Annotated in this window: 64 protein-coding genes, 3 pseudogenes, 1 riboswitch and 1 other annotated feature; of the genes and pseudogenes, 52 read left to right on the top strand and 15 right to left on the bottom strand. The window is 47.4% G+C overall.

Annotation, left to right across the window (positions count from 1 at the left end):
* Positions 1-223 precede the first annotated feature (223 nt).
* Together ACFPYJ_RS06855 and ACFPYJ_RS06850 are read left to right on the top strand one after the other, a co-directional pair.
* Positions 224-2,032 carry an MBL fold metallo-hydrolase gene (locus ACFPYJ_RS06855; RefSeq protein ID WP_379187340.1) on the top strand — a complete coding sequence of 603 codons (1,809 nt, stop codon included), beginning with the start codon at positions 224-226 and terminating at the stop codon, positions 2,030-2,032.
* Positions 2,033-2,094: 62 nt separating this feature from the next.
* Positions 2,095-3,006, top strand: coding sequence for a phosphotransferase family protein (locus ACFPYJ_RS06850; RefSeq protein ID WP_379187339.1), 912 nt, complete (start codon positions 2,095-2,097; stop codon positions 3,004-3,006).
* Positions 3,007-3,095: 89 nt separating this feature from the next.
* Here the strand turns inward: ACFPYJ_RS06850 and murA are convergent, their stop codons facing one another.
* On the bottom strand, positions 3,096-4,406 hold the full coding sequence (gene murA / locus ACFPYJ_RS06845; protein ID WP_379187338.1) for a UDP-N-acetylglucosamine 1-carboxyvinyltransferase: 1,311 nt from the start codon (positions 4,404-4,406) through the stop codon (positions 3,096-3,098).
* Positions 4,407-4,905: 499 nt separating this feature from the next.
* Here murA and ACFPYJ_RS06840 point away from each other — a divergent pair, with 499 nt between their 5' ends.
* On the top strand, positions 4,906-6,315 hold the full coding sequence (locus tag ACFPYJ_RS06840; protein WP_379187337.1) for an aminotransferase-like domain-containing protein: 1,410 nt from the start codon (positions 4,906-4,908) through the stop codon (positions 6,313-6,315).
* A gap of 546 nt (positions 6,316-6,861) precedes the next feature.
* Here ACFPYJ_RS06840 and ACFPYJ_RS06835 read toward each other — a convergent pair.
* A pseudogene (locus tag ACFPYJ_RS06835) lies at positions 6,862-7,035 on the bottom strand (small acid-soluble spore protein H); the annotation flags it as partial.
* A 191-nt stretch (positions 7,036-7,226) separates the two neighbouring features.
* Between ACFPYJ_RS06835 and ACFPYJ_RS06830 the strand changes: the two are divergent.
* Both ACFPYJ_RS06830 and ACFPYJ_RS06825 read left to right on the top strand, forming a co-directional pair.
* Positions 7,227-9,305, top strand: a complete 2,079-nt coding sequence (locus tag ACFPYJ_RS06830; protein ID WP_379187336.1) for a transglycosylase domain-containing protein — start codon at positions 7,227-7,229, stop codon at positions 9,303-9,305.
* 397 nt (positions 9,306-9,702) lie between these two features.
* Positions 9,703-11,445, top strand: coding sequence for an ABC transporter ATP-binding protein (locus tag ACFPYJ_RS06825; protein WP_379187335.1), 1,743 nt, complete (start codon positions 9,703-9,705; stop codon positions 11,443-11,445).
* Positions 11,446-11,519: 74 nt separating this feature from the next.
* Here ACFPYJ_RS06825 and ACFPYJ_RS06820 read toward each other — a convergent pair.
* Positions 11,520-11,746 (bottom strand): annotated as a pseudogene (locus ACFPYJ_RS06820) (N-ethylammeline chlorohydrolase); the annotation flags it as partial.
* A 236-nt stretch (positions 11,747-11,982) separates the two neighbouring features.
* Between ACFPYJ_RS06820 and ACFPYJ_RS06815 the strand changes: the two are divergent.
* From ACFPYJ_RS06815 to ACFPYJ_RS06785, 7 genes are all read left to right on the top strand, one after another.
* On the top strand, positions 11,983-13,011 hold the full coding sequence (locus ACFPYJ_RS06815) for a LacI family DNA-binding transcriptional regulator (protein WP_379187334.1): 1,029 nt from the start codon (positions 11,983-11,985) through the stop codon (positions 13,009-13,011).
* Positions 13,012-13,041: 30 nt separating this feature from the next.
* Complete coding sequence (locus ACFPYJ_RS06810; protein WP_379187332.1) at positions 13,042-13,866, top strand: ABC transporter permease; 825 nt, start codon at positions 13,042-13,044, stop codon at positions 13,864-13,866.
* A 33-nt stretch (positions 13,867-13,899) separates the two neighbouring features.
* Positions 13,900-14,931 (top strand): ABC transporter ATP-binding protein, encoded by a 1,032-nt coding sequence (locus ACFPYJ_RS06805; protein ID WP_379187331.1) that lies wholly within the window; start codon positions 13,900-13,902, stop codon positions 14,929-14,931.
* A gap of 26 nt (positions 14,932-14,957) precedes the next feature.
* Positions 14,958-16,136 carry an extracellular solute-binding protein gene (locus tag ACFPYJ_RS06800; protein ID WP_379187330.1) on the top strand — a complete coding sequence of 393 codons (1,179 nt, stop codon included), beginning with the start codon at positions 14,958-14,960 and terminating at the stop codon, positions 16,134-16,136.
* Positions 16,133-16,975, top strand: coding sequence for an ABC transporter permease (locus tag ACFPYJ_RS06795; RefSeq protein ID WP_379187329.1), 843 nt, complete (start codon positions 16,133-16,135; stop codon positions 16,973-16,975). Before ACFPYJ_RS06800 ends, ACFPYJ_RS06795 begins: the two co-directional genes overlap by 4 nt.
* A 209-nt stretch (positions 16,976-17,184) precedes the next feature.
* On the top strand, positions 17,185-17,949 hold the full coding sequence (locus tag ACFPYJ_RS06790; RefSeq protein WP_379187328.1) for a glycerophosphodiester phosphodiesterase: 765 nt from the start codon (positions 17,185-17,187) through the stop codon (positions 17,947-17,949).
* Entirely contained in the window at positions 17,946-18,857 is a 912-nt protein-coding gene (locus ACFPYJ_RS06785) for a hypothetical protein (protein WP_379187327.1), read from the top strand. The genes ACFPYJ_RS06790 and ACFPYJ_RS06785 overlap by 4 nt, the downstream gene beginning before the upstream one ends.
* 121 nt (positions 18,858-18,978) lie before the next feature.
* Here the strand turns inward: ACFPYJ_RS06785 and ACFPYJ_RS06780 are convergent, their stop codons facing one another.
* Positions 18,979-20,562: a GxGYxYP domain-containing protein gene (locus ACFPYJ_RS06780; RefSeq protein ID WP_379187325.1), complete on the bottom strand. Its 1,584-nt coding sequence runs from the start codon at positions 20,560-20,562 to the stop codon at positions 18,979-18,981.
* A 282-nt stretch (positions 20,563-20,844) separates the two neighbouring features.
* On the opposite strand from ACFPYJ_RS06780, the gene ACFPYJ_RS06775 reads away from it, so the two are divergent.
* Together ACFPYJ_RS06775 and ACFPYJ_RS06770 are read left to right on the top strand one after the other, a co-directional pair.
* Positions 20,845-21,285 carry a GNAT family N-acetyltransferase gene (locus tag ACFPYJ_RS06775; protein WP_379187324.1) on the top strand — a complete coding sequence of 147 codons (441 nt, stop codon included), beginning with the start codon at positions 20,845-20,847 and terminating at the stop codon, positions 21,283-21,285.
* A gap of 160 nt (positions 21,286-21,445) precedes the next feature.
* On the top strand, positions 21,446-22,252 hold the full coding sequence (locus ACFPYJ_RS06770; RefSeq protein WP_379187323.1) for an NAD-dependent epimerase/dehydratase family protein: 807 nt from the start codon (positions 21,446-21,448) through the stop codon (positions 22,250-22,252).
* A 150-nt stretch (positions 22,253-22,402) separates the two neighbouring features.
* On the opposite strand, the gene ACFPYJ_RS06765 is transcribed toward ACFPYJ_RS06770, so the two are convergent.
* On the bottom strand, positions 22,403-22,732 hold the full coding sequence (locus ACFPYJ_RS06765) for a winged helix-turn-helix transcriptional regulator (protein ID WP_379187322.1): 330 nt from the start codon (positions 22,730-22,732) through the stop codon (positions 22,403-22,405).
* Between the two features lie 328 nt (positions 22,733-23,060).
* Between ACFPYJ_RS06765 and ACFPYJ_RS06760 the strand changes: the two genes are divergently transcribed.
* The 3 genes from ACFPYJ_RS06760 to ACFPYJ_RS06750 all read left to right on the top strand — a co-directional run bounded on the left by ACFPYJ_RS06760 (position 23,061) and on the right by ACFPYJ_RS06750 (position 27,585).
* Positions 23,061-24,035: an aldo/keto reductase gene (locus tag ACFPYJ_RS06760; protein ID WP_379187321.1), complete on the top strand. Its 975-nt coding sequence runs from the start codon at positions 23,061-23,063 to the stop codon at positions 24,033-24,035.
* 39 nt (positions 24,036-24,074) lie between these two features.
* Positions 24,075-25,031, top strand: coding sequence for an aldo/keto reductase (locus tag ACFPYJ_RS06755; RefSeq protein ID WP_379187320.1), 957 nt, complete (start codon positions 24,075-24,077; stop codon positions 25,029-25,031).
* Positions 25,032-25,580: 549 nt separating this feature from the next.
* Positions 25,581-25,835, top strand: a binding site (T-box leader).
* Between the two features lie 73 nt (positions 25,836-25,908).
* On the top strand, positions 25,909-27,585 hold the full coding sequence (locus ACFPYJ_RS06750; RefSeq protein ID WP_379187319.1) for a glutamine--tRNA ligase/YqeY domain fusion protein: 1,677 nt from the start codon (positions 25,909-25,911) through the stop codon (positions 27,583-27,585).
* 197 nt (positions 27,586-27,782) lie between these two features.
* Here the strand turns inward: ACFPYJ_RS06750 and ACFPYJ_RS06745 are convergent, their stop codons facing one another.
* Positions 27,783-29,153: an MFS transporter gene (locus ACFPYJ_RS06745; protein ID WP_379187318.1), complete on the bottom strand. Its 1,371-nt coding sequence runs from the start codon at positions 29,151-29,153 to the stop codon at positions 27,783-27,785.
* A gap of 116 nt (positions 29,154-29,269) precedes the next feature.
* Between ACFPYJ_RS06745 and ACFPYJ_RS06740 the strand changes: the two genes are divergently transcribed.
* Both ACFPYJ_RS06740 and ACFPYJ_RS06735 read left to right on the top strand, forming a co-directional pair.
* Complete coding sequence (locus ACFPYJ_RS06740) at positions 29,270-29,596, top strand: ArsR/SmtB family transcription factor (RefSeq protein WP_379187317.1); 327 nt, start codon at positions 29,270-29,272, stop codon at positions 29,594-29,596.
* A 398-nt stretch (positions 29,597-29,994) separates the two neighbouring features.
* Entirely contained in the window at positions 29,995-30,855 is an 861-nt protein-coding gene (locus tag ACFPYJ_RS06735; RefSeq protein WP_379187316.1) for a phosphotransferase, read from the top strand.
* Positions 30,856-31,138: 283 nt separating this feature from the next.
* Here ACFPYJ_RS06735 and ACFPYJ_RS06730 read toward each other — a convergent pair whose 3' ends face one another.
* Complete coding sequence (locus tag ACFPYJ_RS06730) at positions 31,139-32,023, bottom strand: LysR family transcriptional regulator (RefSeq protein WP_379187315.1); 885 nt, start codon at positions 32,021-32,023, stop codon at positions 31,139-31,141.
* 129 nt (positions 32,024-32,152) lie between these two features.
* On the opposite strand from ACFPYJ_RS06730, the gene ACFPYJ_RS06725 reads away from it, so the two are divergent.
* Both ACFPYJ_RS06725 and ACFPYJ_RS06720 read left to right on the top strand, forming a co-directional pair.
* Positions 32,153-33,382, top strand: a complete 1,230-nt coding sequence (locus ACFPYJ_RS06725; RefSeq protein ID WP_379187314.1) for an MFS transporter — start codon at positions 32,153-32,155, stop codon at positions 33,380-33,382.
* Between the two features lie 283 nt (positions 33,383-33,665).
* Positions 33,666-35,015, top strand: coding sequence for an FAD-dependent oxidoreductase (locus ACFPYJ_RS06720; RefSeq protein ID WP_379187313.1), 1,350 nt, complete (start codon positions 33,666-33,668; stop codon positions 35,013-35,015).
* Between the two features lie 278 nt (positions 35,016-35,293).
* On the opposite strand, the gene ACFPYJ_RS06715 is transcribed toward ACFPYJ_RS06720, so the two are convergent.
* Positions 35,294-35,728, bottom strand: coding sequence for a hypothetical protein (locus ACFPYJ_RS06715; protein WP_379187312.1), 435 nt, complete (start codon positions 35,726-35,728; stop codon positions 35,294-35,296).
* A gap of 45 nt (positions 35,729-35,773) precedes the next feature.
* The gene (gene pdxR, locus ACFPYJ_RS06710; protein WP_379187311.1) at positions 35,774-37,210 is read right to left on the bottom strand and encodes a MocR-like pyridoxine biosynthesis transcription factor PdxR; all 1,437 of its coding nucleotides are present in this window, start codon (positions 37,208-37,210) and stop codon (positions 35,774-35,776) included.
* A 317-nt stretch (positions 37,211-37,527) separates the two neighbouring features.
* Here pdxR and ACFPYJ_RS06705 point away from each other — a divergent pair, with 317 nt between their 5' ends.
* From ACFPYJ_RS06705 to ACFPYJ_RS06680, 6 genes are all read left to right on the top strand, one after another.
* Positions 37,528-39,231: an NADPH-dependent assimilatory sulfite reductase hemoprotein subunit gene (locus ACFPYJ_RS06705; protein ID WP_379187310.1), complete on the top strand. Its 1,704-nt coding sequence runs from the start codon at positions 37,528-37,530 to the stop codon at positions 39,229-39,231.
* 15 nt (positions 39,232-39,246) lie between these two features.
* Complete coding sequence (locus ACFPYJ_RS06700; protein WP_379187309.1) at positions 39,247-40,071, top strand: uroporphyrinogen-III synthase; 825 nt, start codon at positions 39,247-39,249, stop codon at positions 40,069-40,071.
* A gap of 49 nt (positions 40,072-40,120) precedes the next feature.
* Entirely contained in the window at positions 40,121-41,074 is a 954-nt protein-coding gene (locus ACFPYJ_RS06695) for a carbon-nitrogen hydrolase family protein (protein ID WP_379187308.1), read from the top strand.
* A gap of 38 nt (positions 41,075-41,112) precedes the next feature.
* Positions 41,113-41,247: a hypothetical protein gene (locus tag ACFPYJ_RS06690; protein ID WP_379187307.1), complete on the top strand. Its 135-nt coding sequence runs from the start codon at positions 41,113-41,115 to the stop codon at positions 41,245-41,247.
* A 240-nt stretch (positions 41,248-41,487) separates the two neighbouring features.
* Positions 41,488-42,876 (top strand): MATE family efflux transporter, encoded by a 1,389-nt coding sequence (locus ACFPYJ_RS06685; RefSeq protein WP_379187341.1) that lies wholly within the window; start codon positions 41,488-41,490, stop codon positions 42,874-42,876.
* A gap of 223 nt (positions 42,877-43,099) precedes the next feature.
* Positions 43,100-44,374 (top strand): acyltransferase, encoded by a 1,275-nt coding sequence (locus ACFPYJ_RS06680; protein WP_379187306.1) that lies wholly within the window; start codon positions 43,100-43,102, stop codon positions 44,372-44,374.
* Between the two features lie 194 nt (positions 44,375-44,568).
* On the opposite strand, the gene ACFPYJ_RS06675 is transcribed toward ACFPYJ_RS06680, so the two are convergent.
* From ACFPYJ_RS06675 to ACFPYJ_RS06660, 4 genes are all read right to left on the bottom strand, one after another.
* Positions 44,569-45,615, bottom strand: coding sequence for a YheC/YheD family endospore coat-associated protein (locus tag ACFPYJ_RS06675; protein WP_379187305.1), 1,047 nt, complete (start codon positions 45,613-45,615; stop codon positions 44,569-44,571).
* A gap of 203 nt (positions 45,616-45,818) precedes the next feature.
* A complete protein-coding gene (locus ACFPYJ_RS06670; RefSeq protein WP_379187304.1) occupies positions 45,819-46,025 on the bottom strand; it encodes a hypothetical protein in 207 nt (68 codons plus the stop codon).
* 824 nt (positions 46,026-46,849) lie between these two features.
* Complete coding sequence (locus ACFPYJ_RS06665) at positions 46,850-47,422, bottom strand: hypothetical protein (RefSeq protein WP_379187303.1); 573 nt, start codon at positions 47,420-47,422, stop codon at positions 46,850-46,852.
* A 194-nt stretch (positions 47,423-47,616) separates the two neighbouring features.
* Positions 47,617-49,044: a hypothetical protein gene (locus ACFPYJ_RS06660; RefSeq protein ID WP_379187302.1), complete on the bottom strand. Its 1,428-nt coding sequence runs from the start codon at positions 49,042-49,044 to the stop codon at positions 47,617-47,619.
* A 477-nt stretch (positions 49,045-49,521) separates the two neighbouring features.
* On the opposite strand from ACFPYJ_RS06660, the pseudogene ACFPYJ_RS06655 reads away from it, so the two are divergent.
* From ACFPYJ_RS06655 to ACFPYJ_RS06645, 3 genes and pseudogenes are all read left to right on the top strand, one after another.
* Positions 49,522-49,729, top strand: a pseudogene (locus ACFPYJ_RS06655) (spore germination protein); the annotation flags it as partial.
* A 369-nt stretch (positions 49,730-50,098) separates the two neighbouring features.
* Complete coding sequence (locus tag ACFPYJ_RS06650) at positions 50,099-51,184, top strand: DUF6702 family protein (RefSeq protein ID WP_379187301.1); 1,086 nt, start codon at positions 50,099-50,101, stop codon at positions 51,182-51,184.
* Between the two features lie 129 nt (positions 51,185-51,313).
* Entirely contained in the window at positions 51,314-53,869 is a 2,556-nt protein-coding gene (locus tag ACFPYJ_RS06645; protein ID WP_379187299.1) for an outer membrane protein assembly factor BamB family protein, read from the top strand.
* 788 nt (positions 53,870-54,657) lie between these two features.
* On the opposite strand, the gene ACFPYJ_RS06640 is transcribed toward ACFPYJ_RS06645, so the two are convergent.
* On the bottom strand, positions 54,658-55,548 hold the full coding sequence (locus ACFPYJ_RS06640) for a diacylglycerol/lipid kinase family protein (RefSeq protein WP_379187298.1): 891 nt from the start codon (positions 55,546-55,548) through the stop codon (positions 54,658-54,660).
* Between the two features lie 373 nt (positions 55,549-55,921).
* On the opposite strand from ACFPYJ_RS06640, the gene ACFPYJ_RS06635 reads away from it, so the two are divergent.
* The 20 genes from ACFPYJ_RS06635 to ACFPYJ_RS06540 all read left to right on the top strand — a co-directional run bounded on the left by ACFPYJ_RS06635 (position 55,922) and on the right by ACFPYJ_RS06540 (position 78,404).
* Positions 55,922-56,044: a hypothetical protein gene (locus ACFPYJ_RS06635; protein WP_379187297.1), complete on the top strand. Its 123-nt coding sequence runs from the start codon at positions 55,922-55,924 to the stop codon at positions 56,042-56,044.
* A gap of 217 nt (positions 56,045-56,261) precedes the next feature.
* Entirely contained in the window at positions 56,262-57,548 is a 1,287-nt protein-coding gene (locus ACFPYJ_RS06630; protein WP_379187296.1) for an MFS transporter, read from the top strand.
* A 184-nt stretch (positions 57,549-57,732) separates the two neighbouring features.
* Entirely contained in the window at positions 57,733-59,181 is a 1,449-nt protein-coding gene (locus tag ACFPYJ_RS06625) for a serine hydrolase domain-containing protein (protein ID WP_379187295.1), read from the top strand.
* A 239-nt stretch (positions 59,182-59,420) separates the two neighbouring features.
* Entirely contained in the window at positions 59,421-62,696 is a 3,276-nt protein-coding gene (gene icmF, locus ACFPYJ_RS06620) for a fused isobutyryl-CoA mutase/GTPase IcmF (protein ID WP_379187294.1), read from the top strand.
* A 22-nt stretch (positions 62,697-62,718) separates the two neighbouring features.
* Positions 62,719-63,270: a cob(I)yrinic acid a,c-diamide adenosyltransferase gene (locus ACFPYJ_RS06615; protein WP_379187293.1), complete on the top strand. Its 552-nt coding sequence runs from the start codon at positions 62,719-62,721 to the stop codon at positions 63,268-63,270.
* Positions 63,271-63,798: 528 nt separating this feature from the next.
* Positions 63,799-65,205 carry an ABC transporter substrate-binding protein gene (locus tag ACFPYJ_RS06610; protein ID WP_379187292.1) on the top strand — a complete coding sequence of 469 codons (1,407 nt, stop codon included), beginning with the start codon at positions 63,799-63,801 and terminating at the stop codon, positions 65,203-65,205.
* Between the two features lie 618 nt (positions 65,206-65,823).
* Positions 65,824-66,618 (top strand): SDR family NAD(P)-dependent oxidoreductase, encoded by a 795-nt coding sequence (locus ACFPYJ_RS06605; RefSeq protein ID WP_379187291.1) that lies wholly within the window; start codon positions 65,824-65,826, stop codon positions 66,616-66,618.
* Positions 66,615-67,862 (top strand): enolase C-terminal domain-like protein, encoded by a 1,248-nt coding sequence (locus tag ACFPYJ_RS06600; protein WP_379187289.1) that lies wholly within the window; start codon positions 66,615-66,617, stop codon positions 67,860-67,862. The genes ACFPYJ_RS06605 and ACFPYJ_RS06600 overlap by 4 nt, the downstream gene beginning before the upstream one ends.
* A 263-nt stretch (positions 67,863-68,125) precedes the next feature.
* A complete protein-coding gene (locus ACFPYJ_RS06595; protein WP_379187287.1) occupies positions 68,126-68,479 on the top strand; it encodes a DoxX family protein in 354 nt (117 codons plus the stop codon).
* 17 nt (positions 68,480-68,496) lie between these two features.
* Positions 68,497-68,862, top strand: a complete 366-nt coding sequence (locus ACFPYJ_RS06590; RefSeq protein WP_379187285.1) for a pirin family protein — start codon at positions 68,497-68,499, stop codon at positions 68,860-68,862.
* A gap of 74 nt (positions 68,863-68,936) precedes the next feature.
* Positions 68,937-69,269 (top strand): pirin family protein, encoded by a 333-nt coding sequence (locus ACFPYJ_RS06585; protein WP_379187283.1) that lies wholly within the window; start codon positions 68,937-68,939, stop codon positions 69,267-69,269.
* Between the two features lie 12 nt (positions 69,270-69,281).
* Positions 69,282-69,767 carry a MarR family winged helix-turn-helix transcriptional regulator gene (locus tag ACFPYJ_RS06580; RefSeq protein WP_379187281.1) on the top strand — a complete coding sequence of 162 codons (486 nt, stop codon included), beginning with the start codon at positions 69,282-69,284 and terminating at the stop codon, positions 69,765-69,767.
* 195 nt (positions 69,768-69,962) lie between these two features.
* The gene (locus ACFPYJ_RS06575) at positions 69,963-70,292 is read left to right on the top strand and encodes a metal-sensitive transcriptional regulator (protein ID WP_379187280.1); all 330 of its coding nucleotides are present in this window, start codon (positions 69,963-69,965) and stop codon (positions 70,290-70,292) included.
* Between the two features lie 16 nt (positions 70,293-70,308).
* Positions 70,309-70,509 (top strand): copper ion binding protein, encoded by a 201-nt coding sequence (locus ACFPYJ_RS06570; protein ID WP_379187279.1) that lies wholly within the window; start codon positions 70,309-70,311, stop codon positions 70,507-70,509.
* Between the two features lie 93 nt (positions 70,510-70,602).
* Positions 70,603-73,029: a heavy metal translocating P-type ATPase gene (locus ACFPYJ_RS06565; RefSeq protein ID WP_379187278.1), complete on the top strand. Its 2,427-nt coding sequence runs from the start codon at positions 70,603-70,605 to the stop codon at positions 73,027-73,029.
* A gap of 29 nt (positions 73,030-73,058) precedes the next feature.
* Entirely contained in the window at positions 73,059-73,916 is an 858-nt protein-coding gene (locus ACFPYJ_RS06560; RefSeq protein ID WP_379187276.1) for a hypothetical protein, read from the top strand.
* A gap of 168 nt (positions 73,917-74,084) precedes the next feature.
* Positions 74,085-74,261 carry a hypothetical protein gene (locus ACFPYJ_RS06555; RefSeq protein ID WP_379187275.1) on the top strand — a complete coding sequence of 59 codons (177 nt, stop codon included), beginning with the start codon at positions 74,085-74,087 and terminating at the stop codon, positions 74,259-74,261.
* A gap of 227 nt (positions 74,262-74,488) precedes the next feature.
* Positions 74,489-74,606, top strand: a riboswitch (glycine riboswitch).
* Positions 74,607-74,769: 163 nt separating this feature from the next.
* Entirely contained in the window at positions 74,770-75,444 is a 675-nt protein-coding gene (gene sdaAB / locus ACFPYJ_RS06550) for an L-serine ammonia-lyase, iron-sulfur-dependent subunit beta (protein ID WP_379187273.1), read from the top strand.
* A gap of 8 nt (positions 75,445-75,452) precedes the next feature.
* On the top strand, positions 75,453-76,373 hold the full coding sequence (sdaAA, locus tag ACFPYJ_RS06545; RefSeq protein ID WP_379187272.1) for an L-serine ammonia-lyase, iron-sulfur-dependent, subunit alpha: 921 nt from the start codon (positions 75,453-75,455) through the stop codon (positions 76,371-76,373).
* A 381-nt stretch (positions 76,374-76,754) separates the two neighbouring features.
* Entirely contained in the window at positions 76,755-78,404 is a 1,650-nt protein-coding gene (locus tag ACFPYJ_RS06540) for a pectate lyase family protein (RefSeq protein ID WP_379187271.1), read from the top strand.
* Positions 78,405-78,730: 326 nt separating this feature from the next.
* On the opposite strand, the gene ACFPYJ_RS06535 is transcribed toward ACFPYJ_RS06540, so the two are convergent.
* Positions 78,731-78,922, bottom strand: a complete 192-nt coding sequence (locus tag ACFPYJ_RS06535; protein WP_379187270.1) for a DUF3973 domain-containing protein — start codon at positions 78,920-78,922, stop codon at positions 78,731-78,733.
* A 556-nt stretch (positions 78,923-79,478) separates the two neighbouring features.
* Between ACFPYJ_RS06535 and ACFPYJ_RS06530 the strand changes: the two genes are divergently transcribed.
* Both ACFPYJ_RS06530 and ACFPYJ_RS06525 read left to right on the top strand, forming a co-directional pair.
* Positions 79,479-81,611: a GMC family oxidoreductase gene (locus ACFPYJ_RS06530; RefSeq protein ID WP_379187269.1), complete on the top strand. Its 2,133-nt coding sequence runs from the start codon at positions 79,479-79,481 to the stop codon at positions 81,609-81,611.
* A 263-nt stretch (positions 81,612-81,874) separates the two neighbouring features.
* Positions 81,875-82,129: a PI-PLC domain-containing protein gene (locus ACFPYJ_RS06525; RefSeq protein WP_379187268.1), complete on the top strand. Its 255-nt coding sequence runs from the start codon at positions 81,875-81,877 to the stop codon at positions 82,127-82,129.
* Positions 82,130-82,386: the final 257 nt, after the last annotated feature.

Raw genomic sequence — 82,386 nt, 5'->3', positions numbered from 1 at the left:
GATACCCTCCCTCGAAGTGGAGGTAAGGTATCCTGTTTATAAGATTTGGACTTTTTCAGTGGCCTCGTCTATGCCCCTCTATATTTTTATGAACGGACAACTTGGAATTCATTCGAAAACGTAAAAGGATATCAAACGATTATGGTGAATTTATACAAGAAGTCCTAGGATAAGTAATGTTGTTAATAAACGAATCATAATTGACGGTGAAGGAGCAGATGTTGTGCTGAGAAAACTCACAGAACATTTATTTCAACATGAAGATACTTGCATGGTTTACGTTATCAAAAATGGTCCAGAGGCCATACTCATTGATTTCGGATCAGGAGCCATTTTGGATGACCTTAGATCCATCGGCGTAGAGCAAGTAACCGACATCCTCATGACCCATCATCATCGGGATCAAGGCCAGCAATTAGACAAAGCGATCGCGGCAGGAGCGAGACTATGGGTGCCGCATCATGAGCAGGATCTGTTTTCGAACGTCGATCTTCACTGGTATGGACGCGAAATTTATAACAATTATAACGTTCGTCAGGATAAATTCTCTATACTTGAACCGGTTCCGATAGACGGTACGCTTAAGGACCATTCTGTGCACATTTTTGGAGGACGTACGTTTACAATTGTACCTACGCCTGGACATACGATCGGTTCAGTTTCGATTGTTACGGAGGTGGATGGCAAAAGGATCGCATTCACAGGCGATTTGATTGCCGCCCCCGGCAAGGTCTGGTCCATGTCCGCAACACAGTGGACCTATAACGGCAGCGATGGTGTCATAAGCACCCTATTATCCGTGTCGGATCTACGTGGGATGGAACTTCACATGCTGCTGCCATCGCACGGGGAAGTGATGAATAACCCCGCTTCAGCGTTCGATCCTCTGATAAGCAACTTGAAGCAGCTGCTCCAATTGCGTAATGAATACTCGATCATCGAGCAAATCCTAGAACCCGAATATGTGGAAATTACACCTCATTTGGTATGGAATAACCGCTCCTTTGCCAATTCCTATGCACTCATATCGGAAAGCGGCAAGGCGCTTATAATCGACTATGGGTACCCCAATTTCCATCAAACTTTCTATGCAGGCACGGATCGCTCCTCACGTCGTCCGTCAATAAGACCCATCGAACAGTTAAAGAAGCGCTATAATCTCACCCAGATCGACGTTGTCATGCCAACTCATTATCATGACGATCATATTGCCGGTTTTAATCTATTGCGGGATGTTGAAGGCACCAAGACATGGGTAGCAGAAAGTTTTGCCGATCTTCTCGAAAACCCTTCGGACTATGACGTTCCATGCATCTGGTACGATCCAATTCCGGTTGATCGCAAGCTGCCGCTCGAAGTGCCTATCGTGTGGGAAGAATACGAGTTTCGGTTATACGAGCAGCCAGGGCATACGCTGTATGCCGTCGCTATTGCATTTGAAGTGGATGGAAAGCGAATTGTAGCTATCGGAGATCAACAAGGCGATGATGGATACCTGAACAATTATGTCTATAAGAACAAATTCCGTTCCCATGATTTTATTCTAAGCGCTGAGCTCTACCGCAAACTTAATCCCGATGTCATCATTTCCGGACACTGGGATCCTCTTCAAGTGACAGATGACTACTTGGACAAGCTTGCTCGCGATGGGGAAAGCTTGAAGAAACTCCACGATGCACTGCTTCCCACTGAGACGATCGATATGGGAGCCGAAGGCTTCTGCGGTTGGATCAATCCTTACCAGATCGAGATAAATGGCGGGGAGACGGCCGAAATTACAGTAGAAGTGTTAAATCCATTGCCCAGTAGGGAAAAGGTCATCGTCCAAATGATCGCTACTGCAGGTTTGGAGTTTGAAGCAGAAGAGCAGCAGCTTGAGCTAAACCCGCATGAAATCGGAACAATCCGATTTCATGTGACGGCTCCCACTGGCACAGCGATCAAACGAGCGCGAATCGCCGCCGACATTACGATCGGGAAGCGTATGATGGGGCAACAAGCCGAGGCCTTGGTAACGGTGGTTCATTTATAGATCGGAGGCCATACAATAATGAACCGCCCGGTACGTCATTCAGCAAACTAGGAGGCTCCACTATGGAGGATTTTATGCAAACGGCGTACCGTTTTGTGAAGGCCCGCTTCGGTGAACATGTCAAAAATCTTATGCCTCTCGCTGCCGGCGATTGGTCGAAAGCCTATTCCTTCATGCTCGAAGGGCATGAAAGGGTTATCCGCTTCGGTGCCTATCTGGACGACTTTGAGAAGGATCGTGTGATGGGTAATTTTTCCTCGGACACACTTCCAATTCCTAGGGTTCTTGAGGTTGGCGAGACGGAGGGCGGCTTCTACGCCGTATCCGAGCGAGTTTCGGGCAAGCATCTCGATGAGCTGAACGGGCCTGAGATACGACTTGTTCTGCCGCAATTGTTCGACGCTCTCTATGAACTTCAGAAACTTGACCTCACAGACACACAGAGAGTTGGCATTTGGCGTCCAGATGGGACTGGTCCAAGCTGGGGGTCCGTCCTTCTCTCTGTGGCTGAGCCCCGGGATCGACTAGCGGGCTGGCGCGAGCGACTTGACGCCTCGCCTCAGGAGGCACGGGTCTTCGATGCCGGAATAGAAAAGCTGCGTCAGCTCGCACCGCAGCTTCCGGAGTACCGAGGAATCGTCCACAACGACCTCTTGAACCGAAACGTACTGGTGGACGGAGGGAGGCTAACCGGGGTAATCGACTGGGGGAATGCGTTCTATGGTGATCCTCTCTACGACAACGCTTGGTTTCTTTACTGGTGGCCTTGGTATCCGAAATGGCAGGAGATTGACTTAGAGGAAATTCTGGACCGCCACTGGGACAAGCACGGGGGCCGGCCCGCACAGATGGAAGAGCGTCTTCTCTGCTGCCTTATCCACATCGGCCTCGACCATATCGCCTACTGCGCTTTCAGGCAACGCACAGAGGATATGAAACGCCACGCTAAGCAATTGTTGACCTTCATAATCTAAGACGGAATACCCAAAAGCTAATGTAACAAATGTACAATAGCTCCATACTCGCAGGCGCAGCTTTTCACCTGGATGCGATGGATGTCTAATTAGGATGGAGTTACACTCGACGCATGCAGCATCTCCATATTACCCTCATTAGAATCGATGATTTCGATCTTCGCCCCTAATGATCGGAAGGTTGCGACGATGTTCTCATAGCCTCTTTCAATATGCTGAACACCGGTAATCTTCGTAACGCCTTCCGCGGCTAAGCCTGCGAGCAGAAGACAAATACCAGCACGAATATCGGTCGCATGAACCAGATTGCCATGCAGTGGAACACCGCCTTTGATAAAGGCGGTACCCGAGCGAAGATCTATATCAGCCCCCATTCTTCTTAATTGGAGGACATGATTGAATCGTTTGGGATAAACCCTGTCGCTGATGATGCTTTTTCCGGGTGCTTGTGTTAGCAAAGCCGTTAACGGCTGCTGCAAATCGGTAGCAAATCCTGGATACATGGCTGTTCGGACCCTTGTTGCTTTTAATTTGCCTGTTGAAAAAGCCGTTATCGATTGGTTATTGGCACTGAGCTCAATTTGCAAACCAATTTCGTTTAATTTGGCAATACAAGCGCCTAGATGCTCTGGAATTACATCTTCGACCGTGATGGTTCCGCCGGTTACACCTGCTGCAATTAAGAATGCTCCCGCAATTAGACGGTCCGGTATCACAGTATACGAACAGCCTCTTAGGTGGCGCACACCTTCAATTCGAATGGTGTCCGTTCCGGCTCCGCTGATTTTGGCTCCCATCTGATTCAATAAATTGGCGGTATCGACGACCTCCGGATCCTGCGCGGCATTACGCAATACCGTTGTTCCCTTTGCTCGAACGGCTGCCAACATAATATTGATGGTCGCGCCTGACGTAATCATATCAAAATATATATCCGCGCCTCTTAATTCCTTCACCGCCACCTCATAATAATCTTGGTGAAAGTGAAAGTCAGCCCCCATAGCTTTGAGTGCCTTAATATGCTGATCGATAGGCCGACTCACGAAATCATCGCCGCCAGGATAACCCAAAGTAACTTTTCCGCACTTGGCTAGCAACGCCCCGACAAAATAATAAGCGGTTCGAAACATAGACGCTTTCAACGGATCAATCGAGGCTTGTCTTACATGGCTTGGATCAATAAAAACATCACCAGATGACTCGCGGAGCATACGGATGTCCATTTCCTCCGCAATTTTGCATATGACTCCAAAGTCTGCGATCTCAGGTATGCCTGCTAATCTTACCGGCTCATCCGATAAACAGGAGGCCGCCAATAAAGCTAATGAGCTATTTTTGGAGCCTGGAATTTTCACATTTCCACTCAAGCTTGTAGAGCGTTCTACTTGGAGCCATTTCATCGGAATCCCTCTTTCTTTGTTCTACAGACCAGACCCTGCTGAGTCCGATTCCACTGTTGCAATAACGACTTTCACGCCTTTGATTTGCTATGTCTTGAATCGCTTCTTGATCGCTGCTTCGTCGGTACTAGCGAAATCTACTTATTTAGATAAGATGGTTCTCGTATATATATCCAGACCTAAATTTTTCATGGATAGCGAGCCCTATTTCCTATGGGAAATCGCGCTAACCGCGCGCACAAAAGCCGCTCCAACCGGAGAAGCCGTACGGCTCTATGATATCCCGCCGCCTGTCATTGTTTGATCGCTACCGGCTCGATCATATTCTTATGGCAGGGGATAACTTATCATGGCATAGTGAATACCAGCTCCGCCAATAAAAATTTTCTCATTTTCTTGAATATCTAGAGTCTCGCAGACGTTTCCGAGGGGATAATTGCCATCCAAACCATACAATATTATACTTGTTTGGCGTACATTAATGATGAAGGGTGATCGTATGCCATTCAATTCGTTTGATAATTATCCCATGAGTTGGAAGCCGGATATGAACCATTTAACTGCCCCCCTCTATGTATCCATTGCCGAGATGCTCGAAAAGGATATTAAGGAGGGATTATTATCCCCGGGGACTAAACTGCCTCCCCAAAGGGAATTGGCTGATTTTCTCGATGTTAATTTGAGTACGATATCAAAAGCGTTTAAGATCTGTGAGCAAAAGGGACTGATCGGTGCAACGGTAGGGAGAGGAACGTTCGTATCTTCTGATGTGGGTGTCAATAAAATGCTATTGCCGAATCACAACCTGCCTGGTGTGATCGAGCTTGGTTCAATATTTCCTGAGCATACGTTGAATAATGAGATTGCAAGCCATATGAAGAAGATGGTTTTGGAGCCCGGTTTTGGCGACCTGTTTGGGTACGGACACCCGGAGGGAAGCATCTGGCAGAAGGAAGCCGCCGTTAAGCTGATTGGAAAAGCGAACTTCGAAACAGAGCCGCAGCAGATCCTCTTGGCAAGCGGTGGGCAGAACGCAATAATGGCTATTCTTGCTGGGCTATTCAAGCCAGGCGATAAAATCGGCACGGATCCTCTCACGTACCCGGGCATTAAGACTGCAGCCAGTATGCTGGGGATTCAACTTGTGGCGATCCATCATGCCAATAACGAAATTACGCAAGAAGGGCTGCTTTACGCATGCAAGAATGAAAATATTAAAGGGCTGTATCTGATCCCCGACTTCCATAACCCCACTACACATACCATGTCTGCTGAAACAAGAAGAATGATTGCCGAGGTTGCCGTTAAGGAAGATTTGATCGTGATTGAGGATGCCATTCACAGCCTGCTTCATGAGAATCCTCCGGCTCCTATTGCCGCCTTTGCCCCAGAAAAGGTGCTTTATGTATGCAGTGTCTCGAAGGTCATTTCTCCGGGGCTGAGACTTGCCTATATCGTAACGCCGGAGGCATTCAAGAAGAAGCTGTCAGCCGCTCTATATAATATGAATATATCTGTGCCGCCGATGATGACGGAATTCTCTGCGCGGATCATCAATAACGGCATTGCGGATACCATTTTAGATAAACGTCGTGCTTATTCGAGGGAACGAAACGAGGTTATTAAACCATATTTGGGTGATTACGAGATGTTGGGAGCACCTGAAAGCAGCTTCAGGTGGCTAATTCTTCCTGATTATACAACGGGCAAAGATTTTGAGCTGCGCGCCTATCAAGCCGGGGTGCAGGTTTACGGATCGGAGCGGTTTGCTGTAGGGACCGCAATGCCTCAGAGCGGTGTAAGACTGGCAATTACAGCAACGGAAAATACCAAGCAATTAAGAGAAGCGGTTAAAATCATCAGAGCACTGTTGGAAAATGAAGCCGATGATCGACTTTCCTTGATTTAAATCATAATTGCATGTCATACAATTATGTATTTGATGGCATACAATAAATTAAATGTCAATGAGGACCCTGTATTGCAGGCTTGTCGGTGAACGGGTAACGATAAGTGGCCGGGCCGTACTATATTCGATTGCTGAGCTTCAATTAAACGGTAATTAGCAACTATTTCTTCCGCGACACAAAAAAACTCATGGAAGCAGCCAACTGGACGAATTTTCATGAGCAGTTTATTCATGTTTCCAGTAACCGTGCTCCGAACGAGGAAGAAACGACCGTTCTAATGGCCACACTTATGGTAATGGGGTAATGGGGACGAACATTATTTGAACCCAACTGGTTAAACGAGGATAGAACGGCAGGTACGTTCACCGAAGTCGTCATTTTGGATAAAGACCGGAATGAGAAGTAAGAATCGTGGATATAACGATGAAGGAGCTGCCGCGGCAGCTCCATTTTCATTTTCGCAAGATTAAAACAACCATTCAATCGATTCAATCGCGGTTAGTCGCACAGTTCATATGTATACCCTCCGATGTGAATGGAGTACTCTCCATTAAACTGCTGAGAGGTACATTTTCTTCGTTCTCCGGTTGATCGAGTGGGTAAATTCTAGCCGTTTCGTTATTGGGGTCAACATGTTGGATATAGATCGGTGCTCCATTATAAGTCACATCGACCATGGTCGATGATTCGGCTATCTCTTGAGCTCGCTGCGTATTCATAATTGTGGCCTCCTTGGTTAAAGTTAGTTACATTGTTTGCGGATATGAACGGAGATATTCAAATCTTCATTGACCATTTTCAAGCCGGAATCAGATTAATTTGGGCCGAACGCACTAAAAATCGGTTTCCTCTGCGAAATATTAACTGTACTGAGTGTGTAGATTGATAGGAAGAGCTTGGAGGCAGTTGTATGAAACCGATCATCAAAGAGAAATCAAAGAAACGAATAGCGTGGAAAAAGGTCATCATTACCGTTGTTCTGGCGGGAATCCTGTTCGTCGCCGCAGGTTGGGCTGTATTTGGCATGATGGTTGCAAGGCAGGATATTTCCCTGCTCGCGAAGCCGCTGCCTGCAGCAACGATTATATATGATCAGCAAGAGAAGGAAGCGAGCCGGATTTCGCTGAATACCTACGAGGCCGTGAGCTATGACACCTTGCCGAAGCACCTGGTAGATGCAGTGGTAGCTGTGGAGGATAAACGATTCTTCGAGCATGACGGGACGGATATTTGGGGGATCGGACGTGCGCTCGTTACCAACCTTGTGAATGATAAAACGGTACAGGGTGCGAGTACAATTACGCAGCAGCTGGCTAAAAACGTCTTTCTATCCCAAGAGCGAACGTGGTCACGGAAATGGAACGAAGTTCTGCTGGCCAAAAAAATCGAGGAAAATTACGATAAGAAGCAAATCATTGAAAAGTATCTCAATCAAATTTATTTCGGAGAAGGAGCTTGGGGAATCAAGCGGGCAGCGGAAACCTACTTCGGCAAAAAGGTTAATCAGCTGACGCTTTCGGAGTCGGCTATGCTGGCAGGTATCATCAGAGCGCCTTCTGCGCTTTCTCCTCTCAAGCATCTGGATAAAGCCAAGGAACGCCGCAATGTTGCGCTTCAGCTTATGAAGGAACAAGGAAAAATAAGCGCAAGCATGTATGATTCGGCAATCCGTGCACCAATCAAACTGCGCAGCTCCAAGCCAAGCGGCGAAAATGCCTTCAAATACCCTTATTACGTAGATCAGATCATTCGTGAAGCATCTGACCTATACGGATTGACAGAGAATGAAGTGCTGCATGGCGGACTGCGAATCTACACGACGCTCGATACGAAAATGCAGCAGGCTGCCGAACGTGTTTACGCGCAGGAATCATTGTTTCCTGAAAGCAAAGCGGATCAGCTCATCCAAAGCGGCGCTGTTCTTGTCGATCCGCGTGACGGCGGAATCAAAGCGCTTATTGGCGGGCGGGGCAAGCAGCCGTTTCGCGGATTTAACCGCGCGGTGCAGCTGAAACGTCAGCCCGGTTCCACGATGAAGCCGATCTCGGTATATACGCCGGCATTTGAGCAAGGCTATAGTCCCGATGATCATATCTTGGATGAGCCGGTCGATTTCGGAGGCTATCAACCGAAGAATGCCGGAGGGGCGTACCATGGAGATGTATCGATCTATGATGCGATCGTACATTCCTACAATGTGCCGGCTGTTAAAATACTGAATGAAATCGGTATCGATGCCGGCATGGATGCATCAAATCGATTCGGAATTGAGCTTACGGATGCGGACCGTACACTCGGCCTGGCGCTAGGCGGTCTGCAGGAGGGTGTTTCGCCACTGGATATGGCCGAAGCATTCGGCGTGTTTGCAAATGACGGGACTCGAATGCCGGCGCATTCGATTATCCGTATTGAATCCGCAGACGGTGAGATATTGGCGGAAGCTGCTGAGAATACAGGGAAAAAAACGACGGAACCGTCAGTGGCCCGCACGATGACGTCTGTGCTTGAAGGTGTTGTTCGGGAAGGTACGGGAGAGGCGGCTGCACTTGAGGATCGCCCGGTCGCCGGTAAGACGGGAACAACGGAAATGCCGGGTACCGGGGGGGAGGGGGCCAAAGACAACTGGTTTGTCGGTTATACGCCTCAGCTTGTCGGAGCCGTTTGGCTTGGTTACGACCATACGGATGGGAACCATTATTTAACGACGACATCGAAGGCTGCGGCAGCCGTCTTCCAGGAGCTAATGAGCGAAGCGCTTAAAGGCGAACCGGTCATCGCTTTCCCTAAAGCTCCAGGCATTTCGGGGAAGAAACAGGATAAATCTAAAGACGGTGAGAAAGAGGAGAAGAAGTCTAAGTCCGATAAAGACAGCGATAATTCCAATAAAGATCACGGTAAGTCCGATAAAGACCGCGATAAGAAAGACGAGGATCGATCGCAAGACCGCAAGCACGGAAACAAGGACAAAGGCAAGAGGAACGACGATTGACAGGCAGCGGCTCACGATTAGACTGTGCGCTAGTGCCGGTTATCTGTACCTCAACTTTCATACTTCCTATTTAATCGAGCAGGCTGCAGAAGCAGCCTGCTTTATTATTAGCGGGACCTCTAAGATTGCTTAATCTAATGAGGATTTTCTTGGATTCAAAAAGGCAGTAATTGGTCCATAGAAGATGGAGAAAGATGTGTCCGATGATTATATCCTGTGGTAAAATCAGGATATAGGCAATGCTATTGCTTATACCGCAGGTTTTAACTGCGATATAATAAAAGACAAGAGAAAGGATGTTAAAAATGAAAAAAACACTAAAAATAAAAAGAAAAATGAATATCATTTGGAGGGCAGCTATAAGATAAACCCTCCAAAATAATGGAGGAGAATAGATTTGAATTCCCGATTTAAGAAGTTTATATCCTATTACAAACCCTATTTAGGATTGTTTTATGCAGATATGGCATGTGCGTTTGTTGTATCAGTTATTACACTGGTACTCCCATTGTGTATAAGATACATCACTAAAAATGTATTAGAGGGAAATACGCCCAATTCGCTCAACCAAATTTATATGATGGGCGCTGTCATGTTTGCATTGGTTGCCGTTCATACTTTTTGCAACATGTTTATTTCCTATCAGGGGCATATGATGGGAGCTATGATGGAAAGCGATATGCGCAGTGATTTATTTGAACATTATCAAAAACTATCATTTCGTTTTTATGATGAACAAAAAACAGGTCAGTTAATGACCCGGATCACAAATGATTCGCTGTCGCTTTCTGAACTCTATCATCATGGTCCTGAAGATATCGCCATCTCATTAATAAAGTTTGTCGGTGCATTTATCATATTAATCAATATTAACGTTAAGCTGACCTTGATCGTCTTTCTCTTTTTACCAATCATGGCTGTTTTCGCGTTCTATTTTAATAAGAAGATGAATATTGCGTTAAGAACAAGCAAGGATAGAATCGGCGATATCAACGCACAAGTTGAAGATACCCTTTCAGGCATCAGAGTGGTAAAGTCATTTACAAACGAACAGATCGAAAAAGAGAAGTTCGCTTACGAAAACAACCGTTTTATTCACAGCAGAAGAGAGAGCTATAAAAGTGAGACTTACTTTCATGAAGGGTTAATTGCGTTCACACAGCTCATTACCATTGCCGTTATCATCTTCGGCGGAGCTGCTATTGTTCATGCTTCTTTGGATTTAGCTGATTTGCTGACTTTTTTATTATGTATCGGTATCCTCATCGAGCCCATTCAGCGATTGGTTAATTTCGCCAGACTGTATCAAGAAGGAGTTACAAGCTTTGCCCGGTTCATGGATATTATGGAGCTCGAGCCGGATATACAAGACTCAGCAGATGCAATTGAGCTTTCACACGTTCAGGGCAATGTGGAATTTATAGATGTGAGCTTCAAGTATAAAGAAGATTATGACGATGTTCTGAAGAACGTATCTCTGGATATAAAAGTCGGAGAATATGTTGCATTTGTGGGGACTTCAGGCGTCGGTAAAACAACGCTATGTTCTTTAATCCCTCGCTTTTATGAAGCAAACCAAGGGGAGATCCTTCTCGATGGTAAGAATATCAGAGATATTAGCTTACGATCCTTAAGAAGTAACATAGGCATTGTCCAGCAAGATGTGTATTTGTTTGCCGGAACAGTCGCAGACAATATCCGTTACGGTAGAATTGATGCAAGCAAGGAAGAAATCATTGAAGCAGCCAAAAAGGCGAATGCCCATGATTTTATCATACAGTTACCGGAGGGGTACGATACGGATATTGGTCAACGTGGCGTCAAATTATCCGGAGGGCAAAAGCAAAGGCTAAGCATTGCACGCGTTTTCTTGAAAAATCCGCCTGTTATCATTTTTGATGAAGCGACAAGTGCTCTGGATAATGAAAGTGAAAGGGCCGTTCAAGATTCATTGGAGAAGCTAACCGACAACCGCACAACCCTTGTCATAGCCCATCGTTTGTCAACAGTCCGAAATGCGCAGCGAATTGTTGTATTAACGGATAACGGGATTGAAGAACAAGGAACGCATGAAGAGCTAATCGCATTGGATGGCACCTATGCGAATCTATACAACGTGCAATTAGAATTAAAAATGTAAGACGGATTATTGCAGATTGATACAATGAAAGGCTGTCGAGCAAGTCTCGGCAGCTTTTTTGTGTACGCTTATTGAAAGACCAGTCCGCGGCAGAGAGAGGCGCGAATGACTGAGTAGCTAACGGCCCTGGAAATGTGATCCATATGAATATACATATCGGCAAAGGTTGTGCAATGCTGAGCATAGAACCCCATTAAATGTCCTCTTCCGTCATGTTCGCTTCCGCGGGCAGCATTTTCTTATCAAGCCAATCCATCAGACGAAGATCGTCGCTGTTAGACCGCAGAAGCGACATCGGGGTTTGCTATAACGCAGCCGCTCCCGTCACCATGAATTAAACAACACTCCCATCATTCATAAAAGGACAATTGACCAATTTAAAAAATACTTAATCCCCCCTTCTGTTTTGCGAGTTTGCCGGAGTTAGCTCTCATTGCTTCTTTACAATTCTTTATTTTGTGATTAACGTGGCTGGAACAATTCAGAATTATTATAGGTGTGTGGGAACGGTCTCACATCGTGTGGAAACGATCCCACATGCAGGAAAGGGAGTGCGGCATGGACCTCACAATTAAAGAAATCGCGCTGCGGGCCGGTGTATCCAAATCAACCGTTTCACGAGTGATTTCCGGAAAAGGATACTCCAGCTTGGAGGTGCGCGATAAGGTGCTCCAGCTGATTGAAGAATTGCAATACAAGCCTAATGCAGTGGCTAGGGCGATGGTGTCTCAAAGAACGTACAACATCGGCGTACTTATTTATCGCCGGCATCATCCGATAGCGTCCCATCCTTTTTACGGCAAAATTCTCGATGCCATTTTGATGACTGCCGCAAGCTTGAACTATTCTGTTTTCGTTACGACGGATCATGAAATGTCACTGCGCTCCGCCGATTTTATGATGGAAAAAAGGGTGGATGGACTAATATTAATCAGCAGATTGCAGCAGAACGTCATTGATTACATTACTAACTTCGGGGTGCCGTACTTGATGGTTAATGGCTCGACGGAAGTTGACGGGGTCATCCACATTGTCAATCAAGACGAAGAAGGCGGACGGATGGCCGCCGAGCATCTGACAGATGCAGGGCACCGGCGCATATTCGTAATCGCCGGACCGCAGACGCATCGCAGCCACAATTTGAGGCTTAAGGGATTCACAAATTACCTGGCGCAAATCGGAGTTCCGATCCCACCCGGTGCAATTAGGTTTGCATCAACTTCCACCTTCGGAGAGGGATATGAGCTGATGAGCAGTGATTGGGAACAATTCAGCGCAGGCGGATATACGGCGATGTTCGCCACCAACGATATGATTGCACTTGGCGCTATGAAATTTATGCTGGAGCAGTCAGTAAGAATCCCTGAACAAATTGCCGTTGTCGGATTTGATGATATCGATTTCGCTGCCATGTTCTCACCCTCATTGACAACGATCAAAGTGGATACCGAGGAAATGGGGACACAAGCCATTAACCTGCTGGACAAGCTCATCCGGCAGGAGAAGAACATTGAGAACCCCAAGCAGCTAATGCCCAAATTGATTGTCCGCCAGTCAACTAAATAAATGCCCATGAATAGGAGTGTCTAAAGACGTATGCGCTGGTATTTAAATGCAGTAGGCTCACGGAAAATCATTGAATTTATCATACTCGTTGTGTTCGTCATCTTTTTCTTAGGTCCGCTGCTCAATCTCGCCATACTTGCTTTTACCGGGAATTGGAAATATCCGGATGTCCTGCCGCATCAATGGTCGCTGAAATGGTGGATGTTTGTATTCAAGCAGGAGGATATTGCGCAATCGATCAGCCTGTCCTTTATGATTGCAGCCATCGTGACGGCTCTATCCATTGTGCTTTGTATTCCGGCCGCCTATGCGTTTGCCCGCATCCGTTTTCCGCTGAGCCGCTTCTTCTTGTTCTCGTTTCTCCTGACACATGCCTTCCCGAAAATGGGGCTGTATGTATCGATAGCCGTGCTCTTCTACAAGCTCGGACTGATGAATACTTTGCTCGGGGTCGTATTGATCCATATGATCAATGTACTCATGTTCATGACCTGGATCCCAACGGCTGCTTTCCGCAATGTACATAAAGCTCAGGAGGAATCGGCGAGGGATGTGGGGGCAAGCCCGCTGCGGGTGTTCCGCAGCATTACTCTGCCGATGGCAATGCCCGGTATTATTGTAGCTTCGATCTTTACATTCTTGAACTCGCTTGATGAAGCGCAGGGCACCTTTATGGTAGGAATTCCTAATTACAAAACGATGCCGGTCGTCATGTACTCGATCATCAGCGATTATCCGGCTTATGCGGGTGCTGTATTTTCCATTATCCTGACAGCTCCGACCATCATTCTGCTGTTGGCTGCGCAGCGTTTTGTGAGCGCAGATATTATGTCCAGCGGCTTCCAGCTCAAATAATGACAGAACGATTAGCCAATTAAGGAGGCACTTATGGACATTCAGCTTTCCATTCAGCAATTGACGAAACGTTACCAGACAGGAGAAGGCGTAACCGGTATCTCCCTCGATGTTCGCAAGGGGGAGTTAATCACGCTGCTTGGCCCATCAGGCTGCGGTAAAACAACGGTCCTTCGCAGCATCGGAGGGTTTCTCGACCCGGATTCAGGCGAAATCCTCATTGAGGGGAAAAGCGTGCTTAAAGCGCCTCCGGAAAAACGTCCGACCTCCATGGTGTTTCAGGGCTACAATCTATGGCCGCATATGACGGTTTTTGACAACCTGGCATTCGGTCTCAAAATACGCAAGACGAAAAAGGCCGAAATCGATAAGGCAATAGAGGATGTGCTGGAGCTGGTTCGCTTACCTGGGGCAGAGCGCAAATATCCGGGGGAGCTCTCAGGCGGACAGCAGCAGCGCGTAGCGGTAGCAAGATCTTTGCTCCTGAAGCCTGCCGTTCTTTTGCTGGACGAACCTTTCTCCGCACTCGATGCCAAGCTCCGGCACGAGATGAGGGAGGAGCTGAGAGAAATTCAAGCCGAGACCGGCCTTACGATGGTGTTTGTGACGCATGATCAGGAAGAGGCGCTCTCGATTTCGGACCGCATTGTCGTCATGAATCAAGGGAATATCGAACAAATTGCTTCCCCGCAAGAAATTTACGATGAGCCGCGTACGCTTTTTGTTTCGCAGTTTATCGGCAAAATGAACTTTTTGAGAGGGGTGATTGCCGGCAATCAGGTAACCGTAGGCGAATGTAGGTTTCCAAACTCAAAAGATCTATCGGGTAACGTAAGGGTGGCCATCCGACCTGAAGATGTGTTGATTCATGGGAGAGAGGATCGAGGCTTAGCCGGTGTGATCAAACAGGTCATGGTGCTCGGGCATTATGCCGAAGTATCCATTGATTTAACGGGCTATGGTCCCATCCGGTCCTTTCAACCGCGTGATTTAGTCAAGGACCTTCATTCGGGTCAGCAAGTCAAGACAAGCTTCAAAAAAGCATTAGCCTATCCGGAAAACTAAGCACGATATCCCAAGGAGGAATTTACATGTTCCGCAAGAAAACCGCCATCGTCTGTATGACTCTGCTGACTTTTACCGCTGCTTTTATATCCGGCTGCGGCAGCAGCAAAGCAAATGAAGGTTCAACCAGCTCGCCCGGCAATACCTCGACCGAAGCAGTCGCTGCGGCAGAGCCTGTCAAATTCAATTTTTATTTTACCGGCTCGCAGAATGTGAAGGATTTGTGGGATACGCTGATTCCCATGTTCGAGAAAGAAAATGCGGATGTTAAAGTAAACCCGGTCTATATTCCATCGGGCACAGGCGCTCAACCAACCTATGACCGTATTACCGCTGCCAAACAAGCGGGCAAAGGCTCCGGCGATATCGATTTATATGAAGATGGCTTATCCTATGTGACGCGCGGACAAAAAGACGGCCTGTGGGATACGTTAAGCGCTGAGAGCATTAAAAACCTGGCAAATGTGGATGAGTCGACGCTAAAGGATATCAGCAATCTGGCTGTACCGTACCGTTCATCTGCGGTAGTATTAGCTTACAATAGCGACAAGGTTAAGACACCTCCAGCGAATCTGGATGAGCTGTATGATTGGATCAAGAAAAATCCGGAAAGATTCGCTTATAATGACCCGTCCACGGGCGGCTCCGGAGATTCTTTCGTGATGACAACTCTTTATAAATTCCTGCCTGAAGAAGCGATTCACAATTCAGATCCGAGCATCGAGAAGGATTGGGATCAAGGCTTTGCGCTGCTTAAGGATCTGGGCAAATCCGTTTACGGCAACGGTATTTATCCAAAGAAAAACCAAGGAACATTGGACTTGCTGACCAGCGGCGAAGTCGATATGATACCGGCATGGTCGGACATGGTACTGGATCAGACCGCCAAGGGACAGCTTCCGACAACAACCAAAATGGCGCAAATCTCGCCTGGATTTAATGGCGGCCCTACCTACTTAATGGTGCCGAAGCTATCGGATAAGAAGGACGCCGTCTACCAATTCCTGAACTTCGTTCTGTCTCCTGAAGCGCAGACCGTCATCGTGAACACGATGCATGGCTTCCCGGGAATCAAGCTTTCCAATATGTCGCAAGACATTCAAGACTCGTTCAAAGGGGCATCTGAAGGGTTCCGTTCATTCAATATCGGCGATCTGGACAAAGATATGACCAAACGCTGGCAAAGTGAAGTCGCTGCCCAATGAAGAAGGAGGTAAAAATGGGGATACTGGGGCTGCTTCTGGTGATCCCCTCTTTTTTATTGCTCTTTGTCACTGTGGTCGTGCCGATTATGACTTCTTTCAAAGAAAGCCTGACCAACAAGAACGGCGGCTACGATCTGTCCAATTACAAGTACCTGTTTACCGATAAGCTGATGCGTTCCAATATCGTGTTCACACTGGAAGTAACCGTCATTTCAGTTATTATCGTTATGGTTATCAGCTATGCGCTGGCCGCTTATATGAGGTTTAATAACGGTAAGATGGTGAAATGGATCCGCAATATGTACATGATTCCGATCTTCATCCCTTCCGTTATTGCTACGTACGGCTTAATTCAGCTGCTTGGCAACCATGGCTGGATATCCAGATGGCTGCTGCTGCTCGGCGGAGGGGAAATGCCGCGCATTATTTTCGACATGAAGGGCATTATCATTGCTAATTTATGGTTCAACATTCCGTTTACGACGATGCTGCTTGGGTCTGCCTTATCTGGAGTCCCGAATTCGGTCATTGAAAGCGCGAAGGATGTAGGCGCAGGCAGACTGCGTATCTTTACCCGCTTCATATTACCGCTGACCTACAAGACGATGCTTGTTGCGGTGACATTTGTGTTCATGGGCGTTATTGGCTCGTTTACCGCCCCCTTCTTGATCGGACCTAACGCTCCACAAATGCTGGGCGTGTCGATGGAGCAGATTTTCGGCGTCTTCCAGGACAAACAATTAGCTGCGGCAACAGCATTCTTTACGTTCCTGCTTTGCTCGCTGATGGGTTACTTTTATATTCGAAGCATGATTAAAGAAGAGAGCGTGCGATCATGATGAAACGATTAATTCTGGAAGTGGAGGGAAGCGTTCGGCCCGCTTGAACAAACCGTTAGTATTGAACAGCCCCATTATGTGATTGAAATTCCCGGCGATGATCTGATCTGGGTTCGGGCCGAGCTCAAGGGAACGGTTCGCGGAGCTCGCACCATGATCGCCTTTACCAATGCGATATATATGGACTATTGAAAGGGAGGTTATGTAGAATGAATCATCAATTCCCGCTCATCACCGCGCACTCCGGAAGCATGAACACAATGGATCATACGCTTCATTCCGTACAAACAGGGCTTGAACTCGGCGCTGACGTGGTGGAAGAGGATGTTAGGGTGACAAAGGACGGCATTCCGGTTTTGGCTCATGATGATGAATGGACTACGGTGGACAGCTTGAAATTGTTCATTTCGCAAACTACTTATGAAGATTTAAGAGAGCTGCAGTTTAAGTTCAATCAGGGGGAACACCGTGAAACGGTTCGGATCTGCAGGCTTGAAGAAATGCTTCCGCTCATCCAGGCTTCGGGTAAAGTCGTGAACCTGGACTTGAAGGTAGACGAAAGCATAGAGCCCGTTGCGGCCTTGGTAAGACAATATGGAATGTCGGAGCAGGTTTTCCTATCCGGATGTGAAAGAGATCGAGCGATGCTGGCCCAGCAATCGAATCCTGAAATGCGCAAACTGTTAAACACAGACACCAGCTTATTCAGAACGCTTCCGTACAGAAAGGCGATGGTTCAAACCTTCGAAGATGCGCTTGCCGCTTCTTGTTTCGGAATCAACATCAATCACAGCATCGTGCGCCAGGAGCTTATGGATTATGCGGCATCGCTAGGCCTGCCCATCTTTGTTTGGACCGTGAACGAAGTAGAATTGATGCGCCAATTCGCGGATATGGGCGCAGCTTCCATTACGACGAGAAATGTTGCTGCGCTTGTCCAATTGAAGCAAGAGAGGCTGAGTGAGCGATTATGATTGAAATTTATGCGCATGAATTCCAACGAATCAGTGAGACCCTTATATCCAAGATACAAAGCGGCGATGTGAAGGCGGACAGCGGCTATTATCATGCGGTTATCCCTGTATTGGAGCTGCTTCAGCAGGTTTGCCCGGAGCAAACCGAATTTACCGCTTGGCGGGCGGAGTATCACCATCTCGATGGAAATCTTCGGCGCGCTGGCGAGCAGTTTAAGCTGACATTGGAGCTTGCTCCGGCGCAGCCGCTGGAAGACCACGAAATTCGTTTGATGCGCCAATTTTGTCCCATTCTGCTCACGACGCCGCTTGAGTGTTTTCCTTTAAAGGATGTGGCGGCTGTTCACCATCCGACGCTTCCGCTGATCGGCTACCATTTGTTTTGGGAAGATGATTACGATTTCCCAGATGACTATGAGCCCTGCGATCATGAAGAAATTTGGGTGGCGTACGATCCGCGCACAGAATCTATCACGAATGTGCTGACCTTCTTCCACAGCACGGTCATTGAATCGCAGGCTGCCGTTCAGGAAGCGCAAGAGAACGGCGGCCGTCCCCTCGTGCGCATTGAATGGGGCAAGCATGGTTCGCTGCTCAAAGGGTGGGAGAAGTTGATGATTCCGCTCAAGGAAATCACGGGCATGGAGTGGATGCAGGAAACCTTCGAGCTTGTGAAAAGAGGCGGACGAGTCCCGGATCATCCCTTGAAGAGGCACTGGCCTAAAGGATTCGAAGGTTCTTTCGAAGACTATACCGACTTCTCGGTTCCTGTCGATCCGCTAACATTTTTCGATCAAAAGCCGCTTTTTTTCAAATCGCTTTGGGTCAATGCCATTTTATTTACAGAAGGATTATTATACAATTTTCATCCGAAAATGGAGTGGCCCGAACGCTTTCAGGGCATTTAGCCGCTGAAGGGGTGGACGAAATCGTCCACCCCTTATTTTTTCAGCCGGGCTCGCTTGGAAACAAAGATAAAGCAGACTTGTTTACGCAAACAAGCCTGCTTTATTCATCTCATTCCTGATTTTACTTTGCGTGGTTCTGCTTTACTAGTTTCACGTATTCGTCTGGTGTTACGACTTCAACATTTGGACTCAGCCCTTCAACAACGGTTTTGATATCAGAAAGGCTTTTCGTCCAGCAATGCACTAATACAAGCGTATAGCCATCGGCTGTCGTTGGACTCGCCGGCCTGGAGTTAATGTTTGTAATCAGCGTTTCTTCGTCGGTGATCCCATCCCATAATACATCTCTCTGAGCGATTACCGGTTTGTTATTGACCCATTGGATATCGCCGTGTGTTGTTTCTCCGTATCCGAAATAGAATAAGGCATCAATATTCGGCTTAGCTAAATACTTTTTCCAAATATCGGTACGGGTTAGCGCGCCTTGATCAAGTATTTCGCTAATTCGCAAATCTGCTTTGCCCATGTACGTATTCAGGTTATCTACATACGTATCGAGGTCACTTGAAGACATTTGGCTAGGGAAAATATAGCCGGTACCGCTAGGGCCAGCGATAAAGTGGTCTTTCACCTTGCCCTTGGTGGCATTCTCGTAATACCAACGCAATGCTGCCGGAGCGAGGTCAACTAAGGTCGGGCTTATGCCGTATCCAACGCTAAATTTTCCCCGATCGGGATTGTTGAAGTATTCATTCAATCCCCAGAGGTTCCAGGCTATGTTATCACCATCACTGATTACAAAGGTTACATAATGCTTCTTCTTCGTTATTGGATTGGAATAGGTCTGTTGTTTTAAGCCTTCTGTGCTGTAAATGCTGCTGAGAGCAGAGAGGTTAGGGGCCAAATCGGAAGGAATGGATGTAATGCCTTTCTGCGAAGCTTGTTCAATCATATCAAATTCGTTATTTCCATATCCCATCAGCGCGGATCCTTTGTTCAGACCGTTTAAGACTCCTTTGCGCCAATTTGTTACTCCGTCAAAAAAAGTAAATGAATTCGTTAACGCCGCATAATCGCGTAAATGATAATAGATCGATGTATTGAGTTCAGCTGCTATTGATTTGGAAAACAGGTTCTTGTAGTTGTCATAAGCCCATTTTTCATTCTTGCCCGAAACATCGAGGATTTTATTCGTTATTCCGATGGATCGTACGACCTCCTCTTGACTTTTATCGATAATCAAGGCGTTCATTGGACCGCTTAGCGAGGTTGCGACATTCAAAGAGGAAGCATTGTTGTTCATATCGTAGACGATATAACCTTTTACCTTGTCCTTGAAATGTTCGACAAGCAAAGGCCACGTTGAATATTGGTCATTCAATTTGATATTGTAGGTTGTGCTCATGTAGTTTTTCCAGGTTGCTCCCGGTCCGCCTTCGTCGATGAAAATCTGTTCGGAGGAGCTCTTGGCGACGATTCCCTGGAGTGCGGCCACGAGTACCTTATCTTCATTGTTCGTCAAATTGCTGGATGGGATAACGGCTAAAGATTTAAGAGGGGTTCCTTTGGGCAGCGACACACCGCTTCTATTGCCGGCATACGTAACGGATAAGGAAGATACGAGAAGCACGAGAACAACAATCGTGAAAGTGCTTACGATTTTTTTACCTTTAATCAAGTTCTTCCGCCTTTTTCCAATCACCACGAAATGTCCTCCTTCATAACAATTTTAGTTAGCGTTACTGTCTATCTATTATATCACCGCCTTTTGTTATATTGTATATAATAATATATTTGTTATGACTATGTGTCAATAGTATCAGATTCAACAGGGCAGGTCGATTTTCATTCTAAAAACCAATTAGATAAATGGTATATTTGATATAGTTTTAGGAATTTCCGCATCTAAATATGAGTTGAAAGAAATTATGATAAGATGAAATAGCAATTGCCCGGCAAATTCAAGATGGATTGGCGGTAGATAGAAGTGGTTACGATTAGAAAAGCAGATGAAAACGACCTTTCAAAAGTGGCCGGGTTATCGGAATTATGGCTTACGGAGTGTATCACCTACGGTTTGGGAGCAAATACCGAAGAATTGCTGAGGAACCATATCGGAGAATACTTCTGGGTGGCGGAAATCGGCTCTGAAGTTGTTGGTTATATTACCGGCAGTATTCACTTCAGCGATGGGTTGGCTGTCATTGAGCAAGGAGAGCGGTACATTGAAATCGATGAGGTATACGTTCACCCTGAATATCGGAATGAAGATATAGGACATTTGATGGTCGATAAGCTTCTTCAAACAGCGGAACGTAACGGGATTACTCGTTCAATCGTTTATTCAGCTAGTAAACAGTGGCAAAAAATAATTGGCTTTTATGAGAAACATGGTTTTAAAATGTGGTTTGTTCAAATGTACCGCTAAAATCGGTGCCTAACTCGACTTGCGGAAAAATGGCAATAGTAACCTCCAAGTAATTTGGTAAACAAAAGTGCTTACTTCTCAGATGAGCGATTTTATTTTATGGTATAGTCGGTTGTTCATGATTTTATTTGCTGTATATCAGGACAAGGGGGATGAAAGAATGAAAATCTTAATAACCGGTGCCTCGGGAAATTTAGCCTCTGGCGTAACCGAGCAATTAGCTCGAAAGCACGAAATTACATTGTCTGATGTTGTTCGTGTTGAAACTGCATTCACGTATTATCAGGCGGATGTACGCCAAACCCATGCATTGGATCAAGCTTCTGCTGGAGTAGATGTTATTGTCCACACTCCGGCGTTTCATGGCATTCACATGGGAAAGCATTCCGAACAGGAGTTTTACGATCTGAATATTACGGGGACGTTTCAAATGTTCCAGTCGGCTGTACGCAATAAGGTGCGCCGCGTCGTGTGGCTCTCAAGCATGTCTTATTATGGATCCGATTTTTATGCTTATACGAAGAAAATCGGTGAACAAATGTGCCAGTTCTATCATGAACGCCATGGAATTGAAGTGATCATGCTGCGTCCTGCGGATTTTACTCCTTATGCGGATATCCGCAACTATGGAGAGCGGTTGCTTCATGGCGGGGTTGACCGCCGGGACGTGATCGAAGCTGTCGTCTTGGCAGCGGAATGTACGTCAACATTCGGCGCATACCGCATTATACGCCATGATTCATTTACGAATGATGATGTGAAAGCGTATTCTGAATCCCCAGTCGAAATTTGGGACAGACTCTATCCCGGCGCCAAAAAAATCATTGAAGCCTGCAAGTTTAAACTGCCTTCTGAGATCCGCGTAACCGATTTATCCAAAGAAAAAGAAGAATTGGGATACACGCCGAAGTATCATTTCGGCACTTTTATTCAGGAATTCACAAGGGATGGAATGATCATCTCATGAATTATCGTTTGTGAAGGCTCGAAAGTAGAGCTATACGCTCTAGATCAACAAGCCCTTCCGGATCCGGAAGGGCTTGTTTTTTTTCTAAAAGAATGAAGTGTTCTGGATGAATCCATCAGCTTCGCTTCTTTACATTCGACAATTCACTTCTTAGGCCCAGTGGGCTCCCCATGCTTTCATCTCATGGATAATGTTATGCAGCTTATGTCCCTTCTCAGTTAAATCATATTCAACCGTCGGCGGAATAGTTGCAAAAGCTTCGCGCACGACAATGCTGTTTTCCTCCAGGTGACGCAGGGTTTGAGTCAGAGACTTGGAGCTGATGGCGCGAATGTTCGTTTTTAATTCCCCAAATCTTTTTTTGCCTCCGAAGAGTTCCCGAAGAACCAAAAAAGACCATTTCCCTCCAATGACATCCAAACATTTTTCGATGGAGCAATCGTATTGAGTTTGAGCATTACCAGGTTGTGAATGACCCATTACCATACCTCCGATAAAATCATTTGTTTAAAATATATACCAAGGCAAGAAAAGATACTAGCTAATCAATAAATTGTAACCTTTTAGTAACTTAGTTAAGTAAAAGTACGTACTTTTCAAGTATGGACAATTACTTTATGATACGACGTAGCGCTATTAACAGGCAGGAATGGCTTTATATTATGGCTTTTCCGGGTAATAGAGAACAGTCCCCCTGTGATGCGGCTGCGCAGAGATGTCAAATGAAGTACTGAACTTATGAAGTTGTGAAATCGCTTCCAGGAAGCAACGCAAGGACCAATTTCGAGCTAAAAGGAGAAGGATATCGATGGAATACCGTGTATTAGGACGTTCTGGTTTAAAGGTAAGTGAGGTTAGCTTGGGATGTTGGGCGATAGGCGGACCTTCGTGGAGAGATGGAAGTCCTGTCGGGTGGTCTGGCAATGATGATAATGCCTCCCTCGCTGGTTTGAGACAGGCCTTTGAGCTTGGCATTAACCACTTTGATACGGCTGATGTTTATGGCGACGGCCATTCGGAACGAGTAATCGGCAAATTTCTGAAAGAAGTTCCTCGGGATCAGACGGTTATCGCAACCAAAGTTGGTTGGTTTCGAGGTACGGCACCGAATGCGATGCAGCCTGTACATATCCGGCATCAGCTTGAACAATCTCTCGTGAATTTGGGAACGGATTATATCGATCTCTATTATTTTCACAACACGAATTTCGGACCCGATGATCAATACCTGGAAGAAGCGGCGGATACGATGCGTCAGCTGCAGAAGGAAGGAAAGGTTCGTGTAATCGGCCAGTCCGCTTATAGCTACGGGGATTTCATGCGTGTATGCCCAGTGACGCGTCCTGATGTACTGCAATTTCATTATAATGCGTTTGGGAATCAGTTTGATCAGGAGAAGACCAATCTATTTCAATGGGCGGACGAACAAAATTTGGGGATTGTTCTATTCGGGCCTCTGGCGCAGGGGCTCCTATTGGATAAATTTGATCCGGATCATCCGCCTCAATTCGGTGAGGGAGATATTCGTTCGGGAAATCAAGCTTTTACGAAAGAAAGATTGCTGGAAATACGAAGCAGACTGCAGCCGGTTAAGGAACGCTTCGGCAGTGAAGTCCGGGATTTGGTCCGGGTTGCAATCCAGTATCCTTTAGCGCAATCCTCGAATGCCTGCGTCATTCCCGGGTTCAAAAATGCGAGTCAGGTCGAATCCAATGCCTCAGGCGCCGGACAGCCGCTGAGTGCGGAGGATGTTTCGTTCATTAGACGCGTGCTGAGGGGATAAGCCATGGTTGGCTGCATATAAACAAGGAGGTTATGAAAATTGGACAAAAGAAAACTCGGATCAACAACGGTTGAAACGGCGCCAATTGTTCTTGGAGGCCATGGATTTATTGATTTTATGGGAAAACCAAAACCAAGCATTGAAGAAGCAGCTAAAGTCGTCTCCTACTTAGCGGAGCAGGGGTTAACTCATTTTGACTGTACATTTTCCTCCGAGAGACAGATTTACAGTGAAATATTGAAGAGGACGGGCCTTAAAGGGAAGCTGCTTCCTGTCATTTGGCATGGATGGCATGAACGGGAAGAAAAAAGCGCGGATGATATCGTGACCAATTTTAAATATATACTCGATGAGCTCGGATGCGAGAAAGCGGGTATGGTGATCTTTCATAATACCTGGCCTGAAGGACCGGCCTCCGGGAATATTGAACATCCATATCCGGACTGGGTTTTTGAAGGATTTCAGCGATTGAAAAGTGAAGGCCTTGCGGATGCCGTAGGGTGGGGAATGCTTTCCGGCGGGAGATTATCTGAAGAATATTTATATCAAATCTGGGAGCAAATCGATTTCATTGCACCGTACTGGAACTACTCCCTGCGCCGTCAGCAATTTATGGTCGAGTTTGCCCGGGAGCATGGACTTGGGGTTTACGCTGTAGGCGCTTTTGCAAGAGGAGCCATCTTCAAATGGCCAGGTGTAAAGCCTGAAGAATTGGTACGTCCTTGGCTAAAATGGATCTTTAGGGAACCTTCCGTATTTGCCACTTCCGTAAGTTTATCTACGATGGAAGAAGCTCAACTGACTTTGAAAGCTTGTGACGGAAAACCGATGAGCGGGGAGGAGTCTTTGTACTTTCACCGCATGAACTTTCCGATTCAGATGGTCGATTACCGCATACAAAATGGGCAGCGAAGCTTGCAAGGTTTTGAGATGGTGTCTCCTGAAGCCCATGGCAGCAATATGATCGGCCATAACATGATCAAATGGAAAGATTAATTTGCATAAAGGATGCAGCTCCGGATATGCAAAGTTGAACAAGACTTGGGCGATTCTAATCGTATTCCCAATATCCGATAGGGGAAAAACACAGAAAAGGCCCATGGGATGAGCCTTTTCTGTGGGGTTTTTGGAGGAATTTTAGCAGCCTGAATGCATGGTGGGACATTCAGACATTTATTTAGTAGCCTCCGTAACCGCCAAATACTCCGCAACTACAAGCTACAATCACCAATAATATGAATAGCACCAGGATCGTACCAGCGTTAGTAAAAGCACCGCCTACATGACCGGACATTTATTCAATGCACCTCCTCACGTGTTGAGTACTCTGTAAGTTATGCAAAGATCGTGATAGATGATTGGGTGTTTGTTACCGAGACATTTTAATACTGTCATTGGCCTAGTGAAAACGGATCAGAAGACGGTACGATTGTAAATTTCGGGAAACTTCAGGGAATAAATGCAACGATTTAAGCTGTGTTTCATATCATAAATAAGAATATTTGTTTACACAAAAGGGGATAATTGTTATCCTATATGCAATATTCAAACGCGATGACGAGAAGAGTAAGGGAAAACGTTCTTGCACAGAGAGCTCCGGCAGCTGAAAAGGAGCAAAGAACCTTTCTCCGAACCAAGCCTCTGAGCAGCATGCCGGAACCTTCGATGGGGATGGTATGACGGGAGCTCCCGTTATCGGGCTAGAGTATAAGCATTGCCCTGCAAAGCCGTACTTGAAGAGGTTAATATGGCGACATATTAATGAAGCTGGGGTGGTACCGCGAAAATTTCGTCCCCAAGACATGAGGTCTTGGAGGTGAAGTTTTTTTTGTGCCGGGAAACCACTAATCGCATTCATTAGGAGGAGTCGTCAATGGGGAACGAGAAGGAGCATTACAGCGAAAACTTTTTATTTAGGTTAATTAGTGAGGAGCTTCAATTGAAGGCATTTGGCAGGGACATGTGCACGCGGTTTCCTCCCGAGCCGAACGGTTATCTTCATATCGGAAGCGCCTACGCCATACACACGAATTATATAATCGCCCAAAGATTTAATGGAAATTTTCATTTACGGTTTGATGATACGAATCCTCTTAAGGAGGATATCGAGTATGTGAACGCGATTATCGAGGATATCAAGTGGCTCGGGTATGATCCGGGAAATCATATCTACTACGGCTCGGATTATTCGAACGAAATATATAACGCCGCAGTCTCCTTAATCAAGCAGGGAAAAGCTTTTGTCTGTGATTTGACTCCTGAGGAAATGACGGAGTATCGGGGGACTTTGACGGAGCCGGGCAGGAACAGCCCGTATAGAAACCGATCCGTAGAGGAGAATCTGGAGCTCTTTACGACAATGAAGAATGGCGGCTATCCGGCTTCCTCCAAGGTTGTCCGTGCCAAAATTGATATGAGCTCGCCTAACATAAATCTGCGTGATCCTGTTATTTATCGCATTATCCATGCAGAGCACTACAGAACGGGAAACGACTGGTGCATCTATCCGATGTACGATTTTGCTCATCCCATTCAAGATGCGATTGAGGGCATTACCTATTCCTTATGCTCCATCGAATTCAAAGATCACCGCCCCTTGTACGAATGGGTCTTAAAAGAGCTTGATATCCCAGAGCCTCCGCAGCAAAGGGAATTCGGCCGGTTGAGCTTAACGGGGGTTGTGACAAGCAAACGGTTTTTGAGGCAGCTGGCAGAGGGAGGTTACGTAGACGGCTGGGATGATCCCAGGCTTCCTACGATCCGCGGCTTAAGAAGAAGGGGCTTCACGCCGGAAAGCATCCGCAGCTTCATTGAGGAGATCGGCAGCATCCGGACCCAAAGCACGGTAGACATGTCGATGCTGGATCATTCCCTCAGGCAGGATCTTAAAGCAAAAACGATTAGCATCATGGCAGTTTTGCATCCGTTGAAAGTCGTCATTACCAACTACCAAGGGAATGACTCGGAGCTGCTGATGATCGAGAATAACAGCGAGAACGAAGCGCTCGGGAGGAGAGAGGTTCCTTTTTCCAAAACCATCTATATCGAACGGGATGATTTTATGGAGCAGCCGCCTAAGGGCTTTCACCGCCTCAGTCTGAATGGCGAGGTAAGACTGAAGGGGGCCTATTTCATCCGGTGCGAGGAAGTAATCAAGAATCCGGATACCGGGGAGATTACGGAGCTGCGCTGCACTTATGACCCGCTCACGAAGAGCGGCACCGGATTTACCGGACGTAAAGTGAAGGGGACGATTCATTGGGTCTCGGCAGAGCATGCGGTAAAGGCTGACGTTCATCTGTATGAGAAGCTGCTGCTGGAGCAGAAGCTTCCGAATGACGACAACGGGGATTGGATCGATGCGGTCAATCCGGATTCGCTTATTATTGTAAAGAATGGGTTGTTGGAGCCTTTCGTTCAACATGCACGTCCTGAACAAAAATATCAATTTTTCCGTCATGGCTATTTTTGTGCGGATAAGAAATTAACTACAGCCGGCCGGCTTGTATTTAACCGTATCGTGCCGTTGAAAGACAGCTGGAATAAATAACGAAATAACGAGTAATGAGCAGCTATAACCATGACAACAGGCTGCCGACATTGTCGGCGGTCTGTTCAGCTGTACCAGGAACGAGTGCACATCAATACGAAAAGAGAACCTTAAGACCCACAGTGGGTTTAAGGTTCTCTTCAATGAATGATGGATTTGAATCTGGGTCTACCCTTTGGGATAGCCCCACGTTTTTATCAATTTTTTGCAACTTGGGGCATTCGCCGTCCATAGAGATAGGCGCAGCCTATCGAAAGGAGCACGATAATCGTCAGTCCCCAATAGATATTGCTGTAAGCAGCTTTCAGGGGCAGGTCTTTCTGCCAAGATAACGCGCTTGCGGTAGCTGCAACTCCGAACGCCCCGCTGAAGAATTGGAGAAGCTGGAACAGCCCAAGGCCGGAGCCGATCTGAGAAGGTTTCAAAATGCGCGACATCTCATTCGAGATGCTGCTGGATAAGAACGTGAAACCTACACTCAGCAGCATATAAATAAACAAGATGGCGACATAGGTCGTACCTGCAAGCAGAGCGAACAGCAGCACCGACGCGAGAACGAGCAAAGGAATAAAGCGGATGATCGCCGCATTGCCTTGCAGGTCGATGATCTTACCGACTTTGCGCGATAGGAATAAAGCCAGCAAAGATCCGGGAAAAATGACGAGACCGGAAGAGATCGCGCTTAAGCCGTACAGATTAACCAGGATTTGCGGCATCAGAAACAATGTAGCGAAGCTGCATAAATAGGCGGCGATCCCAACGGCTCCCAGCATCAAGTAGGCACGGTTGCGAAACAGGACGGGCTGAACGAAGGGATCCCGCGCCCTGCGAATGCGAATGACGAACAGGATGAGTGAGATCAGACCTGCGGCCAGCGCAATCCCGGATTGATTCGTTAAGAACAGTAAAAGGCCGGTCGTTCCGATACCTACGAAGAACGCCCCCAACGCGTCGAAGGAGCCTTTGGCCGGCTTCTCCGTAGGAAGAAGAGCCGCGAACAGCGGAACGAGCAGAATCGTAACGGCGGTAACCGCGAATAGAAAATGCCAGCCAATAAATTCGACGATAGCCCCGCCTGCTACGGGTCCAAGGCCAAGCCCGAGCGAAGCAGCCGACATAATCGTCGCCATTGCTTTGCCGCGCCGCTCCAGCGGGACGTACCTGGTAATTAGCACAAGCGATAGAGCTGGAATCGCACCCGCTCCTGATGCTTGTACGAGGCGGACGATCAGAAGCAGCAAGAAGCCGTTACTGAACAACCCGACGATGGCCGCCGCGCTAAGCGAGACAAGCGCGATAATAAACAGCCGCCGTATCGGAACGAAATCGGATAACCGGCTGTAGGTGATGGATGAGATCGCGAAGACGATGGAATATCCCGTAACGATCCAAGAGGTTGTCGATGGCGACAAGCCATAATCGTGAGCCACGCTTGGCAACGCCAAATTAAACATCATTGTATTCATGATAACCAAAACGATCGACAATCCTAACAGGACGGTCACCAGACCTTCCCGAATGGACGTTTGTTCGAAACCGCGTGCGGCGGCCGACGCTGACGTTGACATTTGACTCACCACCTTTTGTTGTTTTAAAGTTTCATTATTATCGAACAATAGAAATATAACATGCTCTGTGGTAAAATGCAATTACGGAAATAAATAAATTTAAAGGGGGTTGGCCAATGAAAATTCTCTTCCATCCGGACAAGGCGGATATCCAATTATCCTCGGTTCTATATGCTCTCAGCGATCCCATCCGATTATATATTCTGAGTGAGCTGAACAAAACGGGGGAGCGCACGTGCGGGGATATCGAAGTGCCCGTCGTGAAATCGACCTTATCACACCACTCGCGAACCCTAAGGGAAGCGGGCATTGTCCGCGTTAGGTCTCTTGGCACGCAGCGTTTTCTTTCCATTCGTACGGAGGATTTGGAAGACCGGTTTCCCGGACTGCTTAAATCCATTCTGGCTGCCTACGAAATGTCGGGCGCACCGATACCCCAATAACAATGAAGACCCTATTTGCCTGTGATTATGCCGCCGGGTCGAATGGGGTCTATTAACTTCATAGACAGTTCTGCTTCAGTTTCTGCGCAAAATACTCCATTTATCAAAAATAGGTTTCGATATAAATCAAACAAGCTCCCGTCAGAGAAGCTTATTATCCTGGAGGCTCATCAGCATGAGCTGCTTAGGCGGCAAATGGAGCTGAATCAAGCGTTTGAGGCGGTCAACCACAAGCTGTCGTTATATGATAAGATCCCAAAAAGGGATTGTATCTCCTGAACAAGAATTACTTCATATGGCCGGGGATGATTCCAAGAAAAGGTGAGAATTATGCCCGCTGAGTCTTTTAACTATAAGATGTAAGGGAATTGAATTAAACCAGAGAGGTGAAATGAGATATGCACCGTCATCATCTATTCGAATTATTGCTGCACGACGACGACGAACTGGCTGAGCTCCTTGGCAGCCTTGTATCGGAGCGAACCACCATTCACGAGTGGCCGCTATCATGCGTTCAACGCATTCGAACCGAAAGTGGCAGCAGCTACATCTACAAGGTGCAGGCCCCGCCAACACTTGAGGCTGACTTTTACGGCCGGGCCCGATCGGCGCTCTTGGTGTCAGCCCGCGTAATCGAGGCAGAGGGAACGACTACTGCGATGATAATGGAGGAGGTCGACGCGCCGCGATTGAACGACAATCACCTAGAGGAGACAGAGGCGATTGCGATTGCCTCCGATCTGCTTGAACAGATCGCGGAGATCGAAGGAGAGCTGCCGGCCATGGTGGACATCTGTACAGAAGAGCGTTGGGCCTCTTATATTAGATCAGTCCTGGATGATATACGCGCCTTAATCAGGGAGGGCAGTTTTCATCAAGTGGATCTCGAACTGGTAAACTGCCTTAGTCGATGGAGTGAATCCCCATCGTTGAAGAACGCCATCCACTCGCGGTCAGGATACGTCCATGCAGACCTTAAGGCTGAAAATGTGTTGGTAACGCCAAAGGGTTACCTCGTCCTTGACTGGCAGCGGCCTATTCGGGGACCGGTAGCGCTGGATTGCGCTACTTTATTGATCTCATTGGGAATTGATCCGACGCGGCATGTCTCTCTAGGGATTGTGCAATTATACCACTTTCTACAAATCGCCTGGTACGCACAGGCAGCCCGGAGATGGGTGCCTCATGGCAAGCCGTGGTTCGATGGAATTATTAAAAGCATCAGCAGCGAGCTCGCGCGTTTGCAGCAGGAGGGTTGAGCGTGATTTTGAGTTCGCCTAAGGACAGCATTATGAAATCCAGATATAACTCTTACAAACAAGAAACAAAAATCCACCTCTGTACGCCTCATTGAACAATTTCAGATACAGCCCCTCACGAGTATTCAAATCGAAATACATAACGTTTTCCCTTGGCTATGCTGCCGCTGAATGACATCCACAATATTAGTGAGGTCGACCAGAAAGATCTGGTGACCTCATACTGCGAAATGCAAGCGCAATCGGCTGAACCGTGCATGTAAGCGGAGCCGAATTCGGGTTCCTAAGATTTACTGAAAAATGCTATGGCAAATTGGCGAAAATGAATGGCGGCCTGGGATAAATAATGTTTTTTGTTCCATGCAATCCCGAATGTGCGATTACAAAGCGGCTCCGTTATTTTTAATTGAACGGTTTCCGTATTTGTGGCTCTCCCCCCCAGTGAGAGGGGGAGGGTAAAGGTGATGCCGAGGCCCATTTCAACCAATGTTTGTATGGCACTGACTTCTTCAAGCTCGAAAGCGACATGGGGTTCAAAACCGGCTTTTCGGCAAAACCCATCCGTAATTTCCCGAAAATTAGATCTGGAGGACAAGGAGATAAAAGGTTCATTGGACGCTTCAATTAATGGAATGCTCTTCTTGGAGGCAAAACGGTGTCCCTTCGGCACAGTCAAACACAATTCCTCTTCCACCAGCGTCAGCCACTCAATATCCGGCCCGGTAACCGGCGTGGTAGATATGCAGAAATCAATATCGGCGTTCTCCAGGTCGTTTTTCATTTCTAAAGCAGAGCCCAATTGACGCTGTATGACCCGCACGTGAGGATGGGCGGTAAGAAAATCTTTCAGAAGAGTTGGCAATACATACGGAAGCGTCACCGATATGGATATGACTCCATGGTCGAGTCCTGCCATATCCTTGAGCTCCCGCTCTCCTTCCTCCAGTTCCAGAAAAGCTTGCTCAACCCGTCGAAGATAGGTTTTCCCGAATGCATTCAATTTGATATGTCTGCCTTGACGCTCGAATAAAGGAATTCCCAGTTTTTTCTCTAACCGCTGGATCGAGTTGCTGAGCGAAGGCTGCGATACATTTAACGCTTTGGCTGCCTTTGTGATGTGCTCCAGGCGCGCAACCGCCTGAAAATATTTGAGCTGGAGAAATTCCATGGTAAGCCCTCTCTTCATACATAACTTTAATGTGATGTTTCAATCATAAAATAAGTATTATTTTTAATAAAGTTTCAACCTTATACTATTTAAACATACAGAAAATTTATTAAGGAGAATGGAGAGAGTTTGTTGATTAGAGAGAGAATCTGGACGAAGAATTTTATTGTTGTTTGTATGAGCAGTTTTTTCATGTTTCTCACTTTTTATATTCTCGCGACCGCTTTTCCGTTATATGTGAAAGATAGTTTGAACGGGGATCAGCAGCAGATGGGATTAACCATTACCATCTATGTGATCGGAGGCGTATTGATCAGGCCCTTCTCGGGTCAGTGGGTAGATCGGTTCGGGAAAAAGAAAATGGCTGTTATCGGGATGGTCATTTTTCTAATTGCCTGTGTAGGTTATTTCGGCTCCAAGGGAATTTTCTTATTCATGGTCATTCGTCTTATTCACGGAATGAGCTATGCGGTAGCCTCGACGGCGACAAGCGCGGTTGCATCTACGCTGATCCCTGATTCACGCCAGGGTGAGGGAATGGGTTACTTCAGCATGTTTATGAGCGTTGCCATGGTTGTCGGTCCTGCGCTCGGGCTTTTTCTATGGAGGGATAAGAATATCCATGTCCTGCTGCTGGCGGTATGTGCCATTGCTGCACTTTCTCTGCTCTTTACGATCGGAATGCGGTTGCCCCAGCAAAGACCATGCACTGCGGAAGCCGTTCAGAATTTAGAGCCTGCCAAGAGAAAAAAGGGCTTGAGCTGGAGCGACTTTATTGAACCGAAGGCGCTGCCGATTTCGTTGGTAGGGTTTGTTCTGGCCTTTTCTTACAGCTCATTATCCGGCTTTATCTCTTCATTTACGGCAGAGATTCATCAATCCCAGGTCACGAGTTATTTTTTTGTTGCTTTTGCGGTCATGATCGTATTGTTCCGTCCTGTCATCGGCAAAATATTCGATAAGTATAATGAACATTTGCTGTCTTATCCTGGCCTCTTGTTGTTTGCCATAGGCCTGATATTGTTAAGCCAAGCTCATTCCGGTACGGTCATCCTGATCGCCGGTGTCATCATGGGGATCGGTTACGGGGCGCTCGTGCCTTGTTTTCAAACGCTTGCCATGAAACTGGCCTCGGGACATCGCAGGGGGGCCGCTATAGGGACGTTTTTCTTGTCCTTTGACTTAGGCTATGGATTGGGTTCCTATTTTATGGGACTGATTGCTTCTTTCACGGATTACCGGATGATGTATGTTGTCGCAGGACTCATTACTTTGCTTTCTGTTGCCGTCTACTACTTGCTCCATCATCGTCATCAAGCTCAGCTGCCCATTCAGAATCAAAAAGCCAACATAGCTTAAATGTGAAAATCAAACACATAAACCTATAAAAGTCGGGTAACAGCGGCTTTTTTTTGATTGGATGAAATCCTTCTTTGACTAGGCTTGACATGAACGGCAAAGACAAAATCAGCGTCAGACGGCCATGGTTCATTGGCGCGATTTAGTTCGATTGTTATTTACAGCATTATCCAAGATGAGTATATTAATTATACTAGAAATGAACGCGGCAGAATGCCCATTGGAAACATAAAGAATATGCGGGCCCGCAAATGCCTGGCTTGCAATGAAGGAGGAAATTTCAATGAGCCGAGGTGAAGTTACCATTCCGGCCGAGTCGATTCCGGTATCGCATGACGTGGATGTTGTTGTAATTGGAGGTGGGCCGGCAGGGATCGCTTCAGCGATTAGCGCTGCTTCGAACGGTGCGCGAACGCTCCTGATTGAGCAGCGCGGATTTCTGGGAGGGATGGGAACGGTTGCGCTCGTTCCCGCCTTTTGTCCCTTTACGGATAAAGAAAAGCCGGTCGTACGCGGAATTGGCCTCAAGCTTATGGAACAGATGAAGCTGGCTTGCAATCCGGAATACCGCAATAGGCATGCCCATGCGCTGGATTGGGTGCCGATTGACCCCGAAACGCTCAAGCGTGTGTACGATGATGCGCTGATTGAGAGCGGAGCGTCTTTGCTTTTCCATACATTTGTTTATGATGTACTGCTGTCGGAAGATCGGCGTCAAATCGAGGGTATGATTATTGTTAATAAATCCGGCCGCTCTCTCGTGCGCTGCCGCTATGCCATTGATGCGACGGGTGACGCTGATATTGCGGCAAAGGCCGGTGTTCCGTTCCAGAAAGGCGGGGGGCAGGGTGAGCTGCAGCCAGGCAGCATGTGCTACCTGCTCGCGAATGTCGATCGCGCTAAGTTCGACCGCTACCTGAGGGAATCCGGCGATTCAAGCCAGCTCAATCAAACGGTCGCGCGTGCGATAGCGGACGGCGCTCTGCCGGAAGGACGGAAATCGGTATCGGGATTTGCTTGGGTGAATGATTATTTGGTCGGCGTCAATTTCGGACATATCTTCGGCATCGACGGGACAAGCGCGGAGGATCTGACTCGAGGAGCAATCGAAGGCCGCAGACTGGTGGAGCGCCAGGTGCAGTTTCTTCGGGCCTATGTCGGCGGATTCGAGAAGGCGCATGTGGTCGCTACAGGCGAGCAGGTAGGCATCAGGGAAACACGGCGGATTCAGGGCGATTATACGCTCACGGCCGAAGACTTCATACAAGCTCGTTCATTCGAGGATAACATTGCACGCAATGCCTATTTTATCGATATTCATATGGCCGACAGCAAAGGAACGATGACCTTTAAGCATTTGGCGCCGGGACAATCCCATGGCGTGCCTTACCGGGTGCTTCTTCCAATAGGGATTGATAATTTATGGGTCCCGGGACGTGCCGCTTCCGCCGATCGTGCCGTTCAGGGATCTCTGCGGGTGATGCCGAATTGCTTCGCAATGGGCGAAGCTTCCGGTACGGCAGCGGCTCTTGCGCTGCAATCATCTGCTACATCACGGGAACTATCAGTCACGGAGCTTCAACGGAGGCTGCTGGAGCAGAATGCGTGGCTCGGTGAGGTAGTGCCGAACTGAACATGGCGGAGTCAGATGAAGCCTAATGTCGCGAGCGGTTGATGAAACGTAAGGCACGCGGGCATTAGCTCAGCTGTTCTGCACTCAGACTGTTATCGTCCTATTATGCATATGCTATTATCGCAACCCGGCCGAACGAGGTCGGGTTTTTTATGCGGAGCATTTCCGGCCTTTAACCCTTTCAGTTTGAACACAAGCCTACTGCATCAATTACTGCATCAATAAAATCCCCAATAAACGCACTAATTCAAGCACTAATTAAAGCACTAATTAAAGCACTATGAATGAAGTCCGCGTAAATCGCGGGCTTTTTTAGCTATCGGGACGAAGTGCTTCCATCGAAGCTTAACGGCAGTAACGACGGCGAATGTGCCGCTCAAATAATAAATGGACGAAAAGGCAGTCGTATCATGAGCGCGGTCACTAAACCAGCCGGGATGATAATATCGGTTCAGGAAGAGCATCAGCGGGATAATATGAAGTGTCCCAAGCAAAGGAGCCGTGCATAAGTACAGGAACAGCGGGTGAAGCCATCTTTTTACAGGACGCAAAATACGCGGATACAGTGCTTTTGCAATCGAAAAGTAGACCAATAATCCAACCGATGTATACTCAATTCGCCACCAATGCAGCGTATAAATTTGAAGCTTGACGAATGGGCATGATAGTACAATAACAATAGGCTGCCGATAAAGGGTTGTCCCATCCATCATGAAAGGAATGAGGGATGGGACAACCCTCTTTGGATAGAGGCTTGTTTAACAAAGTACGCTTCGAAGTGCTGCCGCAAATTTCGATATGCCCGGTCCAATGTCATCTGCTTTGGGTCTTGCATACGTAAATCGCATATAACCTGAATCCGATCCGTAAACACTGCCCGGTACGAAGATAACTCCCCTCCGGATCGCTTCCTCAAGCAGCTTACTGTCATTTACCTGGGGTATAATTTTGCACCATAAGTGCAAACCACCTTGCGGAATTGTAAATGTCACCAAGTCCGGCAGTTCTTTTTGTAAGGCTTCGATAAGCAAGTCCCGTTTATAAAGCAGATGCATGCGCAAACGTTCCATATGAGGAAGGAAATAAGGAGATTTCAAAAACTGTTCGGCAACCCTTTGCGGGACAACACTAAGTCCAAAATCCATCTGCTGCCTGGCATCCGCCAGCCGCTCGATAACCGAATGAGGAGCGACCATCCATCCGATACGCAGCCCGGACGCTGCGATTTTGGAGAAAGAACCGATATAGAGGACCGAGCCGATCGAATCCATGGATTTGAGCGGAGGAGGAGGTGTTCCCTTATAGGCTGTCAGGCTAAAAGGATCGTCTTCTACTATCGGCAGTCCCAGCTCACTCGCGACATCCAGCAGTTGGATTCTTCGTTCATGATCAAGCACCGCGCCAGTCGGGTTTTGAAAATTGGGATTGATAAATACCATCTTGATGCGGTGTTTTTTGAAAAGGGAACGAATATCTTCGGGCCGGACTCCTTTATGATCTACAGGAAGACGAAACAGTCGAAGCCCGGCCGATTGAAACATGGGCAAAGAGTAGCAATAAGAAGGATCTTCAATGGCAACCGCATCTCCGGGAGACAGCAAACATTGGGTAATCAAATACAAGGATTGCTGGGAGCCGGAAGTGATGAGAATCGATGAGTCTAAGGTTTGGATATCCCGATATTGATCTAAATAGGTGACCAGCGCTTGTCTGAGCGGCAAAAAACCTTGAGGATTGTCATATCCCAGATATTCTGTGTAATGATTTTCGTTCATAAGCATGTTGATCTCCTCGACAGGAGATAGATCCGCAGCCAGTTCGCCGCTTGCGAAATCAATCAAGGTTTGATTTTGCCCTAGAGCTTCCCGGACACGGCGCAAAAAGGGCAGGTTCGGCAGGAAACTTCCGCCTTCTGCATACCGATGCCAATTAGGAGTATGCTTCGGCGTTGCCCCCCATTTATATTTACTTACTCGCGTTCCGCTTCCCGATTGGCTTTCAATAATCCCCAGCACACGAAGCTCTGCATAGGCAAGAACCACTGTACTGCGGTTCACTTCCAATTGCTCCGCCAATTTTCGTTCGGAAGGAAGCACGCTGCCCGGCGGGAATTCGCCATAAGATATTCTCCGTTCGAGATCGTCGGCTATTTGTTGATACAGAGGTTGGCTGCTTTGACGATCAGGTTTCCACAATTTTATGACCTGCTTCCGTTTATTTATAGAATGAATCATAACTGTCATTTGTCATTTTATCATACCACCTGATTTGACATAAGATGCCCCATTTTTCAACGTAAAAATGACAAATGAATTTCAATCTATTGAACATGGATGGTCCACGTAACAAAAAAATGGATGGGAAGGATACCTCCGGCTGGGAAGCGCTGTCTGATGTAGAATGGTGAAATTCAGATTGGATGGGTGTAAATAAACCGCTATTGGATGGTTTGTTTTAATGTTTTTTCTATTACCATTGTAGACATATCGGAATGGAGTGAGGAGTGAAGTCTTTGACAACGACAGGCGATGAGAAATTATCCAAGATTGAGATCATAAAGCGGCAGAGCCGTCACCTGCGAGGAACGATTAAAGAGGACCTTCAAGACGGCCAACCCCATTTCTCGGAAGAGAATGTGCAGCTGCTCAAATTCCACGGCGTTTATCAGCAGGACGACCGTGATCTGAGGGCAAAGCTCAAGAAAGAAGGCAAGGAAAAGCATTACAGCATGATGATTCGCGCCCGCATTCCAGGCGGATTGCTAAAACCTGAACAATACCTGGTATTTGATCGGCTGGCGGACGAGTATACGGATTATAAAAATATGCGCATCACGACACGTCAAACGCTTCAGCTTCATGGAATTCTCAAGGGAAACCTGAAACGGACAATCCGTTCGCTCAATGAATCGCTTGTTACGACGCTTGGAGCTTGCGGCGATTCTGGACGTAATACGATCTGCTGCGCGGAACCGGGCGACGAGCCGTTTCGCATGGAGATGCGCCATGATTTGCTTGCCTTGTCCGATCGGTTGAGCGCAAAGACGAATGCGTACCATGAGATTTGGGTGGACGGCGAGCCCGTTGAACTCGCTGAAGGAGAGACGGAAGAGCCGTTATATGGAGATGTATATCTTCCACGCAAGTTTAAAGTTGCTATCGTACCAGAAGGGGACAACTGCATCGATGTTTACGACAATGATCTCGGTCTCGTGGCGCATATCGAGAATCAGCACATCGTTGGATATACGGTGCTGGTAGGCGGCGGAATGGGCCGGATGGCGCTTGATCAGGAAACGTATCCTCGTCTTGCAAGCCCGCTTTGTTATGTGGCCAGAGATGAAGCAATCGATACCATACTGGATACCTGCGTTGCGATCGTGACCATGGAACGGGACTTCGGCGATCGCTCGAACCGCCGATTTGCCCGCATGAAATATCTGATTGACCGGCGTGGACTGGAATGGTTCAAGCAAGAGGTCGAGGAAAGACTGGGCCGGGAGCTTGATCCTCCGCGGGAGCTTACTTGGCAGAGCGGGAACGATCATCTCGGCTGGCACCGCGAACGCGATGGAGTCAGTTACCTGGGGCTGTTCATTCCGTATGGTCGTATTAAGGATACGGAGACCATAAAACTGAAATCGGCACTTCGCGACATTGTGCGGGAGTTTCAATTAACCGTTCGCTTCACCGCACAGCAAAATATAATTCTGAGCGGCATTGCAAATGGCCTTCGAAATGCGATCGAAGATAAGCTGCGATCCTTTGGTGTACCTCTTCCGAATGAGCTGTCGAATGTGGAGCAGAATACGATGGCATGTGTATCGCTTCCCACTTGCGGGCTTGCCCTTGCCGAGTCGGAGAGGGCTTTGCCCGAGCTGATGCCGCACTTCAAGAAGCTGTTCGAAGAGCTTAATCTCGCGGAAGAGACCATCACGATTCGAATGACCGGATGTTCGAATGGCTGTGCGCGTCCATATAACGCCAACATTGCTTTCATCGGTCGTGCCAGCGGCAAATATGATGTGTTTCTCGGCGGCAGTTCGCTTGGCACAGCATTGAACGAGCGGTTTAAAGAAACGGTGCCGATTGATCAGCTGGTGGCAACGGTACGCCCTATACTGGAATCGTTTGTTGAGGAGCGGGAGCTTGGCGAGGATTTCGGCAGCTATTGGCGCCGCGCCGGCTTAGAACGGTTCAGGAGCATCGCGAATTAGAAAGGAGTACCCGTAATGGCCAAGGCACTGGAGGGAAAACGAATTGTCATCACGGGTTCCCGTAAACTAAGTGAACTCAGTGAAATTATTGAGAGACAGGGCGGGTATCCCCTTGTTCGCCCTCAACAAGGAACCTTGCTGCCCGCGGAAGAGGAAGTTGAGCGCGATCTGAACCATCTGGTTGAAAGCGGGACTGATTGGATCATTTTCACAACGGGAACGGGGCTCGAAGCCTTGCTTCATCAGGCAGAACGAACCGGTGCTTACACCCGGCTGCTCAATATTGTGAAGCAATCCAAAGTTGCGGCAAGAGGATATAAAACATTTGCCATGTTGAAGCAATTAGGTATTAAGCCGATTGTCATTGATGATGATGGGACGACACAAGGGCTTATTCGAGAGCTTCAAGCCTTTGATTTTGCAGGACAAGGCGTAACGATCCAGCTGCATGGAGAGCCTATGCCAGCATTGGTTGCCTTTTTTGAACAGAGAGGGGCTGCAGTCAGAGCGATCCTGCCTTATAAGCATGTTGCTCCGGATGATGAGGTGTCGCGTCAGTTATGCCAGGAGATTATGGAAGGCAGAGCAGATGCGGTCTGCTTCACAACCGCAGTTCAGGTTCGATATTTTTTTCTGTATGCCAGAAACAGTGGTTGTTATTTGGAAATTATAAAAAACTTCAATGGTCGAGTCGTTGCGGCAGCGGTAGGAAGAGTAACGGCTGAGGCATTAAAGGAAGAGGGAGTAAGACTGGTCCTAACGCCTGATAGTGAAAGGATGGGGGCCATGATCATCGAGCTTTCACGTTATTACAAGAATAAAGCGGCTTTAACGAAATGAAACGTTATGAATAAGGGGATACATTAGTTACGAATGGATGGAGAAAATCATGAAGAAACAGCATGTTCGTGTCGCTGTCGTGCAATCTGCTCCGAACCTTTTTGACAAGGAATCTGCCTTCCAGAAAATAGAAAGCTATTCGATTGACGCTCGTCTCCAAGAAGCTAATTTACTTGTATTTCCAGAAGTGTTCTTATCCGGATACCCTAGAGGTCTTACTCTTGGTACTCGTGTCGGGAGCCGAACAAGCGGAGGGCGCAAGGATTGGCAGAGGTATTGGGAGAGCTCAATTGACATTCCCGGTGAGGATACTAATCGGCTGGCCAAAATCGCGAAAGAAAACGAATTGTATCTTGTAGTAGGCGTTGTGGAAAGAGATCAGGAATTCAGCGGCTCAACCTTGTATAATTCGATTGTATATCTTGGACCGGACGGAGAAGTGCTGGGGAAGCATCGCAAGCTTATGCCTACGGGTTCTGAACGGCTTTTGTATGGACAGGGAGACGGCAGCACGCTTACTGTCATCGATACCCCATTTGGACGTATAGGCGGACTCATATGCTGGGAAAATTATATGCCGCTTGCCAGAACAGCTATGTATGCTAAAGGAATCGACATTCTAATTACGCCCACGGCTGATGCCCGCGATACTTGGCAGGCAACTCTTCAGCATATTGCTTGTGAGGGTCGATGCTATGTGCTTTCCAGTAACCAGTTTGTAACGAAATCGACTTATCCGGTTGATCTGGCCGGCTACCTTGATATCGAGCAAGATGCAGATGTATTATGCAGGGGAGGCAGTGCGATCGTTGGGCCGCTGGGCGAATATGTTGAACAGCCGTTATATGACCAAGAAGGGATTATTTATGCGGATCTGGATATGTCGCTTGTCATGCAAAGCCGTTACGATTTTGATGTGGTGGGGCATTATAACAGACCTGACATTTTTCAATTGGTCGTCAACGAAACGAAGAAAGACATTGTTAGCTTCAAGCTTAAATGATCTCGTGAGCTGTCGATTCCACCAAGGAGGAGAAGCAGATGCAAGTACCGGCAGGCGTTTGGATTAGTGCGGCTATCATCATCGTCATTTTGTCATGGATGATATTTTGGATTACGAATAAAGCGTATTCGAAAAGATGGGAAGATTATGACGACCGAATTGACGGTCAATAATAAATAAAATACAGCCTTTCTCTATTTCAGAGAAGGGCTGTTTTTTTACTTTCGCGAGCAGCATAGCAAGTATATTTTGTGTTTTGTCAGGTCCGTTTCGCAGGCAAAAAGAATTGACAGGCTCTATCCTCGGTGATAGCATCAGGAATAAACATAAGCGGTCAAGATGAATGGCGTTAAGCAAGCTCTTCGATTTGAAGAGTTTTTTAAAAATACGACAAAAAAGAATGTGATGATGTGATTCAACCCCATTTAAGAGCTTGGAAGCAAAGCTTTTTTGACAAGTATCTTTCTGGAGAATCAATTGATTATCGGCAAATTATTTCCCTATTTATCCCCATTCTGATCGATCAGGCTTTTCTAGTTTCTCTAAGTCTGGTGAACACCGCGATGATCAGCTCCTCTGGTGTAGTAGCGGTCAGCGCAGTCAACATGATTGATTCGCTTAATATATTTCTTATCAGTGTCTTTATTGCCGTGTCGACCGGGGCAACGATTGTGGTCGCGCAATATAAAGGAAGCGGTAATAACCTGATGGTTTCCAAAGCTGCGTCCAGCTCCGTTTCCTCGGTATTCTTGTTCGCACTCTGTATCAGTTTGTTTGTGTTTGTGTTCCATCAACCGGCATTGAATATTCTGTTTGGATCGGCCTCGCCGGAGCTATTAGCCAAGGCAAAAGTTTATCTGATCGGAAGCAGTATGTCTTACGTTGGAATTGCGATTGTGGAGGCAGTTTGCGGCGCGATGAGAGGGATCGGGAAGACCAGAGCGTCGCTTGTTCTATCCTTGCTCATGAATTTAACCTACGTTCTATTAAACATTCTATTTATCAACTTTTTACACATGGGCGTACATGGTATGGTTATTGCTGTGAATGTTTCCAGGTATCTCGCTGCAGCCTTTGCCATTTTCTTTTTAATGAAAATGGATACGAATCTGCATGTTCAAATAAGAGATATGTTTCATCTAAATTTTCCCATGATCAAAAGGATCATGTTCATTGGTCTCCCGATTGCAGCGGAGCAGATGTTTTTTAATGGCGGGAAAATTATTACCCAGATGTTCATTGTCAGCCTTGGTACATATGCTATAGCAACCAATGCCATTAGCTCTTCTTTCGCCAGCTTGTCCCAAATCCCCTCTAATGCCCTGGCCCTTACGCTAATTACGGTGGTCGGTCAAAGTATGGGGAGGCGTAATGTTGATGATGCCAAAAAATTCACGAAGTCGTTTCTCTGGCTGTCGTCCTTTTCCTTTATATTGATGGGTCTGATCATTATCCCCCTGTTCCATCCGCTTGTCGGTCTGTTTCATCCCCCAGCGGATATTGTGGATGACATTTTCACGATTGTGCTGATCAATATTATTGCTCAAATACCGCTATGGTCGATCAGTTTTATTATGCCATCAGCGCTTCGGGCATCGGGCGACTCGAAATTCACATCCATCATTGCTTTGCTGTCTATGTGGTTGTTCCGGATTGTGCTTGGTTATATTTTGGGTATTGTTCTGCACTTTGGAATCATTGGCGTCTGGCTAGCTATGAATTGTGAATGGGGAGTGCGCGGTACCATCTTCCTGTGGCGTTTTTATGGGAAAAAATGGTATCAGCATCGTTTGATTGACTAGGAAGTCAAAAAATTGGTCCTACTTTAAGTCGCGTAAATCGCGGCTTTTTTGTTATAGACAAGACAGCCATTCCTTAGATATATCCAATTGTGCAAATGGTCATCCCTAAAACTATTAGCAGCAAAAGGTAATTTTTGGAATATCCTTTTTTTTAATCTTCTACTAACACTGATGGGATAGAATCTTTACTAATGTTAAAAAGGTTAGAAATGAGGAGATCGTGATGAGCTTGCCGCAACGAGCCGGGGCGTTGTCCGGCCCGCAGATTGGGCTGAAGACCGACTTGCTCCCGGCAAAAAAGAAAGAACGGATAGAGGAAGTAACCCTATTGAGGGCGTTTGCGTTTCTCGCCATTACCCTGCAGCACTGCATAGCTGAATATATTTACCGGGCTGATATTTTGCAGCCTGATGCCATTATGCTTGCGATGCTGTTTGACTTCACTCGCTTCGGGACGCCGACATTTGTGTTTCTTTCCGGCTTGCTGCTGTTTTACAACAACAACAGCGGCAAACTGGCCTATTGGCCATTTGTTCGAAATAAGCTGACTGCCATTTACTTACCGTTCTTATGCTGGACAGTGATTTATTGGATCGCCGTACAGTTGATTTCATTCGGTCAATTGGGTAATCCGGCAGACTGGCCGAGGACGCTGCTCCATCAGTTGTTCCAGCCGACAAACGGTTATCATCTGTGGTTTATTCTGATGATTTTTCAATACTATCTGTTGTTCCCGCTCTTTGCATTCGCAGTCAATAAGGTGCGCCGAAAGCTTCAAGAGATGCCGGGAGGGGCGTCCTTCCGCAGTGTGTTTCTGATTGTTGCCGTATTGGGTGCATTGTACGGTATCCTGATGTGGTTATCCAGTTACCGGATGCCGGACTGGGCGGCTGAATGGGGCGGCTTCTGGGCTGACGTACTGTCTTACCGGACGTACTATTTTGTTTTTTACTTCTTCTACTTCCTGCTTGGCGCGGTTTGCGCTTTCGGGCTTCAGCGGTGGCGGCGTTTTGTAGAAAATGGATTCATAGGGTTCGGATTTGCATTCATTGCCCTATACATCTGGCAAGGCCATGAGTTCCTTAACTATTCCACGGAACAAATGAACCTCAACTTTGCCGGATATTTGAGGCCGTTGACCTTCGTTCTTATCGTGTTCCAGCTTCTTGTGCTGTACGGTATTGTATTGGTTGTGCAGAAGAAGGGGGGAGCGGCGCGCAAGGTGATGCACTTTATCGGCACTTATTCCTTCGGCGGATTTCTTGCTCATGCCTTTGTACTGATGCTTATTAGTTCCATTACGAGGCCGCTTGTGCTCACCGGCTATCATTTGCCGGCTGCTGCTCTTACCTTTATAGCAACGGCAGCCGGTTCGATTGCCCTTGCAAAGCTGCTAAGCAAGCTGTCTTTCGGGCATTGGCTTATCGGTACGACAGGGAAGCAGGCTAAGCGAAACCGGATGGAAGCCGCGCCGGTGAAACATACATTTCCTCAATAAGGGTCTTCCCAAATGGAACAATAGCAAATAAACGGCCTCTGTTCGCATCCAAAGCGATGAGGTCGTTTTGTGCTTTAAATGGACAAGTGACTTTAATGCATCAATGGGATTTACATGTTAAACCCATGTAGTGGGGTCTTTCAACTGGAATATAATGGAATGTAACCATGCCAAGCCTCAACCCATATACTGAATCATCGGTATGGATCAGTGTGTGTGTGCAAATATTGAGCATATTGTATCGGTCGCTTATACACGGCAAATTGATTGCGAATTCTATCATACAGATCTTTTTGTGGTTTTCCATTTAGTTCAATGATCCAAATATGATCGTCGTTGTCCAACGCAAAATCTACACTAAACTCGCCTAAATGGTGGATTTTATTTTCTTCCATTATTTCTGCGGATCTTAAACTTAAGTTGTAAATCGATTGAATGATAGCATTCACCTTGTCAGGCGGGTACAAACGTTTGAGAACTTCTACGGATAAACAAGCCTTTTCACAGATACTGGTATTGTAACTGCCTTTATGGGCAATCCGGCTGACGACATTCGTGACAGACCATAAGCCTTTATCATTTTTTTGTACAAGCGCTCGGATATCGAAAATTTTATTGTTCAATTGCCGTATATGAACTCCTTTTTGGATGATATAGGGAGTGGAGCCGATTAGCTTTTGAATAGTCTCATCAAATGGTTTGGAGTCTTTTAAAATGATTTTAGGTGCGAAATAATAGAGGCCAATGTGGATTTCCCCTGAATTCTTCATCTCCACACGATAAACGCCTTTCCCTTTATGTCCGTAGACAGGTTTAAAATAGAGGACTTTATGAACCTCTAGCAAATGAAGTGCGTTCTCTTTATCGAAGGGAACGGTTACCGGTAAATAGTCAAAAAGCCATCTGCTTAAATTCGTATGGACTTCATGTTTATTGAACTGGTTAATACGATTGAAGCACTTATCTTTACCGATTAATGTCTCCAAACGTTCAATCAACTCTTGATGGGTATCGTAACAGCGGTTATAGACAACTTGGGGGAAAGGAAATTTACTTAGCGCCCATTTTCGGTTTGAACGATGAAGTCCGACTATACTCTTATTCTTCCAGTTTATAGAATGTGGAGTAAAACAGAATAATTTCATATTGGTCTTATTAGTTTGAAGATATTGTTGAAGGACATACTTCCTTTGATTACGGTTTGCAACCAGAATACCTACAAAACCGTGATTATTGTTCATCACTTGCCTCCATTATTTTAATAAAGAGAGTCATAATGATAGGATATGAAACTAAAAATAGAAATGCATGGACAACAATACAATCGAATCGAATTTATTTTTTACCATAGTTGTTTGCACTGAATCTCACCACCCGGAATAAACTTACTCTGAGTCAAAAAGGGAGTGGTATCACCTTAGGTATAAATGCCAAATGGTGGTCATCAAGCCCTTAAACTTAGAATGTATAAAGGAGTGTCACACACAAATGGGTAGATTTTCAGGTCCCCCGGGACCTCCTGGACCACAAGGTCCTCAGGGTCCACAAGGTCCTCAGGGTCCTCAAGGTATATGTCCCCCATGTCCTCCTGGACCACAAGGTCCACAAGGTCCACAAGGTCCACAAGGTCCGCAAGGTCCGCAAGGTCCACAGGGACCTGCTGGCGTCGCCGATTTTGCATTTCTTTGCAGCACAGAAGAACAGAACGTAGAGCAAGCTGCAGCCCCAGGCGGGCAAGGGGAAGCCGTAACCTTTAACAGTTCACTGATCAATGGTACCGCTCTTACATTTAACCCGCCGACAACTATTGTCATTAATCAGACTGGCATTTACAATATCAGTTGGGAGGTATTTCCTACTCCAGGAAATAGCGCCTTTGGATTGTTCTTCGACCCTGCTGGATTTGCTCCAGCCGCACTGGTCCCTTGCAGCAATTACGGCTCAGGAGCAGGAAATAATCCTTACCAGGGTCAAGTCGTTACTGAATTAACAGCAGGTGGTACCTTAACATTAAACAGAATCGATAATATGGGTAATCTAGTGTTACAAAACGCTATTGGCGGAGGCACTCCTACTGTAAGTGCGTCTATTGTTATTGAAAGATTAGCATAATCCTAAATGTGAACCGCTTAGATTTCAATTGAGCAGTTGAACGATCGGGACTCGAGAGTGGGAGCGAAAAAGGAAAAGGCAGTCGGCTTACGTAGACTGGCTGCCTTATTCAACTAGCGGGCAGGATCATATTATGAAGATTATGACGATCAATTCTGTTAGTGGTCTTGCGGAATGAACTTGATCATATAAAGAAGCAACCGCGGAGGTAACCATACTCGGCGGTTGTTTCATTTAGAGGAGAATGTCATGGCCAATCCTCTTTGAGGAGTCGTGAAACGAATGCTCCCTTTACAGATATTGGTGAATAAATCACGATGCGAAGCGGTTAGAATAATAGCCCGATAGGAAGGCATGAAAGTTCTAGTTAATCGCTTCGTCATATTGAACGATCCCTGCATCTTCGAGCTCCCAGTACAAATTGGGAACATTGACATCAATCGTGACTTTCCTGCTGCTTACCATGTCTTCAATCTGCCGGTTGCCCTGTAACTCTTCTTTCAATAGTTGTGCGGTAATATCCGCTGTGAACACGTTCTTATCGTTGCTGGTCCGCTCATAGGCTTGTCCGGGCAAATTGCCATAAATGGCGATCACGCCGATAAAGTTCGGCGACTCCCGGAGCTCCGACAATCCTTCGGGGATTAATTTCCCCCGCTTCGGAGAAGCCATCAAGGTAATCCGATCGTAGGTTCCGTCCGGGAGCTGTTCCAATTGGCGGAGCTGATAACCTTCGACCATCACCCCATACCGGCTTACGAATGCCTCAAATTCATTCAGGGATAGGGCTTGCTCCATGGTAATGGTCACAGGAAGAGTTTCGGTCGTATGCTTGTAAGCCTGAAGCTGCGCGGTGCTCTGATAGTTGCTCTTTGATGCGGGATTCACATCGATTTCATTGTTCGAAGACTGGATCGCTACATATTCCTGATCCAACGCGTGAAGAGTTGCAAGTATATCCGGCCGGCTGTTTCCCTGTTCTCCAATGCTCGTCCCGCCCGCTTCCGGGCGGCCGGCACTGCCAGACAGCAGGGCAATAAGGAGGAGCGAAATACAAGCCCCATAACAAGTCTCTCTTCGGTATCGGATAACGATTCACTCCTTATCTGCCCAGCTGATTGCCAGCTAACTTATTTATTCAGACCGTACTTCCAGGGGACTTTTCCTAAGTAATCGGTTTGCTTCGGAATCATGTTTTTGCCGTTCCAATCCGACATGGAGGAATAGAAACGGATCTCGCCCGATTGGCTGGTGTTTTGCGGTTCAAAAGAAGAGCCGAAACGGTAACTGTAATTCGCTTTAACCGACCCGCGCGCTGTTACTTGTACGACATTGTCATTATCGATGCCGTCGCCGCCCTGATCAAAATTATCGAATTCAGGGTTAGGGAAATTGGTATACGTGTAGTTCCAAGAATCATTATCCAGGAAATCATCCCCGTCCATGGAGATCGACGGAAGCAAGGCGGACGTCGCAATGGTGCTGGCTGAACCCGGCGAATATTTGATTCCTTCGAGCTCGACGCGCAAATCGTCCGAAGCGTCAGATTCCGTCCAGGTACGCATGTAGCCTTCGTTTGGCGCGTACAAAGCTTCACTGCCATAAATTTTCTTCCAATAATCCGGAATGATGAAGCCCAGCTTGCCATAGGTAATCGTTTTCTTCACATAGCTGCCGTCGCTGTAATAATCCGCACCGGATTCAAAGTTTATATACAGCGAGCCGTTGATGACCATTAAGCCTTCCGACATATTCGGGATGGTCATGGAATCCTGCAGGTTACTCGGCTTTGCTTTGTTGTAGATACGCAGATAACTTGGCTTATTGCGGCCAAGCGATTGGCTGTAAATGATGTAATTGTCCGTAATGGCGACACCTTGGACTTGCTGCGGCGTCGAATAGGAATCGATTGGACTTGCCAATACGTTCTCCGCACTGTCCAAATTGTATCGGTACAAGGTAGATTCGGCCGTATCGTCGAATTTTCCGACCCACAAATCCCCGTCCGCATAATACGAATAAGAAGCCGAACTTAAGTTGTAGCCTTTATCGAGCTTAAGACCACTGTTATTGCCTGCAGCGGCGACATCGGACAATTTGTAGCGGAACGTGTTGAAGCTGCTATCTGCAGCTTTGGCTGTTGATGACACCCACAAATAATTGCTGCTGACCGCCAATCCTCCGACATGGCCGGCATGATGAATGGCGCCGCTTGTCTTGTCGTCGTTTAAATAAATGTTTTTCACATGATTGCCGGTCGCCCGGTCGATGACGGCAATGATGCTGTCTTTAACAGTAGTAGGACTGTTCTTATCATGATAATAATAAGCGATAAGAATCCAGTTTTTGGATGGCCAATAGGATATTCCTTGGGGGACGTACTTCTGATCTAGATTGGGAATGAGCGGCCCTTTCTTGAATACGGTATGATAATGGCCGAATTCATCATTATATGGAGCCGATAGATCGGTTGACGCCTGAACCGGTTCAATTGCGGGTACCGATCCTAAAACAGCAGCAAGCAACGCGGCGACGGAGCACTTTCGTAAAATGGACATCTGCAGCCTCCTCAAAGTTGTATTTATGAACCCCGGTTCACAAAAGTATTTCAAAAATAACATACCTGTCTGTGCAGGTACAGTCCCAAATCCGTCTGGACATCGGTCTAATTACCCATGTCCAACAGCTTTTGAAGGCAAATCATGTAATTGGTCATGTCTCAAATTAAAGCCTTAGTTCTCGAAGCCAATAGATAGCTTCGCAAACTAAGGCTATAAGTATGTACTCTTTATTACACAATTCTCATTAAAATGAACAGACTTTAATTGATATTTTTATCCTACCGTGATCAGCGGGATCAAATGATTAATTGGTATATATTCCTATTACATGTATCATATTATATCAACAAGCAATCCAGAGGGAGCTTGGAGACAGCGATGATTTAGTTTTCAAAAAAATCCAGTGCATGCAGACATGGCCTGCCGTTACGATTTATATCGATGGTCTGGTTGACTCCCAGCTGCTCCTTCAAGGAGCGAAATGTGGGGGAGCCCCAATCCCATACCGTTGTGCGCGGACCGATGGAAGGGTTTACAGAGAACCTTCGGACCGATACGGCCCTTATCCGCAGGCGCATTCGTGACCCGCGTCTTTGGATGGAAACCAGGCAAATAGGAACGTTTACCCCATACAAGCGTATCTTTCATGTATATCAAAGGTATAGCTGATGAAGGGATAATCGTGGTGCTGCCGCTCTTCTTATGGCTTGTTTATATGGTCAAGAGAAAAGGGAGGGATGCCCCCATTAAGCATTAAGGATAAGAAATAGTAGGAAGAGGCAGGATTAATTTTGAAATAAATGTAATTGAATGTTTTCGATAAGGAAATTTCGAAGAGGGTGTACCCGCAGCAGCAGTCGATCTGCTTTGGGGCATTCTCTTTTTTATTACCGGTCTCCTTATGTCGGTTGTCGAGAACGATGAAGGACTATAGTACCGAATTTCCGGGTTTACCAGACTTTAACTTGGGCTTATTCTTCCGCAAACAAAACTGCCACAGAATTAAGTCCGTTCAGAACGAAAGTCAAACACCGAGTGGAGGCCGTCAAAATTGCGCGCGAAATGGTTCTTGTCTTCGATCGTCATGTTTTTTCTATTCATTGTTTTGACCCCCGCATCACAGGTGTGGGCGCATACGGATAACAGCGAGGGCTTCTCAAGAATCTCCGCCATACCGGGTAAGCTTCACTATGAACTGATGCTCGATTATTTCGAATTTGGGCGTGTCGTGATGCTGGATGCACGTCCGGATGCAGCAGAGAGCGAGCTGATCCGGCTGCTGGATGAGCACAAGAAGGAAGTTACCGACTATATTAACTCCCATCTTCGGATCTATATTAACGGAGAAGCAGTAGACGGGGCGCTTGTCGAAACGAAGGTGATTTCTAAACTGGGGCGCTATTACGCCGACCTGAGCCTCAGCTATCCGAATGCGTCGAATGCCAAGGGAATTGAAATCGCTTACGAGATCTTCTTCGATGATAATGATTCCATGCATCGCAATATTACTGCTTACGAGTGGGAAGGCAAGGAAGGGCAGTTCGTCTTTAACAGCAGCGACAGGGAGATGGAACTGGGCAAAACCTGGTTTATCGGACAAGCTTGGCGGTTTATTCAACTGGGCTTCCATCATATTATGATCGGATTTGATCATATTTTGTTCGTTGCTGCGCTGGTGCTGACGTCGAGGAACTTCCGGTCGGTGTTAAAGGTTGCGACGATTTTCACACTGGCTCACAGTGTAACGCTTGGATTGACCGCATTCCAGGTTTTAACCGTACCGGCGGAAATCATCGAACCGTTAATTGCGCTGAGCATCTCATACGTGGCTATAGAAGCGTTCTTCCTTAACGACAGCAAAGCTCGCCCATTCGTCGTGTTTGGCTTCGGTCTCGTGCACGGGATCGGGTTCGCCGGCGCGCTGGAGATGACGGGCACCATTAAAGCAAGCTCGCTGCTGTCGCTGGCTGCTTTCAATATCGGTGTAGAGTTGGGACAGTTATTGATTATCTCCCTGCTGTTCCCGGTACTGCTTTATATCCGCAAGTACAATTGGGCGAGACCGGTGCAAATGACCGCGATCGCATCTGTGTTCGCCTTCGGCATTTTCTGGTATGTGGAGCGGATGATGGCTTAGTTTAATCTTCGGTTTGAGTTTTTGGAAGGGGGGATGCCATCGGACGTGGCTCCAAAGATGAGTTCAAGAAGAGTACAGAAACGTGGGAGATCAAAGCAAATATCGGAAATGATGAGGGAGGAACATAATTTGTCTTTCGAACGGAAATTGAAACGAAGCAAGAAAAAAGTTCAAGTCATAACAAGCATCGCGATGGCCGGATTGGCGCTTGCCGCCGTCATTAAGCCCGTTATGGCGGAAGCGACGGAAGCGACGGTTAGCGGGATCGTTTTCGCTGATAAGAACGGGAACGGTGTACAAGACAACAACGAGCAGGGGCTCAAGGGAGTCCGCGTATCTGACGGCGCATCGATTGTTCTGACGGATTCGCAAGGCAAATATACGTTGTCGGTAAATACGAACAGACGGGTAACGGACATCGCGTTCGTTACCGTGCCGAGCGGATACAGGGTCCAGACGAATGAATATAAAATTCCGCAATTTTATCAAAATCTAGGTAAGCTTGAGCCCAATGAGAGCCGCGAGACCAATTTCGCGCTGCAGCCGGCGCCTGAGTCGAAAAATCCGAATTTTGAGTTTGCCGGGATTGCCGACGTACATGTGCAAGCCGGAACGACCAACAACCGGGAACGATTCACGGGCCAATTGGCACAGCTGAACGAGCTGACCGGGGCGCCCGCGTTTATCACCATCAGCGGAGACATTACGAACGGTGCGTCGGACGCCGAGTTCAACGACTTTTTGGCAAGTACGTCTACTTCCATCCATCCGGTATATCCCGCCGTGGGCAACCACGATTTTACCGGTGGAGCTGACTTCGCGGCACGAATCGACCGCTACCGTACTTACTTAGGACCGGAATGGTATTCATATGATTACGGCGATAGACATTTTATTGTCCTGGAAAATAATATGGGCATGCGCGAAGCGGACCAAATGACATGGCTGAAGGCCGATCTGGAGCAAACCGGCAAGAAAAAGGAAATCGTCGTCATCACGCATCGGCCGTTCAACAACCCGCAAACGCCGGATGCGGCGGAAGCGCAGAAGTATATTGATCTGCTTGGGCAGTATAATACCCGCCTCGTGCTGATGGGTCACACGCATGTGAACGATGTGGCGACAGATACGATCAAATCGGCGGATCATGTCGTTACCAATTCCAGCTCCTACACCATCGACCAGACGCCAAACGGCTTCCGCGTCATTTCCTTTAAAGGCGGGAAAGAAAGTCATTCGTACAAAATGTACGGCGTCGAGAAAAGACTGGTCATCGTCAATCCTGCTCCGGGCAGTAAAGTGCCGCAGGGTAACATTCAATTACAGGTCAATGCGTACAACTCAACGAGCAGCGTGACGAAAGCGAGTTACCGGATTGACGGCGGAGCATGGCATTCGCTTAGCAATAGCGGTGAAATGACGTGGGCGGCGCAGTGGAAAGCAGGCAAAGAAAAGCTCGGCGAGCATACGATTGAAGTGAACGTCACGGATGACGGGCAGCATACCTGGTCCGAGAGCAGTACCTTTACGCTTGTCAATGCGGATGAGGCTGTCTCCCCGGTTATTGGCGCAAACTGGCCGATGTTCCACGGCAATGCGCAGCATACGGGAGAAGCGCTCGATGCATTGGCGCCGGATCTGAAATTGGCGTGGAGCCATTTGACCGACGGAACGATCCTCACCTCTTCGCCAGCCGTTGTGGACGGCAGGGTATTTATCGGTACGAGGGATGAGAACGGAACGGATCAGAACAGCGTGCTGGCGCTGGACCTGAAGACGGGAGATAAGAAGTGGAAGTTCACTCCGGATGCGCAAATTCAAGCTTCTCCTGCGGTTGCAGACGGCGTCGTATATGCGTCTTCCATTCGCGGTACCCTATATGCACTCGATGCCAAAAGCGGCAAAAAGCTGTGGGAGAAAAAAATCGGACAGGATGACGTAAACCGCGCCTGGATGTATTACTCGCCGACCGTTGCGGATGGTATTGTTTATCAGGCTTACAGCTCGAAGAGCGGCGGAGAAATGATGGCACTTAATGCCCGGACAGGAGAAACGGTATGGACAGCCAAACTTGCGGGCGGCTGGATTGCCGAGTGTTCTCCAGTCGTGAAAGACGGTAAAGTGTACGTCGGCGCGGACGGCGGTTATCTGATCGCGCTTGATGCGAAGGACGGCAAAGAGCTGTGGCGCAAGCAGCCGGCCGGAGGCTGGATGCATTCCATGCCGGCTGTCGCTGACGGCAAGATCTATATGGGTTACGGCGGTGGATTGCTCGTTGCATTGAATGCGGATACGGGGGCCGAGCTGTGGCGTTATAAGAACAATACGGGCTCGTATATCGCCGGCGACACAACAGGATCCTCCCCGGCCGTTGTCGACGGAGTCGTCTATATGGGCTTCCCGAACGGCAAAGTCGAGGCTCTCAAAGCCGATAACGGTGAGAAGCTTTGGAGTGCTGCAACGAACGGCGGCATTATATCTTCAGCAGCCGTATCCGGCGGCAATGTGTACATCGGTTCCAATGATGGCAACCTGTATGCACTCGATAAGCAGAACGGCCAGGTTCAGTGGTCGTATAAAATCGGGGCGTGGGTCGCTTCTTCTCCGGCGATTTCCGGCAACGCTCTGGTCGTCGGCGCCTTCGACGGCAACGTCTACACATTCACTTCTTCCGCAACAAAATAATAGGCCGAGGCCGACCTTTAGAGGTCGGCCCCTTCGGTTAAAGATGTAGTCAAGGCCGATAGTCGGAAGACAAGCCAATATTCCATTACAAGTCGCATCTCATGCGGCTTTTTTGTTTGATGAGACGGAAGTATGCCGCTTCTATGTGGTACAGCTCATAGGTCTTGCGCTTCATGAACGGTTGCGGACAGAAGAGTTTGGAGAGGCGGAGTACTATAAATGATAGAACTTTACAGCAGTTGTTTATTGGTCAGCAGTTGCTTTTATTCCGCTAGGGTTCATTTACCTTCTCATATGTGTCAGTGTCAAACATAAGGTGAGTCATACTTTTCTTCGTTTTACACTCTATCCAATATGCTGTTCGCTCGTTTTTGCGATACCAACCTTCTTCATCTTCGTGATGAATGGCGGCGGAAGTCTCTTTTCACCCGAAGCCCAGCTATTTCATGTATGGTTTGTCTCTACTGGAATTTATTAACCGATAAAGTATTCAAAGAAAAACACCCTTTCGGGTGTTTAAACTATTTCAGCATATCTGCTATTAACCATATCCACCCAATCATGGATATCCATAATGGAATCGATATTGTTGTACCCCAGAAGAACCCGATAGCAAAATTCCCGTTCTTATTCATCATGGTCATCAACTCCTGAATAAGATGTCGTCCATTTCTTTTCTGGGTAGTTAATTATAGTATATGTAAGCGCTTCAAAAAATACAATACAATTGTGTAAAAAATTCTGACAATTTAGTATTGGTTTCTGACAGGCCTTCGAAAAAAGTCCACTTATCCCTCTTCTGGTACGATCACCTGGACATGACTTGGCATCATACTGATCTTGATAGGCAAAGCTGGCCCACATTCGCCATCCACATTGGTGCTGACAGGTTCAACTGAGGATACACTTACACTTTTTGCGGTGAAGTATACAACGTCTTTATGATTCTTTAGGTTGCCGAGCAGCAAAGATAAGCTAACCGTAATTGTATTGAATACATGGAGATCTTTAATGATAAAGCAGTGCAGCAGACCATCATCAATAACGGCGTCAGGCGCGAGCTTTGCAAATCCGCCTACCGAGTTTGTTAGAGCAGCGAGAAAAAGAGGCGAGTCTCCCTCCCATATTTCTCCATCATGGCGAATGACAAGAGGATGGGAATGATTGCGCATGAGTTCCTTAATGCCTTCTTTTAAGTAGGCAAAAGCGCCAAGCTTGGATTTATCGTCTGACGATACGGAAGATAGCGATTCGGCAAGCGAACCCACAGCAGCTACATTGGCGAACAGTCTGTCGTTTAATCGCCCCATATCAACGGTATTCACTTTGGAAGAAGTAAGTGTCTGAATCGCCTTTTCCGGATTAAGGGGTATTTGTAAAGCGCGGGCAAAATCATTGACTGTTCCAAGAGGAATTATGCCAAGCGTCGGACGGTGCGTTTGATCGAGAAAACCATTAATCGTTTCATTTAGCGTACCATCTCCGCCGATGGTAACAATCAGATCATAACCTTGCTCGCAAGCAGTGATACAATAACGGGTTGCATCCAGTTCCTTTTCCGTCTCATTGACTGCGACATGAAATCCTTTATCATATAGAATTTCTTCTGTATTTCTAACATATTCGAGAGCTTCTTCTTTTCCGGAAGAGGGATTAACTATGATCATCGCTTGTTTCATATACATATTCCTCTCCATTTGTATTTATGGGATGCATTTACTTCATTGATGAGGAAGTTCCTTAAAGAAAAGCCGGCACTGACTGCTGACTATGTCAACATCGTAAGTGACGGCTTTTCTTATAAGTATGATCTCGCACTGCTGCGCGCCACTTTAACCTTCTCAGGGAGCCCTTCCTCTAGAAGACACTTTTCGTACTATGACCTTATTAAACCTGGACAAGTTATTTTGAACCTAGAGGATCGAAAAGGGTTGAGAGGCATGATTTTGTTTAATAGACACTAGGAAATCCTAGTATGAGCAAATCAAGGAGTGATCCGCAGTGGTTAATCAGATCGAGATTGGGAAATAGGATGACAGGCTGCGGCAAGGGATGATCGATTTCTTCAATTATCTATTGTCTGGAGGATTTAAGCTTCAGGCGGTGGCAGATGCAAAGACTGCTGCTGAGTTTGCGGGCGCGAATCTTGATCTGGCGGTTGTTTTGGCGTTCTGATCGAAGAAATATCGCGAGCGGAACGTTAATATCCATTTCAAAATAAGCGACCACAATTCACCGGCCGTCCTCATAAGAGAGGGTTCCCGGCTTTTTACTGTTTCTCGAAGGAACTCCACCCATTGTGAATTCTGTTTTAAGATGTGAATGCGGCAGCTTCATCTTTAATAAGCTTTAATAGATGGACGCTAGGTTTGATGCCGGAGGGAGCATTCTTATGAAAAACAAGCTGATCAATTCACCGGTCATGTATGCGTTTGGCATGCTGGCTATGATGATTCCAAGCACGGCTTTCAGCTCCTTCTATAGTTATTTCTACGTGGAAAAGCTCGGATTGGGCATCGGTCTAGCAACACTGGCACGCACAATCTTTCTCATCTGGGATGCTGTCAATCAGCCGCTTGCAGGCTATCTATCCGACCGGACGAGTACGCGCTTCGGACGCCGGAGTCCATGGCTGTTAGGGATGATGCCGCTGTTCATATTAACGTTTATTATGGTCTACTCCGTGCCGGTAGGCTTAACGGGATATGGGCTGTTCGCATGGTTCCTTACAGCGCTTGTGCTGTATGAAGCAGCCGCTACTGTGCTATGGGTCAATTATGGCGCACTCTTTCCGGAGTTGTTTAAGGGCGATCGCATTCGAGCAAAAGCTTCAGCCATCCAGCAGGGATTTCAAATTGTTGCTCTGCTCATCGGCACTGCGCTTACTCCGATTCTGTTCACGGCTGTAGGCTTCGGAAGAATGTCCGTCCTATTTGCGCTGGCCTTCGCCGTGTTTATGCTGCTGTGCATACGATTCGTCCAGGAGGATGAAGAAGCGGGGAAGTCTGTGCCGGTTGGCTTCAAGGAATCGTTCCGATCGACACTAAAGAACCATGCTTTCTGGATGTTTAATATCTCGAACTCCTTCGCCCAGACGGTTAACGGGCTGATAGCCGCAACCATCCCTTTTTACGCTAAGTATGTATTGAAAATTCCAGAGTCACAAGTATCACTGCTGCTGGCATCTATCTTTGTCTCTGTCATTCCGCTTGTCGGCGTATGGTACTGGATGCTTGGTAAAATGAACCCCGTGAAAGGATGGCGCCTTTCGCTGCTCGCTTATGGTTTATCGGTGATCCCGCTTTGGTTTGGAAGCAGCTTGCTGAGCGGCATACTCGCCGGTATATTGGTGGGCTTTGGGCTCGCAGGCTTTCTCATCACACCTCCGCTTGTCAGCAGCATCATAATCGACCGCGATTTTGCAGCAACGGGCTGCAGAAGGGAGGGTGTATACACTGCAGTGAGCGGATTTATTACCCGTTCCAGCGGGCTGATCTCTGCGCTGTCCTTTCTGGTTGTCGGCATGATTTTCGGGTATGAAAGCGGAGATAAGCCCGGACCTAACCCTGAGGCGACCTTTCGTTATTTGATCAGTGCAGTCCCGCTGGCGCTGCTTGCAACGGCCTTCGTCTTGTCCTTATTCGTACGAATCGAAAGCGAAAAACGCGGTGATAACTAATTAAAAAATGCATAAATGGTTGGGGTAGTACGACTGCCCGCGGCTGCGGAGAAATAACCGGTTATCACCAGGATATTGGTGTTAATCGGCTATTTTTGCGGGTTATGAAAGCGGACACGAAAATGCTTGCCAGACCTATGCGATTGGAGTAAGTTAGTAGTTAGTAGTATAAAGGAGGAATGAAATGATGGAACGGACAAGTTTGCATGTACCCAGAAGTCTGCCGGAAGAACAAGGAATTCCCTCCGCAGCTTTGATTGAATTTTTAAATGCTGTACAAGAACGTAATTTGGAACTGCATAGTCTTATGCTGCTCAGGCACGGCCAGGTGGTAGCAGAGGGCTGGTGGAAGCCTTATGCATCAGATATTCCCCATATGCTGTTCTCACTCAGCAAAAGCTTTACCTCAACCGCCATCGGATTCGCCGCTTCGGAAGGGAAGCTGTCGGTGGATGATACGGTCGTATCGTTCTTCCCGGATGATGCCCCAGAAGAAATAGAGCCGAATTTATCGGCTATGTGCATTCGTCATTTGCTAATGATGGGAACGGGCAATGATAAGGACACAACAAGCAGTCTGCACAAGAGCGAAGACGGGAATTGGGCTAAGGCGTTTCTTCAGGCTCCTGTCGAGCATGTACCCGGTACTCATTTTGTCTATAACAGTGGAGCTACATATATGCTTTCAGCCATACTGCAGAAGGTGACCGGCCAAACGCTGTTGGACTATTTGCAGCCGCGTTTGTTTGAACCGCTTGGTATTGAAGGAGCGACTTGGGAATCTTGTCCCCGGGGGATTAATGTCGGCGGCTGGGGGTTAAGCATCACCACGGAGGATATCGCCAAGTTTGGCCAGCTTTATCTGCAGAAAGGCATGTGGAACGGAAAGCGTCTCTTGCCGGAAGCGTGGATCGAGGAAGCAACGTCCAAGCAAATATCCAATGGAGACGGCGGAGACAGTGATTGGGCCCAAGGTTACGGCTACCAGTTCTGGCGGTGCCGGCATGGAGTGTACCGGGGAGATGGAGCGTTCGGCCAATTCTGTATCGTGATGCCGGAGCAGGATGCGGTGCTGGCTATGACAAGCGGAACGAACGATATGCAGGGTGTCTTGAATGCCGTGTGGGATCACCTGCTCCCGGCAATGAAGCCGTCGCCACTTTCACTTTCCCCGGATCAGGATTCACAAGCGAAGCTTGAGGCAAGGTTAAAGGCTCTGACCATCGATCACCCGCGGCAGCAGCCGGATTGTTCCCTGGAAGCAGCCATCTCCGGCAAGGAATATGAGCTCGAAGACAATGATCAGCACTGGACGAGTTTCTCTGTTTCTTTCGAAGACAATAGAGCAGTCGTCGTTCTGAGCAAGCAGGAAAATGAATATACGATTAATCTAGGCCGCTGTGATTGGGTGGAGGGAACCACGCGGCTGCTTCAGGATGAGGATAAACGCGTTGCTTCCAGCTTTACCTGGCTGCAGGAGGATACGCTTCAGCTGACCCTGAGGTTTATCGAAACACCTTTCGGCTATACAAGCCGGATTCTGTTTGAAGGGGATACTATCGTGTTGAACCAAAATTCAAACGTTCTATCCGATCTGACTGAAATTCGAGGGCGGGTAACGGAATTGGCATAGCTCAATAATCAGAACTGACAAAGGCCGCCGGAGCAATCTGGCGGTCTTTGAAGTGTTCCCTCAAAATTGAAAAGGGGTAGGTAACCATTTTGAATTCATTAATTATCGGGTTATTTTTTCTACAGCAGAGCTTGAAACCGTTCTAATGATGCGGAATCTCTCGCGTGAAATCGAATATTGTATTAAGGAGATGTAGAAGCCGGAGCGGGATAAAAATTGATGGAAGGGCGGAATGAACCTTGGAAACACAAGTTTATCGCCCGGTATGCCATGTGCGCTTTGTGACGGCTGCCGCTTTATTCGATGGCCATGACGCTTCCATAAACATTATGAGACGGATTCTTCAAGCTTCCGGTGTCGAGGTCATCCACCTGGGTCATAACCGTTCCGTTCATGAAGTGACGAGTGCGGCGATTCAGGAAGATGTACAGGGAATTGCCATCAGCTCCTATCAGGGCGGACATATCGAATATTTGACTTATATGTACGATGTGCTGAAACAGCAGGGAGCAGAACACATCAAGATCTTCGCGGGCGGAGGCGGTGTAATCGTTCCTGCGGAAATCAAGGCCTTGCATCAATACGGGATCGCCAGGATCTTCTCGCCTGATGATGGTCGAGAGATGGGACTGCAGGGCATGATCAATCATATGATCCAAATTTGTGATTATCGGGCACCAAGACAGGCGGAACAAGACTTGGCGTCATTGAAAGACCGAAACTGGGGAGCCGTTGCCAAGATGATTTCCCTTGCGGAAGACAGTGCAGCCAAGGCACAGTTGGACGATTCAGAGGCAGCGGTGCTGAAGCAGCTGCACGCTGATATTCCCGAGGTGCCGGTACTCGGCATTACGGGGACAGGTGGTGCGGGCAAGAGTTCGCTGACAGACGAATTGGTGCGACGGTATCTCGATTGTTTCCCTGATCGCTCGATTGCCGTTATCTCGATCGACCCGACCAAAATGAAGTCGGGCGGTGCGCTGCTTGGCGATCGGATCCGGATGAATGCAATTCAAGGCCCAAGAGTTTTCATGCGAAGCATGGCGACAAGAGGATCCAAGTCCGAGATCAGCGAGGCCACCAAGGATGCCATTGCAATCGTCAAGCGGGCGGGTTATGAATTCGTCATCATCGAAACGAGCGGAATTGGTCAAGGCGGATCGGCTATCGTGGAATTGTGCGACGTGGCAATGTACGTCATGACCAGTGAGTTTGGAGCAGCGACCCAGCTGGAGAAAATCGATATGATCGATTTTGCGGATGTCATCGTCATTAATAAATTCGAACGCCGGGGATCGGAGGACGCGCTTCGGGATGTGCGCAAGCAATACAAGCGAAGCCGACAAGCATTTGACGTGCCGGATGAACAATTACCCGTGTTCGGAACGATCGCCAGTCAATTCAATGATCCGGGAACGACGGTTCTCTTCCATCAGCTGATGAAGATTGTGGAGACGAAGGCAGGAGGAAGCTGGCCGGTACAGCATGATGCAGCTCTTAAGAAAGTGACGAAGAAAAATACGATCATCCCGCCGGACCGAACCAGGTACCTGGGCGAAATCATTCAAACCGTCCGTCAATACAAGAAATTTACGGAGGATCAAGTCGCCGTCGCCCGGAAGACGGCCCAGCTCAAGGGTACTAAGCAGATGATCGAATCCGACAACGGCAGGCATCTGTCTGAAGCCGAGGCGGATGTATTCGCGGAGAAGCTGGATGCCATGATCACCGATTACGAAACCAGGCTTCATCCGGAATGCCGGAAGCGATTGGAGGAGTGGCCGGAAATCCGTGAAGCGTACAAACAGGACCGGCTGGCCACCAAGGTTCGTAATAAGGAATCGATTACTGAACTGATTATTGAGTCGCTGTCGGGCAGCAGAATCCCGCGGGTCAGCTTGCCGAAGTTCGAGGAAGCCGGTGAAATTCTGCACTGGCTGCTGAAGGAGAACTTGCCTGGTTATTTCCCTTATACGGCGGGTGTATTCGCATTTAAGCGAACCAATGAAGATCCGAAGCGTCAATTCGCTGGGGAAGGAACACCCGAGCGGACCAACCGCCGTTTCCACTATCTCTGCCGAAATGACGAAGCCAAGCGGCTATCTACCGCATTCGACAGTGTGACTTTGTATGGACAGGATCCGAGCGATCGCCCCGATATTTATGGGAAGATCGGTAACAGCGGTGTGAACGTATGCTCATTGGACGACATGAAGAAGCTGTACGATGGCTTTGATCTTTGTCACCCTACTGTCAGTGTATCGATGACCATTAATGGTCCGGCACCGGTCATATTGGCGATGTTTATGAATACGGCCGTTGATCAGCAGGTCGATAAATTCGTGGAGAAGCAAGGGCGAAAGCCGGATGAAGCTGAATACGAGTCCATCAAAGCTTCGGCGCTGCAAGCGGTACGCGGAACGGTGCAAGCGGATATTCTCAAAGAGGACCAAGGGCAGAATACATGCATTTTTAGTACGGAGTTTGCCCTGAAAATGATGGGCGACATTCAACAGTACTTTATCGATCATCAGGTGCGCAATTATTACTCGGTCAGTATCAGCGGCTATCATATCGCGGAAGCAGGAGCCAACCCCATCACCCAATTGGCCTTTACGCTGGCGAACGGGTTTACGTACGTCGAATACTATTTATCTCGCGGAATGCGGATTGATGATTTCGCCCCGAACCTTTCGTTTTTCTTCAGTAATGGTTTAGATCCGGAGTACAGCGTCATGGGGCGCGTTGCCCGTCGCATATGGTCTACGGTTATGAAGTATAAGTACGGGGCCAATGAACGAAGTCAGAAGCTCAAGTACCACATCCAAACCTCCGGCCGCTCTCTGCATGCGCAGGAGATGGACTTCAACGATATCCGCACGACCCTGCAGGCGCTGATGGCGATTTATGATAACTGCAATTCCTTGCACACCAATGCGTATGACGAGGCTGTCACGACGCCAACCGAGAGTTCAGTACGCCGGGCGATGGCGATTCAACTCATTATCAATCGGGAGTTTGGACTTGCAAAGAACGAAAATCCGCTTCAAGGCTCCTTTGTCGTGGAGGAGCTGACCGACCTTATGGAAGAAGCCGTTCTCAAGGAATTCCAGCGCATTCATGATCGCGGGGGCGTGCTTGGCGCGATGGAAACCCAGTACCAGCGGGGCAAAATTCAAGAGGAATCGCTTTTTTATGAGCATAAGAAGCACGCCGGAGAACTGCCGATTATCGGGGTGAATACGTTTCTTGATCCTAACCCAAGCGAGAATCGTTATGATATTGAACTGGCCCGTTCGACGGAAGTAGAGAAGCAGGAGCAAATTCGCAATTTGCAGACCTTTCAGCTGAAGCATCAGGATCGGTGCGCAGCTGGGATTGATCATCTGAAGCAGGTTGCTCTAGAAGACGGAAACCTTTTCGAGGCGCTTATGGAAGTTGTGAAATCAGCGTCGATCGGACAGATCACGAGTGCTTTATATGAAATCGGGGGGCAGTACCGGCGAAATATGTAGGTGCAGGTGAGGAGGGATTTCTGTGAAAATTTATACAAGAACAGGAGACAAAGGCCAAACCAGCTTAGTTTACGGAAAACGGGTATCAAAGCATTCCCCGCGGGTTCATGCCTACGGCACCTGCGACGAAGCCAATTCGATGATCGGCTTAGCGCTTTCAGCACTGGGGCAGGGCGAAGAATGGTCTTCTTTTCGGCAGCTTATACATGTCGTTCAAACGAAACTGTTCCATGTAGGGGCGGAATTGGCGACTCCGCCGGGAAAGAAGGTCGCGTGGCCGATAGCGGAAGAGGATGTTCGTTATCTGGAGGAACAGATTGACGAGATGGAGGCAATTTTGCCCGCATTAACCAATTTTATTTTGCCTGGCGGTCATCTGTGCGGGGCTTCGCTTCATATGGCAAGGACGATCGTTCGCCGAGCGGAAAGAATGGCCGCCCTGGTAAGGAAGGAGGAGGAAATCAATCCGGTTGTCCTCTCGTATTTAAACCGGCTCTCCGATATGCTGTTCGTAGCTGCCCGATACGTCAATCATCGGGAAGGATTATCCGAACCGGGATTGCATCAGGAATAGCTCCCCTCGTACCGAGGCAATTGTTCGTTACAAAACCGATAATTAATGATATTAAATAAATAATTGCAAAGATGATGATTAATGCTATTAAATAAATAATTAGCCGCAAAGCCAGTAGGTAATGATAGTTAAATAAATAGTTAGCTCCAAAACTATAATTAATGCTATTAAATAAATTGCGTGGTATCCGGGCTCCATTGAGTACCGGATTTTTTCGTTTGATTACCGACCTCGCCCGGAAATATCAGAGGGTTAAATGAACCTATAATAGGGCGGAAATGCCCCGTTGTGGTCATGAAGTGCATCGATTATGTTGGGAATAGCAGCTTATGGAATAACAGCTGTGCGGCATTATATCCGTCTTTCGAGGTGATCCGGAGGTGAAATTAATGATCGAAAGCCGGCAGCAGATCTGCTGATCCATGCCAGGGATTTCCACTGAATCTGCCGAACATTGTAAGCGCTTTTTATGGAAGTTATGCCCTGCTGCAGTCTGGAACATTGAATCTGGATGGAGGTTATGCGATCGTGAAAAAGTTTATCGGTATCACGCTTCTGAGCATCATGGCAATTGCGGCCATCTCTGGCTGCACGAATGAAGCCGCCAATACGCCCAGCGGCAGTGTAAAGGAAGAATCCTCCGATAAACAAGACAACGTCAAGAAGGATTCTGTCGAAGAGTCTGGTAATGCCAATGAGGAATCCGCCGAAACGAATGACAACGAGCTGTTCATCTATACGGGGGATCAGCTTTTTAACAAACGCTATGTGGATGAAGACAATTTTGAAATGCTCATCGGCCAATTTATCAAAAAAAAGTTCCCGAATATCGTGGTCAAACATGTTCAATGGGACGATGGCAACCGTTATGAGGATCTGGTAGCAAAACAAACCTTTCCGGATATTATCCTTGAGGATGTACGCCGCAATACGCACCGATATGTAGAAAGGTACAATTTGCAATATGATATGAGCGAACTGATCAAAAAGCATAATTTTGACACCGGCAAATTGGATCCGGCCTTCCTGCAGATGTCGAAAAACGCGTCGGATGGGAAGCTGTACTCCTTGCCATTCGAAGGAAGCGAGTATCTGCTGTATTACAACAAGGACATTTTCGATAAGTTCGGTGTGGATTATCCTAAACCGGGGATGACCTATGATCAAATTTATGAACTGGCCAAAAAGCTGACGCGTCAGGAAGGGGATATTACCTATAAGGGATACCAGCAGCACCCCGAATATTATATGATGTTAAACCAGCTTTCAGAGCCCGCACTCGACCCGGTCGAAGACAAAGCTTCCTTGTTATCGGACAAATGGAGCAAGATCGTAAACAATCTCAGGCGCTTCTATGACATTCCCGGCAATCAATTCACGACGGTTAAAGATTTTCCAAAAGGTCAAATCGCCATGGCGGTTGATGTCGAACAAGGTATCGTCGATTACGCGACAAACTATAAAGACTTGAATTTCGACATAGCTCCGGTGCCCGTATTTCCGGAAGCGTCTCACTCCAAATATCAACCCTATTCTTACGGAGCATTTATTACAAATCAGTCCAAGAATAAAGATCTTGCGTTCGAGGTGCTCGCTTATCTTCTATCGGAAGAAATCCAAATCGAAAGGTCCAAAATGGGGATCAGTTCGCCTTTGAAGAGCGATGCTGTTCGGGCAGCGTATTTGCAAGGCGTACCTCAGATGGAAGGGAAACAGCTCCAGTCGTTCTTTGCCCTGGACAGTGCGATGCCGGCCCCCCGAAAACCCGGGTTGACCTTCATCGATCCCAAAGTGCGCAATGTATTTAATCCCTTGATCTTCGAAGAATCCAAGGATACCCAAACGGCGCTGCGGGTCACCAACGAAGAGATGAACAAGGCGATTGACGAGACGAGTGCGGTTCAAAAGGGGGGCGGAGTCAGCCCGCATTTGTAAAAACGGAACATCGTAGCACAGGGAGCAGACGCTTACTTTTATTAACCCGCCTTCAGATTTGCAATTTTGTTCAGGCTTTATGAATGCTGCAACGCCAACGCCTTGGGGCGTTCTTATTATCATGGAAAGCTGTTGTACTCAATAAACATGAGGAGAAGACTGTTGATAATCATGTATAATCAGCCATTCTTGAAGGATATAATATTGAAGTCAATTGTTCTGCTGAAGGACGTTGACGTGAAGATATGGACGGTAGACATTCAAAAAATGTCTACCGTCTTTTCTATGTTTGGGGTCAAAAGGAACGGAGCTGGATCAGCCAATAAGCTCATACCTCGATAATAGCGAGTATTTCGAAAAAAGTAAGCGCTGACAAATAGTAAACACGATATAGAAGGAAATATAAGTAAGCTTACGAATACATATAGAATGCGGTGTACATGCACTTAGACGGAGGGACACGAAATGATGACAATTTTAGCGGTGGACGAAGACAATTTGTACGATTAGGGCATACACACAACAAACTCTTAAGCAAGCTGGTGATCATGGCGATTACGATCTTTACGATAATGGCTCGTGGTCTCTTTCTACATCGTTTTGAACAGGAGGTTAAGTATGGGGCAATCAGAACGAAATCGAACGGCGCTTGTCACTGGAGCGAGCACAGGGATCGGCAGAGGAATTGCGCTGGCGCTGGCGTCCCGCGGATACGATCTAGCCATCGGGCATTATGACGAGCCGGCGGAAGCAGGGGAAGTGGCTGAGCGAATCAAACTGGACTATGGTCGGGCGTGCCATGTATTTCAAGGTGATTTGGCCGAACCGCATATGCCGGGCAAACTGGCTGCGTTTGCGGTGGAAGCGCTTGGCGACGTTGATGTGCTGGTGAACAACGCGGGCTTAGTGAGATTCAAAGCGATTACCGAGCTCGACGCTGCGGAAATGGATCGCGTGTACAGCATCAATTTTCGCGCTCCGATGCTGACTATGCAGGCAATTTCAAAGCATATGGTGGAACGGCGGCTGAAAGGCGCAATCATAAACATCACTTCGTCCCGAGCTGAAAGAGCCTATCCATCTGATGCGGTATATGGCGGGTTGAAGGCAGCTTTAATGCGAGCTGCGCAATCCATTGCGCTCGATCTGGCTCCGCACGGCATCCGTGTCAACTGTGTCGCTCCAGGAGCGACGGCCGTTCGCGGCGATCCGCGCTCGTTAGCAGGATACAAAGTACTTGGCGGAAAAATTCCACTGTCGAGGATCGGCACACCGGAGGATATCGCAAGCGCGGTAGCTTGGCTTGCTGCTGAGGAAGCCAGCTATATTACCGGCACCACGATCCGCGTAGATGGAGGATTAATTCTGCCGGGTATGCCGGAAAGCAGCGGCGGGGCTGGATGGAGCAAGTGAGATTAAGAACAAATATGAGAGAGCAGGGAGAGGGACAAACGATGTCGAATTTGACGATTCGTGACGTGAAAGTGATCTTGACGGCACCGGAGGGCATTAATCTGGTCGTGGTTAAAATTGAAACTTCTGAACCTGGGCTGTACGGACTGGGGTGTGCTACCTTCACGCAGCGCTACCTTTCGGTCGCTGCAGCGATCGAGCAATACTTGAAACCGTTTCTGATTGGCAAAGACCCGCATCGGATTGAGGACATATGGCAATCGGCTATGGTGAGCTCCTACTGGCGCAACGGACCTGTACTGAACAATGCATTATCCGGTATAGATATGGCATTATGGGATATTAAAGGGAAAACCGCGGGTTTACCGGTGTACCAGCTGTTAGGCGGCAAATGCCGGGAAGCGGCGGCCATCTACCGGCATGCTGACGGTCGGGACGAGCGGGAAGTGGAAGACAACGTACGAAAGTATATGGAGCAGGGGGTTCGCCACATTCGCTGCCAAATGGGCGGTTATGGCGGCCGGGGCCATAAGCTTCACCAACCGGATAATCCGCTGCCGGGCGCTTATTTCGATCCGAATGCATATGCTCGCAGCGTACCGCTAATGTTCGATCATGTCCGCAGTGCAGTCGGCTTGGAGGTCGAGCTGCTGCATGACATTCACGAGAGGCTCGTTCCGATTGAGGCGGTCAGACTTGCCAAGCAGCTCGAGCCATATCGACTTTTCTTCCTGGAAGATTCACTCGCGCCAGAACAGCTGGACTGGTTCGAGACGATGCGCAGTCAAAGCGCCACCCCGATCGCCATGGGCGAGCTGTTCACGCATCCGCGAGAATGGACACCGCTGATCGCAGGCAGGCTGATCGACTTCATTCGCTGCCATATCAGCGCGATTGGCGGATTGACGCCGGCGAAGAAACTCGCTTCGCTATGTGAGGCTTTCAGTGTTCGCACCGCATGGCATGGCCCCGGCGATGTTTCGCCAGTCGGACATGCGGCCAACCTGCATCTGGATGTCAGCTCGATCAACTTCGGCATTCAGGAGTGGTACGGTTTCTCCGAGCAAATCCAGGAAGTATTCCCAGGCTGTCCGGAGCTCAGGAACGGCTATGCGTACCCGAATGATAAGCCCGGTCTGGGCGTAGATATTGACGAGAAGAAGGCTGCCGATTATCCTTGTGACAACCGTCTGCCAGAATGGACGTTAGCCCGCACACCGGATGGCACCTCGGTAAGGCCATAACATACGAAAAGAGCCTTGTTTCCTTATTCATTCAGGAAAGAAGGCTCGTTTTAATTTGCAGCTCCCATCGCAAGACATTCCCCCCTTAAAGTAGACAGTAAATTACTGTTATCTTAGAGGGGTTTTTATCGTGAGCAGAATCAATCGTTGATATACAGTTGAAGCAAAATATAAACATGTTGACAGGTTTATGCCCTGTTATTATAATAAATATTATTATAATAACTAATTATAGGATAAAATTAAAAGGAGCGAATGCATGCATGCACATTTTATCAGTCATTCTTCAAAGTATTTTAGGAATTGGGTTTCTGTTATTCGGTCTTATGAAATTTGGCAGTAAACAGATGGTGGATGAATTCAAGAGATACCGGCTGTCATCAGCGATGAGAATCTTTACGGGACTGGTAGAAGTCGTAGCGGCGGCTATCGTTATTATTGGAATTTGGATCGATCCGTATAATGTGGTTGGCGCAATATTAATTGCAGTAACGATGTTTTTTGCGGTTTTAGTCCATTTGATTCGTGTCAAGGATCCAGCAGCCAAAGTATTGATGCCGTTCATTCTGTTCGTCATGGCATTGATTATAATCAGCTTGAACTGGAACACACTATAAGATAAGGAGCTATTTCAATGAACATCCAAATATTAGGACCTGAACACCAAGGTAAAGAAGAATTCGATGGCGGCAAAATAAAGGCGCAGAAACCTCTTGGTTTCTCGGGGCAAGGGGCTGTTACGGTTAGGCTTGGTCCTCTTTTCTACTGGGCTTGGGGACATGCAGAGGCGGAAGGAGGCATCGGGTTTCATCCTCACCAAGGATTTGAGATCATTTCTTATGGAATTACCGGTCAAGGCTTTCACAAAGACACGACCGGTTCGGAAAGCATCCTTGGACCAGGCGATATTCAACTCATGCAAGCGGCTCGGGTATTCAACATGCCGAAAGCGTCGAGGCGGGTTTCGAGAGTTTTCAAATCTGGCTTGAACCTTACTTGAATGAAGCAGTAAGGCGAGCGCCAACCTATTCTCTGTTCAAGCACGAGCAGTTCCCTCAGACACGCCAGGATGGGGTGAACGTAAAGACAATATTGGGAGAAGGCTCGCCTGTCCTCCAACTGGTAACAGATACGCGGATGTTTGACGTCGAGATTCAGCCAGGGGCGTCGTACGTCCATCGGCTATTGCCGAACCGGACGCTTGCCGGATTGTCGATTAGAGGTGCCGTCGGTTCCTTCTGGACATCGGGACAAGAACCCGTTTCATTCAAGAATAAAGACTTCGCCGTCGTTCAAAGTGAACAAGAGGGAGAAATCAACATTCGCGCTGAAGGTGAGAAGCTTCGGATTTTTCTAATTGAAATTCCATCAGAAGTCGAATATCCTTTGTATAAGAAAGCAAGATAAGGTGGTTGAGGAATGACAGAACGCGATACTGAGGGTAAGGCTCTTGATTTAAGGCTAATACGCGTAATGAGAAACATGGCTAAGGCACTGTTTGAGAGCTTAGAACGCGACATTGACAGCTATGGCCTCGATAGGGAAACCTTCCAAATTCTCGAGTTTCTATACAATAAAGGTCCGCATCCAATCCAGAAAATAAGCGACACGTTCTCGATTCCAAGCGGGAGTATCACCTATGTGGTAGATAAGCTGGAGAAAAAGGGGTTCGTGCAACGGCTTCCAATCCCAGGTGACCGACGCAAAACGAATGTGACATTGACCGAAGAAGGCCGAAGCTACTTCGATAATATCTTCCCTAAGCATGTTCAGACGATATCCGACAATTTGTCCTTTGTGACGGATGAGGAGAAGCACGAACTTATTGTGCTGCTTAAGAAAATCGGGTATGGTATCAAAGACCGCCAAGGCAATGAAAATGGAAATAGGTCGGAACCTCTCTGAATCTCAGTGGAAATGAATCAGGGAGTTTCTCATAAGCATGATGCCCATTTGTATGATGAGGTCAGCCAGTTATTACTGGTTGACCTCTTTTGTATTGTTGAACGTCTTAAAAATCTAATGCTGGAAAAAATTAAAAATTGGCTTGATATAGGGTATGGGGGTATGGTATATTTCAATTGTGAGGAGGCAATGCTAATGGAACAAAACGAGAACCAAGAATTGAATGACAGCTGCCATACGGACAGTAATCGAAAAAGTCACCATTCTGATAAAACTAAGAGCAGTCTGATTTCTAGGCTCAATCGCATCGAAGGACAAATTCGCGGCGTAAAAGGTCTTATTGAAAAGGATACGTATTGTGACGATGTATTGAACCAAATTGCGGCGATTCAATCTGCTTTAAACGGTGTTGGGAAGCTGCTGCTGGAGCATCACTTGAATAGCTGTGTCGTTGAACGCATTCAAGAAGGCGATAATGAAGTTATTAAAGAGCTCATGATTACGATGAATAAATTAATTAAATAATTAGGAGAGATTATAGATGCAAACAGTTACACTTCTTGTGGAGGGTATGTCCTGCGGCCATTGCGTGAACTCTGTTGAGGGCGCAGTTAACAAACTTGGTGTTTCCAGTAAAGTTGATTTGAGTGGTGGATCCGTTACTGTTGACTTCAATGAGTCTAAAGTTTCTTTGGATGCTATTAAAAAAGCGATTGAAGATCAAGGATACGACGTCGTGTAATCATGAAGAGCCGCTTCATGCGGCTCCAAAGAACACCTATTTTTTTTCAAAAAAATATACCCCATAGGGGTATTCTGTTGTTGGAGGGTTGAAATGGAGAAACAATTAGAGCAGCAACAAGCGAATCTTCAAATTACGGGCATGACATGTGCGGCATGCGCGAACCGGATAGAAAAAGGATTGAAGAAATTAGAAGGCGTTGCAGATGCCAATGTAAATTTCGCCCTTGAGAAGGCATCTGTATCCTATAATCCGAATCAAATCAGCGTATCAGCAATGGAAGAAAAAATACTGGATCTGGGTTACAGCACTGTAAAGGATACAGTCGATTTTAATATCATCGGTATGACCTGCGCAGCGTGCGCTATGCGTATTGAAAAAGGCTTAAATAAAATTCCAGGAGTGAGCAAAGCTGCCGTTAATCTTGCATTAGAATCTGCCCATGTTGAATATAGCGCTGCCGAGGTCTCGGTAAACGAGATGAGTAAGAAAATTGAGCAGCTTGGGTACAAAGCCATACGAAAAGAGGAAAAAGCGGCAGAAGGCGATTATAAGCAAAAAGAAATTCGCCATAAGAAAATGCAGCTTGCGGCTTCAGCCATCCTTTCGTTTCCGCTTCTGTGGGCTATGGTAAGTCACTTCTCTTTTACATCATGGATTTATCTGCCTGATTTCTTAATGAACCCATGGGTGCAGCTGGTACTTGCTACACCGGTACAGTTTATTATCGGTCGTCAATTTTACGTAGGGGCATACAAAGCCCTTCTTAATAAAAGCGCCAATATGGATGTGCTTGTTTCCCTTGGAACATCGGCAGCGTACTTTTATAGTTTATATTTGACGCTGCAATGGGCAGCTTCTGTCGGTGCTCACCGCCATGAGCCGGATATGTATTACGAGACCAGCGCGATTCTTATTACGTTGATCATCTTAGGAAAATTATTTGAAGTGTTAGCGAAGGGTCGGACTTCTGAAGCCATTAAAAAAATGATGGGGCTTCAGGCAAAAACAGCGTTAGTCATTCGGAATAATCAAGAAGTATCTATTCCGGCTCAAGAAGTTGTCATTGGGGATATTGTTCTCGTAAAACCGGGTGAGAAAATTCCAGTCGACGGTGAAGTCGTAGACGGTTTGTCCGCTGTTGATGAATCCATGCTTACGGGGGAAAGTATCCCAGTTGAGAAAAAAGCCGGTGAACCTGTTATTGGGGCTACCGTTAATAAAAACGGAAGCTTAAAAATTAAAGCAACCCGTGTTGGTAAAGAGACAGCTCTTGCACAAATAATTAAAGTTGTGGAAGAAGCTCAAGGTTCTAAAGCGCCTATTCAGCGTATCGCCGATGTGATCTCGGGGATCTTTGTCCCGATTGTTGTAGGAATTGCTGTTGTAACATTTCTGGTTTGGTTTATCTGGGCTGCCCCTGCCGATTTTGCAGCTGCACTGGAAAAGGCAATAGCGGTCCTTGTGATTGCTTGCCCATGTGCTTTAGGCCTTGCGACACCAACATCAATTATGGCTGGCTCTGGCCGCGCGGCGGAGTTTGGCATTCTGTTTAAGGGCGGAGAACATTTAGAATCGATGCAAAAAGTGCAAACGGTCGTACTTGATAAAACGGGCACGGTAACCAAAGGCAAACCTGAACTTACAGACGTCCGAATGGAGAACATGGATGAAGCCACAGCGCTTCGCCTAATTGGTTCTGCCGAAAAACAATCGGAGCACCCGCTTGCTGAGGCGATTGTTGCTGGTATTCTTGCAAGAGGCATCACATTGACCGCCACTGAGCAGTTTGAAGCCATTCCTGGCTACGGAATTCGAGCTATCGTAGAAGGTAAGGACGTTCTGGTTGGAACCCGTAAACTCCTGCAGCGTGAAGCCATCGATTTTGGAAAAGCGGGTACCGCTATGGAAGAGCTCGAATTTGAAGGGAAAACCGCTATGCTCGTTGCCGTAGATAACAAGTATGCAGGTATGGTCGCCGTAGCGGATACGATCAAGGACTCATCGAAAGAGGCAGTAGCTCGCTTAAAACAAATGGGCATCGAGGTCATTATGATTACAGGCGACAACAAACGGACGGCGCATGCAATCGCTCATCAAGTAGGCATTAATCGTGTTCTCGCTGAAGTTCTTCCGGAAGGCAAAGCAGAGGAAGTAAAAAAACTTCAAGGACAAGGAAAGATAGTGGCAATGGTAGGCGATGGCATTAATGATGCCCCGGCTCTTGCCACTGCTGACGTCGGCATAGCCATAGGCACCGGTACTGACATTGCAATGGAAGCAGCGGACGTGACGCTGATGCGCGGAGAACTTACGAGTATTGCAGATGCCATTTACATGAGCCGTAAAACGATAACCAACATTAAACAGAACCTGTTTTGGGCACTCGGTTATAATACGCTAGGAATTCCGATTGCCGCTATAGGACTCTTAGCACCCTGGGTAGCAGGAGCTGCTATGGCACTTAGCTCGGTATCCGTTGTGTTAAACGCCTTACGCTTGCAGAGAGTGAAGTTATAATCTTGTTTTCAAAGAGACAGGAGACAAACATGAAAAAAGCAGTGATTTCAATTTTACTGGCAGTTGCGTTCTTGACGGCATGCGGAAAATCAGGCGGTTCTATGGACCATTCCTCACATGGCGAAACATCAGGAACAACGAATAATGCGGCAATGGATCATAGCGGTATGACAATAGAGGCAGGTTCCAATCAAGCTGTCAATGTCCAAGCCCAGTTCAAGCTTTCTAGTGATAAGACAATGCCGAAGAAAGATACGACGATTATGATTCATATCCAGGACAAAAACGGTAAACCGATTGATGAATTTGATACCGTACATGAAAAACAGATGCATTTTATCATTGTAAGCAAGGATTTGTCCTTCTTCAACCACATTCACCCTGATTATAAAGGAAACGGTGAGTTCACCGTAACCACACAATTTCCAACAGCCGGAGAGTTCAAGATGATTGCCGACATCACTCCAACAGGCATGGGCGCGATGAATAAGAGCCAGTGGATTTCGGTTCAAGGAGAGTCTCCTGCTCAAAAATCAATTGAACCTGATGCTGTATTAACTAAAGTGGTGGATGGTAAAGTGGTAACGCTTTCGATTGATCACCTTATGGCCGACATGGAACTGAACTTGAACTTCAATATTAAAGACGCTCAGACGAAGCAGCCTGTAACGGACCTTCAGCCGTATCTAGGAGCTGTTGGACACGTCGTGATCTTAACCCAAGATGCAGAAAATTACCTGCACGTGCACCCGATTGATGAAAAGGTTTCGGGACCGGATGCCAAATTTATGACGACGTTCCCGCATAGCGGCGTGTACAAGATTTGGGGTCAATTCCAGCAAAATGATAAGGTCTTTACAGTACCTTTTGTTGTAAAAGTACCGTAAAGATTGATGCCCAGTTTCACGGCAAACTGGGCTATTTATATATTCCACAGAAAACCTAATTGTCGACAAAACAAGTGTTGTACTTACAATATAGTATGACAAACTTTTTTCCTAAGCTGGATTATAATTTAGATATGTCAGAAATCCTACACTTGGGAGGATGGTCAAATGGACGAGCAATTCATAAAGAGGTTACATACGCTAAATCGCAACGATGATTTGAGATCCAGACTATTGATCGACGGTGTTAAACTCACTCTTAAACGCAAACAGGAATTGGGTTTGTTAGAGAGGTTTTTTAAAAACAAAGCGAAATCGAATATTGCTGTTAAAGGATGGAATTGAAGTTATTTTTCTATAAAAAACTCGGATCGGCGTTATTTCTCCGGTCTTTTTTTGTGTTTGCTGTAATGGAAATAAGTCAATATAGTAAGTGACGGCTTTTCTTTAAGTTAGAACGTGAATGGAGTTTTAAACGGCGCCACATATGCTATATTGACACCGAAGTTCGCTCTGCATTATTCTTAGAGAGATCTGACTGAACTTATGGAAATAATTCAATATAGCGCGGATGATGACGCACGGGAGAGACCACCCTCGTATAGTGGAAGGGCGGCACCGAAGGAGCAAGCTGCAGGTAGGCACGTACAGGCAGTTAATCTCTCAGGTACAAGGAACCGTCGCCGGACGCGGCTCTGGAGAGAGCTTTCTAGCCACCCAAGGGGACCCGCGGAGGGAATAAATCCGTAAAAACTCTCAGGTACAAGGGACAGAGAAAAGGTGTTGCATGCCTTTTTGCTGTCTTTTTCATTTGCTTTTTTATGAAATATGCCTATAGGGAGCGTTGGAACAGGTGAGATTTAAAAATGTTTTTTCCATTATTGGCCCGTCCATGGTCGGACCCTCCAGTTCCCATACAGCAGGAGCAGTACGCATCGGGAGAGTGGCGCGACAGCTGCTTGGATGCCGCCCGAAAGAGGCCAAAATGACGCTGTACGGCTCATTTGCCGAGACGTATTGGGGTCATGGTACGGACCTGGCTCTAACCGCAGGCCTTTTAAATTACGACACGGATGATGAGCGCATTCCTCAGGCGGACGTTCTTGCAGAAGAAGCGGGAATGACATTGGAATGGGTTCAGGGAAAAGGCAACGGTCCTCATCCCAATTCGGTCAAAATCAACCTGTCGAACGAAGGAAGGAAAGCCGAAATCGTAGCCGCCTCTATCGGTGGGGGGACGATTGCCGTTTATTCCATGAACGGTTTTGATGTGCAGATCACGGGCGAATTTCCCACGATTGCCGTAACGCATTCCGACAAACAGGGGGTTCTCGCCAATATGACCGCTCTGCTTAGTCAGGAGGGGTTTAATATCGGTTATATGGATGTGGATCGCAAGGGACGGAGTGGCGATGCAATGACCGTATTTGAACTGGATTCGGCTCCAGGGGAAAGCACTATAGAGCGGATTCATCACCTGCCGCACATTAAGGAAGTTACGATGATCGATTTGACCAAAAGGAGCTGAAACTTTATATGAGATTCGAGACCCTTGAACAGCTGGCTGAAATATGCCGAAAGGAGAATAAAACGATTGCCGAGGTTATGCTGGAGGATCAGGCTCAGGAAACCGGCGTTGAGACCGAGGAGATCTTCCGTCAGATGGCCGAATACTACGGGGTAATGAAAGAGGCTGTACGTCAGGGACTCACGGGGAACACCAAATCCCGCAGCGGCCTGACCGGCGGCGACGCCAAAAGAGTGTCGGATTATATGCAGCGAGGCGAGACCTCTCTGGGAGGTCCGGCGGCTGAGGCGATGACCTACGCGCTGGCTGTATCCGAGGTAAACGCCTCCATGGGCAGAATTATCGCGACCCCCACTGCCGGATCCTGTGGCATCATCCCCGGGGTGTTCGTCAGCGCCCAGGAGAGATTTGACTGGGACGATGAACATTTGATAAAGGGTTTGTTCTGTGCCGGTGCTATAGGTTATGTTATAGCCAATAACGCATCCATTTCAGGTGCCGAAGGCGGCTGTCAGGCAGAGGTGGGTTCAGCTATCGGAATGGCCGCCGGCGCTATGGTGGAGCTCCGCGGCGGCACGGCACAGCAGGCCGTTCACGCGGTGGGTCTTGCTCTTAAAAACTGCCTTGGGCTGATCTGCGATCCCGTGGCCGGACTGGTGGAAATACCCTGCATCATCCGCAACGGCCTGGGGGCCGTCACGGCTCTGGCAGCCTCGGACATGGCGCTCGCCGGAGTAGGCAGTGTGATCCCTGCCGATGAGGTCATCGGCGTCATGCTGGAAGTGGGAAGCGCCATGCCAACCAAGCACCGCGAGACAGGTAAGGGCGGACTCGCCCAAACACCGACAGGCCGCAAGCTGACCAAAGAACTGATCGAGCAGCGCCGCAAAAAGGCCAAAGAATCAAATACGCCCGACAAGGAGAACTAAGACAGTTCTATCCCAACTGAAATCAAAGAAATTCCCATCTAGAAGTCGCGTAATTTGCGGCTTTTTTTGTTTTTGAAAAGCCATTATACGGGGAGGAGACCAAAGAACTCATCAAACAACTGTTCGAATTCATCCTGTGCTGGCGGATATACAAGTCTGCCAATGAGCCCTATAAAGTGGATTCAATAGCCTACTCTGGTAGGTTATATTTATTTTAAAATAAAGTGACGGTTTACTCCCTATTATTTCTCTGCCACTCAAATTGTTCAGGAATCGTTACAGGAAAATGAAAGCGCTCTTATGACAGGGGGTGGTGACAATAATAGGCAGTAAATAATGGCACTTTGAGAAAGAGTCCAAATTTGAAGGAGGAATTTATTCATGATTAAAAAAGTCTTAAGTAGTTTGGTTATTGGAGGTCTATTGGTGACTACTTCTTTCTTTGATGCAGGTAGTAGAGTAGAGGCAGCACTGATTAATTCAATACCTAACACGACTAAGGTTGAGAAGAAGTATGAAAGCAGCTTTTTAGCGGTTCCTGGCTATGCATCTTTAGGAGTAAAGGATCGAAGCAGTTATGTAGGCAGCTCTTACTATCGTACAGTTAGTAATGGAAGAGAGTTTTTACAGGCAATCCTGGATGCGAGTAATGGTACTGTAAAAGTAATTGAAGTTACGGATAATATTAACTTAGGATGGACTGAATTAGCTTTAAATTCAACTGAAGCTTCAACGTATAGCTTTATTAGCAAGTATCCGAATCCAGCGAAGGGATTTACGAATCCACTGTTAATCGCTTCCGGAGTATCTAAATTAAACATATCCAATGTAGATGGATTAACCATTTTCTCTACTTCAGGAAAAACAATTAAGCATGCTGAATTAAAATTACAGGCATCAGCTAACGATATTGTAATAAGAAATCTCAATTTTGATGAAATGTGGCAATGGGATGACTCCGGACAGCATAAAGAGGTAGGCTGGACATTTATCAAGGTAAATGGCGCTAACCATGTATGGATTGATCATTGTAAGTTTTCTATAGCGGCAGACGGAATGATTGATTTGGAAAATGGCTCATCCAATGTAACACTTTCTTGGAATGAATTCGGATTAGCAGCAACTCAAGAACCTGCTGAGAGCAGTTCTATTTATCAGGCAATCGATAATATGGAGCAAAAATATGCAGCAGGGTCACTGGACCCAACAACCAGCGTTTATTATAAAATGCGTAACGAAGGCGCTACAAAAAATCAGATTATGGCGTATGCAGCATACCACTCTAAAGTTCATTTGTCAGGCTCCGGCGATAAGGATTATACGAACTATGTCAGTCCCGACGGAGTCGAAATTAAAGATGGAAATCAAAGAATCAGATTGACCATGGCATACAATCATTATACGAATGTCGGTCAGCGCTTGCCGATGATTCGTCAAGGTACCGGGCACTTGTTTAATAATTATTTTGATGATTCGACTCATCAGAAATTGCTTGATACGGTTCCCGCTATCTCGAAATATGGCGGAGATAAACTATCACGTGGAGTAAATGCCAGAAATGGAGCCTCGATCGCGGCGGATACAAACGTTTATAATGGGTTTAATGAACCGATGATCGGTGCAGAACGTCAAGGCGACGATACAGGCAATATGGATGAACCTTTTAGTACATTATTTAAAGATGCAATGAACCATAGTTTAATCGTGAATTCTAAAGTAATAAATAGCAGCGGAACTTATATCGGAAGCAGCTGGGATAATAATGGCGATAATGCGTTTACCAAAGGATTCACTTGGTATGACAAATCAACGATCGGGAATTGGGCTTGGTCTTCACACATCGACGGAGTAGAAAATATGAGTAAGACGAACCCGCCAAGTACACCGTTTACGTTTACTTATGATTACAACGAACAATTGCCTTATGCTTATAAAACCGTTCCTTTAAACAGCGTTGTACCAACCGTAATGAAATACGCCGGGGTATCCGCAATTAAATTCAGTGCTGCAGACTGGTTAAGAACAAATTAAATTTGATGCATATTCGACTACAGAAGCAGAAAGTTACAACAGCATGTCAGGCGTAAGACTTGGAAGACTCTATCATGTGCAATAAGCGGTGCCACAGCTACGCAAAATTACCTGAAGTTTACTGGATCAAGCGGGAATTTATTCAATATCGATTAGTTCATGGAGCTGGAGCAAGTTTCCTGTTAAAGCTCGCTAATATAGCGGGTTTTTTTGTCATCATCTACGTTCTACCTTACGCGCCTTTATCCGAATGCATAGCATTCCAACAAAATAAGCCACTCGATTAAGAGTGACCAATGTCATTAATAATAATGAGATCGCTAAGATCAACAAGCATGCCTCATCAAGTAGGCTATTTTTTCTTTAAGACCATCTGAATTCGATTTGGATGTCACGGATGCTTTACAATGACCAACGCTAACTAGCTTGTCTTCCTTTTTAATAAATCCACTCGAGAAGATAATAGTGCCGGGTTTAGATTTTTCATGCAACCTGTTACACCCAATACAATAATACATATAAATTACCTCCTCTTGTAATTACTTCCCAAGAAGATCATAGTTCAAATTAAATCGTAAAGATATAGATTTGAAATAAAAAAGCCACTCGCAATAAGAGTGACTTGGTGGTCCTAATTGGCAGGAGCTGTCGATACACGCAAAAATCGTATCAAAAGTAATATCACTTTACTTTACTTTGTCTAACATGGCTCGGAGCTATCCCCATCCTCAGGGATGATCGAATGTGGCATCGGGGTACGCCCAATCGCTCCAATCACCCCAGACCCAATGTTGCGCTAATTTATACTTCTGCAGCGAATGCACCGCAAAAAGGAAGCATTCAAATTCCTCAAGAGACATATGATCAACATTCCGAAAAAGCTAAACGACTGCTCCGTAATGAGAAAATCGGCTTTCCAGTTGAGCAGCCTGCGCATTAATTTGAACATTAATTATCAACACTTTGCACTCTAGATGATACAATAGGATTGGGAAACTGAACCAGTATAGGAGAGAAGTTCATGAGGATGAAAGTTTACGAGGCAGGCCGAATGTCATTGGGTGGTGTTGAGAGATGAAGTCCGGCGATCAGAAGTCTTTTTTTGTTGAGGTAAAAACTGTATTGAAAGCGGTTGCCGACCGTATGGTTCCGGAGGATGCATGGCCATCGGCGACCAATGCAGGCGTACTGACATACTTGGAGCGTCACGCCGGCGAGGATCCTGCTGCCTGGACGAATATCATTGAGCCCGGACTTCTCGCGGTGAATGCAGAAGCGGCAGCTCACCATGGCCGGTCTTTTGCCGAACTGTCGGCTGACGAGAAAGACAGTTTGTTGCATGATGTCCAGCAAGAACGTGTTCGGGACTGGCCGGTTCCATCGAAGCAATTTTTTGACACTTTATTGAGCCTCGTCATCGAAGGTTACTATGGAAATCCCCAAGCAGGCGGGAATCGCGGGGGCAAGTCGTGGGACATGATCGGATTTCGTCCGGGACCGGTACCGGGAACTTATGCGCCAGTCGAGGAAACCGATTTGCCGCAGCGGTCCTTTGACCAGCTTCGGGACCGGTATGATGTTGTCGTGGTTGGAGCGGGGGCCGGGGGTTCGGTAACTGCGGCCATGCTCGCCGAATCGGGACTTAGCGTTCTCGTCATCGAGCGCGGAAGCTGGCTTCGATATGGTGAGGTTGGCAGCGATCATCTACGGAACCATCGGTTAAGCAAATACGGTCATAACACTGGCCCTGCGCTCGAAGGCAACTCCCGGACGATTCTTTTGTCCGGTGGAGAAGAGAGGATCACCGCACCCTTTGAAGGCGACTATCATAATAACGCGATGACTGTGGGCGGCGGAACAAGGGTCTACGGGGCACAGGCATGGCGGTTTCATCCGGAGGACTTTCGCATGGCGACACGCTATGGAATTCCGGACGGAAGCTCGCTAAGCGATTGGCCGATTCGCTATCAGGACCTCGAACCTTATTACGAGCGCGCCGAGTGGGAAGTCGGTGTCTCCGGTGACGGGGATGCCCACCCCGGACGCGGTAAGCGGGAGCGCCCTTATCCGATGCCGGCATTGTCGAGGACGAGGGAAGCGGAACGCTTGGCCCGGGCGGCAGTGAAGCTGGGATGGGATGCGGGGCCGGTGCCTCTTCTCATCAATTCTGTCGAGCGTGACGGCCGGCAGGCCTGCGGACGGTGCGGCCAGTGTGTCGGATTCGCCTGCCCAACCAACAGTAAAAATGGCGGCCACAACACGATGCTGGTGAGGGCCATCTCTTCCGGCAACTGCGACCTGATCTGCGATACCATAGTGGAGCGCATTGATACAGAAGGGGGAAGGCGTGCCACCGGGGTTCACCTTGTGCAGGAAACAGCGGGTTCGATCCAGCGCCGACAGGTGCGGGCGGGGCATGTGGTGGTCGCCGCCGGAGCCATTGAAAGCGCGCGCCTCCTTCTCAACTCAATAAGCGATGCGGAACCGAACGGGATCGGCAATCGGTACGGCCAAGTTGGAAGGAATCTTCAAGGCCATGTCTATTCCGGCGCATATGGCCTCTTTGATGAAGCGATTCAGGACGGTCTTGGTCCGGGGGTGAGCATAGCCACCTTCCGCTTTGACCATAGCAACGAAGCCGGAGTTATCGGGGGAGGATTGCTGGCCAACGAATTCACCCGGCTGCCGCTCATTCACTGGTATCGCGCACTTGCGCCGGAGGCGGCCCGCTGGGGAAGCGCAGGCAAGGAAACGATGCGCGATACCTATCTGCGCACAAGCCAAATTCAAGGCCCGATCCAAGAAATCCCGAGCGCCGAGTCCAGAGTGCAGCTCTCGACCGCGGTCAAAGATCGCTTCGGCATACCCGTTGCTAGGCTCTCCGGAAGTGTCCACCCCGAGTCTCTTCGAGCTTCGGCAATGCTGGCGGAGCAAGCGGAGAAGTGGCTTTGGGCTGCCGGAGCAAGGCAGGTTTGGCGGACCCGGGCAGGCAATGGGCTCAGTGGGGGGCAGCACCAGGCGGGAACGCTGCGCATGGGTAATGACCCGTCGACGTCCGTCACCGATCCCACGGGCCGTGTACATGGATATGACAATCTCTGGGTGAGCGACGGCTCCGTGCATGTAACCAACGGCGGCGTTAACCCGGTGTTGACCATTCTTGCCCTGGCTTTCCGCACAGCAGAAAACTTGGTGAAACAAGGGTAAAGCGGAACCATGAAAACAAGCCGGCCATTTGCGCCGGCTTTGTTATGAAATGCTTAAAATTATTTGCTTGAGGGGTGTCTGAGCTACGGGTAGTACTGACTTTCATCAGAACTTTAATCTTCTCTTCGATGGGTTCAGGGCACTCTGGCTAAGCTCGGCTATTATCGCGTTCAACCTTGTTGTCATGAGATCGTTCTTCCACTCCATTCCCATTGAGCTTGAGGAATCTGCCAGAATAGACGGCAGCGGGGAATGGCGGTTGCGTGGGCGTCTGTAAATCGTACTGCATGCACGCTTTTATAGAAATTGAAGAATACCATAGCGACACCGATCTGGGGGAGCTCGTTCAATTGGTCACCCGGTGTGGAATGCTCGAACAATCCAGCTTCATCTGCTTCAACGCCGATGATCTGAGGAAAGTGCGGGCTATTAATCGTCAGGTAACACTAGGCTTTCTTTCCGCTAAGCCGCCTTCCATTGATGATTTGAAGCTGGTTGAGCGACAGCGAGCGGTCTAAAGCAGTGGACTTACAAGCGACTAGCCCATTGGTTCGTAAGTGTTCAGGCGGATGATGGCACTTTATTGACCGGCATGATTGAGTGATAATCAGAGGACACCTTGAAGTTATGACAGCCTAATGGGGTGATGTACGTACCCGTGCGGGATATTGAGGATATTACATTCAAAAACGGCTAACCCAATTAAGGAGGCCACTGAAAAACATTTGTTTTTGATTTTGTGAAGTGTACTGAAATAGATAAAGGCGAATTTCCA

It is taken from the genome of Paenibacillus solisilvae (assembly GCF_042656405.1).
Classification (GTDB): domain Bacteria; phylum Bacillota; class Bacilli; order Paenibacillales; family Paenibacillaceae; genus Paenibacillus_Z; species Paenibacillus_Z solisilvae.
This window is presented reverse-complemented; position numbering and strand designations above follow the sequence as displayed.

What these genes read in the sequence shown, in the direction of transcription:
- ACFPYJ_RS06850 (WP_379187339.1), top strand. Translation starts at nt 2,095, where the DNA reads ATGGAGGATTTTATGCAAACGGCGTACCGTTTTGTGAAGGCCCGCTTC.
- murA (WP_379187338.1), bottom strand. Translation starts at nt 4,406, where the DNA reads ATGAAATGGCTCCAAGTAGAACGCTCTACAAGCTTGAGTGGAAATGTG.
- ACFPYJ_RS06840 (WP_379187337.1), top strand. Translation starts at nt 4,906, where the DNA reads ATGCCATTCAATTCGTTTGATAATTATCCCATGAGTTGGAAGCCGGAT.
- ACFPYJ_RS06830 (WP_379187336.1), top strand. Translation starts at nt 7,227, where the DNA reads ATGAAACCGATCATCAAAGAGAAATCAAAGAAACGAATAGCGTGGAAA.
- ACFPYJ_RS06815 (WP_379187334.1), top strand. Translation starts at nt 11,983, where the DNA reads ATGCAGGAAAGGGAGTGCGGCATGGACCTCACAATTAAAGAAATCGCG.
- ACFPYJ_RS06810 (WP_379187332.1), top strand. Translation starts at nt 13,042, where the DNA reads ATGCGCTGGTATTTAAATGCAGTAGGCTCACGGAAAATCATTGAATTT.
- ACFPYJ_RS06805 (WP_379187331.1), top strand. Translation starts at nt 13,900, where the DNA reads ATGGACATTCAGCTTTCCATTCAGCAATTGACGAAACGTTACCAGACA.
- ACFPYJ_RS06800 (WP_379187330.1), top strand. Translation starts at nt 14,958, where the DNA reads ATGTTCCGCAAGAAAACCGCCATCGTCTGTATGACTCTGCTGACTTTT.
- ACFPYJ_RS06795 (WP_379187329.1), top strand. Translation starts at nt 16,133, where the DNA reads ATGAAGAAGGAGGTAAAAATGGGGATACTGGGGCTGCTTCTGGTGATC.
- ACFPYJ_RS06790 (WP_379187328.1), top strand. Translation starts at nt 17,185, where the DNA reads ATGAATCATCAATTCCCGCTCATCACCGCGCACTCCGGAAGCATGAAC.
- ACFPYJ_RS06785 (WP_379187327.1), top strand. Translation starts at nt 17,946, where the DNA reads ATGATTGAAATTTATGCGCATGAATTCCAACGAATCAGTGAGACCCTT.
- ACFPYJ_RS06770 (WP_379187323.1), top strand. Translation starts at nt 21,446, where the DNA reads ATGAAAATCTTAATAACCGGTGCCTCGGGAAATTTAGCCTCTGGCGTA.
- ACFPYJ_RS06765 (WP_379187322.1), bottom strand. Translation starts at nt 22,732, where the DNA reads ATGGGTCATTCACAACCTGGTAATGCTCAAACTCAATACGATTGCTCC.
- ACFPYJ_RS06760 (WP_379187321.1), top strand. Translation starts at nt 23,061, where the DNA reads ATGGAATACCGTGTATTAGGACGTTCTGGTTTAAAGGTAAGTGAGGTT.
- ACFPYJ_RS06750 (WP_379187319.1), top strand. Translation starts at nt 25,909, where the DNA reads ATGGGGAACGAGAAGGAGCATTACAGCGAAAACTTTTTATTTAGGTTA.
- ACFPYJ_RS06745 (WP_379187318.1), bottom strand. Translation starts at nt 29,153, where the DNA reads ATGTCAACGTCAGCGTCGGCCGCCGCACGCGGTTTCGAACAAACGTCC.
- ACFPYJ_RS06740 (WP_379187317.1), top strand. Translation starts at nt 29,270, where the DNA reads ATGAAAATTCTCTTCCATCCGGACAAGGCGGATATCCAATTATCCTCG.
- ACFPYJ_RS06735 (WP_379187316.1), top strand. Translation starts at nt 29,995, where the DNA reads ATGCACCGTCATCATCTATTCGAATTATTGCTGCACGACGACGACGAA.
- ACFPYJ_RS06730 (WP_379187315.1), bottom strand. Translation starts at nt 32,023, where the DNA reads ATGGAATTTCTCCAGCTCAAATATTTTCAGGCGGTTGCGCGCCTGGAG.
- ACFPYJ_RS06720 (WP_379187313.1), top strand. Translation starts at nt 33,666, where the DNA reads ATGAGCCGAGGTGAAGTTACCATTCCGGCCGAGTCGATTCCGGTATCG.
- ACFPYJ_RS06715 (WP_379187312.1), bottom strand. Translation starts at nt 35,728, where the DNA reads ATGATGGATGGGACAACCCTTTATCGGCAGCCTATTGTTATTGTACTA.
- ACFPYJ_RS06700 (WP_379187309.1), top strand. Translation starts at nt 39,247, where the DNA reads ATGGCCAAGGCACTGGAGGGAAAACGAATTGTCATCACGGGTTCCCGT.
- ACFPYJ_RS06695 (WP_379187308.1), top strand. Translation starts at nt 40,121, where the DNA reads ATGAAGAAACAGCATGTTCGTGTCGCTGTCGTGCAATCTGCTCCGAAC.
- ACFPYJ_RS06690 (WP_379187307.1), top strand. Translation starts at nt 41,113, where the DNA reads ATGCAAGTACCGGCAGGCGTTTGGATTAGTGCGGCTATCATCATCGTC.
- ACFPYJ_RS06680 (WP_379187306.1), top strand. Translation starts at nt 43,100, where the DNA reads ATGAGCTTGCCGCAACGAGCCGGGGCGTTGTCCGGCCCGCAGATTGGG.
- ACFPYJ_RS06675 (WP_379187305.1), bottom strand. Translation starts at nt 45,615, where the DNA reads ATGAACAATAATCACGGTTTTGTAGGTATTCTGGTTGCAAACCGTAAT.
- ACFPYJ_RS06660 (WP_379187302.1), bottom strand. Translation starts at nt 49,044, where the DNA reads ATGTCCATTTTACGAAAGTGCTCCGTCGCCGCGTTGCTTGCTGCTGTT.
- ACFPYJ_RS06640 (WP_379187298.1), bottom strand. Translation starts at nt 55,548, where the DNA reads ATGAAACAAGCGATGATCATAGTTAATCCCTCTTCCGGAAAAGAAGAA.
- ACFPYJ_RS06635 (WP_379187297.1), top strand. Translation starts at nt 55,922, where the DNA reads ATGATCGATTTCTTCAATTATCTATTGTCTGGAGGATTTAAGCTTCAG.
- ACFPYJ_RS06630 (WP_379187296.1), top strand. Translation starts at nt 56,262, where the DNA reads ATGAAAAACAAGCTGATCAATTCACCGGTCATGTATGCGTTTGGCATG.
- ACFPYJ_RS06625 (WP_379187295.1), top strand. Translation starts at nt 57,733, where the DNA reads ATGATGGAACGGACAAGTTTGCATGTACCCAGAAGTCTGCCGGAAGAA.
- ACFPYJ_RS06605 (WP_379187291.1), top strand. Translation starts at nt 65,824, where the DNA reads ATGGGGCAATCAGAACGAAATCGAACGGCGCTTGTCACTGGAGCGAGC.
- ACFPYJ_RS06595 (WP_379187287.1), top strand. Translation starts at nt 68,126, where the DNA reads ATGCACATTTTATCAGTCATTCTTCAAAGTATTTTAGGAATTGGGTTT.
- ACFPYJ_RS06590 (WP_379187285.1), top strand. Translation starts at nt 68,497, where the DNA reads ATGAACATCCAAATATTAGGACCTGAACACCAAGGTAAAGAAGAATTC.
- ACFPYJ_RS06580 (WP_379187281.1), top strand. Translation starts at nt 69,282, where the DNA reads ATGACAGAACGCGATACTGAGGGTAAGGCTCTTGATTTAAGGCTAATA.
- ACFPYJ_RS06575 (WP_379187280.1), top strand. Translation starts at nt 69,963, where the DNA reads ATGGAACAAAACGAGAACCAAGAATTGAATGACAGCTGCCATACGGAC.
- ACFPYJ_RS06570 (WP_379187279.1), top strand. Translation starts at nt 70,309, where the DNA reads ATGCAAACAGTTACACTTCTTGTGGAGGGTATGTCCTGCGGCCATTGC.
- ACFPYJ_RS06565 (WP_379187278.1), top strand. Translation starts at nt 70,603, where the DNA reads ATGGAGAAACAATTAGAGCAGCAACAAGCGAATCTTCAAATTACGGGC.
- ACFPYJ_RS06560 (WP_379187276.1), top strand. Translation starts at nt 73,059, where the DNA reads ATGAAAAAAGCAGTGATTTCAATTTTACTGGCAGTTGCGTTCTTGACG.
- ACFPYJ_RS06555 (WP_379187275.1), top strand. Translation starts at nt 74,085, where the DNA reads ATGGACGAGCAATTCATAAAGAGGTTACATACGCTAAATCGCAACGAT.
- sdaAA (WP_379187272.1), top strand. Translation starts at nt 75,453, where the DNA reads ATGAGATTCGAGACCCTTGAACAGCTGGCTGAAATATGCCGAAAGGAG.
- ACFPYJ_RS06540 (WP_379187271.1), top strand. Translation starts at nt 76,755, where the DNA reads ATGATTAAAAAAGTCTTAAGTAGTTTGGTTATTGGAGGTCTATTGGTG.
- ACFPYJ_RS06535 (WP_379187270.1), bottom strand. Translation starts at nt 78,922, where the DNA reads ATGTATTATTGTATTGGGTGTAACAGGTTGCATGAAAAATCTAAACCC.
- ACFPYJ_RS06530 (WP_379187269.1), top strand. Translation starts at nt 79,479, where the DNA reads ATGAAGTCCGGCGATCAGAAGTCTTTTTTTGTTGAGGTAAAAACTGTA.